Genomic DNA, 115,343 nt, shown 5'->3' on the forward strand with positions numbered 1-115,343 from the left:
GAGTGCCGCGGAGATGTCCTCGGCGACGGCGTCGATGGCGGTCGCGGAGTCGGCCTGCACGTACACGTCGGTGAGCTGCCCGTCGAGGTCGGCGAGCGACTGTGCGAGTGCGAGCGTCACGTATGCGTCGGATCCGGTCGCGACCCCGTCGCCGGTCGTCGACCCCACGGTCCCGATCACCTCGAGGTCCTCGTCGCCCACCGTGACGGTGTCGCCGACGGCCAGGTCCGCCGAGGCGGCGTACGTCGCGTCCAGCACGGTGACGGTGGCGGGAGTCCCGTCGTCGCCCGCGGCGGAGTCGTCGGTGCCGAGCGCGCGCCCGTCGACGAGGGAGACGGTGGTCAGGGGCCCGACCGCGTCGGAGCCGGGGTCGACGCCGGTCACGGAGAACGTGTCGAGGGAGAAGGCCGAGCCCCCGGCGCCGTCAGGGCCGCCGGCGGCTCCCTGGCCCTGACCTGGGCCGCGTTCCCCGGCGTCCGCGCCCTCGGGGAGCGCGGCCGTGTCGGGGACCTCCCCGGAGAACGTCGTGCTGGAGAGGGTCAACGTCCCGGTCGTGGCGGCGACGTCGTCGATCTGCGCGACGGTGGTCAGCGCGTCGTCGTCGAAGGACGCCGTGCCGCGCTCGACGGCGACGTTGTTCTGGGCGAAGGCGCGCGAGCCGTCCTCGCCGACCTCGCCGTCCTCGGCACCGACCTCGAAACGGCCCGGCGCGCGGTCGCCCGGAGCGCCGGTCTGGGTGACGGTGATGTCGGTCCCGATCCCGTACACGGAGTCGAGGACGTCGTCCTGGGCGTCGCTCACGCCGGTGGACACGGAGTTGACGACCATGACGAGCGCGACAGCCACGGCCATCCCGATCGCGACGACGGCCGTCTGACGACGGCGGTGGCGCAGCTCGCGCCGGAGGTAGGTGAAGAACATGTGCAGAACGTAGGGAGAGGTCCTGGACCCATGCTGTCGCGATGCTGTGCGGACGCTGTGGATCTGACCGCGGTGTGGCGGGGCGCGGGCGGGGCCGGCGTCGCTACCGTGGGCGGATGACGACGACCGGGATGCCCGACCTGCTGGCCGCGATGGATCGCCTCTACTCGCCGGGCGGTTGCCCCTGGGACGCCGAGCAGACGCACGAGAGCCTCGTGCGGTACCTGCTCGAGGAGTCGTACGAGCTCGCCGAGGCGATCGAGACTGGGGACAGGCCGGGGATGCGGGAGGAGCTGGGCGACGTCCTGCTCCAGGTCGTCTTCCACGCGCGGATCGCCGCGGACGACGCGGACGACCCGTTCACGTTCGACGACGTGGCACGCGATCTCACGGACAAGCTCGTCCGGCGCCACCCGCACGTCTTCGGCGACGCGCCGGTCGAGGACCTCCACGCGCAGTGGGACGCGATCAAGCGCACGGAGAAGCAGCGGGCGAGCGTCCTCGACGGCATCCCTGCCGCGCAGGGTGCGCTGGCGCGCGCGCAGAAGGTGGTGGGGCGGGCCCGCCGGGCCGGGCTCCCCGTGGGCACGACGGCGGTCGACGAGCACGAGCGCACGTCGTCGGGCGGGCGGACGGATGCCGCCGCGTACGCCGACGAGCTGATGGAGCTCGTCCGACGGGCGGAGGCCGACGGGGTCGACCTCGAGGGCGCGCTGCGTGCCAGGATCCGCGAGACCGAGGCTCATGTGCGCGAGCGTGAGAGGACAGATGCGGGCCGTGCCGCGGGTCCCCTGTGAACCTCTCGTGACCAGGCGTGAACGCTCGGGGGTCACTGGCCGGACGATGCCGCACCCACCAGGCATCGGGACTACGCTGGAGTGGTTAGCCCATCACCCTGTCTTGAAGGAGCACCTGTGGCCATCATCGAAGCCCTCGGAGCACGTGAAATCCTCGACTCGCGCGGAAACCCCACGGTCGAGGTCGAGATCGTCCTGGACGACGGCACGTTCGCCCGTGCAGGCGTGCCCTCCGGTGCGTCGACCGGTGCGTTCGAGGCTGTCGAGCGCCGTGACGGCGACAAGAGCCGCTACCTCGGCAAGGGCGTCGTCGGTGCCGTCACCTCGGTGATCGAGGACATCGCCCCGGAGCTCATCGGCTACGACGCCGCGGACCAGCGCGAGATCGACGCGAAGCTCATCGAGCTCGACGGGACCGCGAACAAGGGCAACTTCGGCGCGAACGCCATCCTCGGCGTCTCGCTCGCCGTTGCGAAGGCCTCCGCCATCTCGGCCGGCCTCGAGCTCTACCGCTACGTCGGCGGTGCCGGCGCGCACGTCCTGCCCGTGCCGATGATGAACATCCTCAACGGTGGCTCCCACGCCGACTCGAACGTCGACATCCAGGAGTTCATGATCGCCCCGATCGGCGCGAAGACCTTCAAGGAGGCCCTGCGCACGGGCGCCGAGGTCTACCACGCGCTGAAGTCGGTGCTGAAGGAGAAGGGCCTGGCCACGGGCCTCGGGGACGAGGGCGGCTTCGCCCCGAACCTCGAGTCGAACCGCGCCGCGCTCGACCTGATCCTCGTTGCGATCGAGAAGGCCGGCTACACGCCGGGCGTCGACGTGGCGCTCGCCCTCGACGTCGCCGCGACCGAGTTCTTCAAGGACGGCGTCTACGAGTGGGAGGGTGGCACCAAGACCTCGGACGAGATGGTCGCCTACTACGCCCAGCTCGTCGAGGACTACCCGCTCGTCTCCATCGAGGACCCGCTGTCCGAGGACGAGTGGGCCGCCTGGAGCAAGCTCGTCGCCGAGATCGGTGACAAGGTGCAGATCGTCGGCGACGACCTGTTCGTCACCAACCCCGAGCGCCTCGCCCGCGGGATCGACGAGAAGTCCGCCAACTCGCTGCTGGTCAAGCTCAACCAGATCGGCACGCTCACCGAGACGCTCGACGCCGTCGACCTGGCGCACCGTGCCGGGTTCACCACGATGACGTCGCACCGTTCCGGCGAGACCGAGGACACGACGATCGCCGACCTCGCCGTCGCGACGAACTCCGGTCAGATCAAGACCGGTGCGCCCGCCCGTGGCGAGCGCATCAACAAGTACAACCAGCTGCTGCGCATCGAGGAGGACCTCGGCGACTCGGCCGTGTACGCGGGTGCGTCGGCGTTCCCGCGCGCGAAGAAGGCCTGATCGTCGCGGGGTAGACCCGCACCGACGACCGAGGGTCCGGCACCGTCCTGGTGCCGGACCCTCGGTCGTCCGTCGTCCTGAGACGTTCCTCACCCCTGGCGACACGCGTCGGGCGGCGGCTCGCCGTGGACGCCTGTCGTGCTCGGCCGTCCGCCGGGGGCACAATCGACCTGTGCCAACGAACCGTCGACCCTCGTCACCGGGCAGGACCCCCCGGTCGAACGGGCGTGCGTCGGGCGCGGCGCGACGTCCCGCGACGCCGCGGACCGCAAAGCCCGCCGCGAAGAAGCCGGCTGCCAGGTCGACGGAGTCGAAGCCGGCCTCGGCCAAGCCCGCCTCGACGAAGCCCGCGGCCAAGAAGTCGGGCGGACGGTCCTCGACGGCTCGTACGACGGCGGCCATGCGCAGCGCTCCCGCCCGGACGGGCAGCGCGCCGGCGACCGGCGGACGCACGATCCTGCCCGAGGCGTTCACCCTGCGCGGGATCGTGCTCGCGGGCGTCGTCCTCGTGGCCCTCGTGGTCCTGATCCCGACCGGGCGCGCGTACGTCGAGCAGACGACGGAGCTGCGCGAGCTGCGCAACGAGCTCTCTGCGGCGACGCAGACGCGTGACGACCTGCAGGTCGAGCTGGACCGGTGGAGCGACGACGCGTACGTCGTCGCGCAGGCCCGGGAGCGGCTGAGCTTCGTGCTGCCGGGCGAACGTTCCTACCGGGTGCTCGACCCGGACACGGTGGCCGACACCCGCAACCCCGCGACGGGGCAGGCGGTGGGTACGGGCGCCGTCGAGTCGGGATTCTCCGAGGACGTGGCCTGGTACGAGTCCCTCGCGGGCTCGGTGACGATCGCGGGTGAGGCAGGTGCTCGCGCGAGCGAGGACAATGGGTGACGACCTGCTCGCCCGACGGATGGACCTCACGTGAACGACCCCCGGCCCGACACCCCCGACACCCCTGACGCTGCCGACGAGACCGTCACCGACGGCGACCTCGCCGTCCTCGCCACGCAGCTGGGACGGACCCCGCGCGGCGTCGTGGGGATCGCCGCACGGTGCCCGGCCGGTCACCCGCTCGTGGTGCGGACCCTGCCGCGTCTCGACGACGGGACGCCGTTCCCGACCGTGTTCTACCTCACCGGGCCGAGCGTCGTCGCCGCCTCCTCGACGCTCGAGGCCAACGGCGTGATGCGCGAGATGACGGAACGGCTGACCGTCGACGAGGAGCTCGCCGCCGCGTACCGCCGCGCTCACGAGCACTATCTGGCGGAGCGCGAGGCACTGGGCCACGTCGTCGAGATCGACGGCATCTCGGCCGGCGGGATGCCGACGCGGGTCAAGTGCCTGCACGTCCTGGTCGCGCACGCGCTGGCCGCGGGGCCGGGGGTCCAGCCGCTGGGGGACGAGGCGATCGTCCGGATGGCCGCCGACGGACTGTGGGACCGCACACGCTGCACCTGCTGATCTCGACTCGCACCGTGTCGGCGGTGACTGGCACGCTGTGCCCATGACTTCACGCGTGGCCGCGATCGACTGCGGCACCAACTCCATCCGCCTGCTCGTCGCCGACGTCGACGGTGGGGTGCTGACCGAGATCGACCGCCGGATGGAGGTCGTCAGGCTCGGCCAGGGTGTCGACCGTACGGGCCGTCTGGCCGACGAGGCGCTCGCGCGGACGTTCGACGCCGCGCGCCGGTACGCGGCGATCATCGGTGAGCTCGGCGCGACCCGCGTCCGGTTCGTCGCGACGTCGGCCACGCGCGACGCGGAGAACAGGCAGGAGTTCGTCGACGGGATCCGCGAGATCCTGGGTGTCGAGCCCGAGGTGGTCTCCGGCGACGCGGAGGCGGCGCTGTCGTTCCGCGGAGCCACCGTCGTCGCGGCGGCGCACGCGGCCCCGTACCTCGTCGTCGACCTCGGCGGCGGGTCGACGGAGCTGGTTCTCGGGGAGAACCAGCCCCGAGCCGCGCGGTCGATGGACGTCGGCTGCGTGCGGATGACCGAGCGGCACCTCGTGACGGATCCGCCGACGGTCGCCGAGATCGACGCGGCCCGGGCCGACGTGCGTGCGGCCCTCGACGTCGCCGCGGAGACGGTCGACCTGGGCGCGACCCGCACCCTCGTGGGGCTCGCGGGGTCGGTCACCACCGTCACGGCGCACGCTCTCGGGCTCGAGCGCTACGATCGCGAGCGGATCAACGGTGCCGAGCTGGGGGTCGACGAGGTGCTCGCCACGTGCGAGGACCTGCTCGCGCGGACACGGGCGGAGCGGGAGGCCCTCGGCTTCATGCACCCGGGCCGGGTCGACGTGATCGGCGCGGGGGCCCTGGTGTGGTCCGAGATCGTCCGGCGTGTCCGCGACGACGTCGCCGCGGCCGGAGGTCGCCTCACGTCCGTCGTGACGAGCGAGCACGACATCCTGGACGGCATCGCGCTGTCGCTCGGCTAGCCGGGAGCGTCGGCCCACGGGTCGTTGGCGGCGAGCTCCTCGGCGATCTCCGGCCACCAGGTGCCCGCCGGCGGGCCGCCGCCGCACGGACCGTCCGACTCGCCCGGCACCTTGACCCACAGCAGTGCGTCGAGTCGCGTCCCGTCGTCGACGAGGCGAGGCGGGTCGCCGAGCGCGCGCCCGCGGGCGTTGCACCACTGCCCGTTCGGTCCGTTCCCGTTGCGCGACGTGTCGACGACGTAGTGGAGCCCGTCCGTCAGGCGTGACACCTCGTCGGCCCACGCGACGCTCTCCTCGGTCGTGCGGTAGTTCGAGACGTTCACCGCGAACCCGCGGGCGCCGGTCGGGCCCAGGGACAGCAGTCGTGAGGCCGCCTCCTCGGGGCCGAGCCACGCGGAGTTCCCCACGTCGACGTAGACGCGTGCGCCCGCGTCGCTCAGCGTCCGCGCGGCGCCTGCGAGCAGGCGGCTGCGGGTCGCGGGGTCGCCGCAGTCGTCGAGCTGCGCGAGGGCGTCGGGCTCGAGGACGAGGAGGGGCGTGCCGACGACGGCGTCCGCCAGGCCCTCCACCCACGGCCCGTAGCTCTCGACGGTCAGGCCCCCGGCGGAGTGGAGGCCGCAGTCCCGTGCGGGGACGGCGTAGACGACGAGCTGGGCGACCTGACCGTTCTCGGCCGCCCGGCTCGTCGTCTCGCGCACGGTCCGGGCCGCGGACGCCTCGCCCGTGAGCCAGACGGCGTGAGGCGTCCCGGTCAGCCGCGAGTCGTCCTCGGCGGACGTCGTCCGGGCGAGCGCGGGATCGCCGAGGCGCGGGACCGGGTCGGCGGTCTCGGACGGCTCCGTGGTCGGCGCGTGGCCCGAGGGGCCGGAGCATCCCGCGGCAAGGACGAGTGCCGCGCACGCCGCGACCAGAGCTCGGCGCACTGGGCTCCTTCGGTCGGTCGAGGTGGTCTTCCACGGGTGGTTCGTTCCGCCTGCCGGGTGAATCTGGCGCGATCGACGCGGCGTGCTCGTCCGTGTCCGGCATGCGGGATGCGCGTGAGCCTGTTCACACGACGCCCTGCGCGGTACCGAGTTCGCGTGCAGCCAACTATTCTGACGGCATGTCTTCGAATGTATCGACCACGGCCGGGACCGTTTCGAGCCCGCGCAAGACGCCGCGCATCGTGGTGCTCGGCGGCGGTTCCGTCGGGCTCTACTCGGCGCGCCGGATCCGCAAGCGGCTCGGCAAGAAGGACGCCGCGATCGTCGTCGTCGACCCGCGTCCGTACATGACGTACGCCCCGTTCCTTCCCGAGGTTGCCGCCGGCTCGATCGACGGTCGCAACGTCGTCGCCCCGCTGCGCTCCGCCCTCAAGGGCGTCGACGTGCTGCAGGGCAAGGTCACCGCGATCAAGCACGGCGAGCACAAGGTCGAGATCACGCCCGAGATCGGCGACGCGTACGAGATCAGCTACGACGAGCTCGTCGTGAGCCTCGGCTCGGTCTCGCGCACGCTGCCCATCCCGGGACTCGCGGAGCAGGCGATCGGCTTCAAGAACGTCGAGGAGGCCGTGTCCGTCCGCAACCACGTGGTGCACCAGCTCGACCTCGCGTCCAGCTGCTGGGACGCGGACGAGCGGCGCCGGATGCTCACGTTCACCTTCATCGGTGGCGGCTTCGCCGGCATCGAGGCGCTCGCCGAGGTCGAGGACATGGCCCGCGCCGCGCTGAGCCAGTACGAGTCTATCGACCAGGCCGACCTGCGCTTCGTCATGATCGAGGGCGCCGGGCGGATCCTGCCCGAGCTCAGCGAGCCGATGGCGGAGTACGCCCTCGAGCAGCTGAAGGAGCGGGGCATCGAGTTCCACCTCTCGACCTTCCTCAGCTCCTGCGTCGACGGCCACGTGGTGACGTCCACGGGTGTCGAGTTCGACTCCAACACCATCGTCTGGACGGCCGGTGTCAAGGCCAACCCGGTGATCGGGGAGTCTGACCTGCCGACGGACAAGATGGGCCGCCTGACCGTCAACGCCAACCTGCAGGTCGTCGACGAGGACGGCGTCGTCGTCCCCGCCGCCTGGGGCGCCGGCGACTGCGCCGCGGTTCCCGACCTGCTGAACCCGGGCGCGTTCTGCCCGCCCAACGCGCAGCACGCGATCCGTCAGGCCACCCAGCTCGGTGACAACCTGGTCGCGTCGGTCGAGGACCGCCCGCTGGTCCAGTACAAGCACAAGAGCGTCGGCGTCGTCGCGTCGCTCGGCCTGTACAAGGGCGTCGCCGAGCTCTTCGGCGTCTTCAAGTTCAAGGGCTTCCCGGCCTGGGCCGTGCACCGCACGTACCACGGCTACGCGATGCCGACCTGGAACCGCAAGATCCGCATCTTCATGGGCTGGTTCGACCAGTTCGTCATGCGCCGCAAGACCGTCTCGCTCGGGTCGATCCACGACCCCCGTGCGGCGTTCCGCAACGCGTCGCTCCCGCCGAAGCCGAAGGACGACGCGGCTCCGAAGTCCGACAAGGACGCGGTCGGCGCGGGCAAGTAGTCCTCGGTGGGCGTGACGCCCACGCACGCACGCACGACGGCGGGGGCGGACCTGGACGGGTCCGTCCCCGCCGTCGTGCGTTAGTCTCACGACGAGCATGGCCCCCGTAGCCCAACTGGCAGAGGCAGCCGACTTAAAATCGGCCCAGTCCGGGTTCGAACCCCGGTGGGGGCACCACCAGGCCCTGCCGGAGAGCGCGGCCGCGCTCGACGCCGCCGGCGTCCGCGCGGAGGCAACGGTCCGGGAGGACGAGGGGACCACGCTCGTCCTGCGGCGCGACGGGCCGAGGGCGCTGATGCTCCTCGAACGACTGGCCGCGGGCGACGCGTAGGCGGCGTCCCACGATGCGACCGGTGCGTCCGCCACGGGCGCCCCTTGCTACGGTCGAGACACACCACGCGGGGAATCTCTGTCCGACACCGTCGGCCGGGACTGAGATGGGCGGGAGAACCGTCCGGACCCGTTGAACCTGATCTCGCCAGAACGAGCGGAGGAACGTGGCATGACTGCCGTGACCCTTGAGAACGACCAGACGACGCCGGTAGCGGCGTCGGAGTCCGGATTCACCGCAGAGCTGGGGCGCCGGTACGCGCACCTGTTCGAGGACTTCTACCAGCATCCCTTCCTGTCGGGCCTGCGTGACGGCACGCTCGCCCCCGAGAAGGTGCAGCACTACGTGGGCCAGGACCACCAGTACCTGAGCGCGTACGTCCGCTGCTACGGCCTGGGACTGACCCTCGCCCCCGACCGCGAGTGGATGCGCTACTTCCACGAGCGCACCGGATTCCTGCTGGACGACGAGTCCGAGGCACACCTCGCGCTCTGCGCGCGTCTCGGGGTGACCTACGAGGACGCGCAGGTGGAGCGTCTCGCGCCGAGCGCCAAGGCCTACGTCGACCACATGATGGAGGCGGGCCGCGACACGCTCGGCACGCTCCTCGCCGCGCTGCTGCCCTGCCCGTGGACGTACATCTGGGCCGCGGACCGCTATGCGCACGCGGAGCCGATCCAGGACGACCACCCGTTCGCCGGGTGGTGGCGGTTCTACGCCGACGACTCGTGCCTGCAGATGCTCGAGGAGATGCGGGCCAAGCTCGACGCGGTGGCGGCTCAGGCCGGGCCCGAGGAGCGCGCACGCATGGAGCTCGCCTTCGAGCTGAGCGTGCGCCACGAGATCCGGTTCTGGCAGATGGCCTGGTCCCTCGAGACCTGGTGACCCGGTGCCTCGGCGGGGACCCGCGAACGGTCCCCGCCGAGGCAGACTAGGGGGATGAGCCCCGTCGAGACGCTGCGCAGGACCTCCGGACGCGCCCTCTTCGCCCGGGTCGGCGGCCCGGACGGCCACGAGGAGCGCGAGCGCATCCACGCCACGGCCGGACCGCGGCAGTTCGCGCAGGACTCGGAGATCGCGCGCGTCCACGGCGACGCCTCGATGTTCGTCGGCGGTGTCCGCGCCCTGCTCCTGCAGTCGCTGCACCCGCTGGCGATGGCCGCGGTCGCCGCGCACTCCGGATACCGTGGCGACCCGTGGGGGCGCCTGGCCCGGACGAGCACGTTCCTGGCGGCGACGACGTTCGGCACGGTCGAGTACGCCCGCCAGAGCATCGACGTCGTCCGCACGGTCCACGCGCGGGTACGCGGCACGGCGCCGGACGGACGCGCCTACGCCGCCGACGACCCGTGGCTCCTGCGCTGGGTGCACCTGGCCGAGGTCGACAGCTTTCTCACGGCGCACCAACGTTTCGGGCTCCGCCCGTTGGACGCCGCCGGGTGCGACGCGTACCTCGCCCAGGCCGCGGACGTCGCACTCCGCCTGGGGGCCGTCGACCCGCCCCGGTCCCGCGCGGAGGTCCGTATCGCCTGGCAGGAGTTTGGTCCAGAGCTGGGTGCGACCCAGGAGTCCGACGACGTCGCCCGGTTCCTGCTCGCAGAGCCCCCGCTGCCTCGCGCGGCGCGCGGGCCCTACGCGCTCCTGGGTGCTGCCGCGTACGGTTCGTTGCCCCGATGGGCCCAGCGGGAGATCACGGCGCCCTGGCCCGTACGGGGCGACCCCACCGTGGTGCGGGTGGGCGGGCACGTCGCGACCCGGGCGATCCGGTGGGCGCTCGCGGGGGACCCGCCGCCGGCTCGACCCGTCGACTGACCTCAGCCCGTGGCGGCGATCTGCTCCTTGGCTGCCAGGACCCGAGCAGCCGACTCGTCCACGCGCTCGGCGAAGTCCGGGTCTTCGGCGGCGCGCTCGGCGATCGCGGACACCATGATCGACGCGTCCTCGGGGACGGCGGAGGCGAGGACCACGTCGCACCCGGCCTCGATCGCCCGGATCGCGCGTTCCGCGGGCTCGACGGACTGGACCTGCGCGGCTGCGGAGAGGTCGTCGGTGATCACCATGCCGTCGTAGCCGAGGTCGGCCCGGAGCAGGTCCGTGACGACGGCGGAGGAGAACGCGGCCGGGTTGTCCGGGTCGAGCCGTTCGTAGACCGCTGTCGCGACCATCACGGACGCCGGGTCCTCCTCGATCAGCGCCCGGAACGCAGCGACCGACGCGGAGTCGGCGTCGGTCTCGGTGTCGGTGACACCCGCCGTCGTGTCGGTGTTCTGGGTGACGAGGCCGAGGCCCGGGAAGTGCTTGAGGCTCACGCCGACGCCGGCGGCCTCCATGCCCGTGGCGAACGCACCGGCACCCCGGGCGGCGTCCTCGGCCGTCGCGCCGTACTGGCGGTCGAACGCGCCGATCGGCGCGTTCGAGGCGGCGGTCGCCTCCGGCACGACGTCGACCACGGGGGCGAGGTTGAAGTTCACGCCCGCCGCGGCCAGCTCCTGGCCCCAGGTGGTGGCGCGGTCGACGAGCGTTTCGGTGCCCCACGTCGCCTGGTCGACGGCCGAGGGGATGTCGGAGAACCCGTCGCCCCGCAGCACCTGCACGGATCCGCCCTCCTGGTCGCTCGCGACCAGGAGTGGTACGCCGGCGGTCGTCTCGTCGTCGACGAGTGCGGTGAACCGGTCGACGACGTCGGCCGTCGCCTCCACGCCCTCCGTCGAGCGTCCGGCGAGGAAGATGTTGCCCACGTGGTCGTCCCGGACCGCGGCGAGACTGGCCTCGGCCGGGTCGTCGGCCTCCAGCCCGACCATGACGAGCTGGCCTGCACGTTGTTCCGCCGTCATCCCCTCGAGGGGGTCCTCCGTCGTCTGCTCCGGCGTCCCGGCGGGATCGGGCGTCGCGGACGTCGCGGTACCGGGCGGCGTCGAGGGATCCGTCGACGACGGCTCCTGCTCGGACGCGCCGCCCGAGCAGGCGGTCAGCGCGAGCACGGCGGTCGACACGGCCGCCGCACGGATCCAGGCTCGGACACTCACGTGCTCGACGTTACTCGCTGCGCGGGAGGTCTTCCGCCGAGGCCACGGTCGCATTGGCCTGCGCGGCCCGGAGCATCGAGATCGCGAACGGGATCGACCTCTCGAGGTCCTCGGTGCTGAGCTGGTGCAGCGTCTCCGGCCCGGGGGCGGTGTCGTCGGCGACGATCCGGCGGACGGCAGTGACTCCCTGGTCGGTCACGGCGATCCGTCGGACCCGACCGTCCTTCTCGTCGGTGCGGCGTCGGACGAGGCCCCCCGCCTCCAGGCGGTCGAGGATTCCGGAGACGGTCGCGGGGGATACCCCGAGCGCCTTGGCGAGCTGATGTGCACTGAGGCCCTCGTCGAGCATGAGGACGGCGATCGCTCGTAGCTGCTGCACGGTGAGCCGCGTGCTGACGAGCGAGGTGAGACGCTGCGTCACGAGGGTGTCGCGCACGGCTTCTTGGACATCGAGGTACTCCCGCACGAGCGATTCACGGCGTTCGGCATCGTCGACGGACGGTGCGGCCGGGTCTGGAGTAATCACGCTATAACCATAGTCGAGTCCGCTATGCCCTGTCTGTCACATCTGTTGGCGGTGTGGAAAACAGATGTCGGCGATTTTGGTGCGACAGAAGTTTCAGACTAGTGTGAAAGTTGTGAAAGAAGCAGAGATCGCTCCCGGCGTCAGTCGCTTCGTCGAGGACACCGGTCTGCTTCTCGAGGAGGCAGGATTCACGCGCACGGGTGGACGCCTCGTCGGCTGGTTGCTCGCGTGCGACCCGCCGGAGCAGAGCGCCCAGGACCTGAGCGAGGCGCTCGAGGCCAGCGCAGGAGGCATCAGCACCACGCTGCGCGCCCTGCAGCGCGGGGGCTTCGTCGAGCGCACCGCGCGATCGGGGGACCGGCGCGCCTACTACCGGGTGTCGCCGACCGCGTGGGAGGCGATGGAAGGTGACCAGCTCCGCTTCGTGACGTCCTTCCGCGCGCTGCTGGACGACTGCCTCACTGCCGACGACGCACCCGTCGACCTCGCGCGGCTCCACCGCGCCCGGCAGTTCTTCGCCTTCCTCGAACGCGAGATCCCACAACTCTGGGAGCGCTTCATCCAGGAAGAGGGTGCCTCGAGCCCCTGATCCCGTCCCCGGTCGGAGCGCGCCCGTCCGGGCCGCATCACCCTGCACGGACCTGCTCTGACCTGCACCGACCTGCACCGACCTGACCCCGCCTGACGATCGCCGGAGGCATCGTGGACCGCCTAGCTAGATTCTCCCTCGCGAACAGAGCCCTGATCGCCCTGTTCACCATCGCCGTCGCGCTCTTCGGCTACCTGAGCCTGACGTCGCTCAAGCAAGAGCTCATCCCGTCGATCTCCTTCCCCGCGGCCGCGGTCGTGGGCGTCTACCCCGGAGCCTCGCCGGAGGTCGTCGAGGACCAGGTCACCGAGGTCGTCGAGGAGGCCGCCAAGGCCGTCGACGGGGTCGAGTCGATCTCCTCGACCGCCTCGACAGGGATGTCGGTGACGACCGTCGAGTTCGCCTACGGCACCAACATGGACCTCGCGGCGCAGCAGATGCAGACCGCGGTCACGCGCGTCCAGACGCAGCTGCCCGAGGACGTCGACCCGCAGGTCGTCACCGGCTCGATCGACGATCTCCCCGTCATCCAGCTCTCGGCAGCCGGCGGTGAGAGCCAGGAAGACCTGGCCAACACGATCGACACGGTGCTCGTCCCCGCCCTGGAGAAGATCGACGACGTGCGCTCGGTCGCCATCAGCGGCGTCGCCGACACCGAGATCACGATCGACCTCGACCTCGCAGCGACCGCAGCAGCCGGACTCAGCGCCGCCGACGTCCAGTCGGTGCTCGACGACAACGGCGTACGCCTCCCGGCAGGGACCATCACGGAGGGCGAGACCACCCTCTCCGTGCAGGTCGGGTCGCCGATCAGCTCCGTCGACGAGATCGAGGCCCTCCCGATCGCGACACCGGACGGCCAGACCGTCCCCCTCTCCGAGATCGCGACCGTCACCGCCGGGCCCGCGCCCGCGACGTCGTACTCCCGGCTCGACGGCGAGGACTCCCTGGCGCTCGCGATCACCAAGACCCCGGCGGGCAACACCGTCGACGTCTCGCACGCCGTGCAGGAGGTGCTCGACGAGCAGACCGACGCCCTGGAGGCTGCCGGTGTCCGCGTCGAGGTCGTGTTCGACCAGGCGCCCTTCATCGAGGAGTCGATCGAGGGTCTGGCGACCGAGGGCGGGCTCGGCCTGATCTTCGCCGTCCTGATCATCCTCGTGTTCCTCATGTCCGTAAGGTCCACGTTGGTCTCGGCGGTCTCGATCCCGCTCTCGCTCTTCGTGACGTTCCTCGTCATGGACCTGTCCGGCTACACCCTGAACATCCTGACGCTCGGCGCGATGACCATCGCCATCGGGCGCGTCGTCGACGACTCGATCGTGGTCATCGAGAACATCAAGCGGCACCTCTCCTACGGTGAGGACAAGAAGCAGGCGATCCTCGGCGGGGTGCGCGAGGTGGGTGGCGCGATCACGTCCTCGACGATCGCGACCGTCGCCGTCTTCCTCCCGATCGCGTTCGTCGGCGGGTCTGTCGGGGAGCTCTTCCAGCCCTTCGCGATGACGATCACCATCGCCCTGCTGGCCTCCCTCTTCGTCGCCCTGACGATCGTGCCGGTGCTCGCGTACTGGTTCATCCGCTCGCCGCACGTCGCCGAGGATCCCGAGGAGGCCGACGCTCAGCGGGCGGCCGCCGAGGAGAAGGAACGCCGGGGCCTCTGGCAGCGTGCGTACATGCCGACGCTGATGGCCGCCCTGCGGCATCCGGTGATCAGCGTCTCGATCGCCGTCGCCGTGCTCGCCGGAACCCTGGCGCTCGTCCCGCGCCTGGAGACCAACTTCATCGGCGACTCCGGCCAGGACACCATCACCGTCACCCAGGAGTTCGAGAACGGGACCTCCTTGGCGGCGCAGGACTCCGGCGCCCGCGAGATCGAGGAGACCCTCATGGGCCTCGACGACGTCGCCACGGTCCAGACCACCGTGGGCCAGGCCGGTGGTCCCGAGGCCGCGCTCTTCGGCGGGGGTGGTGCGCCGAGCGCGACGTTCGCGCTCACCCTCGACGAGGACGCCGACGGCGTCGCCGCGACCGAGGAGATCGAGGACGCCGTCGAGGACCTCGGCGGGGACCGCACCACGGACGTCAGCGTCTCCGCGGGAGACTCCGGGTTCGGCAGCTCGACGGTCGACCTGCTCGTCAGCGCGCCCGACGGCGAGACGCTCGAGGCCGCGGCCCTGCAGGTGGAGGAGGCCGCCCAGGGAGCGGCCGACGCCGAGGAGGTCACCAACAACCTCGCCGCCGCGCAGAGCGTGCTCGAGGTGGACGTCGACCGTGACGCCGCCGCTGCCGCAGGACTGACCGAGACACAGGTCGCCGGGATCGTCTCCAGCACGATGTCTCCTCGGCCGATCGGGGACGTCGACCTCGGTGACGGACCCGTTTCCGTGACCGTCAGCGCCGGCGAGGTGCCCGCGTCGGTCGAGGCCCTCGAGCAGACCGTGCTCCCGTCCGCCGCCGGGCCGGTGCCGCTCTCCGAGGTCGCCACGATCTCGGAGGTCGAGGCGCCGACGTCGGTGACCCGTGTCGACGGGGTGCGTTCCGCGACGGTCTCGGTGATCCCTGCCGGTCAGGACCTCAGCGGGCTGACCACCGAGCTGACCACGGCCATGGACGAGCTGGACCTGCCGCCGGGTGCGGACGTCGAGATCGGGGGCGTCGCGGCCGACCAGGCCGACGCGTTCGGCGACCTCGGTCTGGCGCTGCTCGCCGCGATCGCGATCGTCTACCTCGTCATGGTGGCGACGTTCCGCAGCCTGCTGCAGCCGTTCATCCTGCTCGTCTCGATCCCGTTCGCCGCGACGGGGGCCCTGCTCCTGCTGCTCGCCACGTCCACGCCTCTGGGTGTGCCGTCCCTGATCGGCATGCTGATGCTCGTCGGCATCGTCGTCTCGAACGCGATCGTCCTGATCGACCTGATCAACCAGTACCGCGAACGCGGGCGCTCGTTGGAGGACGCGGTCGTCGAGGGCTCGCGCAAGCGACTTCGCCCGATCGTGATGACGGCGCTCGCGACGATCTTCGCCCTGACGCCGATGGCCTTCGGCATCACCGGCGGTGGGTCGTTCATCTCGCAGCCGTTGGCGCTCGTGGTGATCGGCGGGCTCGTCACCTCGACCGCCCTGACGCTGATCGTCGTCCCGGTGCTCTACACCCTGGCGGAGCAGCGCAAGGAGAAGCGTGCCGCCAAGCGCGAGGCCAAGCGTGCGAACGGCCGTGAGGTCGGGCACGAGGCGAAGCACGCGGCCGAGGAGCCGGCCGCTGACTGATCGCCGCAGCACCGGCTCGACCTGCGACTCCGCCCCGTCATCCTCATGATGGGGCGGAGTCGCCGTCTGTCGTCACCGAGGAGGCTGCCCGTGCCCGTGTTTCCCGTCGCCCTGCACCAGATCGCTGTCGTGTCTCTGACCGTCGCGGGCCTCTGCGCGCTCGTCATGGTCGTCGACCAGGTCCGACGACCACAGCCGATGTGGATCATGAATCTCGTGTGGCCGCTCACGGCACTCTTCGGGAGCGTGCTCTGGCTCGCCGGCTACCTGCGCTGGGGGCGGGGGCCACGTCGCGGCTCGGACGACGGTCCGGGCGACGCAGGGATGCCGGTCGCGGTCGCCAAGGGCACGTCGCACTGCGGCGCAGGCTGCGCGCTCGGAGATCTCGTCGCGGAGTGGCTGGCGTTCGGGTTCCCCGTGATCGCCGTGTGGCTGGGGTACGGGACGCTCTTCGCCGAGGAGATGTTCGCCGTCTGGATCCTCGACCTCGTCCTCGCCTTCGGTTTCGGCGTGGTCTTCCAGTACTTCACGATCGCGCCGATGCGCGGGCTCGGGGTACGTGACGGGCTTCGCGAGGCGGTCAAGGCGGACGCCGCGTCGATCCTCGCCTGGCAGGTGGGGATGTACGCGGTCATGGCACTCATTCAGCTCGCCTGGTTCCGCCCGGCCTACGGCGGGACGGCACCGGTCGACAGTCCGGAGTTCTGGTTCGCGATGCAGCTCGCGATGATCGCCGGCTTCTGCACCAGCTACCCGGTCAACTGGTGGCTGATCCGCCGGGGTGTGAAGGAGGAGATGTAGGTCTCGACGGGCTCGACCGGCGGGGGGGTCTCGACGGGCTCGACCGACGGGCTCGGGCCACGATGGTCGAGCCTGTCGAGACCACGGCCTCTAGGTCCCCGGGGTCGCGACGCCCGTCTCGTACGCGAGGACGACGGCCTGGACGCGGTCGCGGAGTCCGAGCTTGCCGAGCACGCGGCCCACGTGGGTCTTGACCGTGGCCTCGGACAGGACGAACCGCCGGGCGATCTCCGCGTTGGTGAGTCCTTCCCCGAGCGCGGCGAAGATCTCGTGCTCGCGTGCCGTCAGAGGGGACAGGCGCGGATCCGTGGCTCCTGTGGCCACGGCTGCGCCGTCCTCGGCCGGGAGCCGGGCGGCGAACATCTCGAGCATCCGGCGGGTGACCCGGGGCGCGACCACGGCGTCGCCGTCGGCGACCGCTCGGATCGCGCTGACCAGCTCGGCGGGCGGTGCGTCCTTGAGCAGGAACCCGCTGGCCCCGGCCTTGAGCGCCGCGAACGCGTACTCGTCGAGGTCGAACGTCGTCACGACGAGGACACGCAGGCCGGGGTGCGCCGCGAGGAGGTGCGTCGTCGCCTCGATGCCGTCCATCCCGGGCATGCGGACGTCCATGACGACGACGTCGGGCGAGAGCGCCGCGGCCTGGGCGAGGGCGGCCGCGCCGTCGGACGCCTCGCCGACGACCTCGAGGTCGTCCTCGGCCGTCAGGACCATTCGGAAGCCCATCCGCAGAAGTGCCTGGTCGTCGACCAGGAGCACGCGTGTCGACCGGTCGCTCACATCTCCTCCTTCAGCGGGAGCAGAGCTCGCACGCGCCATCCCGAGCCGTACGGTCCGGCCTCGATCGTCCCGCCGAGCGCGGTGGCGCGTTCCCGCATCCCGATGATGCCCTGCTGCGCTCCGCTGGTGCTCTTCGACTGCCCGGGACCGTGGGTGTTGAGCACGACGATCTCGACGCTGCGGCCGGGCCCGTCAGGGTTCCACACACCGCCCAGGGACACGCGGACGTCGGGACTGAGCGGTGCGTGGCGCAGGACGTTGGTCAGCGCCTCGGTCACGATGCGCTCGACGGCGCGACGAGTGGGGACCGGGAGGTTCGCGGCACCGCCCTCGCGGACCAGACGGACGGGCAGCCCGGCCGTCCGGAACGTCGCGACGACGTCGTCGAGGTCCGGGGCGCCGGTGGCGAGCTCGTTCTCGGTGCCCGACTCCGGTGCGCGGAGGACGCCCAGGACGCTGCGCATGTCGGTCAACGCCGTGCGTCCGGTCTCGGTGAGCTCGTCGAGCGCCTGGCGGGCCAGTTCCGGGTCCTTGGGGCCGAGAGCCTTCGCGCCGTCGGCGAGCGCGACCATCACCGTCAGGCTGTGCGCGACGACGTCGTGCATCTCCCGGGCGATCCGTCCGCGTTCCGCCGCCGCGGCGATCTGCGCGGACTGTTCCGCCTCGCGCGCGAACCCGTTGGCACGGTCGAGCAGGTCGGCGATGTGGAGCCGTCGGCTGTGCACGGTGGACCCGATCGAGAGCGCGATCAGGATCACGACGACGACGAACACGGCGGTGACGACCCTGTCCGCAGTGATCGTCCCGAGCGGGACGTCGGCCGGGATCCGCAGTCCGTCGTCGTACGTCGCACTGGGGGAGGCGATCAGCGCCGCGCCGGCGACCATGACGATGGCGACGCCCGCCGTCGACCAGGCGTCGTGGGCGGGCCGGTTCGACGCGACGGTGTAGACACCGAACGCGGCCGCGAGGTCGAAGGCCGCGGTGTCGCCGAGGGTGAGGATGCCGATCGCGCCGATGACGCTGACGGCCACGGTCACCCCGACCGGGTGCGCACGGCGCCGGAGCAGGAGGGCGGCGACGACGAAGCTGGCCGCGGCGACCCACCACCGGGCCGCCGGGACGTCCGTGACCGCGAGCGCGAGGGCGGTCGCCGCGAGGTAGAGGCCCACCACGACGCGGTCGGTCCCGACCGGGTGGACGGCGAACCATCGACGAACGGGGCCGAGGTTGCGCGCGTCGAGCTCCGTCAACGGGGACGCCGGAGCCGGCACCCCGGGGGGCACCGGCTCCGGCGTCGTCGAGGTCATCGGGCTAGACGTCGCGAGACTTCAGCAGCACCGTGCCGACCGCGATCGGCACGACGGCCCACGCCACCATGACGGCGAAGCCGACCCACGGGTCGAGAAGCTCCATCCCCGCTGCCCCGGCGTCCGTCGTCGTCGTGAAGGCCGTCGACGCGTTCATCGGGAGGAACTTGTTGATGTTCTGGATGAGGTCGGTCTGGAAGGCCTGCAGCACGAGCGGGATGACGAATGCGATCGCCACGACCGTGAAGATCGCGCCGGCCGTGTGGCGCAGGATCAGACCGAACCCGAACGACATCAGGGCGATCAGGGTGAGGAATACCGCAACCCCGCCGAGGATCTGCCACGTGTCGGCGGAGTCCATCGGGATCGTGACGTCCAGCGTGTCGAAGAACGGCATGCTCACCAGGGCCGAGGCGCCGATGGCGACGGCGGAGGTCACGAGCGAGATGAGCGTCAGGACGACGACCTTCGCCAGGACGACCGGGGTGCGGCGGGGCACCGCGGCGAACGTCGAGCGGACCATGCCGGAGGCGTACTCGTTGGTCACGACGAGCACACCGAGCACGCCGAGGACGAGCTGCCCGAAGAGCGAGCCGGAGGTGGCGAACTCGGCGCCGTTCGGCATCACGCCCATCGCCTGGGCGGCACCCTCGGGGTCGGCGTCGATGAACGTGGACAGCGACCAGGTGCCGAGCAGGGCGATGCCCGCCATGATGACGACCGTCAGCCCGGCGATCCACCAGGTCGAGCGGAGCGTGCGGAGCTTGAGCCACTCGGAACGGACCGCGCCGAGGAACGACACGTGGGCGGACTTCGGGATGCTCGGCGAGGCCGGGGCCGAGGTGGCAGGAGCGGTGGCGGTGCTCATCGGGCATCTCCCTGGGTCGAGCCGGAAAGGACGTCGTCGGCGGCAGGTGCCGCCGGTGCGGCTGCCGCGCCGTGGGCGCTGGGAGCCTCGGTGCGGTACTCGACCGAGTCGGACGTCAGCTCCATGTAGACGTCCTCCAGCGTCGAGGCCTGCGGGGTGAGCTCGTGCAGGACGATCCGGTGCTCGGCCGCGAGCTCGCCGATGCGCTGCGCGTCGAGCCCGCTGATCTGCAGCAGTCCCGGCTCGTCGGCGGTGACGGTCACGCCGTCGGCCGACGTGACCTCGACGAGCCGCGCCGCGTCGGGAGTCCGGACGCGAACGCTGCCGCCGCCGTCGTCGACGAACTCGGAGACCGGCACGTCGGCGAGGATCTTCCCCCGGCCGATGACGATGACGTGGTCCGCCGTGAGCGCGACCTCGCTCATCAGGTGGCTGGAGAGGAACACGGTGCGTCCCTCGGACGCGAGGTACTTGGCGAGGTTGCGGACCCAGAGAACGCCCTCGGGGTCCAGGCCGTTGACCGGCTCGTCGAGGATCAGGGTCTTCGGGTCGCCGAGCAGGGCGGTCGCGATCCCCAGTCGCTGACCCATGCCGAGCGAGAAGCCGCCGGCCCGCTTGCGCGCGACAGCGGTCAGGCCCGTCATGTCGATCACCTCGTCGACGCGACGGTCGCCGATCCCGTGGGTGGTCGCGAGCGCGCGCAGGTGGTCGCGGGCGCTGCGGCCCGGGTGGATGGCCTTCGCCTCGAGCAGCGCGCCGGCCTCGGTGAGGGGGGAGCGGTGCGAGGCGTAGGGCTTGCCGTTGAGGGTCACGGATCCGTCCGACGGACGGTCCAACCCCATGATCATGCGCATCGTCGTGGACTTCCCGGCGCCGTTCGGGCCGAGGAATCCGGTGACGACACCGGGGCGGACGGTGAAGGACACTCCGTCCACCGCCGTCTTGCTCCCGTACTTCTTGACTAGGCCGCGTGCCTCGATCATTTTGTGCCTCTCGTCGGTTCGCCTTCAACACTAGGCGTGGCGCACCGGCGCCGTGCCGTGCACCAGGATGATCTTTCGCTCGTCGCGTACGCCGCGAGACGTACACGGAATCCACCCGGCGGCACGTACCGTTCGTGCCCCTCCATGCATAGGATGGATCCTGTCTCGCGATTGTGCAGCCGGGTGCCCGACGCGCACCGGCACGTCGCCCGACCAGGAGGACTGATGACCAACCCTGTGTTCAGCAACAACGAGGCCTTCCGCGACCCCGTGCAGCGGCGCGGGGGCACGAAGACCTCACCAGCTCCGACGTCGTCGCCGTACGGCCAGATGGGAACCGCCGGCGCCGTGGGTGCGGACGCCGCGTCGCTCGACGCGATGTATGCGGCACCGAGTGCGACGACGGCCGACACCAAGCGACTCACCTACGACGACGTGATCATCAAGACCGGCGGACTGCTGGCTCTGCTGGTCGTGGTCGCCGCCGCGACGTGGACCCTCGCCCCGCAGCTGTACATCATCGGTGCGATCGCCGGCCTCGTGCTCGGTCTCGTCAACGCGTTCAAGCGTGAGCCCAGCCCGCTGCTCATCACGCTCTACACCGTCGCCCAGGGAATGTTCCTCGGCGGGCTGAGCGCCTCGTACGCGCAGTTCTACGAGGGCGCCGTCCCGTCGGCGATCGTCGCGACGATCGCGACGTTCGCCGGTGCGCTGCTGCTCTTCAAGTCGGGCAAGGTGCGCGTCACCCCGAAGTTCACCAAGTTCCTGCTGATCGGGATGGTCGGCTACCTGCTGTTCTCGCTGACCAACGTCGTCCTGCTCATGTTCGGTGCGCTCGACGGATGGGGCCTGCGCGGGGGCACGATGGGCATCGTCATCAGCCTCGTCGCCGTCGGCCTGGCTGCGATGTCGCTGATCATGGACTTCGACTCGATCAAGCGCGGTGTCGAGGCGGGTGCCCCGGCGAAGTTCGCCTGGGCCGCAGCCTTCGGCCTGCTCGTCACGCTGATCTGGCTCTACCTCGAGTTCCTGCGCCTCTTCGCGATCCTGGGCAGCAGCGACTGACCTGACGGACCGCACCGACGAGAGCCTGCCCCGACCACGTGGTCGGGGCAGGCTCTCGTCGTGAGGGAGGTAACGCCGTCGTGCGCCCCTCGCCCGTGCGAGCAGCTGCCGGCTCCGTGAGACTGTCACCTTCGGCACGCAGCACGTTCACGCCCGCGAGGCATGCCGCGACAGGTGGCGCCGTAGGCTGGGACGTGACGATCATTCAACGTTCGAGAGGCGACTCATGACCACTCTGCCCCAGGCAAGCGGCACCTTCGGCGACAAGCCGACCATCACGTTCCCCGAGGGCGGGGCCCCCGCGGGCCTGCACGTCAAGGTCCTGGAAGAGGGCGACGGCCGCGTCGTCCAGAAGGGCGACACGATCGTCGTCAACTACTTCGGCCAGGTCTGGGACGGGAGCATGTTCGACAACTCCTACGACCGCGGAGCCACGATCGACTTCCCGATCGGGGTCGGCGCCGTGATCGGTGGATGGGACAAGGGTCTCGTCGGCCAGAACACCGGATCGCGCATCCTGATGACGATCCCGCCCGAGCACGGGTACGGCATGCGCGGCGTTCCTCAGGCGGGGATCGGCGGCGGCGACACGCTCGTCTTCGTCGTGGACGTCGTCGGGGTCAAGTAGCCCGCCCACGCGCCGCGTTCACGGTGACGGTCAGCGTCGACGGCTGACCGTCACCGTGAACTTCTTGTCCCGGGCCGCCTGACGCGTCGAGCCCACGACCCGCTCGAGGGTCCCCTTGTACTCCAGGTGCGAGTTCCACACGCACCACAGCGTCCCGCCGGGACGCAGGATCCGCGCCGCCTGCTCGATCAGCCGCTTGGCGATCCCGGTGTCGACCGACGCGCCCGCGTGGAACGGCGGGTTGAGCAGGACGAGGTCGGCGCTCCCGTCAGGCAGGGACGCCGCCGCGTCGTCTCGCAGGAGGCGGACCCGCGCCCGGACACCGTTGGCCCGGGCCGTCGCCCCGGCCGACCGCACGGCCGCGTCGGAGTCGTCCGTGGCGACCACCTGCGCCTCGGGGGCGGCGAGCGCGACCGTCGTCCCGACGATCCCTGAGCCGCAGCCGAGATCCACGACGTCGACCGCGTCACCCAGGATCACGGTGGACAGCAGGAGGCGGGTGCCGTGGTCCAGGTCGGTGCCGTTGAAGACCGCACCGTGGGCCGCCACCTCGAGCTGACGCGACGTTCCGGGGCCGGGTACCTCGACGTGGGCGCGGACCGGGTAGGTCGACGTCGTCCGCTCGCCGTGCGGGCCGCGTGCGACGAGGGCGCGTGACTTCTGACGACCCAGGGTGGCGTGGACGTCGTCGAACGACTCGGCCAGCACCTCGTTCATCGTGCGCGTCATGTGCTTGACCCGCCCGCCGGCGAGGACCGTGACGTCAGGATGGGCCGACGACGCGACCGCCTCGGCGACCTCTCTGGTCGCGGCGACGGAGCGGGGCAGCTGCCACAGGACCAGCTTGACGCCGGCGAAGGCGTCCGGGGTGAGCTGGTGCGAGGTGTACGACGTCGCCGCGTCCAGCTCGACCGCGTTGAACGCCAGCGTCGCCTCGGCCGAGGCGAGGTCCTGGATCACGCGCACGCCCGCGACGTCGTACCCCAGGGCGAGCGACAGCGTCAGCGCCCCGGACCTGTCGTCGACCACCGCGACCTCGCCCTCGCCGAGTCCCGCCAGGAGAGGCGCGGCTTCGTCCAGCAGGAGACGGTCGGTGGCGTCGACGGCCACCCGGTCGGTCGGGTCGGAGGGGTGCGTGCGGATCGCGGCAAGGACGTCGTCGGGGGTCACCCGTCCATTGTCCGGCACGTGGGAGGCTGGGCGGTGTGAACGAGACGGACGACACGAACACCGCACAGCCAGGGCCGCGCATCGAGATCCGCTACTGCACGCAGTGTCGCTGGCTGCTCCGCGCGACCTGGGTCGCCCAGGAGTTGCTCACGACCTTCGGGACACGGGTCGGCGAGATCGCACTGGTCCCGGGCACCGGAGGCGTCTTCGTCGTCACGGTCGGTGACGACGTGGTCTGGGACCGTGCCGAGCAGCACGGATTCCCCGAGATCCCCGCGCTCAAGGCCGCCGTGCGTGACCGGGTCGCGCCGGGCATGCCCCTGGGGCACACCGACCGGGCGGCGGCACGCGCCGCCGAGTAGCGGACGGATCTACTTGGAGCGGCCCTGCTCGAGACGCGCGGCCTTCTTGGCCGCCTTCAGGTCCCGCTCCGCGACGCGCTCGTCCTCCGCGCGGACCTGGGCCTGGATCTGGCGCTCGCGCTCCAGCCACGCCGGCGGCTCGTCACGCAGTGCGTTGATCTCCTCCGTGGTCAGCGGGTCCGTGACCCCACCGCGGGCCAGGCCGGCGATCGAGATGTTGAGACGGCCGGCGACGACGGGGCGCGGGTGCGGTCCGTTGCGGCGCAGCTCGCTCAGCCACTGAGGCGGGTTGGTCTCCAGCTCTTCGAGCTGGGCACGCGTCACCGTCGAGTTCTGGAACTCCTCGGGAGTGGCGGGCAGGTAGACGCCGAGTCGCTTGGCCGCGGTGTTCGGCTTCATGGTCTGCGAGGCATTCGAGGAACTCATGGTCCCAGAGTAGTCGCCCCGCGCGCCGACTAGCCTGGGCACGTGACCACGACACCTGCGGAACCGGATACCTCTGCCGTCGAGCCCTCGTTCCGGCTGGGCTACGTGCCGGGCGCGACGCCCGCCAAGTGGGCGCGGGTGTGGCGGGAACGGCTGCCGGCCGAGCGTCTGGAGCTCGTGCAGGTCGAGGCCGACGACGTCGCCCGGGCACTCGCCGACGGGGCGGTGGACGCCGCGCTGGGTCGCCTCCCGGTCGACAAGGACGTGCTCCACGCCATCGCCCTGTACGAGGAGGTGCCGGTGGTCGTGGCCTCCCGCGACCACGCGATCGCCGCGCTCGAGGAGCACGAGACGGTGGCGCTGGCCGATCTCGCGGACGAGGTGGTCCAGCACCCGCTCGACGACGTGCTGTGGGACGAGGCGTCGCGTCCGGGGCATGCTCCGTTCGAGCGGGCCGTCAGCACCAGGGACGCGGTCGCGGTCGTCGCCGCGGGCGTCGGCGTGCTCGTCGTCCCCAAGTCCCTGGCCCGGCTCCACAGCCGCAAGGACGTCGTGCACCGCGAGCTGGCGGACGGTCCGACGGCGCCCGTGGGGCTCGTCTGGTCCCGGGAGAGCGACCATCCCCTGGTGGAGGAGATGGTGGGGATCGTGCGCGGCCGGACGGCCAACAGCTCGCGGGGTCGTCGCGAGGCAGACCCCGTCGAGGAGCGGTCGTCCGCGAAGAAGAAGTCCCCGGGCGGTTCGTCCGACGCCGCGGCGTCGGGACGTGGGGGCGGGGCCGCGAGCAGGGCGTCGGGGAAGCGGGGCAGCGGCGCCGGAGCTCGATCGGGTGCGCGGAGCGCTGCGGCGAAGCGTGCGGCACAGGGAAAGCGGGCCCGGCGCCAGGGTCGATAGCTCCTCCCTGCGCCCGGGCTTCGAGGAACGGGTGCGGACCCGTGGTGCATCTCACGATCTGGGCGTTGAGCGCGGCGGCACGACTGCCCTATCGTTCATGACGACACGACGTCTCGAAAACCCTGGAGCAACCATGACTGGCACCACGATCGCCCCGTCCGGCCTGAGCTCGACCCTCGCCACGGTGCGGCGGATCTCGCTGCGCCTCGTCAACGTCTCGGCGTGGCTGGTCTTCGCCATGGCCTGGGGGCAGATCGCGACCGCCGGCTACGGGCTGTTCGCCATCGAGTCGATGCCGATGACCGAGGCGAGCAGCCTTGACGCGCACCGGACGCTCGGCTACGCCACCGAGTTCGTCGGCGTCGGGATGATGGTCTTCCTGCTCGTCGCCTGGCCGCGCTGGTCCGTCACCTGGCCCGCGGTGACCCTGTTCGCCGTCATGCTCGTCCAGCCGGTGCTGCAGCGGCTCGGCGACACCGCACCGATCCTCGGTGCGATGCACGCGGCCAACGCACTCGTCACGATCGCGCTGGCCTTCCTCGTCGCTCGCCGTGCGCAGCGGGCGCTCTCGTGCCGCGACTGACCAGTGGGCGGACGCTCGAGGAGCACCGCGAGCACATGCAGGAGCAGATCCTCGACGCGTTCGAGGAGGTCCTGGCCGAGAAGGGCTGGGACGCCGTCACCATGCGGGAGGTCGCCTCGCGTGCCGGCGCCACCCGGACGGTGGTGTACAACTACCACGCCGACCGCACGGCGCTCCTGGTCGCGTGGTCGGACCGGGAGATGGACCGGTTTCTGGATCTCTGCGAGCGCGAGCTCGCCGAGCGGTCGGACCCCGTCGAGCGTCTGGATCTGCTCACCACGCTGGTGCTCACCGAGTACTCGGTCCAGCGCGGCCCGACGGCGGACATCCACGGGGTGCTCTCCCCGAAGGACCAGGCGGCGCTCGACGGGCACGCCAAGCCGCTGCACGAGGCGGTCGCCTTCGTCCTGCGCTCCGGAAACCTGTCCGGGCAGATGGACTGCGACGACGCAGAGACCGCGGGCAGGGTGATCCTGGCGGCGCTGGAGACCGAACGTCCGACTCTCCACGGCGGTGGTCGTCTCGACGAGTCGGTGGCCAGGATCCAGCCGGTCGTCCGGCGCATCGCCGGAGTCGGTCCCGGCGTCTGACCTACCGGGGCACCGTGACGAACACGTCGAAGAGCTCGGGGTGATGGGCGTTGACCAGCACCATGAAGACCACGGCGTCGAAGAGCAGGTGGACCGTGACCACGTACGCGAGGGACTGCGAACGCGCGAAGATCCACCCCTGGACGAGGGCGAAAGGCACCGTCAGGAGCGGGCCCCACTCCCGGTACCCGAGCTCCCAGAGGAACGAGACGAAGACGGTCGCCTGCAGGACGTTGGCGAGCCAGAGCGGGAAGTGACGGCGCAGGAGGGCGAAGACCGTGCAGACGAAGAAGAGCTCGTCCCACAGCCCGACGGCGTTGACGCCGACGAAGAGCCGGGCGATCTCGTCGCCACCGGTGATCTCGGGCCAGTTGCGGTAGGCGCCCGACCCGACGAGGTAGAACGGCAGCACCAGGTACCCGATGACGACGACGCCGACCAGGTAGGCCCACTGCGTCCGGGTCCACCTGCGGCCGGTCCGCCACGGGAAGGTGATCGTCCGGTCGCCGAGGACGAACCTGCTGAGGACGAACGGTACGACGACGGCGGCCGTCAGCACGACCGTGAACCGCACCATCCCGCCGTCGGAGAGGTCGGCTGCGAGCGAGATCGTGCTGAGGATCGCCATGCCGACGCCGACGAGCCCGAGGTCTCGTCCCAGCCGGCGATCGACGAGCAGGGCGAGCGCGACGCCCGCGACGAGCGGGACGTATCCCAGGGGGCGCAGGTGCACCGCGAAGATCAGCACCGCGGACCCGCAGACGAGCAGGGCGGCGAGAACTCTTGTCGCCCGAACGGCCACGGACTCGGTGGTGGGGGCGGGCGTCGTCGTCATCCGTCACACTCTGTCAGGTCGGCGCCTGCTCGCAGAGGACCGGCGCCGACCCCGGGGGAGGGGATCGGCGCCGGTCGTCGAGGGTCCGGCGGCTACGCCGGGATGGAGCAGGCCACGCCCGTGGAGTGCACGGGGCAGTAGCCGGCCGGGTTCTTGTGCAGGTACTGCTGGTGCTCGTTCTCGGCGTAGTAGAACGGGCCGGCCTCCTCGGCCGGCTTCAGCTCGGTGCTGATCCGGCCGAAGCCGCGCTCCACCAGGCTCTTCTCGAACGTCTCGTGGGTCGCGCGGACCACCTGCTCCTGCTCAGGCGTCGTCCAGTACACGGCGGAGCGGTACTGGGTGCCGACGTCGTTGCCCTGGCGGTAGCCCTGCGTCGGGTCGTGCGACTCCCAGAACGCCTTGAGGATCTCGGCGTCGCTGATCTTCGCCGGGTCGTAGGCCACCATCACGGTCTCGGTGTGGCCCGTGCGCGACGTGCAGACCTCCTCGTACGACGGGTTCTCGGTGAACCCGCCCTGGTAACCGGCAGCGGTCGTGACGACGCCCGGCAGCTGCCAGAACTCCTTCTCCGCACCCCAGAAACAGCCCAGCGCCAGGTAGATCACGCGTGTGCCCTCGGGCCACGGGCCTGCGAGCGGGGTGCCGAGGACGGTGTGGGTGCCGGGGGTGGTGACCGGCGTCGAACGTCCAGCGAGTGCCTTGTCCGCGGTGACCATCGTGGACCGCAGGGACGAGCCGAACAATGCGTCGAACATCTGAACCTCCGTCTGCGACCCCCGGGTCGGGGTCACGTCAGGAGAACACGCGCAGGGGCCGCGGATGTTCCCGGACCCGCCCGCCCGCGTGTCGCACGGCCGCTCCGGGTGCGTGGACGCCGTCTCGCCGTAGCCTGGGGCGATGAGATGTGAGTGCCGAGGATCCATGTTCGTGCAGGTCAGCGAGGGTCGTCCGTGACGACGAAGCACCCTGACGTCGACCCTGCCGACGGGGCGGACGAACCCGTCGCGGGTGACGAGCCGGTCGAGGCGGTCGAGCTCGTCGACGCGGATCCGGGCGCGGACCGGGTGCCGGTGCCGTCGTCCATCCAGACCGCGGCCTCGTGGTCGTGGCGGCTCCTGGTGATCGCGCTCGCCACGGCAGCCCTCCTCTTCCTGATCGTCGAGCTCGACGTCATCGTCGTGCCCGTCGCGATCGCACTGCTCTTCACGGTGCTCCTGCTGCCGGTCAGGATCTTCCTCGAGCGCTACCTCCGCTTCAACCGCGGCGCGGCCGCCGGGACCGCGCTGGTCGGGACGATCATCGTCGTCGCCGCCCTGATCGCGGTCGCCGGCCGGTCGATCGTCACCGGCTTCCAGGACCTGGCCGACCAGGCCGTCGCAGGCTTCCGCGAGATGCTCGACTGGGTCGGCGGGCCGCCGCTCAACATCGACGTCGAGACGCTGCGCTCGTGGATGGACGAGGCGTTCTCGGCCTTCTCGAGCATGCAGAGCGAGGTGCTCTCCGGCGCGGTCGGCGCGGCGACCACCGTCGGCCACGTCTTCGCCGGGATCGCCATCGCGCTGTTCTGCACCTTCTTCTTCCTCTACGACGGCCGCACGATCTGGTCGTGGTGCGTCGGGCTGCTGCCGGTGCGCTCGCGCGACGTCGTGCACCAGGCGGCGCGTCGAGGGTTCGTCACCCTGTCCGCCTATGCGCGCACACAGATCCTCGTGGCGTTCGTGGACGGTGTCGGGATCGGCACGGGTGCGGCGATCCTCGGGGTCCCGCTGGCCCTCCCGCTCGGCTTCCTGGTGTTCGTCGGAGCCTTCATCCCGATCGTCGGTGCGGTGCTCTCGGGTGCGGTGGCCGTCCTGATCGCGCTGGTGGCGAAGGGCTGGATCACCGCGCTGATCATGCTCGGGGTCGTCCTGCTCGTCCAGCAGATCGAGGGCCACGTGCTGCAGCCGTTCCTCATGGGTCACGCGCTCTCGTTGCACCCGGTCGCCGTCCTCCTCGCCGTGGCCGCCGGTGCCTTCACCGCCGGGATCGTCGGCGCGCTCTTCGCCGTGCCGATCGTGGCGACGCTCAACACCGTGGTGCTCTACCTTCACGGCCATGACAAGTTCCCCGAGCTCGGGACGGCAGACCACGCCGTCGTGCGGGGGAGCCCTGCGCTGCCGGTCGTCGTTCGCCACGCCGAGTACGGCGTGGCGCCCGAGACGCAGACGGCTCAGGAGCACGTCGACCGCGTACGGCGTTTCGTCTGGCGCGGGGAGCGCACCGGAGCCTCGCGCCGCGGTGGCAGACGTTCGTCGCACGACGAAAGCCGGCCGTCCCCGGACGCGGACGACTAGGACCCCTCAGATGCGCGAACACCGCCGCCCCGGCATCGGGACGGCGGTGTTCGCGCAGGAGGGCCGTGCGCTCAGGAGCTGTACGGCTTCGCGTCGAGGATCTCGACGGTGATCTGTGCACCGCTCGGGGCTGCGTACGACGCCGAGTCCCCGGCCTTCTTGCCGTCGATCGCCGCGCCGAGGGGAGACGTGGGGGAGTAGACGTCGAGGTCCGTCGACTCGGCCATCTCACGAGAGCCGAAGAGGAAGACCATCTCGTCGCCCGCGACGGTCGCGGTCACGACCATGCCCGGCTCGACCTTGCCGTCGTCCGGCGGGGTCCCGACCTGGACACGTCGCAGCTTCTCGGTGAGCTCACGCACGCGGGCCTCGTTCTTGGCCTGTTCCTCACGAGCCGCGTGGTAGCCGCCGTTCTCCTTGAGGTCACCCTCGTCGCGGGCCGCAGCGATGCGCTCCGCGATCTCGGTGCGGCCGGGGCCGGAGATGTGGTCCAGCTCCGCCTGAAGCTTGTCGTGAGCCTCCTGGGTCAGCCAGGTGACGTTGTTGTCGGTCACAGGTGTCGCTCCTTCCGCTTGCGTGAGGCGCACGTCGAAGCCCTGCTCCGCGCCAGTGAAGCGACGGGGCCCGGGGGCGTCACGTGGTCTCGATCGGTACGTGCCCACCGCCATGCGCCTGCGAGTGCCGGTGCTTCTGGTGCGGCTGAATCGCTCAGGATACCAAATTCGCCCGTGGGCGGGGAGTCTGGGCCCCGAGCTCTGCCCCTACGACGCGTCACACACCTGGACGAGGCCGGTCGTGGCCTCCTCGCTCGTGGCGATCGTCGCCGTGTATCGCGTCGTCCTTGCGTCGTTCGGCCCGACGTTCACGGTCCGGGTGCCGACCTGGGCGTACCCGGTGTTGAGCGCGTCGAGCGTGCAGGTGGCGGTCATACCCGGTTCCATCGTGACGTCGAACGTCACGTCGACCTGCTCGGAGCTGACGACGTCGAACCCCACGTCCTTCCACTCGACGGAACCGCGGGCGTTCTCGACCGTGGTCCACGCCAGGAAGAACGTGCCGACGACGACGAACACGATGACGAAGATCAGGGGCTTGCGCGAGGGCTTCGGCGCGCGTCCGTAGCGGTCGGCGAGCAGCGCGGCGGTGTCCACCGAGGTGGGGCCGGCGTCGGCGGCGGACTCGGGCTGCGGTGCTGCGCTCTGGGACATGACCAACCTGACGGTGCGAAAGACGTTCGGGGTGCGCGATCATTGTCCCTGACCGGACGCGCGGAAACCACCACGCGTCGCCACCGCACCACCCGAGGAGGACCCGTGGCCGACCAGGCCTCACCAGTCTCGAACGCAGCGCCGCGGGCGCGGGACGGCGAGCCGCTGCGGCTCATGGCCGTGCACGCGCACCCGGACGACGAGTCGAGCAAGGGCGCGGCGACGATGGCCCGGTACGCGGCCGAGGGCGTCGAGGTGCTCGTCGTCACGTGCACCGGCGGCGAGCGCGGCGACATCCTGAACCCGAGCTTCGGCGAGGCGCCCGAGTCGCCCGAGGCGATGGCGGCGCTGCGCCGCGCCGAGATGGCCGCTGCGGCCGCCTCGCTCGGGGTCGAGCAGGAGTGGCTCGGGTTCGTCGACTCCGGACTGCCCCAGGGGGACCCGCTGCCCCCGTTGCCCCCGGAGTGCTTCGCGCTCGTCCCGCTCGAGGAGGCCTCGGCCCCGCTCGTCGAGCTGATGCGCACGTTCCGTCCGCACGTCGTGACGACGTACGACCCGTCCGGCGGCTACCCGCACCCGGACCACATCAAGTGCCACCAGATCTCGGCCGAGGCCTTCGCCGCGGCCGGTGACCCGGAGCGGTACCGCCGCGACGGCGGCGCCGACGCCTGGACGCCGCTGAAGATGTACTACAACCACGACTTCTCGATGCAGCGGATCCGGACCGTCCACGAGGCGTGTCTCGCGGCCGAGATCGAGTCGCCCTTCGGTGCGTGGGTCGAGCGACGCGAGGCGCAGGAGATCCCGGAGCGCGAGGTCACGACGCGCATCGACGTCGTCGGGCACTTCGCGGCCCGGGACGGGGCGCTCCGTGCGCATGCGACCCAGATCGACCCCGACGGCTTCTTCTTCGCGGTCCCGCGCGACCTCGAGGCCGAGATCTGGCCGTGGGAGGAGTACGAGCTCGCGGAGTCGCGTGTCGGCGACGTCGTGCCCGTCGACGGGTACGAGCGCGATCTCTTCGCAGGGATCCGGGGGGACGAGCGATGAGCGGCCTCGTGACGCTGCTCGTCGCCGCGGAGGACCCGGACCTTCGCCCCGAGCTGGACCCGTACGACGTCTCCCCAGGACTCGTCGGGTTCCTCGTGATGTTCGTCATCGCGCTCGCGTGCATCCTGCTGTTCCTGTCGTTGACCAAGCACCTGCGGCGCTCGAAGCACAACGAGTCGCTCCGGGACCGCGAGGCGCACCGCGGGGACGCGGAGGACGGCCCTGGGCAGGACGACGACGGGACCGACGCGACGAACGGGGCGGCGAGTGCGCGCGACGGTGCGGAGCCGGACGGTTCCTCCGACGCGGACACCTCGTCGGGGTCGGACGACGACTGAGATGGCTCGCGTCACGATCGGGCAGCTCGAGGTCTCCGGCGACCACGCGGCCGGCCGCGAGGTCGCCCGGCGTGCGATCCGCTCGGCGCACGAGGTGCGCGCCGACCTGCTCGTGCTGCCGGAGTACGCGTCGGGCTTCGACCCGGCAGGCGTCGGCGTCGAGCACGCCGAGCCTCTGGACGGGCCGTTCGTGACGATGCTGCGTCGCGAGGCGCGGCGCACCGGTGTCGCCGTCATCGCGGGGACGACCCTGCCCGGGGACGATCCGGGCAGGGCCGTCAACGCCGTCGTCGCGGTCGACGGGTCGGGCGAGCTTCAGGGGGTGTACCGGAAGGTGCACCTCTATGACGCGTTCGGCCACCGGGAGTCGGACCGGCTCGAGGCCGGGCACGCCGACGCGGAGCCGCTGGTGCTCGACGTCGCGGGCCTGCGGTTCGGCGTGATGACCTGCTACGACCTGAGGTTCCCGGAGTCGGCCCGGCGGCTCGTCGACGCGGGCGCGGACGTGCTCGTCGTGCCCGCGGCGTGGGCGGCGGGTCCGATGAAGGCCGACCACTGGCGGACCCTCGCACGGGCCCGGGCCATCGAGAACACCGCGGTCGTGCTGGCCGTGGGCCAGGCGGGACGCGGGGTGACAGGACGGTCCGTGCTCGTCGGTCCTGACGGCGTCGTGGGACTCGAGTGCGGGGAGACGCCGGAGGTGCGGACGATCGACCTCGACCAGCAGTCCCTCGCGCACGTCCGGGAGACGAATCCGTCGCTGGCGAACCGGCGCTACGACGTCGTCCCGCGGTCCGGGACCGCCGGCACGCGCTGAGGTCAGCGCACCGCGAGGACGGCGAGCATGATCGCCGCGTAGTGGCAGCCGTACCCGACCACGGTCAGGACGTGGAAGATCTCGTGGAACCCGAACCAGCGCGGGCTCGGGTTGGGCCTCTTCAGGCCGTAGACGACGGCGCCCGCGGTGTACGCGACCCCGCCGGCGATGACGAGCCAGAGGATCGCGGGCCCGCCGTTCTCGAGGAACGCGGGCATGAACCAGACGGCGACCCATCCGAGCGCGATGTAGATCGGCACGTAGACCCAGCGCGGCGCGTTGAGCCAGATGATCCGGGCCGCGAGGCCGAGCAGCGCGCCCGACCAGACGGTCACGAGCAGGATGGTCGCGGTCTGCTCCGGCAGGAGGAGTACCGCGAGCGGTGTGTAGGTGCCCGCGATGATCAGGAAGATGTTGGAGTGGTCCGCGCGTCGCAGGATCCCGGCGACCCGGTCGGACCAGCGTCCGCGGTGGTAGACCGCGCTCGTCCCGAAGAGCAGGCAGGCCGTGATCCCGAAGACGACGCAGGAGGTACCTGCCGCGCCGTCCGGGGCCAGCGCCACGAGCACGATGCTGGCCGCGAGGACGAGGGGGAAGGTCCCCGCGTGGATCCACCCCCGCAGCTTGGGCTTGACCGCCCGCGCCGCGTTGAGCGCACTGTCCTTGATGTTGTCCACGGCGGCTCCTGAGGCCTTGTTCACGCTCGCGACGGTCTCGGCGACGCGGGTCGTCGTGTCGGCGGGTTGTGCGTGTCGGCCTGTGTCAGCCACGGGTGCTCCTCGCTGTGATGGATCTACCTACGCAATCGTAGGTTACGGAGGCGTAGGTTTCGACGGCGCCGACGTGAAGGTTCTGTGTCCAGGGTGGCGGAACTTGCGGGGGATGTCCTGCGGGCCGAGGGGGTGCGTGACCGCTCGGGTACGGTATGCGCTGTACGGGTGCGTGAAATGTCGCGTGCCGACCCGTCGCCCGAGTCGAGGAGTGCCGTGCGCCTGCCCCACCCGCTCTACAACCTCTACGAGCGGCGGCTCGCCAACTCCCTGGACCGCCGATCCGTCCCGCGCCACGTCGGCGTCATCCTCGACGGCAACCGTCGGTGGGCCAAGACCTTCGGCGAACCCGCCGCGCACGGTCACCGACGCGGCGCGCACAAGATCACCGACTTCCTCGGCTGGAGCGAGGACCTCGGTATCGAGGTCGTCACGCTCTGGATGCTCTCGACCCACAACCTGGCACGCTCCCCCGAGGAGCTCGTGGAGCTGCTCGACATCATCGACGACGCCGTGCAGTCCCTGGCCGACTCGGGGCGCTGGCGGCTACGCGTCGTCGGCCGGCTCGACCTCCTCCCCGAGCACATCGTGGCGAGCCTGCGCGGCGCCGAGGAGCGGACGTCCTCCATCGAGGGGCTGCAGGTCAACGTCGCCATCGGCTACGGCGGTCGGCACGAGATCGCCGACGCCGTCCGCGAGACGCTGCGCGAGGCCGACCGGCGAGGCGTCACCCTCGCCGAGCTCGCCGAGCGGCTCGACGTCGAGGACATCGAGGCGCACCTCTACACCAAGGGTCAGCCCGACCCGGAGCTGCTGATCCGCACCTCCGGCGAGCAGCGGCTCAGCGGCTTCCTGCTCTGGCAGTCCGCGCAGTCGGAGTACTACTTCTGCGAGGCGTACTGGCCCGACTTCCGGCGCGTCGACTACCTGCGCGCGCTGCGTGCGTACTTGGACCGGGAGCGTCGGCTCGGGCGCTGACAGCGCTCGCACGACGAGGGCCCCACCCAACGGTGGGGCCCTCGTCGTACCGTCTCAGAGCGCCTGGATGATCTTCTCGACCTGGTCCTTGGCGTCTCCGAAGAGCATGGACGTGTTGTCCTTGAAGAACAGCGGGTTCTGGACGCCGGCGTATCCGGTGGCCATCGACCGCTTGAAGACGACGACCTTCTTCGCGTCCCAGACGGTGAGCACAGGCATCCCGGCGATGGGGGAGCTCGGGTCGTCGAGGGCGGCCGGGTTGACCGTGTCGTTCGCCCCGATGACGAGCACGACGTCCGTGTCCGCGAGGTCAGGGTTGACCTCGTCCATCTCCAGCACGATGTCGTACGGCACGCGAGCCTCCGCGAGCAGCACGTTCATGTGCCCGGGGAGGCGTCCGGCCACGGGGTGGACCCCGAAGCGCACGTCGACCCCCTGCGCCCGCAGACGCCCGACCAGGTCGGCCACGGGGTACTGGGCCTTGGCGACGGCCATGCCGTACCCGGGGGTGATGACGACGCGCTCTGCGTCCTGCAGGAGCGCGGCGACGTCGGCGGCGTCGGTCTCGTGGTGCTCGCCGTCCACCGCGGCCGCCGGTGCTGCGCCGGAGGCGGCTCCGTAGCCGCCGAGGATGACGGAGATGAACGAGCGGTTCATCGCGCGGCACATGATGTAGCTGAGGATCGCGCCCGAGGAGCCGACCAGTGCACCGGTGATGATCAGCAGGTCGTTGCTCAGCATGAAGCCGGCGGCCGCGGCGGCCCAGCCGGAGTAGCTGTTGAGCATGGAGACGACGACGGGCATGTCACCGCCGCCGATCGCGGCCACGAGGTGCCAGCCGAGCAGCAGCGCGATCACGGTCATCAGCAGCAGCGGCACCACGGAGCCGGTGGCGAGGAACCACCACAGGAGTCCGGCAGACGCGACCAGCGCCGCGACGTTCAGGATGTTGCGGCCGGGCAGAGTCAGCGGTGCGCTCGAGATCTTCGCGGAGAGCTTGAGATAGGCGACGATCGACCCGGTGAACGTCACGGCTCCGATGAGCACGCCGAGGTAGACCTCGACGAGGTGCGCGGGGTCGCCGGGCTCGGTCATGTACGAGTTGAACCCGACGAGCACGGCGGCGAGGCCGACGAAGCTGTGCAGGACGGCGATGAGCTCGGGCATCTGCGTCATCTCGACGCTGCGCGCCCGCCAGAGCCCGACGCTCGCGCCGACGGCGAACACGACGGCGATCAGCGTGAGCGTCACGGCGACGGGTCGCTCGCTCTGGTCGGCTGCGAGCAGGACGGTCGCGACGAGCGCGAGAGCCATTCCGGCCATCCCGAGCATGGTGCCGCGCTTGGCGGACTCCTGCCGGTTGAGCCCGGCGAGGCTGAGCACGAAGAGGACGGCGGCGACGACGTACGTGGCCTGGGCGAGGGAGGTCAGGGTCATCTCAGGCGTCCTTCCGGAACATGGCGAGCATCCGGTAGGCGACGGCGAAGCCACCAAAGATGTTGATCGACGCCACGGTGGCGGCGACGCACGCGAGGATGGTGACGAGCAGGTTGTCGCTCCCGATCTGCAGGAGCGCACCGACGATGATGATCCCGGAGATCGCGTTGGTCTGCGCCATCAGGGGCGTGTGCAGGGAGTGGGAGACCTGCGAGATCACGTAGTACCCGACGATCGTGGCGAGGACGAGGACCGTCGCGTGCCCGACGACGTCGGGCGGGGAGTAGGAGAGCGCCAGGATCAGCAGGACGGCGGCGAGCGCCCCGCCGACGAGGTTGCGTCGGGACCGGCGCTCCTTGGCCTCCTGGGCGGCGTGCGCCTGCGCGGCCGGGTCGACCGGGGGTGGCGTCTCCTCGGCGGGCTCGGTCACCGGGGCCGCAGACACCTGCACGGGCGGCGGCGGCCACAGGGTCTCGCCGGCGTGGGTGACCGTCATGCCGCGCTGGACGACGTCCTCGAGGTCGAGGGTGAGCTCGCCGTCCTTCTCGGGCGTGAGCAGAGCCATCAGGTGGACGATGTTCGTCCCGAGCAGCTGGGCGGTGTGCTGCGGCATGCGCGACGTGAGGTCGGTGGCACCGATGATCACGACGCCGTTCTCCGTGACCACGCGCTCGCCGGGGACGGTCAGCTCGCAGTTGCCCCCGCCGGACGCGGCGAGGTCCACGATCACGCTGCCGGGACGCATGCCGGCGACCATCTCGGCGGTGATGGTCGTCGGTGCGGAGCCTCGCACCAGGGCCGTGGTGATCACGACGTCGGCGCGCGCGGACTCCTCGGCGTACATCGTGCGGGTGAGCGCCTCCTGCTCCTCGGTTAGCGCGCTGGCGTACCCGTCGGAGCTCACCTCCTGCTGGGCCTGCGCCGCCTGGACGAAGGTCGCACCCATCGACTCGATCTGCTCGCCCACCTCGGGACGCACGTCGAACGCCCGGACCTGTGCGCCGAGGCTCGCGGCGGTGCCGAGAGCGGCAAGGCCCGCCACGCCGGCCCCGATGACGAACACGTCGGCCGGCGGGGTCTTGCCGGCGGCGGTGACCTGGCCCCCGAACATCGCCCCGTACTCCGTCGCGGCCTCGACGACCGCGCGGTACCCGGCGACGTTCGAGAGCGTGCTGAGCACGTCGAGCGACTGCGCCCGCGAGATCCGGGGCACGGCGTCCAGCGCCATCGCCGTGACCTCCTGGGCGCGGAGCTGTTCGACGAGAGCGGGGCGGCTCGCGGGGCTGAGCATCGAGATGAGAGTCGCGCCCGGTCGGAGGCGCGCGACGTCGTCCGGCTCCGGCGGGTTCACGGCCGTCACGACGTCCGCGCTCCAGGCGCCCGCGGTGTCGGTGACGGACGCGCCCGCCTCGACGTACGCGTCGTCGGCCAGGTGGGCGAGGTCGCCCGCCCCGGACTCGACGACGACGTCGTACCCGAGGTCGACAAGCTGTGCGACGGTCCGCGGCGTGGCGGCGACGAGCCGCTCACCGGGCCGATGTTCGCGGGGGACACCGATTCTCATGAGATCCACGCTCCCGTTCTGCGCCGTTGCCGCCGGCGCTGGTGCGGACGGAGGTTCGACGTGCTCGACTGCCAGGCGAATAGTAAAGGACTTCCCATGTCGGCCGGGTGTCCATTGCAGGATGCGAGACAAGCACGGGGGAGATTACGATTCTTCAGGTCGAGAGTAGAGGGGCCAGGAAGATGGACTTTGCGTTTTCGCGACGTTCGGCCACCTCCCGCACGCTTCGTGTCCTCGTCGCACCGGACGCCTTCAAGGGCACCCTCGCCGCCGACGAGGCCGCGCGTGCGATGGCGGAGGGCGTCCTCGCGGCCGCACCAGACGCGGAGGTGCTGACCCTCCCCATGGCGGACGGGGGTGAGGGCACGCTCCGGGCGTTCGTCGTCGCGTCGACCGCAGATCCCTCTGCGGACGCCGTCGAGCTCGTTCCTGTCGAGACGGTCGACGCGCTCGGGCGCCCGTGCACGGCTCGATGGGGCCGGGCGGGACGGGTCGCGGTCGTCGAGCTCGCGGAGGCGAGCGGGCTCCCCGGTGTCACGGACCGCCCGTTCGATCCCGTCCACGCGTCGACCGAGGGCACGGGTGTGCTGGTCCGTGCCGCGCTGGACGCCGGGTCGCGGGAGATCCTGCTGGGGCTGGGCGGCTCCGCCTCCGTCGACGGCGGTGCCGGGGTCCTCCGTGCGCTCGGCGTGCGGATCATCGACCGCCGCGGCGCGGAGGTCCCTCCCGGCGGTGCTGGCCTGCTCCGGGCCTCCGAGCTCGACCTCGACGCGCTGGACGCCCGGGCGTCGGCAGCACGCTGGCGGCTCGCCGTTGACGTGACGAACCCCCTCGCCGGTCCGCAGGGTGCTGCGCGGGTCTTCGGGCCGCAGAAGGGCGCGACGCCGCAGGACGTGGTGCTGCTCGACGAGGCCCTCGGTCGGTGGGCCGACGTGCTGGAGGGGGCGACGGGTGTCCGCGTCCACGACCTGGCAGGGGCGGGGGCAGCCGGTGGTGTGCCTGCGGGACTGGTCGCGGTGCTCGGGGCGGAGATCGAGCCGGGCGCGGAGCTCGTCGCCGACGCGCTCGGCATCCCCGGTGCGATGGAGCTGGCCGACCTCGTCCTGACCGGCGAGGGGCGGATCGACGAGTCCTCGTTGCAGGGCAAGGTGGTCGGGACGCTCGCGGCCCTGGCCTCGCGGACGGCCGACCCGCCGCCGGTGGTCGTCCTGACTGGTCGCGTCGGACTGCCGTTGACCGACGCGGTGGCGGGAGGCGTGACGCACGTCGTGGAGCTCGAGCCGTCGCACGGGTCCACCGTCGACGAGCTTCGCGCACGGACCCCCGGTCTGCTGCGGGAGCAGTCCGAGGTCCTCGTGCGCGAGATCCTGCGTCGTCCCTGACCTGGCAGGTGTACCGCTACCCCTCCGTCGCGGGGACGACGTCGTAGGTCAGATAGGCGAACTGGGCCCGCCGGGTCACGTCGGCGAGCCGCAGCCGGCTCGCCTCGACCCGTCGCGGGAGCAGCGGGGCGCCCCCGCCGAGCGTCACCGGTGCGACGGCGACGACGATCTGGTCCAGCGCACCGGCGTCCAGGAACTGTCCCGCCAGGTCCCCACCGCCCACGACCCACACGTCCTTGTCGCCTGCCGCCGACCAGATCGAGGGCAGCGTGTCGACGACGTCGCCGCGCACCACCCGGACGTCGGCTCCGTCGGGCGTGGGGAGGTCGCGCGACGAGAAGACGAAGGTCGGCACCGCGCCGTACAGCGTCTGCCACCGCTCGGGCTCCGTGAGCAACTTCTCCTGGTCGACGACCCAGGAGTAGGTCGTCGACCCCTCGACGAGGGCGCCGACCTGCGCGTAGAACTCGCCGAAGAACGCGTCGGCCTCGTCCCCGCCGTCGTCGACGGCGAACAGCCAGTCCAGCGCACCGCCCTCGTCGGCGATGAACCCGTCGAGGCTGGAGGCGGTGTAGAAGACGGTGCGAGGCATCTGCCCAGGCTAGACGACGGCGACCCGGTCAGTCGGTGACGGCGAACGCGTCGATCTCGACGAGCATCTCCTCGCGCGGCAGACCTGTCATGACCGTGGTGCGGCTCGGCAGCACCCCGCCGGGGCTGTGCTTCTCGACGAACTCCCCGTAGGCCTCGTTCATCGCCGCGAAGTCCTCGCGCTTGGTCAGGTACACGCGCAGCATGACGACGTCGTCGAACGTGGCACCGGACGCCTCGACGATCGCACGGACGTTCTCCAGGGTGCGGGTGGTCTGGGCGGCCACGTCGCCGGGGAAGAGGTACTCGCTCGTCGCGGGGTCCACGGGCCCCTGGCCCGAGACCTGGACGAACGGCCCCTTGCGGACACCCTGGTGGAACGTGTGCGCCGGCGCGGGGGCGTCGGGCGTGGACAGAGCGGTCTTGGTCATCGGATCTCCTCGGTGTGTGGGGGTCAGAAGTCGAACGTGACGAGCTCGAGCACCTCGTCGGGGGCGCCGTCGCAGGCGCTGTCGCCGCCGGAGTCGTCGCCGCGGATCACCGCGCCGGTGCGCCACCGGTCGAGAAGCGTGCACGGGTGGGAGATCCCGAGCCCGACGACGTCGCCGGGGCGCACGTGCGCGGTGGTGGGGGTGCGGTCGGCGGGGGAGTCGTCGAGTCGCAGGTACAGGTGCTGGTCGTTGATCCCCGTGACGGTCGCGCCGCGCAGCTCCTGCGGCGCGGACCACGTGTCGTCGGCCAGGGTTCGCAGCCACAGCGGTGTGGGGAGGTCGATGTCGTCGGCGACGTCGCGGCGCCCGACGTTGCAGATCGCCAGCCCGGGTTCGGGGACGGAGACGACCTGGGTCCACACGGTGGCCGCCGCATGCATGGGACTCCGTGCGGGCAGACGGTCCCAGGGGTCCATCCGTGCGCAGTACCCGTGGTCGTGGATGACGTAGGCGCCCGAGCGCACGACGACGCGGGTGGGGTGCTCGCGCCCGTCCGGCGTGGTCACGGGGCCAGGGAGCTCCGCGAGGACGACGTCGAGGTACGACGACCCTCCCGCGCTGACGACGACGGGGGTGTCGTCCGGGACGAGGCGGTCGCGCACCATCGCCGTGGCGACCTCGCGCAGGCGACCGCACCACGCGGCGACGGCGTCGAGGTCTTCCGGCCCGGTGCCGTGGACCACGCTGCCCTCGTAGCCGGCAGCGCCCAGCAGCCGCAGGCCCGAGGCGGCCACGGCTCGCGCCAGGTCGCCCGCCTCCGCGGCGGAACGGACGCCCGTCCGCCCCTCGGGAACGCCCACCTCGACGAGGACGCCCAGGCGCGCCAGCACGTCGTCGTGCGCCCCGCTGAACGCGCGGGACAGGAGACCGACGCCCTCGGTCGAGTCGACGTAGAGCCAGACCTCGAACGGGGTCCCGCCCGGCCGCAACGACTCCTCGAGCTCCCGGCGCAGCCACCGTAGCTCGCGGGGGTCCGTCAGCTCGTTGGCGAGGAAGAGGTTCTCCCGGCCCCAGGAGCGGGCCGTCCGCAGCTGGCCGGGGGTAGCGACGGTCAGGCCACGGGCGCCGGCCGCGAGCTGGCGGGCAGAGATCTGCCGGGACATCGTCGTCTTGACGTGCGGCGCGTGCTCGACGCCGAACGCCGCGCACGTCTGGGCCATCAACGCGATGTTGTGGTTCAGCGCCGTGTCGTCGAGGGTCAGCAGCGGCCACGCGAACGGGTCATCGACGATCCGGGGCTGGTCCGCCAGCAGGGCGGCAGCCGCGTGATCGCGGTCCAGGCGGAGCCCCTTGGTGCGGGGGCCGACGACGATCGTCACGGGGAAGTTCCTTCTCTCTCGGGTGCACGACGACCCTCCGGACGAAGCGCACGGCCGGGAAGTTCGCCCGTCAGGTGCCCGTCCCGGAGGACTCGGACCCCGCCCACGAGCACGTCCTCGACACCCACGGCCGGGCGGCGCGGGGCGTCGTAGGTCGCGACGTCCTGCACCTCGTCGGGGTTGACGAGCGCCAGGTCGGCGACGGATCCAGGAACCAGCCTCCCACGTCCCGCGAGTCCGAACCTCGCGGCCGGGCGCGTCGAGAGGTGATGGCGGGCCTCGGACCATGTCCAGTCGCCGCGGACACGGACGTGCTCGGCGAGGAAGCGCGCGAACGTGCCCCACCCCCGCGGGTGCGGCATCCCGCCACCGTAGATCGCGTCCGACCCGCCGACGTGCGCCGGGTGGCGCAGCAGCGCCCGCACCGACTCGGCCGAGTTCGTCGCCGGCTGCGCGAACACGCAGCCGGCGCGCAGCCCGGACGAGACCAGCAGCTCGACCGCGGCCTGCGCGGGAGAGAGGCCCAGCTCGGCGGCGACCGCCGGGAGCGAGAGTCCCTCCGACCAGCGCAGGGGTCCGGGGACGTTCGCCATCGTCACCCGCTCCCACAGGTCGGCGAGACCCGGGAAGTGCTCCCGGTGCAGACGGTCCAGCACGGCCGGGTCCCCGAGCATCCGCACCGCCCGCTCGCGGTCGGCGACCGGCAGCCACGTCGGGAGGGCCACCATCGACAGGATCGAGCAGCCGCGCAGGTACGGGTACGAGTCGAAGGTGACGTCGAGACCTCGCGCCAGCGCGTCGTCGACGTACGACGCGAGCTCGGCCGCCGGGCCGTGGTAGTGCGAGACGTGGGTGCCCACCCCCGAGGCCGACGCGATCCGCATCAGCTCGGCGAACGCCGTACCAGCCCGGTCCTCGTAGCCGCGCATGTGGCTCACGTGCGGGAGACCGCGGGCCGCGGCGACGCGGGCGACCGCCACGAGCTCCGCCTCGTCCGCATAGGCCGCCGGGACGTACTCCAGCCCGGTGGACACGCCGCACGCGCCGTCGTCGAACGCCTGCTCGGTCAGAGCGACGATCCGGGCGAGCTCGTCGGCGCTCGCGGGCCGGTCGGCGTTGCCCGTGACGGCGTAGCGGACCGTTCCGTGGGGGACCAGCGTCGCGACGTTGATCGGCGTGGTGCCGTCATAGGTGGCGAGAAGCTCCGCGATCCCGCCGCCGGAAAACGTCGGGTGGTCGCCGTTGATCGCCGCGAAGTAGCCGGAGGCCCAGCGGCCCGCGTCGGGGCGTCCGTCGCCGTCGGGGTGGGACGGGTCCGCCGTGGGGGCGAAGGACACGCCGTCCTGGCCGACCACGATGCTGGTGACGCCCTGACGGAGCATGACGTGCTGGACGTCCTCGTCCAGCACCGCAGCCTCGCCGTGGACGTGGGCGTCGACGAAGCCCGGCATCGCCACGCGGCCGGCCGCGTCCAGGACCCGGACGCCCGCGGGCACGCGCATCGCCCCCGACGGGGCCACCTGCGTGACGGTCCCGTCGACGATCGAGAGGTCCGCCGGCGCCGACAGGCCGGTGGGGGACGTCTCGTGCGGGAGGACGGCACCGCGGACCAGCAGCGTCGAGCTTGGTGCACTCATCCGCGCTCTCCGGTCTCGTTGCCCTCGTCGTCCTCGCGCCAACCGCCCGCGCCGGACCACCCGGCCGCCGCCATCTCGGCGGCGAGGTCGCGGGGGAATCCCTGCACACCGGGTCGTGTCTGCCAGGGGTGCGGGCCGTCGAGCGGCCGGTACTCGACGCCCGCGGCGTCGAGCCGGGGCAGGTGGTGGGTGCGCAGGCGTGCCATGAACTCCGCTGACACGGCGCTCCCGGGGCTGCGGTCGGTCGGAGGCGACCAGACCGCCTCGGCGAACGCGGCGAGGCGCGGCCAGGCCGTGTAGTCGACCCGGCGCGGGGAGTCGAGGTACTCGGCCCAGACCTCCGCCTGGCCCCCGAGGAGCAGGCCGACCCCCGGTCCGCCAGGCTCGGCGGAGGGGTCGAGCATGGGGTGCTCGGCCAGGAGCTCGGGGGGAAGCGGGTCGAACGCGAGCACGTCCTCGACCGTCCGGACGAACCCGGCGGGGATCGGCTCGTCCTCCCGGTCGGAGGCCCGGTGGTCGAGGTAGACCACCTGTTCCGGCGCCATCACGACGTCGTGGCCCGCCTCGAGCGCCCGGGCTCCCGCGGCGAGTCCGCGCCAGGAGGTGACGACGGCGTCGTCGGGCAGGAGGGGGCCGAACCCCTCGTCCCACACGATCGCACGGCGACCGCGTGCTGAGACGTGCCGGGCGAGCCCGGCGAGGAACCACCCGTGGAGCGCGGCGACGTCGGGCAGGCCCAGGCGCTCGGCCCGCGCGACGATCTCGGTGTTCTGCCGCCACAGGCTCGTCGGCACCTCGTCGCCGCCGATCGCGATCCACGGTGAGTCGAAGATCTCCAAGACCTCGTCGAGCACGTGGCCGAAGAACTCGAGGGTCGCCTCGGACGGGTCGAGGACCTCCGTGCTGACCCCCCAGGTGGTGCGGACGCTGTGCGGCTGCTTGCGCGTCCCCAGCTCGGGGTAGGCCGCGACGGCCGCCTCGACGTGGCCGGGCACGTCGATCTCGGGCACGACCGTGACGCCGCGGGCCCTCGCGTAGGCGACGATCTCCCGCAGGTCGTCCTGGGTGTAGAAGCCGCCGTGGGGCCGGCCGTCGAACACGCCCGCACGCCAGGTGCCCACGTTCGACTCGGTGCGCCACCCTCCGACCTCGGTAAGGCGCGGGTAGCGCTCGATCTGGACGCGCCAGCCCTGGTCGTCGGTCAGGTGCAGCTGCAGGACGTTGAGGTGGTGCGCCGCCGCGAGGTCGACGAACCGCAGCACCTCGCGGGTGGGCAGGAAGTGCCGCGCGACGTCGAGCAGCACCCCACGCCACGCGAAGCGCGGGTGGTCCTCGACCTCGCACGCGGGGATCTCGAGCCGGGTGCCGGGCAGTGCCGTGGCCCGGAACGCGCGGGGCCCGGCGAGCTGGCGCAGGGTCTGCACCGCGGCGAGGGCTCCGGCCGCGTCCGGCGCCGTGACGTGCACGGCGTCGGTGGTCACCGCGAGGTGGTACCCGCCCGCGGCGACGGTGGACCCCTCCGCGACGTCGAAACGGACGTGCGGTGCCCGCAGCGAACCGGTGGGGTCGACGCTCTCCGGTGCCGAGGGGCCGTCGCTCCGGACCGACACGTCGACGTCGAAGGCCGTCGCGACGTCGTGCGCCCAGCGTCGCGCCGCGAGGGCGAGCGTCGGCGCGGCGGCCACGTCGACCCGGCCCGTCGGGGCCCAGACGCCGACGGCGCGGCGGAAGTTCGCAGGGGCGGGGACAAGGCCGGGGTCGTCGTCGAGAGGCACGGCCACGAGCGTAGACGACTGACGGGCATTCGGTAGGCCTCCACGCAAAACCTTTCACCCCTCGATCCGTGCGCAAGTCACGCAAGCGGCTTGCGTCCTCCTGTAGTGTCGTGAGCATGTCGAGACGTCTGGCCGAGGTGGCCGCCAAGGTGGGTGTCAGCGAGGCGACCGTGAGTCGCGTCCTGAACGGGAAGCCGGGGGTCTCGCAGGCGACACGCGACTCCGTCCTGACCGCGCTGGACGTGCTCGGGTACGAGCGGCCGACCAAGCTGCGCGGTGAGCGCGGCAGGCTCGTGGGGCTCGTGCTGCCCGAGCTCGCGAACCCGATCTTCCCGGCGCTCGCCGAGGTCATCGGCGGTGCACTCGCCCAGCAGGGCTACACCCCGGTGCTGTGCACCCGCAGCGCGGGCGGGATCAGCGAGTCAGAGTACATCGACCTGCTGCTGACCCAGCAGGTCTCCGGGGTGATCTTCGCCGGCGGCCTGTACTCGGAGCGTGCGGCCGACCACGCGCACTACGAACGTCTGAGCGCGCTCAACCTTCCGGTCGTCCTGATCAACGCCTCGATCGAGGAGCTCGACTTCCCGCAGGTCTCGTGCGACGACCTCATCGCGATGCACCAGGCTCTGGGGCACGTGATCTCGCTGGGGCACCGCCGGATCGGCTTTCTTCTGGGGCCCGCGGACCACGTGCCCTCGGAGCGGAAGCTGGCCGCGGCGCACGAGTTCGCCGAGCGTCGGGGCGTCGTTCTCGACCCGGACCTGATCGTCCACAGCCAGTACTCGTTGGAGAGCGGGCAGGCTGCCGCGACCCGGCTCGTCGAGCGCGGGGCGACCGCGGTGGTCGCGGCCAGCGACCCGCTCGCGCTCGGAGCGGTGCGGGCGGCGCGTCGCGTCGGGCTGCAGGTGCCCCACGACGTCTCGGTGGTCGGCTACGACGACTCGGCGCTGATGAACCTGACCGACCCGGCGCTCACGACCGTGCGGCAGCCGATCGACGCGATGGGTCGCGCGGCCGTGGACCTGCTGGCGGCGATGGTCGGTGGCGGCGACGTCTCGAGGGACGAGCTGCTCTTCGAGCCGGAGCTGGTGGTCCGCGGGTCGACGGCGGCCGCCCCGGCCTCCACGGGTCCCTGACGGCCGCACCGCCTCCGCAGAGCCGTCCTGTCCCTCCGGGCAGGGCGGCTTCGTCGTCTCCGTAGCAAAGTTGAGTATCAAAGGTCGCAGTTGTGTAACGCTGCTGTTGAGTTCTTGCGTTGAATCTGTCAGCTGATTACTGTGACCAACATGACGACGACGTCCCGCGACGCCACCTGGTGGCGCAACGCAGTGATCTACCAGGTGTATCCGCGCAGCTTCGCCGACGGGAACGGGGACGGCACCGGAGACCTCCGCGGACTCCGCGAGCGGCTGCCCTACCTGCGCGACCTCGGGGTCGACGCGATGTGGCTCACGCCCTGGTACCTCTCGCCGCTCGCCGACGGCGGGTACGACGTCCAGGACTACCGGGCGATCGACCCCGCCTTCGGGACGCTCGCCGAGGCCGAGGCGCTGATCGGCGAGGCTCGCGAGCACGGGATCCGCACGATCATCGACGTCGTGCCCAACCACGTCTCCTCTGAGCACCCGTGGTTCCGGGCCGCGCTCGACTCCGCGCCGGGGTCGCGGGAACGTGAGCGCTTCTGGTTCAGGGACGGCACGGGTGCCGACGGCGACGAGATGCCGACGCAGTGGGTCTCCAGCTTCCAGGGGTCGACGTGGACGCGGACCACGAATCCCGACGGGACGCCGGGGCAGTGGTACCTGCACCTGTTCACCCCCGAGCAGCCCGACCTGAACTGGACCGACGACGAGGTCCGGCGCGAGCACGAGGACGTGCTGCGCTTCTGGTTCGACCGTGGCGTGGCCGGGATCCGGATCGACTCCGCCGCGCTCCCCGCCAAGGACCCGACGTTCCCCGAGCTGCCCGAGACCTTCACCGACGGGTCGCACCCGCACCTGGACCGCGACGAGCTGCACGACATCTACCGGTCCTGGCGCGCGGTCGCCGACGAGTACGAGGAACCCGGCGTGCTCGTCGGCGAGATCTGGCTCCCGGACCCCGCGCGGTTCGCCCAGTACCTGCGTCCGGACGAGATGCACACGGCGTTCAACTTCGACTTCATGACCCGGCCGTGGAACGGCAAGCAGCTGCACGAGGCGATCCGGACGACGCTCGAGGCGCACGCCCCCGTCGGTGCGCCGGCGACCTGGGTGCTCTCGAACCACGACATCACGCGTCCCGTGACACGCTACGGCCGCGAGGACACGTCGTTCGACTTCCTCAAGAAGCGGTTCGGCACACCGACGGACCTCGCCCTCGGCGAGCGCCGTGCGCGGGCCGCCGCGCTCCTGACCGCGGCGCTGCCCGGGTCGCTCTACATCTATCAGGGGGACGAGCTCGGGCTGCCCGAGGTCGAGGTTCCTCGCTCGGCCATCCAGGACCCGATGCACTTTCGTTCGGAGGGTGTCGACCCCGGGCGTGACGGGTGCCGGGTCCCGCTCCCGTGGACCCGGTCGGGCGTCAACGCAGGCTTCTCCCCGGACGGCGCGACGGCGGAGCCCTGGCTCCCGCTCCCCGACGGGTGGGAGGAGCGGTCCGTCGAGGCCCAGCAGGACGACCCCGGCTCGATGCTCTCGCTGTACCGCTCGGCGCTCGCGGTGCGACGCCGCGACCCCGGTCTCGCGTCCGAGGCGTTCGCCTGGGTGGAGACGCCGTCCGACGACGTCATCGCCTTCGCGCGTGGCGACCACCTGGTCTGCGTCGCCAACCTCGGGGCAGACCCGGTCCCGCTGCCCGACGGCGCCGAGGTCGTCCTGGCGAGCGCCGAGCTCGTCGACGGCCAGGTTCCTCCGGACACCGTCGCCTGGTACCGCCCCTGACCACGTTCTCTCGACCGCACGACCACCCTGTCCGCAGCACGACCGCACCGACCGTCGGTACGGAACCGATCAAGGAGTGACGATGACGTCATCACGCCGCACACTGGCTCTCACCCTCGTGGGCGCCCTGACCCTGTCCGCCCTCGCAGCCTGCAGCTCGTCCGACGACGAGGCCGCCGAGGGCGACACCGCCGCCACCGACGAGGCCGTGACCATCCAGGTGGCCATGGACGAGGGGCTCGAGCAGGGAGCGATCGACGCGTTCAACGAGCGCATCGAGCAGTTCGAGTCCGAGCACGAGAACATCACGGTCGAGGCCCAGGAGTACAACTGGGTGGGCACGACCTTCACGGCCGACCTCGCCGGCGGCACGCTGCCCGACGTCTTCACGGTGCCGTTCACGGACGGGCGCGGACTCATCGAGCGTCAGCAGATCGCCGACGTGTCCGAGCAGATCGCGGAGCTCCTGTACGCCGGGGACTTCAGCGAGACCGTCGCCTCGGCCGGGCAGGACGCGGACGGAAAGCAGTGGCTCGTCCCCATCGCCGCCTACGGTCAGGGCCTGCACTACAACCGTGCGCTGTTCGAGGAGGCGGGGCTCGACCCCGACGCTCCTCCGACGACGTGGGACGGCATCCAGGAGGCGGCCCGGACGATCTCGGAGAAGACGGGTCAGGCCGGCTACGCCGAGATGACCACCTCCAACACCGGCGGCTGGATCCTCACCACGCTGGTCTACTCGCTGGGGGGCCGTGCCGAGAGCGTCGACGGGGAGACCACGACGGCGACGATCAACACGCCGGAGTACACCGAGGCGCTCGAGATGCTGCGGTCGATGCGCTGGGAGGACGACTCGATGGGGTCGAACTTCAACCATGACTGGGGCACGAGCCACGCCGACTTCGCCGCGGGCAAGATCGGGATGTTCATCTCGGGCGGGGGCGACTACGGCAACCTCGTGACCCAGAACGCGATGCCCGAGGCCGACTACGGCGTCACCGTCCTGCCGCTCGAGGGCAGCGACCCCGCAGTGCTCGGTGGCGGCACCCTGGCCGCGGTGAACGCCAAGGCCACGCCCGCCGAGCAGGCGGCAGCCGTCGAGTGGATCGACTTCTACTACATGGAGAAGCTCACCGACGAGGACGCCGCCGTCGCGGACGCCCAGGTCACCGCCGACCAGGGCCAGCCGGTCGGCGCGCCCGTCCTGCCGGTCTTCGACAAGGCGACGTACGACGAGTCGCAGGAGTGGATCGCGGACTACATCAACGTCCCGCTCGAGCAGTTCGCCCCGTACTCCGACAACATCTACGACCAGCCGCTCGCCGCCGAGCCGCCGGTCGCCACGCAGGACCTGTACGCGGCGCTCGACCCCGTGGTCCAGGCGGTCCTGACCGACGAGGACGCCGACATCGACCAGCTGCTCTCCGACGCGGAGACGAACATCCAGGGAATCATCGACGCCTCCTGACCGGTCCGGCCGCCCCAGATCCCCGGGGCGGCCGGTGCTGTCCCCTCCGCCGCGCTGCCGACCACGACCCGAAAGGCCTCGACCGTGACCACGACCGTCGTGTCCCAACCCCCCGACGCGCCGCCCGCGCACGCGCCGGTCTCGTCGATCATGTCCGCCCGACGGCGCCGTCGGCGCACGCCCGTGACCTGGGTGCGCGGCGGCGGGCTCAGCACCCTGATCCTCGGCCTCCCGCTGCTGGTGATCTTCGGGCTCTTCTCCTGGTTCCCGATCGTGCGAGCGGCCGTGATGAGCGTCCAGACGACCAACCTCGTCACAGCGCCGGTGTACGTCGGCCTCGACAACTTCACCGCGGTGCTCGCCGACCCGCTTCTCGGCACCGCCGTGACGAACACGCTGTACTTCGCACTCCTCGCGCTGGTCTTCGGCTATCCGGCGCCGCTGGTCGTCGCCGTCCTGATGAGCGAGGTACGCCGCGGCAAGGGAGTGTTCTCGGCGCTCGCGTACCTGCCCGTCGTCGTGCCGCCGGTGGTCGCGGTGCTGCTCTGGAAGGTGTTCTACGACGCCTCTCCCGACGGCGTCTTCAACACGATCGTCGGCTGGGTCGGGCTCGGCCCCTTCCCGTGGCTGCAGGACCCGTCGTGGGCCATGCCGTCGTTGGTGCTCGAGGCGACCTGGGCCGCGGCCGGCGGCACCATCATCATCTATCTTGCGGCGCTGACCGGAGTCGCGCCCGAGCTCTACGACGCCGCCGAGGTCGACGGTGCAGGGGTCTGGCGCAAGGTGTGGCACGTGACCCTGCCTCAGCTGCGAGGGATCCTCTTCATCACCCTGATCCTGCAGGTGATCGGTACCGCCCAGGTCTTCCTCGAGCCGTACCTGTTCACCAACGGGGGGCCGGCGAACTCGACCACGACGATCATGCTGATGATCTACAACTACGCGTTCCAGTTCGGCGACTACGGCAAGGCGACGGCGCTGAGCCTCATGCTCGCGGCCGTCCTCGCCGTGCTCTCGACCGTGTACTTCAAGGCGACCTCATCCTGGAGCAAGTGATGACCGACCACGTCTCTTCGCCCGTCGCCCCCACGGGTGCGAGGCCTCGCAAGGCACGGAAGGCCGGCTCGGCGGCCGCCGACCGCGGCATCCTCTCGCCGTCGGACTGGCGCCGGCGGGGCGTCGGCAGCTGGCTCCGACTGTCCCACGTCCTGCTCTTCGCCGGACTGGTGGTCGGCGGCCTCGGGCCCATCCTGTGGCTCGCCAAGTCGGCGGTCACCCCGACCCAGGACACCCTGCGCACCCCGATGGCGATCTTCCCGAACGGCGTCGACTGGGCGAACCTCGCGACCGCGTGGACCCGGTTCGAGATCGACCTGTACTTCTACAACACGATCGTCCTGGCGCTCGGGTCGTGGCTGATCCAGGTCCTCGTCGCGGCCACCGGCGGGTACGTGCTCTCGGTCCTGCGTCCCGCATGGGGGAGGGTCGCGACGGCGCTCGTCCTCTCGACCCTGTTCATCCCTGCCGTCGTGCTCCTGGTCCCGCTCTACCTCACCGTGCTCGACGTGCCGTTCGTGCACGTCTCGCTCATCAACAGCTGGTGGGGCGTGTGGTTGCCCGCCGGGGCGAGCGCGTTCAACGTGATCCTCGTCAAGCGGTTCTTCGACAACCTGCCACGGGAGATCTTCGAGGCGGCGCGTGTCGACGGCGCCGGGCCGTTCCGCGTCGCCTGGTCGATCGTGATGCCGATGTCCCGGCCGATCCTCGGTGTCGTGTCCGTCTTCGCGGTCATCGCCGCCTGGAAGGACTTCCTCTGGCCGCTGCTCGTGCTCCGCGACCCGGCGAAGCAGCCGCTGTCGGTGCGACTCCCGGCGTTGGCCAACTACGTCGAGCTCGACGTGTTCCTGGCGGCGCTCGCGATCTCCACCGCGCTGCCGATCGTCATCTTCCTTGTCTTCCAGCGGATGTTCCTCTCCGGCGCAGGGCTCGGGGGCGCGGTCAAGGGCTGACGCGGGTGCTGGCAGGCCCGCCCTGCGAATCTGACGCGCTGTCGCATCGACGTCACATCGCCGAGGTCGGGGATCGGGCGCACAGCACGTCGGACCCGGTGCATGATGGATGCATGGCCAATGCTCTGCCCTATGACGCCCTGCTCCTGTACTCCTTCGGCGGCCCGAACGAGCCCGCCGACGTCGTGCCCTTCCTGCGCAACGTCACCGCCGGCAAGGGGATCCCTGACTCGCGGCTCGAGGAGGTCGGCGAGCACTACTACGGGTTCGGGGGCAAGAGCCCGATCAACGAGCAGAACCTCGCGCTCAAGGCGGCGCTTGAGGCGGAGCTCGCGTCTAGGGGGATCGACCTGCCGGTCGTCTGGGGCAATCGCAACTGGGCCCCGTACACGGACGACGCGATCACCGAGCTCGAGTCGATCGGGGCCCGGCGGGCGGTCGCCCTCGTCACGTCGGCCTACTCGTCGTACTCGGGCTGTCGCCAGTACCGCGAGGACCTCGCGGTCGTCCTCGACAAGCGCGGTCAGCTCGACGAGACCGGCTCGACGGGCGTCCAGTTCGACAAGATCCGCTCGTACTTCAACCACCCCGGGTTCGTGCAGGCGAACGTCGACGCGATCGTCGAGGCGTTCGGCGACCTCGCGGCCAAGGGCGGGGACGCCTCCGCCGCCCGGCTGATGTTCGTCACGCACTCCATCCCCGACACCATGGAGGCCGCGAGCCGCATCTCCGGCGCCACATACTCCGCGCAGCACCTCGACGTCGGCGCCGAGATCGCGGTCCGGGTGGGCCGTGAGCTGGGCCGCGAGGTCGATTGGGAGCTGTCGTACTGCTCCCGGTCCGGCCCGCCGAGCCAGCCGTGGCTCGAGCCGGACGTCAACGACCTGCTCACCGAGCGGGCGGGCGAGGGGCTGCGCGACGTCGTCCTCTCTCCGATCGGGTTCGTCTCCGACCACATGGAGGTCGCCTACGACCTCGACACGGAGGCGATGGAGACGGCCACGGAGCTCGGCATGAACGCCGTGCGCGCCGGGACGGTCGGCACGCGCGCACCCTTCGTCGAGGGGCTCGTCGACCTGCTTCTCGAGCGGGCGGCGATCGCGCGCGGAGAGGACGTCGACGAGCGCGCCGTCGGGTCGCTCCCGGCGTTCCGCAGCGTCTGCGCCCCCGGGTGCTGCCTGCGGCGCGACGCCGAGCCGACAGGGGTTCCCGCCCTGTGCTCGGGCGACCTCTACTCCTGATCCTGACCATCCGGCCCCGGCCGGCCATCTGAACCGAGAGGCAACACCCCATGACCGAGCAGCCCGCAGCGCCCGACGGCCACGTCAACGTCGACACCGGTCAGGTGGTCGACCACGACGCGATCAACGCATCGATCCGGTACACGATGTGGTCGGTCTTCTCGCTGACGGAGACGCTGCCCGAGAACGACGTGGAGCGGGCCGCGGTCGTCGCGGCGGCCGAGCGGGCCGTCGGGGCGACCGACGTGGACGCGGCCTCGACCGACGCCGAGCTCGTCGTGCGGGGCTGGTACGACGTCGGCGGGCTGAGCGCGAACGCCGACCTGATGCTCTGGGTGCACGGGCCGTCGATCGAGTCCGTGCAGGGCGCGTACCAGCGCCTGCGCGCCTCGGTGCTGGGGCGGGCCCTGAACCCGGTGTGGTCGGTGGCGGCGCTGCACCGCCAGGCCGAGTTCAACCGCGGTCACGTCCCGGCGTTCCTGGCCGGTGAGCAGCCGCGGGACTACATCTGCGTGTACCCGTTCGTGCGCTCCTACGAGTGGTACCTGCTCCCGGACGCAGAGCGCCGGACGATGCTGCGCGACCATGGGTTGGCGGCCAAGGACTACAAGGACGTGCGGGCCAACACGGTCTCGGCGTTCGCGCTCGGCGACTACGAGTGGATCCTCGCGTTCGAGGCGGACGAGCTCCACCGGATCGTCGACCTGATGCGTGACCTGCGCGCCACCGAGGCACGTCGGCACGTGCGCGAGGAGGTGCCGTTCTACACGGGGCCCCGCACGACGCTCGCCGACTGGGCGGCGCGCCAGCCCCTCGCCTGACCGTTCAAGATGCTCAGCATGCTGAGGTTTGCCATGATCGGAGCATGAGCACAGACGATACTTCGCAGATCTCGGACTCCGCGACGACGACGGGCGGTGGTCCGACGCGGGCGGACCGTGTCCGGCAGGTCACCGTCCTGATCGGTGCCGTCGTCGCGATCGCGGGTGCTGCCGTCGGCTCCGGGGCGGCCGGGGGACAGGCCATCCAGGACGCGGCCGGGGGTGCCCTCGCCGCCGACGCCACGGTCCTCGCCCCCGACTCCCCGGCGTTCTCGATCTGGTCCGTCATCTACGCGGGCCTCGCCGTCTTCGCCGTCTACCAGGCACTGCCCGCGCAGGCCACCAACGACCGACTCCGGTCCGTCTCGTGGTGGGTGCTCGCGTCGATGCTGCTCAACGCCGCATGGATCGGGGTGATCCAGGGCGGGTGGCTCTGGCTCAGCGTCGTCGTGATCGCGCTGCTCGTCGCGGTGCTCGCGGTGATCCTCGTCCGGCTGGTGCGGATCCCCGCCAGCGGGTGGTTCGAGTCGCTGGTCACCGACGGAACAGTCGGGCTGTACCTCGGGTGGGCGTCGGTCGCGACGCTCGCTGACGTCGCCGCGACGCTGACCGCTGAGGACATCGGCACGTCGGCCGACGCCAGCATCTGGGGCGTCGTCGTGCTCGGCGCCGGGACGGCGCTCGCGATCGCCTACGCGATCTTCGCGGCGCCGCGTCCGACGGTCGCGATCGCGATCGGTCTCGCGATGGCCTGGGGCATCGGGTGGATCAGTGCCGGTCGCTTCAACGGGCCCCTGATCGACGAGACGGTCGCCGTCGCCGCGGCCGTCGCGGCCGCGGTCGCCCTCGTCGCCCCGCTCGTGACGGTCGGGATGCGTCGGCGCGGCTGACGGACAAACACGCGCGTGCCCGCCATCCTGAGAAATATGCGGACACGTGCGCACCACGCGACCCCCGGCGACGACGTCCGGCGTGCCGCCGTCATCGTCAGCGTCGTCCTCGCGGTGTGCGCGGGCCTGTGGAACCGCGAGCCTCTCGACCCCTCGGCGACGCTCCTGGCGCCCGCCGAGGAGGCGGACCTCGGCCGCTACGTCCTCCTCGCCGGTCTCGCGGTGCTCGCGACCTACCAGACCCTCCCGTTGCAGGCCGCACGCGCGCGGATGCGTGCCACCGGCTGGTGGGTGGCGGGGGCGGCGCTCGCCCTCGCCGTGGCGCAGACGATGCCGGACGGCGCGGTGACGGGCGGCGCCATGGTCCTCGCGGCCGCCGCGTTCCTCGGAGCCGCCGCGGGCCTCGTCCGCGACGGTGCCGAGCGGCGGACGGAGGCGCTCACCGTCGACCTGGTCGTCGGCCTGGGAGTCGGGTGGTCCCTCACGACGGCGGCGAGCACCGTCGCCGCGGTACTCGCCGACGCCGGACATCCCGTCGGTCGCACGACGGCGCTCGCGGTCGTCGGTGCCCTGGGCCTGGCCGTGGTCGTCGTCGCGCACTGGGCTGCCGCCCGCACGTGGCTCGCGGCGGGGACGGGGCTCGGCGCCGCCTGGATGCTCGGCTGGATCGCGGTCGCACGGTTCGCCGACGTCCCCGGTGACGAGACTGTCGCCGTCGCGGCCGCAGGGATCGCCTCGATCGCGTTCGTCAGCCCGTGGGTCTCAGTGCTGCGGGAGCGTCCCGTCGGCTGATCCGGCCGGGACCTCGACGTAGTGCTCGACGACGGGTTTCGGCTCGTAGAAGTGGTGCAGCAGCTCGCGCCAGCGCGGGAACTGCGCCGACCTGCGGAACCCTTCCTCGTGCGCCTCGACGGACTCCCACTCGACCAGCAGCAGGTAGGTCGAGCTCGACTCGACGCCGCGTGAGAGTGTCAGGCCGAGGAAGCCGGGCTGCTGGGCGATCAGCGGGCGGGCCTCGACGAAGGCCGCCTCGAAGGCGGCCTCCTGACCGGGGCGGACGGGCAGGAGTGCGTGCTCTCGGATCATGCCCGGATACTACGCACCGTGCGGTGCCGGGCGGGGTGCGGTCCGTCGCCCGCCCGGCACCGGCAGGTCACGGGTAGAGGCCGCGGATCTTGTGCGCCTCGGAGACACGTTGGACACCGATGGCCAGCGCGGCGTCGCGCAGGCGGATGTCCTCGCGGCGGGCGAGCGCCGCGACGTCCGCATACGCGGAGTGCATCCGGTGCTCGAGCTTCTCGGCGATCTCGTGCTCGGCCCACCAGTACGCCTGGTTGGCCTGGACCCACTCGAAGTAGGAGACAACGACGCCGCCCGCGTTGGCGAGGATGTCCGGGACGACGACGATCCCGTTCTTCGCGAGGATCCGGTCGCCCTCGCCGGTGGTCGGTCCGTTGGCGCCCTCCACGACGAACCGCGCCCGGACGGTCGGCGCCGTGCGCTCGTCGATCACGCCCTCGACGGCGGCGGGGACGAGCACGTCCACCTCGAGCGCGAGGAGCGCGTCGTTGTCGATCGGGTCGGACTCGGCGAAGCCGACCACGGAGCCGGTGGCGACGAAGTGCTCCATGAGGGCCGGCATGTCCAGTCCCTCACGGTTGATCACCCCGCCGTACTGGTCGCTGACCGCCACGACGGTGGCCCCCTCGGCGGCGAAGATCTCGGCGGCGTGCCCGCCGACCTTGCCGAAGCCCTGGATGGCGATCCGCGCCTCGGCCAGGTCGACCCCTGCCTCGGTGAGCACCGCGCGCGTCGTGTGCACGACACCGGCGGACGTCGCGGTCGCGCGTCCCAGGGACCCGCCGACGGCGATCGGCTTGCCGGTGACCACGGCCGGGATCGTGTATCCCTGGCTGACGGAGTAGGTGTCCATCACCCAGGCCATCGTCTGCTCGCTCGTGCCCATGTCCGGCGCCATGATGTCGACGTCGGGGCCGATGACCGGCTTGATCTCACTGGTGTATCGGCGGGTCACCCGTTCCAGCTCGGACTCGGAGTGCTCGCGCGGGTCGATGGTCACGCCGCCCTTGGCGCCGCCGTACGGCAGGTCGACGATGGCGCACTTCCACGTCATCCACATCGCCAGGGCACGGACCTCGTCGATGTCGACGCTCGGGTGGAACCGCAGACCGCCCTTGCCGGGGCCCCGGGAGACGTTGTGCTGCACCCGGTACCCGCGGAACAGGACCGTCGACCCGTCGTCGCGTCTGAGCGGCACGCTCACGTGCACCTCACGGCGCGGGACGGCGAGCATCTCGTGCATCCCCGCGTCGAGGTCGAGCATGGAGACGGCGCCCGAGAGCTGGGCGAGCGCGGTACCGAGCGGGCCGCCGCTCGCGGCGATCGAGTCGGGTGCGCTGGTGGTCACTGTGGACACGGGTCCTCCGGGTACGAGGTCGACCGATGCCGCCGGGTCAGCGGCATCGCTGATGCGCCCAACGTACAACGCCGGCCGGTGGTCAGGCCCGTCGAGCGGCGACGCACAGGAATCCCTCAGGAACCCCATGCCGTCCTCCTGGTTCCGGTGTCTAGACAGGAGGCGTGACGAAACGACGGACTCGCAGAGCGCTCGTCGCCTCCGGGGTGGCGGTGACCCTCGCACTGGGTGGCAGCGCGGCCTGGGCGCTCGACCGGTTCGTGGTCGAGCACGTCGAGATCGCCGACGTCTCGAGCTACGAGGCGGAGCAGTCGGCCGACGCGACGGAGGCGGACTCGGCCAGCGCCGACGACCCCACGATCGAGATCGAGACGATCGTGGAGGGCACGGGGGACGAGACCGTGACGTACTACGTGGCGTACGTCGTCCTCGACGACATGACACAGCTGCGCTCCGCCTTCGCCGAGGACCAGTTCGGGCAGAACATCATCGCCGACACCTCCGAGATCGCCGAAGACCACGACGCGATCTTCGCGATCAACGGCGACTACTACGGGTTCCGCGACACGGGGATCGTGATCCGCAACGGCGTCGTGTACCGCGACGAGGGGGCGCGCGACGGGCTGGCCTTCTATCGCGACGGCCACGTCGAGACCTACGACGAGACGACGACGGACGCCGAGACGCTCGTCGAGGACGGTGTCTGGAACACCCTCTCGTTCGGCCCGGTGATCCTCGAGGACGGGGAGATCCCCGACGGGATCGAGGACGTCGAGGTGGACACGAACTTCGGGAACCACTCCATCCAGGGCGAGCAGCCGCGCACGGCGATCGGCGTGATCGACGAGAACCACCTGGTGTTCGTCGTCGTCGACGGGCGCAGCCCCGGCTACAGCGCTGGCGTCACCATGACCGGTCTCGCCGAGATCATGCAGGGCCTCGGGGCGACGACCGCGTACAACATCGACGGCGGCGGGTCGTCGACGATGTACTACGACGGCGAGGTCGTCAACGACCCGCTCGGCAAGGGTGAAGAGCGCGGGACCTCCGACATCCTCTACATCGCCGAGTGACGGGCACCCCGATGCCGACACAGACCTCCGCCGTCGTCCTGATCCCCGCGCTGGAGCCCGATCACCGGCTGCTCGCGCTGGTGGCCGACCTGCGGCGCACGGCGCCCGACCTGTCCGTCCTCGTGGTGGACGACGGCTCCGGGGCCGGGTATGCGACCGTGTTCGACGACGTCGCCGCGCTGGGCGCCGACGTCGTCGCCGACCCGGTGCCGGGAAACCACGGCAAGGGCCACGCCCTCAAGCTCGGGATCCGCGAGGTCGAGACCCGGTACCCGGGGGCCGACGTCGTGTGCGCCGACGCCGACGGGCAGCACACGGTGCAGGACATCCTCCGCGTGGCGGGCCACGTCCGGCCGGGCACGGCTGTCGTCGGCGGTCGGCGCTTCGTCGGCGACGTCCCGCTGCGCAGCCGCGTGGGAAACGCGGTCTCGCGCAGCCTCTTCCGGCTCGTGACGGGCCTTCGGGTCCACGACACCCAGACCGGCCTGCGCGCGTACCCGGCGTCGTTGCTGCCGTGGCTCCGGAGCATCCCGGGGGAGCGGTTCGAGTACGAGCTCGCGGTCCTCCTGCAGGCGCCCCGGGACGGGGTCGACGTCGACGAGGTCGAGATCGAGACGGTCTACCTCGACGAGAACGAGTCGTCGCACTTCCGGCCCGTCGTCGACTCGCTCCGGATCCTCGCGCCCCTGATCCGGTTCGTCGGGACCGGCGTCGCGTCCTTCGGCGTCGACGTCCTGATGCTCCTCCTGCTGCAGGCGCTCACCGGATCCCTCCTGCTCTCCGTCGTCGGCGCGCGGATCGTCAGCGGCTCGGTGAACTTCTTGCTCAACAAGTTCGTCGTGTTCCGGTCGACGGACCACCGGGCGACGCGCGCGGAGGCAGCACGCTACGTCGCCCTCGCCGTGTCCCTCGTGGTTGCGGGGTACCTGATGCTGCTCGGTCTCCAGACCCTGGGCGTCGCGCTGCTGCCCGCCAAGCTGCTCACCGACGGGATCCTGTTCTTCGTCGGGTGGGCCGTGCAGCGTCGGCACGTCTTCCGCACGGGCGGCTCCGGTCTCGACGAGCTCGACCGGCGCGACGGGTGGGTGACGGCGGTCGAGCCCGTCGAGACCAGCGCGACGGTCTCGACGGGCGGGTGACGGCGGTCGAGCCCGTCGAGACCGTTCAGCGCCGCGAGTGCCGTCGGAACGACGCCGGTGTCTCCCCGGTCAGGCGGGCGAACGTCCGGGTGAACGACGGCTGGTCGTAGAAACCGGAGTCGCTGGCGACGTCGACGATCGGCAGGTCGGTGCTGGTGAGCAGCTCCGTCGCCCGGTCGACGCGGGCACGCAGGACGAGCTGGCGGGGCGTGAGGGAGAAGACGCGGCGCACACGGCGCGTGAGGGAGTCGGGGCTGCACCCGGCGAGCCGGGCGAGCTCGGCGGTCGTCAGCGGGGAGCCGAGGTGCGCGTCGATCCCGGCGGCGAGGCGCGTCATGGAGTCCATGGTGGCGTCGTCCGCGTCGGACTCGTGCAGGTCCTGGGAGACGGAGACGAGACCGACGAGCTCGCCGCGCACGTCCCGGACGGGCAGCTTGGACGTGAGGAACCAGCCGGGGGTGCCGCCGAGCCGCCGGATCAGCTCGAGCTCGTTGCGCAGCGGGTCTCCGGTGCGGATCACCTCGGCGTCCTGGTGGGCGTAGCGCTCCGCGAGCTCGGGGACGAACAGGTCGGCGGCGGTCCGGCCGACGACGTCGCGGCGGGACTTGGCGTTGGTGCGCCCGACGAAGACCCGATTGACGGCGACGTACCGGCCGGACGGCGTCTTGGCGCAGAACATCGTCTGGGCGAGCTGGTCCATCAGGGCGATCATCACGGGGCTCAGGGCGCCCAGGAGCCGCTCCGCGCCGTCAGCGCTTGCATCGGTGACGAGCCCCGCCGCGGGCAGGGGCGGGGGAGTCGGCTCGGCGTTGTCGTACACAGGGACTATTTGAGCCCGGAACGTACAAGACGGCACGTCAGGACAGCATGCACAGTGGAGTATGAGCAGCCACACTTTCTCCAGCCCGGCGGTGACGGATCTCGACTTGGTGGAGTCGGCGGTCGACCTCGCCAGGTCCTGGGTCGCCGCGGCGGACGCCGACCAGAACCGCTCCGAGCAGGCCACCGCAGGCCGGCTCGGCGCGCTCGTCTCCGACCCGAAGGGTCTGGAGCTCGCCGTCCGGTTCGTCGACGACGTCGCCCGCCCCCACGACTCGGCGGTCGCCGCCAAGCAGCTCAACCGGCTCGGCGACCTCGCCGGGCACGCGCAGGGCTTCCTCGGGCCCGTCGACCGGCTGATGCTCCGGGCCGGCGGGGCGCTCGCGCCCGGTCTGCCCGGCGTCGTCGTCCCGGCCGCCCGGATCAGGCTGCGCCAGCTCGTCGGGCACCTCGTCGCGGACGCGGGGCCCGGCCTCGGCAAGCACCTGGCGCGCACCCGCGAGCAGGGGTACGCGCTCAACGTCAACCTTCTCGGCGAGGCCGTGCTCGGCGAGGCCGAGGCGCAGGCCCGCCTCGACCGGACGATCGCGCTCGTCGAGCGCCCCGACGTCGACTACGTCTCGGTCAAGGTCTCCTCGGTCGCCTCCCAGCTCGTCACGTGGGACCTGGAGGGGTCGCGCGACCGTGTCGTCGAGCGGCTGCTCCCGCTCTACCGGGCCGCCCAGGAGCACGGGGTGTTCCTCAACCTCGACATGGAGGAGTACCGCGACCTGGCGCTGACGACCGCCGTGTTCCGGACGGTGCTCAGCCGTGAGGAGTTCCACGGCCTGGAGGCCGGCATCGTCCTGCAGGCCTACCTCCCGGACGCGCTCGGGGCGCTCGACGAGCTCACCGAGTTCGCCACTGCCCGCGTGGCCGACGGCGGCGCACGGATCAAGGTCCGGCTCGTCAAGGGCGCCAACCTCCCGATGGAGCACGTCGAGGCCGAGAGCCACGGCTGGCCGCTCGCCCCCTACGGGTCCAAGCCCGAGGTCGACGCCAACTACGTCCGGCTCCTCGACCACGCACTGCGTGCCCCCCGCACCGACGCGGTGCGGATCGGTGCCGCGTCCCACAACCTCTTCCACGTGGCGCTCGCCGTGCTGCTCGGGCGCGAGCGCGGGGTCTCCGAGGCCCTCGACGTCGAGATGCTGCAGGGCATGTCCCCGGCCGAGTCCCGTGCCGTGCGCGACGAGGTCGCGAAGGACGGGGGCCGTGTCGTCCTCTACACACCGGTCGTGCGGGACGAGGACTTCGACGTCGCGGTCTCCTACCTGGTCCGACGCCTCGAGGAGAACTCCGCGGTCCAGAACTTCGTGCACTCGATGTTCGCCCCGGAGCCCGAGGGTGACGTCCCGACGCCCATGGACGGTCAGGAGGCGGCGTTCCGGGCGTCCGTCGAGGGCGGCTTCGGCGAGCCGGGGGACGCGGTCGTGCCCCGCCGGCAGGAACGTCAGGAGCAGAACCCCGCCGAGCTCCCGGTCGACGGGTTCGAGAACGTCGCCGACACCGACCCTGCTGTCGCCGCCCACCGCGCGTGGGCCCGGCGGGTGGTCGCGGGCGAGGGCTACCGTCCGGTGCAGGCCGCGGAGATCGACTCGCTCCCCGAGATCGACGCCGCCGTCGCGCGCGCCGATCGCGCCGCGCAGGTCTGGTCCGAGGTCTCCACCGCCTGTCGTGCACGGGCGCTGCGCGCGATCGCCCGGCGTCTGGAGGAGGCGCGCACCGACCTCGTGACGGCGCTCGTGCACGAGCCCGGCAAGACCGTGGCCGAGGCCGACCCGGAGATCAGCGAGGCGATCGACTTCGCCAACTACTACGCGCGTGCCGCCGAGGAGCTCGACGAGGTTCCCGGTGCGACCTTCACGCCGGACGGCGTCACGCTCGTGACCCCGCCGTGGAACTTCGCGGTGGCGATCCCCGTCGGCGGAGTCGTGGCCGCGCTCGCGGCCGGGTCCTCGGTGCTCGCCAAGCCCGCGCCGCCCACCCCGCGGTGCTTCGAGATCGCGATCGACGCGATCCACGCGGGCCTGCTCGACGTCGCCCGTGAGTGTGCCGAGGGGACGGCGGATACGGCGTTCGACGAGCAGGTCGCCCGCGACGTCGTACAGTTCCTCCGCGTCCCCGACGGTGACGCGGGCCAGCACCTCGTCACCCACGAGGGCGTCGCCCGCGTCGTCCTGACCGGAGCTCTCGAGACCGCCCAGCTCTTCGCGGGGTGGCGTCCCGAGCGGCCGCTGTTCGCCGAGACCTCGGGCAAGAACTCCCTCGTCGTCACGCCCGCGGCGGACATCGACCTCGCGGTCGCCGACCTCGTGCGGTCCGCCTTCGGGCACGCCGGTCAGAAGTGCTCGGCCGCGTCGCTCGGCATCCTCGTCGGTTCGGTCGGAGACCCGCGGACCGAGACGGGCCGTCGGTTCCGCCGCCAGCTCGTGGACGCGGTCCGGTCGCTCGTCGTCGGCCCGGGCACCGACCTCGCGACGGTGATGAACCCGCTCACGGAGCCCGCGAGCGGAAAGCTCGAGCGTGCGCTGACGACGCTCGAGCCGGGCGAGTCCTGGCTCGTCCGGCCGCGGCAGCTCGACGACGACGGCAAGATGTGGACTCCCGGGCTCAAGGAGGGCGTCGCCCCCGGCTCGTTCTTCCACGAGACGGAGGTCTTCGGCCCCGTCCTCGGGCTGATGACGGTCGACACCCTCGACGAGGCGCTCGCGCTGCAGAACCACGTCGACTACGGCCTCACCGGCGGGATCCACAGCCTCGACACGGACGAGGTCGACCACTGGCTCGACCGCGTCGAGGTGGGCAACGCCTATGTCAACCGGCACATCACCGGGGCGATCGTCCAGCGGCAGTCGTTCGGCGGGTGGAAGGCCTCGGCCGTGGGCCCCGGCGCCAAGGCGGGCGGGCCCAACTACGTCGCGCAGTTCGGCACCTGGCACGACGACGCCGCCCTGCCCGACCGCGACACCGACCCCGACGCATGGTTGGCCTGGGCGGAGGCGGACGACGAGCACCAGTGGGTGCGCGAGTTCGGCGTCGAGCACGACCCGAGCGGGCTCGTGGCCGAGTCGAACGTCTTCCGCTACCGGCCGGTGGACCGCCTGACGGTCCGCGTCGGCGACGGCGCCAGGCCCGTCGAGGTGGCACGCGTGCTGTCGGCCGCCCGACGTGCCGGCGTCTCCGCACGGGTGGTGCGCAGCGGCGCCCACGGCACCAGCGACGCCGAGTTCGCCGAGCAGGTGCGCCGTGGTCGGGTGACCGGACGCGTCCGCGTGGTCGGCGACGTCGAGGGGCTGCGCGAGGCTGCCGCCGAGCAAGTCGGATTCGTGACGGTCCTCGACCAGCCGGTCGTCGCCAGCGGTCGTCGCGAGCTGCTGGCGGTGCTGCACGAGCAGGCTGTCAGCCGCACGCTGCACCGCTACGGCCACGTCATGCAGCGCGACTGACCCGTCCCCTACGATCAACGGTATGACCACGGCATTCGTCCTCGGCGGCGGCGGCGTCCGCGGAGCCGTCCACATCGGGATGATCCGCGCGCTGCTCGAGCGAGGGATCACGCCCGACCTCGTCGTCGGGACGTCGATCGGTGCCATCAACGGCGCGGCGCTCGCGGAGACACCGCGTCTCGAGGTAGTCGACCGTCTGCTCACGGCGTGGTCGTCCGACACCGCGAGCCGGGTGTACGGCGAGTCGTGGTTCCGCCAGGTCCAACGACTCGCCCGCACGCGGACGCACCTCAACGACCCCGACACGCTCCGGGCGCTCCTTGTCGGAGTTCTCGGCGACGGGCTCACGTTCGCCGACCTCGAGGTTCCGCTCGTCGTCTGCGCGGCGAGCATCGAGAAGGCCGAGGAGCACTGGTTCACCGAGGGCCCGCTGCTCGACGCCGTGATGGCGTCGGCGTCGGTCCCCGGTGCGCTGCCGCCCACCGAGATCGACGGCGAGCACTTCGTCGACGGGGGGATCGTCAGCTCGATCCCGCTGGGTGAGGCGGTGCGTCGGGGCGCAGACCGCGTCTACGTCCTGCAGGTCGGCCGCATCGACGAGCCGCTCTACGCGCCGAAGACCGCCGTCGACGTCGCCAAGGTGACCTTCGAGATCTCCCGCCGCCACCGCTTCGCCCGGGACCTGAAGAACGTCCCCGAGGGCGTCGAGGTCCACGTCCTGCCCGCCGGCGGTCCCCAGCCCGGCGACGAGAAGGTGGGTGCGTTCCGCCGGCTCGACGCGACCCGGGCGCGGATCGACGCCTCCTACGAGTCCTCGGTCGAGTACCTGGACGCCAGGTGAACGTCGCCCCGCCCCCGTGGTGGGTCCGCCGGTTCGTCCTCGCGCCCGTGATGGTCGCGATCGCGGTACTGCTCGCGCCGACGAGCATCCTGCTGGTCCTGCTCGCCCTCGCGGTCGTCAGCTGGGCGCTGCCCGGCCGCCTCCGGGCACCGCGGATGGCCTGGATGACCGTGTTCTACATCTTGTGGGAGGCCACGGCCCTGCTGGGGTTCTTCGGTATCTGGGTGGCGTCCGGGTTCGGGTACGCGATGGACCGCAAGGTGTTCCGCTCCGTGAACCTCCGGTTCGCCGCGTGGATGGTCAAGGTCCTCTTCTGGCAGATCCGCTGGACCCTGCGGCTGCGCATCAGCATCGACGCGGACGAGATCCGCGGGCTCGACGGCGTGCCCGCGGTCGTGGTCAGTCGCCACGCGGGCCCGGGGGACTCGTTCGTCCTCGTCGACGCGCTGCTCAACGTCGCCCGGCGTGAGCCCCGGATCGTCCTGAAGGACACCCTGCGGTGGGACCCGGCGATCGACACCCTGCTCAGCCGGATCCCCGCAGAGTTCGTCGTGCCGCACTTGCGACGCGCCGCGGACGACCCGGGCGGAAGCGAGGCCGTCGGAGACCTGGCACGGACGATGTCGGACGACTCGGCGCTCCTGCTGTTCCCGGAGGGCGGGAACGTCACGCCGCGGCGCCGGTCCGCACGGATCGCCGCGCTGCAGGACGCCGGGCAGTCCGACCTCGCGGCGATGGCCGCGGCGATGCCGCACGTCATGGCGCCGCACGTTGGCGGATTTCTCGCGGCGCTCGACGCCTGCCCGCGCGCCGGCGTGGTCGTCGTGGCACACACGGGGCTCGAGAAGCTCGTGACCTTCGGAGACATCTGGCGCGAGCTGCCGATGGACAAGCACATCGTGATGAAGGGCTGGTCGACCGCTCCCGGGGTCCTGCCCGCCGGTGCCGACGACCGCGGCACGTGGCTCTTCAGCGAGTGGGCGCGCGTCGACGGCTGGATCGACGCGACGACCGCCGAGCTCGAGCGGGAGAAGACCGACCCCCGCCGGCGGACGTCACGCGGTGTGCGGGCGGCGCAGCGCGGCTAGCGACCGGTCAGGACGACTCGCGCACGACGAGCTCGACGGGGAACGACGTCTGCGCCGGCGGCGTGTCGTCCGCCACGAGCGCGAGGACCGTGTGCGTCGCCAGGTTCGCCAGCTCGATCACGGGGTTGCGGATCGTCGTCAGCGGGGTCGCGGCGTTGGCGGCGATGCCGAGGTCGTCGTACCCGACGACGGCGACGTCGCCGGGAACGTCCCGCCCGGCCTCGCGGAGCGCGCGGAGCGCACCCGAGGCCATCAGGTCGGAGGCGACGAAGACCGCGTCGAGGTCCGGTGCGACGTCGAGAAGCCTGCGCATCGCCGCGGCACCACCCTCGCGGGTGAAGTCGGCGTGCTCGACACGGCCCGCGTCGAGCCCGGCCCCTTCGAGAGCCGAGCGCCACCCGGTGAAGCGGTCCACACCGGCCGTCATGTCGAGCGGACCGGTGACGGTGGCGATGCGGGTCCGGCCCCGGTCGATCAGGTGCTGGGCCGCGGTGCGCCCGCCCTCCACGTTGTCCATGTCGACGTACCGGAGCGTGTCGGAGTCGTCGAAGGGCCGGCCGACGAACACGGACGGGATCCGCGTGTCGAGCAGTGCCGACTCGAGTCCGTCCTCGCGGTGGTGCGAGGTGACGATCGCGCCGTCGACGTGGCCAGACTGGAGGTAGCGGGCGATCCGGCCCGAGCTGTCGCCCGGGCGCGCCATCACGAGGACGAGCTGGAGGTCGCTCGCCCCGAGCGCGGCGTTGACGCCGCGCAGCGTTCCCGAGAGGAACGGGTCGTTGAGGATCCGCTCGTCGGGCTCGGGCACGACGAGCGCGATCGAGTCCGTCCGGCGCGTGACGAGGGACCGCGCCGCCCGGTTCGGGGAGTACCCGAGCCGGGCGACGGCGTCGTCCACCGCCTGCTGGGCCTCGGGCGACACGCGACTGCCGCCGTTGATGGCCCGCGAGGCCGTCGACCGCGAGACTCCCGCGGTGCGCGCGACCTCGTCCAGGGTGGGGGTGCTCGACATCATGGCTCTATCGTGCCTGAACCTTGCCGGTAGGCAGGATTCGTGATCACGGGCGTGCGGGGACCAGGCCGTCGCGGGCGACGTCGGCGTACCACCGGCCGCTCGCCTTGACGGTCCGCTCCTGCGTCTCGTAGTCGACGCGCACGATCCCGAACCGCTTGCCGTAGCCCCATGCCCACTCGTAGTTGTCGAGCAGGGACCACGCGAAGTACCCGTTGACGTCGGCGCCGAGGTCGATCGCCTCCTTGATGGCCCGCAGGTGGCCGTCGTAGAAGTCGAGGCGGTTCTGGTCGTCGACGTAGCCGGACTCGTCCGGGACGTCGTCGTACGCGCACCCGTTCTCGGTGACGCAGAGCTTGATCCCCGCGGGGCCCGTGTAGTCCTTCTGCAGGCGCAGGAGCAGGCGGGTCAGCCCCTCGGGCTGGATCTCCCACTCCATGTCGGTCACCGGCAGGTCGCGCGGGTGGACGTACACGCCCTCGTCGTTCGGGAACGGCGAGCTCGTGGCCCGGTCCGTCGGCGCCTCGCCACCACGCTCGGCCCTGGCGGGCTCGGAGCCCACGAGGTTCCCGTGGTAGTAGTTCACGCCGAGCGAGTCGATCGGCGTCGAGATGATCTCGAGGTCACCGTCGTGGACGTGGTCCTCGAGCCCCAGTCCCGCGACGTCCTCGAGGACGTCCGGGGCGTACGCGCCCTTGATGATCGGGTCGGCGAACATCCGGTTGAACTGGCCGTCGAGCCGACGGGCCGCGTCGACGTCCGCCGGGTTCTCCGGGTCGACCGGGTCCTCCACCTCGAAGTTCAGCGTGATGCCGAGGTTCGCCTCGGGCGCCCGCTCGCGCAGGGCCTGCACCGCCAGGCCGTGGCCCAGCATCAGGTGGTGCGCCGCGGCGAGTCCGTCCGACCTCGACTGTCGGCCCGGGGCGTGCTGGCCACCGGTGTAGCCCAGGAACGCCGAGCACCAGGGCTCGTTGAGCGTCGTCCACACCCCGACGCGGTCGCCGAGCGCCTCGTGCATCGTGACGGCGTAGTCGGCGAACCGGTACGCGGTGTCTCGGTTGGCCCAGCCGCCCTGCTCCTCGAGGGCCTGCGGCAGGTCCCAGTGGTACAGGGTGAGCCACGGCAGGATGTCGTTGGCGAGGAGCTCGTCGACGAGGCGGTCGTAGTACGCCAGTCCTGCGGGGTTCACCGGACCGCCGGCCGGGTGGACCCGGGACCACGACGTCGAGAAGCGGTACGTGTCGAGGTTCAGCCGGCGCATGAGCGCGACGTCCTCGCGGTAGCGGTGGTACTGGTCGCAGGCGACGGCGCCGTCGTCCCCGTGCAGGACGGCACCGGGAACACGGGCGAACTCGTCCCAGATGGAGTCCTGCCGGCCGTCGGTCCACGCCGCGCCCTCGACCTGGTAGGCGGCGGTCGCGGCGCCCCAGAGGAAGCCCTCGGGGAAGCGCACGACGCCGGAGGCGTTCGCCGGGCTGATGACGTGCGGAGACGTCGGTCGGAAGCTGGTCATGTGGTTCATCATCCCTTGACCGCCCCCTGCATGATGCCTGCGACGAGCTGTCGACCCACGAAGATGAACAGCACGAGCAGGGGCAGGGTGGCGAGTGTGGCGCCCGCGAGGACGAGCGAGTAGTCGACGAAGAAGGCGGCCTGCAGCTGCTGCAGCGCGACCGGGAGGGTCGGGTTCTCGGGGCCGAGCACGATGAACGGCCAGAAGAAGTTCGTCCAGGTCTGGATGAACGTGAACAGCGCGAGCATCGCCGCTGCGGGCCGGGCCGCAGTCAGTCCGATGTGCCAGAAGGTCCGGATCATCGACGCGCCGTCGACGCGCGCGGCCTCGATCAGCTCGTCGGGGATGGCGGATCCCATGTACTGGGTCATCCAGAACACACCGAACGCCGTCACCAGCGCAGGGACGATCACGGCCGTGAGCGACCCGGTCCAGCCGAGCTTCGACATCACGAGGTAGAGCGGGACCACGCCGAGCTGCGTCGGCACGGCCATGGTGGCGATGACGAAGACGAGCAGAGGGCCCTTGCCCTTGAACCGCAGCTTGGCGAACGCGTAACCGGCGAGGGTCGCGAAGATGACGGTCGTCATCGCGGTCGTGGCCGAGACGATGAACGAGTTCATCGTCGCCTTCCAGAACGGGATGGTGTCGATCACCGTCGCCGCGTTGGTGAAGAAGTTCCCACCTGGCCACCAGGGCATGGGGTCACGCGTGAGCACCTGCGCGTCCCAGGACCCGATCAGGTACGACCAGTAGATGGGGAAGACGGAGCCGGCGAGGAACGCGCCGAGGATTCCGTAGGTCACCCAGCCGGGTCGGCGTACGGCCGACCCGCGACGCTTGGTGGGCTTGCCGTTCCCGGGGCGGGGCGCCACGTGGGCGGGGGCGCTCGGCATGGCGGTCATCGCTTGTCTCCGCTCGTTGAGATACGTCGCGTAATCGCAAAGTTGATGATCCCGATCAGCACGATCAGCATGAACAGCAGCCACGCGACGGCGGATGCCCGCCCGAAGTCGCCCTGCGTCCAGCCGAGCTCGTAGAGATAGATCGTCAGCGTCTGCCACTGACCGTCGGCGCCACCGCGACCGAACTGGTCGAACATGCGGGGCTCGTCGAAGATCTGGAGTCCGCCGATGGTCGAGGTGATCACGACGAAGATGATGGTCGGGCGCAGCTGCGGGACCGTGATCGAGAAGAACTGACGGAACCGGCCGGCCCCGTCGATGACGGCGGCCTCGTACAGGTCGCGCGGGACGGCCTGCATGGCCGCGAGGAAGATCAGGATGTTGTACCCGGTCCAGCGGAAGTTCACCATCGTGGCGATGGCGAAGTGGCTGGGGAGAACCTCTTTGTGCCAGCCGACGGGGTCGATCCCGAGGGTGCCCAGCATGTCATTGACGAGGCCGAACTTGTCCGCGAAGAGGTTCGAGAAGATGAGGGCGACCGCGACCGGGGTCACGACGTACGGGATCAGCACACCCATGCGCCAGAAGGTCTTCGCACGGATGTTCTGGTCGAGCACCGCGGCGAGGGTGATCGCGATGATCACCTGGGGAACCGACGAGAGTAGGAAGATGCTGAAGGTGTTCCGCAGCGCCTTCCAGAAGTCGGGGCTGCTCAGGATGAACTGGAAGTTCTCCATCCCGACGTACGTGCCCTGGCCCATGATCGTGTCCCAGTCGTGGACCGAGACGAACGCCGTGTAGAAGAGGGGGAAGAGCCCCGTGATGAAGAAGAGGATGAAGAACGGGGAGATGTACAGGTACGGCGAGAACTTCAGGTCCCAGCGGTTGAACCGCTCCCCGAAGCCGATCCGGCGGGGTTTCCTGGGAGTGTTGCCCCGTGCGGGCGCCGGGGTGCGCGTAGTGGTGGCCATGATTCCTCGGTTCGCGTGCTCGTCGGCCGGGGGAGGGGCTCGCGGTCTCGACCGCGAGCCCCTCCGGGACGTCGGCTTCGTCAGAAGCCGGGGGTGGGCCTAGCCCAGTGCGTCGACGTCGGCGACGAACTTCTCCCAGGAGGAGTCGGCGTCGTCGGTCTGGTCGACGTCCACGCGGGTGATCGCGTCCGCCATGGCGGTGTTGATCGGGAAGTAGTTCGGTCCCTTGAACGGCGTCACCGAGACGGCCTCGGCACGGTTGGCGAGGATCTCACCGGTCGGGGCGTCGTTGAAGAACGGGTTGGTGGCCGCGGCGAGCTCCTCGGAGTCGAGCGCCTCGACCTGGCTCGGGAACGTGCCCTTGGCGGCGAACGCCTTCATCTGCTGCTCGGGGGCGGTCAGCCAGTCGGCGAGCTCCTTGGCCGCCTCGACGTTCTCGCCCTGGCTCGGGACGGTGAGGTACGAGCCGCCCCAGTTGCCACCGCCACCGGGGAAGGTGTCGGCGATGTCCCAGCCCTCGACGCCGGCTGCGTTGCCCTCGATGACACCGAGCATCCAGCCCGGGCAGAGCATCGTGGCGAAGCCGTCGTTCTGGAACGAGTCGGTCCAGTCCTGCGACCACTGGCCGAGGTGGGCGGACAGGTTCTCGTCGACCGCGGCGGTGAGGACGGCGTCGTACGTCTCGCGGACCTCGGGGTTCTCGGTCGCGATGATCGTGCCGTCGTTCTCCTCGTAGGCGTTCTGAACCTGGTTGATCATGCCCTGCCAGGTGGCGCCCGCGGAGTCGAACCACGGGACGTCGGAGCTCGCCATGAACTCCTTGCCCGCGTCGAAGTAGTCGTCCCACGACTCGCCGATGAACTCGGCGGCACCCTCGCGGTCGCTCGGGATCCCGGCAGCCTCGAAGAGGTCGGCGCGGTAGCAGACGGCCTCCGGGCCGATGTCGGTGCCGTAGCCGATCAGAGCGCCGTCCTCGAGCGTGGCGGCCTCGGTCTTCCAGTCGAGCCAACGGCCCTCGACGCTGTCGCTCGTCAGGTCTGCGAACTTGTCCGGGTACTGCTTGAACTCGGCGAGCCAGTCGACCTCGATGGCCTCGATGTCCGACGCACCCGAGTTGGCGCCGAGCGAGTTGCGCAGCGCGTCGCGCGCCTCGTCCGCGGTGGCGGCCTTCTTCTGCTTGACCGTGATGTTCGGGTTCAGGTCCTCGTACTCGGTGAGGAGGTCCTCGTAGCCGAACTCGTTGAACGTCGCGACGGTGAGGGTGATCTCCTCGTCGCCGTTCGAGGATCCGCTGTCGGCGGTGTCGTCGCTGTCGGACGAGCCGCAAGCGGTGAGCGTGAGCGCGAGTGCTGCTGCGCCGGCCGTCGCGGTGACGGTCAGGCGACGGGTGCGTGTGCTGCGGTGCACGGTGACTCCCTTGTCTTGTGGGGCGGTGACGGCAACGCCGTGGTAGCGCTTCCATCGGTGGGTTCATGGAAGCGCTACCACGGTTGCGTGTCAACCGACAGCGACCTTGCCGGTGGGAGATGCGGAATGCTGAAGAAGCGTCGTCGCAGGTCAGCGACCTGTGGGGGGGGGCGGCTCGTTTCCGGATCGTTACCGGGGTGTTATGGCGCCGTGAGCCATTCGCGGCCCGCGACCTCCTCGGCGGAGAGCGCGTCACGTACCGCCTGGGCCGCGGCCTTCTCGATCGTCGACGCGAAGAGGGGCACCGCGGCACGCAGGACCCCGTCGTAGGTCTGCGCCGTCCCGCCGTCGGGAAGATCTTCCAGTCGGACCGTCCCGGTGAGCCGGATGGGCGCACCGGTGATCTCCAGCGTCACCGTCCCCCGTGGCGACGCCGTCCCGGGCTCCCAGACCTCCACCTGGCGGATCTCCACGTGGTCACCGACGAAGCTGCGGACCTGGGACGGGATGTCCGTGGTCGGCACGGTCCGACGGACGGTCGAGGTGAACCCGCCGTCGAGGCTGCCGCTGACGTCCGCCTGGTCCACCGTGCCGCCCGGGCTCGTCCGTCCCGCACGCCACCGGACGAAGGGCTCGGCCGCCAGCATGGCGGCGACCTCCGCGACGGGAGCCGGGTACGTGCTGGTCACCGTGAGGTGCATGCGGATGCCTTTCGCCGGGGTATCCCTGGACTCTATCGGGCGCCGCACCCCTCACGCCTGCGTACGCTGGTGCCGTGTCCGCCATGAGTGACCTCTTCTCCCAGCACGCCGATCTGTCCGACGCGGACAACGACTGGCTGCATCAGCTCGTCGGCGACTGGCAGGTCATCTCCGACCTTGCCTTCGCCGATCTCGTCCTGTGGCTGCCGACGGCCGAGCACGGCTTCGTGGCCGTCGCCCAGTGCCGGCCGAGCACGGGCGCGACCGTCCACTACGACGACATCGTCGGCTCCAAGGCGCCGGACGGGCAGCTCGCGCAACTGCGCCGTGCGCTGTCCGAGATCGCGCCGCAACGCTCGCGCGAGCCGCGGTGGTTCGGTGCGTACGCGGTCCGCGAGGAGGCGGTGCCGGTGGTGCACGACGGCCGTGCGATCGCCGTCGTCGCCCGCCAGACGAACCTCGGCAGCGGCCGTACCCCCAGTCGTCTCGAGCTCAACTACGTCGAGGCCGCGGACGACCTGATCGGGATGATCTCGCGCGGCGAGTTCCCCATGGCGCACGCCGCGACCGGACCGCGTCGTGGAGCCCCGCGCGTCGGGGACGGCCTGCTGCGCCTCAACTCCGAGGGCGAGGTGCTCTACGCGAGCCCGAACGCCCTGAGCTGCTTCCACCGTCTCGGCGTGCTCGGGCCGCTGGTCGGGCGCTCGCTCGCCGAGGTCACCACCGACCTCGTCGAGCAGCAGGCCCCGGTCGACGAGTCGCTGCCTCTCGTGGTCACGGGCCGCGCACCCTGGCGGACCGACCTCGAGTCGCGCGGGGTCTCGCTCTCCCTGCGCGCCCTGCCGCTCACGGAGCACGGCCAGCGCATCGGCGCGGTCCTGCTGTGCCGCGACGCGACGGAGCTGCGTCGGCGCGAGCGGGAGCTGATCACCAAGGACGCGACCATCCGGGAGATCCACCACCGGGTCAAGAACAACCTGCAGACGGTGGCCGCGCTCCTGAGGCTCCAGGCCCGACGCATGGAGATCCCCGAGGCGAAGGCTGCCCTCGAGGAGGCAATGCGGCGTGTCGCCACCATCGCCCTCGTGCACCAGAGCCTGTCGCAGACCCTGGACGAGGAGGTCGAGTTCGACGAGATGGCGAGCCGGGCGCTCCGCCTCGCCGCCGACGTCGCCTCGGCGGACACCCGGGTCACGACGGCGCTCGAGGGGACCTTCGGGCGGGTGCCGGCCGAGGTCGCCACCCCGCTCGCCCTGGTGCTCACCGAGCTGGTGACCAACGCGGTGGAGCACGGGCTCGAGGGGCGGACCGAGGGGCGGGTCACGATCGAGGCCCAGCGCGACGGGAAGGCGATCCACGTCGTCGTCGCCGACGACGGCGTCGGTCTCGGGGACTCGCCGACCCCGGGGACGACGGGTCAGCGCGGGCTCGGCACGCAGATCGTCTCGACGCTGGTGCTCAACGAGATGCACGGGACCATCGACTGGTCGGCGCGCGAGGGCGGCGGCACCGAGGTCGTGATCGACATCGAGCTGCGGTCGCGCAACCGCGACTGACCGCCCCGGACGCACGAAGGGCCGACACCCGCGTGGGGTGTCGGCCCTTCGAGGCGGAGTGTCAGCCGGCGCGGCGGGCCCGGGCGGTGCGACGCTTGAGCGCCCGGCGCTCGTCCTCGGACAGCCCGCCCCAGACGCCTGCGTCCTGACCGGACTCGATGGCCCACTTGAGGCACGTGTCGACGACGGGGCAGCGACGGCAGACCGCCTTTGCCTCCTCGATCTGCAAGATCGCGGGACCCGTGTTGCCAATGGGGAAGAACAGCTCGGGGTCTTCGTCCAGGCAAGATGCGCGGTGGCGCCAGTCCATTCTCAGTCTCCTTGGCAGGGGAACTCCGTGGCCCGGGCGCATGTAGGCGCACCACGGTCAGGAGATTCGTTCGGGGGGATGTGCTGGATCAAGCCTCACACCTCGAGAATCCCTGCACAAGAGGTAACACGGAGGTTTCTTGTAGATGACTTGTGAGGTATTTGTCACACGGCTGCGTCGCCGCAGGTCAGCCCGCTGAGGCTCGGTTCCGGCCGCCGGGTAGGCTGGGTGACCGTGTCTGACATCGATCCCGCGGCGACGCCGCAGAGTCCGTCCGCACCGCGGAGCCGCGCGCTGACGGTCGTCCTCGTCGGGCTCGGGCTCGAGGTGGTCGCGGCGGTCGCCGGCGCCGTGCTCCTGCTCGTCGGCCTGGCGGACGTGCCGGGTGAGCTGGTCGCCATGACGCTCTTCCTCGTGGTGTGCGCGCTCGGCCTCGCCGCCGCGCTCTACTTCTCCGGGCGCGCGCTCGTCCGTGGGAGCCGGCGTGGTCGTGCACCGACGATCACCTGGCAGATCTTCCAGGTGATCGTGGGGGTCGGCGCCGTGCAGTCAGGAAACCCGGTCGTCGGAGTTCCGCTGGTGGTCGTCGCCGTGGCCGTCGTGGTCGGTGTCCTGCGCGTCGCCGCGGACACGGAGCGGTCTGCCGCCGGATAGGATCGGGACTCTCCCCGTGGCGTGCCGGCGGGGTGTCGGCCCGCGAGGCCGCCGGGCTGCGACGAAACTTGTCGTGGACATAACCGTCCACAGGATGGCCCAGGGGGATCTCTTGGGACCTTCGATGCCCTAACATGGATGAATGACCCACGTACTGCTGGCGGAGGATGACCCCGCAATTGCCGAGCCGTTGGCCCGCGCGCTCACGCGTGAGGGTTATGACGTCGTCGTGCAGGGCACCGGGCAAGGTGCCGTCGATGCGGCCGGCGGGGCCGACATCGTCGTCCTTGACCTTGGCCTGCCGGACATGGACGGCCTCGACGTCGCCCGCGAGATCCGCAACCAGGGCCTGACCACCCCGGTGCTCGTGCTGACCGCGCGCGCCGACGAGGTCGACCTGGTCGTCGGGCTCGACGCCGGTGCCGACGACTATGTGACCAAGCCCTTCCGCCTCGCCGAGCTTCTTGCGCGCGTGCGGGCGCTCCTACGTCGCACCCACGCGGACACCGTCGAGGAGGAGGAGCTCCACGCCCAGGACGTGCGCGTCGACGTCGCCGCGCACCGCGCGTTCCAGGGAGACCGTGAGCTGCACCTGACCACCAAGGAGTTCGAGCTGCTGCGCGTCCTCGTGCAGAACGCGGGCTCCGTCGTCGTGCGCGACGCACTGATGCGCGACGTCTGGGGATCCGAGCCCGTGGGCTCGACCAAGACGCTCGACATGCACGTCTCCTGGTTGCGGCGCAAGCTCGGCGACGACGCCGGGTCGCCGCGCTACGTCTCGACGGTCCGGGGCCTCGGCTTCCGCTTCGAGCTGGGCGTCGAGTCCTGATCCTCCGGCTGGAAGGTGCGCTCGCATGAGGCGCAGGCTTCTGACGGCCACCGTCTCCGCGGTGCTCGTCGCGGTGCTGCTCCTCGGGCTGCCCCTGGCCTTCATCGGTGCACGCTTCGTCGAGGACATCGAGCTGCGTGAGCTCACGGCACGGTCCGAGGCCCTCGGCCGTCAGATCGACAGCCGCACGGAGGCGGGCGAGGAGGTGCCGCAGAGCACCGTCGACAACGCTGCCACGGGCACGGGTCGGCTGGACGCCTACATCACCGTGCTCACGAGCGACGGCCAGGTGCTCTACGCCGGTGAGGAGCTGTCGGGCGACACCGTCACCCGGACGTTGACCACCGACGACGGCTCGCTGGTCACCCTCAGTGTCCCGTCGTACCAGATCACGCTCCGCGAGGCGCAGATCGTCTTCCTCGTCGCGGTGGCCACCGTCGTCGCGTTCGGGGCCGGGATCGCCGTCTCCGTCTGGCAGTCCAACCGCCTCTCGGCACCGCTCGTCTACCTCGCGGCCTCGGCAGAACAGCTGGGCTCCGGGCAGGTCCGTCCTCGGCTCGAGGACTCCGGTGTCGAGGAGATCGACCTCGTCGCGGACGAGCTCGCGCGGTCCGCCGACCGGATGGCGACACGACTGGCCGCCGAGCGGCAGTTCGCCTCGGACGCCTCGCACCAGCTCCGGACGCCGCTGACGGCGCTGAGCATGCGCCTCGAGGAGATCTCGATGGCCTCGGACGACGAGGCGGTGCAGGAGGAGGCGCGGATCTCCCTCGAGCAGATCGAGCGACTCGTCGGCGTCGTCGACGACCTGCTGCTGCGGTCGCGCAGCGCGGTCGGCGGGACGACCGAGCCCGTGCTGCTGATCGAGATCGGGCGCCAGCTCGAGGAGGAGTACGGCCCGACGTTCGAGCGCGGCGAGCGCCGGCTCGTCATCGACATCCCCGACTCCGCCCAGGCTCTCGCGACCCCGGGTGGGCTCGCGCAGGTGCTGGCGACGCTCGTCGAGAACTCCCTCAAGCACGGCGGTGGCACGACGACGGTCCGCACGCGGTCGGGCGGTGAACGCGGCACCGTGGTCATCGAGGTCGCTGACGAGGGGGACGGTGTCCCCGAAGACCTCGCCCCGCACATCTTCGAGAGGTCCGTCACCTCCGGGGCGGGCACAGGGCTCGGTCTGGCCCTCGCCCGCGACCTCGTCGCCGCGGACGGTGGACGCATCAAGCTCTCCCAGCGCGTCCCCGCCGTCTTCTCGATCTTCCTGGCCGGTGTGCCGCGCACTCTCGATCCCAACGCGGTGCTCCCGACCGGACGCACCCTCGCCCACGGCCGCAAGGGCTGGTTCGGCCGCCCCTGAACACGTCGGCGAGCAGCCGCCGAGTACCGATAGGCTCGGGGATCGTGGCAGCTCCAGTGATTGCAGTAGTTGGTGGCGGGCAGTTGGCCCGCATGTTGGCACCCGCGGCGGGTGAGCTCGGTGTGCACCTGAGGGTCCTCGTCGAGTCGGCGGGCACGGCGGCGGCGCAGGTCGTGGTCGACGCACCCGTCGGCGCGGCCGGCGACGAGGCCGATCTCCGGGCGCTCGTCGTCCCCGAGGCCGGCCCCCGGGCCGACGTACTCACGTTCGAGCACGAGCACGTGCCGAACGCCCTCCTCGACGCCCTCGTCGCCGAGGGGACGCCCGTGCACCCTTCCGCGCACGCGCTGCGGCACGCCCAGGACAAGATCGTGATGCGCGAGCGGCTGACCGCTCTCGGTGCCCCGTGCCCCCGGTGGCGCCCGCTCGCGACCGATCCCGAGACCGGTGCGCAGGAGCTCGAGGCCTTCCTCGCCGAGGTCGGCGGCAGCGCCGTCGTGAAGACGTCGCGCGGCGGGTACGACGGCAAGGGAGTGCGGGTCGTCGACTCGGCCGACGCCGCCGCGGACTGGCTCGCCGCGTCGTCGACGGGCGGACCGCCTCTTCTCGTCGAGGAGAAGGTTCCCTTCACCCGCGAGCTCGCGGTCCTCGTCGCGCGTCGCCCGTCGGGGGAGATCAGGACCTGGCCGGTCGTCGAGTCGATCCAGCGTGACGGGGTCTGCTCCGAGGTCCTCGCCCCCGCCCCGCGGCTGGGGGACGACCTCGCCGCACGGGCGCGGGCGATCGCCGTCGACGTCGCCGAAGGGCTCGACGTCACGGGGGTGCTCGCCGTCGAGATGTTCGAGGTCGCCGGCACGGACGAGAATGCCCCTGAGATCTTCGTCAACGAGCTCGCGATGCGACCGCACAACTCCGGGCACTGGACGATCGACGGTGCGGTGACGAGCCAGTTCGAGCAGCACCTGCGTGCCGTGCTCGACCTTCCGCTCGGCGACACCTCCGCGACGGCTCGCTGGACCGTCATGGCGAACGTGCTCGGCTCGTCGCTCGGTGACCTGACCGACGCCCTGCCGGACGTCCTGGCCGCCTATCCCGACGCGAGGGTCAACCTCTACGGCAAGGACGTGCGACCCGGCCGCAAGCTCGGCCACGTGAACGTGAGCGGCGACGACCTGGACGAGGTCCGTCGTCGTGCGACTGCCGCCGCTGCGATCCTGCGCGGCGAGAACCCCACCCAGGAGGCGTGATGTCCGCTCAGAACCCGCTCGTCGGGATCGTCATGGGATCCGACTCGGACTGGCCCGTGATGGAGGCCGCGGCCGAGGCGCTCGAGGAGTTCGGCGTCCCCGTCGAGGTGGACGTCGTCTCGGCGCACCGGATGCCCACCGAGATGATCGACTACGGGCGCGAGGCCGCCGGACGCGGGATCCGTGTGATCGTCGCGGGCGCCGGTGGTGCCGCGCACCTGCCCGGCATGCTCGCGGCCGTGACGCCGCTGCCGGTGATCGGGGTTCCCGTCCCGCTGCGCCACCTCGACGGCATGGACTCGTTGCTCTCGATCGTGCAGATGCCCGCGGGCGTCCCGGTCGCAACTGTCTCTGTCGGGGGTGCCCGGAACGCGGGTCTCCTCGCGGCACGCATCCTCGGTGCAGGAGAGGGCGAGGACGCGGCGCGCCTGCGCGAGAAGATGGTCGCGTTCCAGGGTGAGCTCGGTGACCAGGCTCGTGCCAAGGGTGCCCGGCTGCGTGCCTCGCGTTCCTCGCAGGGGTCGACGGGCTTCACCGCCTGACGGGAACGGCCCGGCGGATCGCCGGGCCGTTCCGCGCCGCGGCTACGCCTCGTCGTCGCCGACCGTCGTCCCCGGCTCGAAGTTGCCGTCGCGCACGTCCGTCCAGAACTGGGGGGCGAGCTCCTCGTCGAGCAGGACGGTCGAGCCGATCCCGCCCGGCCGGTAGTCGAGGCTCGCGATCGGGGGAGTCCCCGTCACGCCTTCCTCGCCCGTGGCGTTCACGAACGCCAGCCCGAGCGAGGCGAGATTCACCATGCCGGTGTCCTCGTCGACCAGCAGTGCGTCCGTTCCTGCGGTGATGAGCTCGACCTGGCGTCCGGGATGCCACAGCAGCGACGGGGTGATCGCCTCGTCCGCGATGGCTCCGATGACCTGACGCTGGCGCTCCGCGCGGCCGATGTCGCCCTTCGGGTCCGAGTAGCGCATGCGCGAGAAGGCCAGGGCGGTCTCGCCGTCCGCGACGTGGCAGCCGGCCTCCCAGACGAGGCCGCTCTTCTCGTCGTCGACGTCGTAGTCCAGGCAGAGCTCCACACCGCCGATGGCGTCGACGACGTCCTCGACCCCGGTGAAGCCGATCTCGGCGTAGTGGTCGACCGTGAGACCGGTGAGACCCTCGACGGTCTGGACCAGCAGCGCGGGACCGCCGTAGGAGTACGACGAGTTCAGCTTTCCGGCACCGTAGCCGGGGATCTCGACGTACGTGTCGCGCGGGAGGCTGATCAGGGAGACGGGACCGGAGGTCGGCTTCTGCAGAAGAAGGATCGAGTCGGTGCGTGCTCCCTCGGTCCCGTCCTCGGCGACGCCTCCGTCACGGGCGTCCGAGCCGGCGAGCAGGTACGTCGTCCCCGCGGTGTCGCTCGCGCCCGAGAGCGCGTCGACGTGCTGGATCTTGCCGTTCGCCCAGATGACCAGCCCGATCGGCCACGCGAGCAGCAGGATCAGGACGAACACGAGGATGACGGCGGTGACGCGGCCCTTGCGGATGCGGATGCCCGACGATCCCGTGCCCTGCGTCCTCGGGGCCGGGGCTGATCGGGTCGCCGCCGGGGCCGCGGCTCGGGACTGCCCCTGCTGGCTGCGGGGCGCGTACGAGGCCGGCTGCTGCTGCGCCGAGCGGGCCTGTGGCTGCGACGCTCGCGTCCGCCCCGACCGCGGCGTGTCCGCGCGGGCCGACCTGCGGGTGGGCGTCACCGGCTGCTCGCCCGTGCCCCGGGTGGACTGCCGCTTGATCCGCGGCTCGCCCGACGTGCCGGAGGCGGGGATCCCGTTCGGTGTCGGTGGGTGCGTCGGTCCCTGGCGCGAACGGCGACGGTCCGAGCCCACCGGGATCGCCTTGTCGGCGTCCGAGGGGCGAGAGCGGCCGCCGGGTGGCGTGAAGCTGGGCGGGAGAGATCCGTCGTCGCTCATGTCACTCGCAGGTCGAGGTGGTGTCGTTCAGGTCGAACGCCTCCTGACCCGCCTCCTTCTCTTCTCCGACGTCGGTGGTGTCCGTCTCGTCCGCGGTCTCGGCTGCCGCCTCGGTCGTCCCGGCCCCGTCCTCCGTGGAGGTGTCGTCCGTCGTGCCGCCGGTGCCCGGGTCCGCCTCGTCCGAGACGGGCGTGGCGTCCTCGATCAGGGGCGTGTCGGTCGCGAGCTTGTCCCAGACCTCGTCGGCCTCGTACGTCCAGACGAGTCGGTTCGGGTCCGCGGGGTCGGGTGACGTCGGGATGGTCATGAGGGAGATGTTGCCCGACCGGATGCTCCGAAGGCTGTAGGCGAGGCCGGTGAGGTCGGTGACTGAGCTGAGTCCGGGGCTGACGGTCAGCGAGCTCGTCGCCGCGTCGAGGAAGGAGTAGAGCCCGGTGGCGTCGGTCAGGAGGTTCTGGCTGAGCACCTGGCTGAGCGTCGCGGCGATCAGCTGCTGCTGGCGACCGATCCGGCTCAGGTCGCCGCCGTCGCCGAGGGAGTAGCGGGCCCGGGCGTACCCGAGGGCGTCCGCACCGTCGAGGGTCTGGAAGCCGGCGTCGAGGACCAGGTCCGCCTTGGGGTCGTCGACGGCCTCGGGGATGCACATCGGCACGCCGCCGATCGCGTCGACCATCGACTCGAACCCTGCGAAGTCGACGATCACGAAGTCGTCGATGTAGACGCCGGTCGTCTCCTGCACGGTCTTGACCGCGCAGCCGGCGGCGGACTCGAGGTCTCCGCCGTAGTCGGCGCCCGTGGCGAACGCGGAGTTGAACATCGAGCGACCGCCCGCGACGGTGCTGCCGTCCGTCATCTCGCACGTGGGACGTTCCACCATCGAGTCGCGCGGGATCGAGACGAGCTCGACCCGCTCGCGGTCCGCGGAGATGTGGGCGACGATCGCCGTGTCCGAGCGCATGCCCTCGACACCGGCGACGGCGAAGTCCGCGTTCTCGTCGCCGCGGAAGTCGGAGCCGAGGATGAGGATGTTCTGCGCCTCTCCGGCGCTCGCGTCGGCAGGCGGGGGCTTCTCGAGGTCTCCCGTGAGCCCGGAGATGTCGCTGGTCTGGATGTTGCCGGTGAGCTGGCTCGCGCCGAGGGCGCCGGCGGTCGCGCCGAAGGCGAGGACACCCGTCAGCCCGAGGGCGACCCCGCGCATCACGGAGGTGCGGCCCAGCTGCGCTGCATGGGCGGGTCCGCGCGTCGTCTCGGCGGCCACCTGGCGCGCGGAACGGTCGTTGCGGTGAGAAGGCACGGCCACGAGCATAGAGGCCATCGCACGAAACATGGCACCTTCGCGGGGGACAGATCGTGGAGGAACCGTGCAGGTGGGCCGTTCCTGGTCCGTCGCTGCCGTGATCGGCGCCCTGCCCGGTACCCTGCGTGGGTGCCTGATTCCTCGCCGACCTCGTCCGCCCACGAACCCCGCGTCGTCGCGGTCGTCGTGGCGTTCAACCGCGCTGACCTGCTGCGGGAGGCGCTCGACGCGCTCGCGGGGCAGGACCGCCCGGTCGACGCCGTCCTCGTGGTGGACAACGCGTCGACGGACCACACGGCGCGCGTCGCGGTCGAGCACCCGAGCGGGCCCGTCCTGCTGACTCTTCCCCGCAACACCGGTGGTGCGGGCGGGTTCGCGGTCGGGATGGCGCACGCCGTCCGTCGGCTGGACGCCGATCTGGTGTGGGTGATGGACGACGACACGATTCCCGGCCCGCACGCGCTCGCCGGGCTCCTCGAGGCGCGGGAGGCGTCGCCGGTGCCCGTGACGATCCTCGGCAGCCGGGTCGAGTGGGTCGACGGTCGCGAGCACCCGATGAACACCCCGCGCCGGCGTCCCTACGAGCGCGACGGTGACACGGTCGCCGGGGAGGCGACGTCCTCGGTCCCGGTGCGTTCGTCCTCGTTCGTCTCGATGATGATCGACGGCGGGGCGATCCGGCGGTTCGGTCTGCCCGTCGCCGACTACTTCATCTGGAACGACGACTTCGAGTACTCGGCGCGCCTGCTGCGCGACGGCACCGGACTGCACGTGCCCACGTCCGTCGTCGAGCACCGGACGAAGGTCTTCGGTGCCACGGACGTCGACCCGGGCGAGCGTTTCTACTACGAGGTGCGCAACAAGGTCTGGATGATCACGCGGTCGTCGGCACTGACCCCGGGGGAGCGGGTGCTGTACACCGGCGCCGCGATGCGGCGCTGGGCGCGCACGGTTTCCGCGTCCAAGGCGCGCGGCGTCCTCGTCCGTGCCGGTTCGCGCGGGTTGCGTGACGGGGCCCTGCGGCGTCCGAAGAGCTCGACGACCGTCCTCGCCGGGATGGGGGACGTCAGCGACGACGTCGCAGCGGTCGAGCGTGGAGCAGGGCGTGCCTGACTTCTCCGTCCTCCTGCCCGTCTACGACGGCGACGACGCGGAGTTCGTCGAGCGCGCCTTCGCGTCGGTGTCGGTGGAGCAGACGCTGCGGCCGACGGAGATCGTGGTCGTCCGGGACGGGCCCGTCCGTCCCGCCCTCCAGCGGGCCCTCGAGGCGCTGCGCGACGGCTCCGAGATCCCGGTCGTGCTCGTCGAGCTGCCCGAGAACGGTGGCCTCGCGCTCGCGCTCGAGGAGGGGCTGGCCCGGTGCTCCCACGAGATCGTGGCGCGCCAGGACGCCGACGACATCTCGGTCCCGCACCGGTTCCAGGTCCAGGTGCCGATGGTCGCCGACGGCGCCGACGTCGTCGGCTCTGCGATCCGGGAGTTCGCCGTCGAGGGCGACCTGGGCCTGCTGCGCGTGGTCCCGGTCGACCAGGCGGCCATCGAGCGCTACGCCCGGTTCCGGTCGCCCTTCAACCACCCGTCGGTCGTCTACCGCAAGAGTGCGGTCGCGCGCGCCGGCGGCTACGAGGACCTCCGGCTCATGGAGGACTACTGGTTGTTCGCGCGGATGATCGCCGGCGGGGCGCGGGCCCGGAACGTCGCCGAGCCGCTCGTGCAGTACCGCGTCGGCGCCGGGGCGTATGCACGGCGTGGCGGCACGCGGCTGTTCAGGTCGGAGCTCGAGCTGCAGCGCAAGATGCACGCGGCCGGGATGACGTCGCGGTGGGGGTACCTGCGCAACGTCGTCGTGCGCGGCGCGTACCGGTACGTCCCTGAGGGGATCCGCCGCGCGGCCTACCGTGCCGTCGTCCGACATGACGCCGCTGCCCCGGCCGCGGCCCGAGAGGAGTAGCAGTGGACGCCGATGTGGTGGTCGTAGGTTCTGGGTTCTTCGGACTGACCGTGGCGGAGCGGTTGGCGGTCGAGCACGGGCGCAAGGTGCTGGTGATCGACCGGCGTTCGCACATCGGTGGGAACGCGTACTCGGAGGCGGAGGCGCAGACGGGGATCGAGGTGCACCGGTACGGTGCGCACCTGTTCCACACGTCGAACGAGCGTGTGTGGGAGTACGTGAACCGGTTCACGTCGTTCACGGACTACGAGCACCGGGTGTACACCACGCACCGGGGCGAGGTCTTCCCGATGCCGATCAACCTGGGCACGATCAACCAGTTCTTCCGGTCGGCGCACGGTCCGACGGCGGCGCGTGCGTTGATCAAGGAGCTGTCGGCCGAGCTGGGGGGCAGGACGCCGCAGAACCTCGACGAGCAGGGGGTGTCGTTGATCGGGCGCCCGTTGTACGAGGCGTTCATCCGTGAGTACACGGCCAAGCAGTGGCAGACCGACCCGCGTGAGCTGCCGGCGTCGATCATCTCGCGCCTGCCGGTGCGGTACACGTACGACAACCGGTACTTCAACGACACCCACGAGGGGTTGCCGACGGACGGGTACACGGCGTGGATCGAGCGGATGGCGGACCATCCGAACATCGAGGTGCGTCTGGACACGGACTTCTTCGACTCGAGCCAGCCCGTGCACAAGGCGAACGTGGTCGGCAACGTGCCGGTGGTCTACACCGGGCCTGTGGACCGGTACTTCGACGGTGTGGAGGGTGAGCTGTCCTGGCGGACGCTGGACTTCGAGGAGGAGGTCCTGCCGGTCGGGGATTTCCAGGGGACGCCGGTGATGAACTACGCGGACGCGGACGTGCCGTTCACGCGGATCCACGAGTTCCGCCACTTCCACCCCGAGCGGGAGTATCCGACGGACAGGACGGTGATCATGCGGGAGTTCTCGCGGTTCGCCGAGGGCGGGGACGAGCCGTACTACCCGATCAACACCGCCGTCGACCGCGAGCGTCTGAAGGCCTACCGCGAGCTCGCCAAGGGTGAGAAGGACGTGCTCTTCGGTGGCCGCCTGGGTACGTACCAGTACCTCGACATGCACATGGCGATCGGCTCGGCGCTCTCGATGGTCGACAACAAGCTCACGCCGTACCTGACCGCGGGCGTACCTCTGCACTGATCCGCGCGGCGACCGCGCGGCGAGCGTCCGGCTCTCGCACGGGCGGTCGCGGGCGGGCGCGGCCGTCAGCCGAGAAGGTCCGCGTCGACCCGTTCGGTCGCGACCAGGCGTGCGCGGCGGTCGGGGTCGGCGCGCAGCTCGGCGGCGACGGAGGTCGACGCGAGCACGAGCGACCCGTCCCGGACGAGCACGCCGACCACGCACAGGAGCCAGGGCACGAGTCCGGTGTCCGGTGCCTCCAGCAGTGCACGCGCACCGGCCGGGACGCCCGTCGCGGCGTCGTCGGCCGCGGCGACGATCTCGCCGTGCGTGATGCGCCTCGGGGCGGTGACCGCCGGAGCGTCGGGGTCGACCGGCGGTGCCCATCCGAGCTGGTCGCCGTAGGTCATGACCGCGCTCGCGGCGTCGACGGCAGAGGCGGGCAGCTCGCCGTCGAAGGACCGGGCCAGGGCCGGCAGCGCGACCGCCACGACGTCGCGCCCGGAGACGGTCGCGGGGGAGGTCGTCACGACGACGTCGCCGGTGTCACCCTCGACGACCTCGGCGCCGGTGCGCCACGCGGCGAGAGACCAGACGAGCGAGCGCCAATGCGGAATCACATCAATTGCAATCACGCAACTTGAACTCGCGTCGAATTCTTCGACGAGAAGATTCGTTGTTTTCGTGACCCAGTTTTCGACCACGGCTGCGGAGAGCTCGACGCGCTCGCCGCCGTCGCCGTACCACGTCACGCAGGGACGCCCTGCACGGGTGCGGAGACGGACGAGCAGGTCAGTGATGTGCGGAGGCAGTGGAGTCGTCACCCGGAGAGCCTATCGCCGTCGGTCCGGGTGAAGATTCTGTCGAGGATGTCCGGAACGCACGGCGATATCACACGTTCGGCTTGACGACTCCGCATGACACACGTGTAATTCACCTATTGGGGTTTCCACAACCATGAAGGGGCACAGCATGTGGAACGTTCTTGACGGGGCGGACGGATTTCCGTCCGACACCATGACACCGGCCGAGCCGGTCGCGCCGGTCCTCTCGATCTTCGGCGACGACGCCGTCGACGAGACGCTGCTCGGCTGGCAGGAGCGCGCCCTCTGCGCGCAGACCGACCCGGAGGCGTTCTTCCCCGAGAAGGGCGGATCGACCCGGGAGGCCAAGAAGGTCTGCATGGGCTGCGAGGTCCGTGTCGAATGCCTGGAGTACGCGCTCGAGAACGACGAACGCTTCGGGATCTGGGGCGGACTCTCCGAGCGCGAGCGCCGCAAGCTGAAGCGCCGCGCCGTCTGATCCGGGGGCTTCGGCCCGTGCGACGCGCGGACCTGAAATCCCTTGCACCACGAAGTTCGGGGCGCATGATGAACGCAGCATGACTACCTCGGACATGCTCGGCCACTCCCGAGCGGAAGACTCGACCGACGCCCCGTACGACGCTGTCGCAGCGCTGACGGGAGCGGTACCGCGCGTGGCCACGGTGACCGCGGTCGTCGTCACCGACGGCCCCAGCCCCTTCTTGTCGCGCACGCTCGCGGCACTCGCGGCCCAGGAGACCTCTCCGCACGAGATCGTCGTCGTGGACGTCGGAGCCGCCGACTCCACCGGGGACTACGACGACCTCTCGCTCGGGCAGACGCGGTTCGTCGCCGCCCCCGGAGCCCGTACCTTCGGCGCCGCCGTGAGCTCCGCGCTCGCCGAGGGCTCGTCGCACCGCTGGCTGTGGGTGCTCCACAACGACGCCGCTCCCGCCCCGGACGCCCTGGCGCGGCTCCTCGACGCGGTCGAGCACAGCTCGACGGTCGCCGTCGCCGGCGCCAAGCAGGTCCTGTGGGACGACGGCGAGACCCCGCGCCTGCTGCACGTCGGGATCACGACGTCGCCGCTCGGGCGCCGTATGACCGGGATCCAGCCCGGGGAGATCGACCAGGGCCAGCACGACGGACGCTCCGACGTCCTGGCCGTGAGCCTCGTCGGTGCCCTCGTCAGGCGCGACGTCTGGGAAGACCTCGACGGGACCGACCCCCAGCTCGGACCGTTCGGGGACGGGCTCGACCTGTGCCGTCGGGTGCGGCTGGCCGGCCACCGCGTCGTCGTGGTCCCCGGGGCCGTCGTCCACCACGCCCAGGTGACCCTCCGCGACCGACAGGTCCTGACGTCCGGTCGCCATCGACACCGCGACGACGACCCGTCCTTCCGCAGTCGGCGGCGGGCCGAGCTCTACCAGCGCCTGACGTGGGTCCGTGGCTACCTGATGCCCGTCGCGCTCCTGGCGATGCTGCTGTGGGGTCCGGTGGCCGCCATGTACCGGTTGGCGATCAAGCAGCCGCGTCGCGCGGCCGACGAGATCGTCGCCCCGTGGCTGGCTGCCACCTCCACGGTCGCGGCGCTCCGCGCACGGTCGCGGCGGCGTCGTACCTCGGTGATCCGCCGCGGGGCACTCCGCCCGCTCGAGGCGACGTGGGGTGACGTGCTGCGCGCTCGCAGGGACGCCCGGCTGGCCTGGAACGAACGCCGCCGTACCCGGCGTGCTCCCACGGAGATCGAGCGGGCCGAGCTCCGTCAGCTCGCCGTGCGGCGCCGGACCGCGCTCTCGGTGGTCGCCGTCGCGCTCGTCGGGCTCACGGCGTGGATCTTCGGGCCCGTCCTGGGGCTGCTGGCCGCGGGTGGACGCCTGGTCGGTGGTTCGGTACTCACCGCTCAGAGCGATCTCGGCGACCTGTGGAACGCGGCGACCGGGGGGTGGGTCTCGACGGGCCTGGGTGCGGCCGGACCCGCCGACCCGCTCCTCCTGTCGCTCGTCCCGCTCTCCGCCGTCCTCGGACTCCAGGCGTCCGTCAACCTGCTGCTCACGGCCTCCCTGCTCCTCGCCGGCCTGGGTGCGTGGGCGGCTGCCGGCGCGGCGACGCGCTCGGTCTGGCTCCGTGCGCTCGCGGCTCTGGTCTGGACGGCCGCGCCGCCGTTGCTCATCGGTCTCGGCGAGGGCAGGCTCGGCGCGGTCCTCGCCCACGTGATGCTCCCGTGGGTGATCCTCGGCGTGGTCCGGACGGTCGGCGCGCAGGCCGTCGACCGGGTCGCCGCGGTGACCCCCCACGAGGACGAGCCCGCCGTGGAGACCCGGACCGGGTCGATCGGTGCCGCTGCCGCGGCGGCCCTCGCCTTCGCGGTGGCCGTCGCCGCCGAGCCGATGCTCCTGCCCGTCGGCCTGCTCGCGCTCGTGCCCGTCGCGCTCACCGCCTCCGTGGGTCGTCGACTGCTCCTGCTCGTCCCGCTCCCGGCGGTGCTCGTCTCGGTCCCGCTGCTCGTCGAGGTCGTCGTGACGTGGACCGAAGGAGGGTGGCGGCTTCTCGCAGCCAGTCCGGGCGTACCGGTGGCGTCCGCACAGGTCGAACCCTGGCAGGTTCTGCTCGGCCTGCCGGCGCGACCGACCCCGTGGTTCGGGCTCGAGGACGGTGCGGTCGGGACCGCCGCCGAGATCGCGCCCTACCTTCTCGGCGCATCGCTGGTCGTCGGTGCCGTCGTGGCGCTCGTCCGGCGTGGTCGCACCGCCGGAGCCCGCGTGCTGTGGCTGCTCGTCGTCCTCGGGGCCGTCGCTGCGCTCGGGGCCCAGCTCGTGACCGTGGCGGCAGACGTCGACGGTCCCGTGCGCGGCTGGCCGGGGGCGGGGCGTCCCTCGTGGTCGCCGGACTCCTCGGCGCGACGTTGCTCGCCCTGCGCGGACGCCGCGACGGCCAGGCCCCGGAGCCCGTCGAGCGCACCCGCCGCGCGCGGCGGGTGCACGGCCTGGTGGCCGCGGTCGTGGGCACCGTGGGTGTGGTCGTCCCGGCCGCGACCGTCTGGGCCTGGCAGAGCGACGTCGTCGACCCGTCGACCGGGTCCGTGGGTGAGCTCGTCGCGACCGACTCCACCGTCGTGCCGCCGGTCGGCCGCCAGATGCAGCAGGCGCCCCGGCAGGCCCGTGTGCTCACTCTGCAGATCGCCGACGACGGAGCCGTCACCTATGCGCTCCTGCGGGCGGACGGCAGCCAGCTCGTCGACTCGTCGGCCGCGGTGCACCTGCGCGACGTCCGCGAGGCGGGTGCCGACGACGGGCTGGCCGACGTCGTCGCCGACCTCGCCACGGCCGGTTCCTCGCAGGCTCCCGAGCTCCTGACGAACCTGGGCGTCGGCGGGGTCGTGGTTCCCGAGGTGGAGCAGTCCACCCGTGCGCGCTCCGAGATGATCGCGCGCATCGACACGGTCTCAGGTCTCGAGCGTGTGACCGAGGGCCGCTCGTCCGTGCTCTGGCGCGTCGTCGCTCCCGAGGCGACACGTGCCTCGGACGACCTGGTGGGCCCGGCGTGGGCGCGGATCGAGGCGGGGGACGGCACCGTCGAGAGCTATCTCGACGCCCGGTCCTCGACGGTGGAGGGTTTCGTCGCCCCGGGGGCCGAGGACCGTCGCGTGATCATCGCCGAGCACGCGGACGCCGGATGGACCGCACACCTGGACGGCCGGGCCCTGACCGCGGTCGACGCGGACGGGGTGCAGGCCTTCGAGCTGGGTGCCGACGGCGGGCAGCTCGACATCGCGTACGACTGGCCGTGGCGTCTGCCGTGGCTGGTCGGGACAGGACTGGTGCTCGTGGTGATCGGACTTCTCGCGCTCCCGGTCGCGCGACGGCGGGGGGTGGCCCGATGAGGCGGCCCACGCGCACGACCGTGGTCTCCGCCGTCACCGGTGTCCTCGTGCTCGCCGGCGCCGGCGCCGTGGCGGCGTTCGGCGACGACGTCCCGCTGGACCCGCCCGGTCTGGCCGTCGAGCAGACGTCGATCACCGTCCCGCCCCTCGCTCGCACGCTCGTGTGCCCTGCGCAGGTACGGATGACCGACGACGAGTCGGTCGGGGACAGTGCCTTCACCACCGAGCTGGACACGACGAGCGCGGCCGTCGCCGGCGTCGTCGGGGATGCTCCGGCCACCGCCGGAGCGCTCGGGGAGGACGGCGCCGACGTACCGCGCGGGGGCGGCGCGGCCGTCGTCGAGACGTCGCCCGCGACGTCGGCGTCGTGGATCACGATCGAGCCCGACGGCGGCGGTGACCTCGCCGCCGGAGCTGCACGGTCGACGACCACCACGGGTGACCTTCGCGGGCTCGCGGCAGGGGAGTGCCGGACCGCCGGCATCAGCCAGTGGCTCGTCGGGGGCAGCACCGAGGTCGGCAGCTCCTCGCAGCTCGTCCTCCAGAACCCGGGGACCACCCCGGCGGCGATCGCCGTGTCGGTGTGGGGGCCTGCCGGACGTGTGGCGGTGACGGGCTCGGACCGCTTCGTCGTGCCGCCCGGCGAGCAGATCGTCACGCTGCTCGAGGGCGGTGCGCCGGAGCAGCCGCGCACCGTCGTCCACGTCGAGGCGGAGGGCGGCCTCGTCACGTCCTACCTGCAGCACTCCACGGTCGACGGGATCGTCGCCGCCGGCGTCGACCTCGTCACCCAGGGGGCGGAGCCCGCGACCGACCTGGTGGTGCCCGGGGTCGTGAGCCTCGGGGAGGATGTCGGGGCCGAGACCGAGCCCACCCTCCGTCTGCTGGCGCCGGAGGTCGACGCGACGGCCACGCTGACGCTCTACGGGCCCGACGGCGAACGCGCGGTCCCCGGCATCGACACGATCGACCTGCCGGCGGGCCGGGTGGTCGACGTGGGGCTCGGAGGGCTCGAACCCGGCCCGTACACCGTCCGGGTCTCGGCCGACGAGCCTGTCGTCGCCGGCGTCGAGCTTCTGCGCGACGGAGACCCGGACCCCGACTCGACCCGCGGCGGCGTCCAGGTCGACCGCGCGTGGATCTCGGCGCAGGCCGCCGGGACGACCGGCGGGACCGCGGCTATCCCCGACGGGACCCGCGCGCGCGTCGTCGTCGCCGGCGAGCACGCCACCACGGCCACCCTCACGGGGTACGACGACGCGGGGGAGGTCGCCGGGACGAGCGACCTCTCGCTGGTCGCCGAGTCGTCCGTCGAGGTGCCGGTCTCCGGCCTCGGCGACGACGTTGCGCTCGTGACCGTGGAGGGAGCGACCTGGAACGTGCTCCTCGACGCCGGGGATCCTGCCCCGGACGCGGAGGACGGCGCCCCGGGCTCCCTCCTCTCGGCGCTCACGCCCGTGCCCGCCGGCGCCGGGCCGCAGGACGTCGTCGTCCGCGTCGACGAGACCGTCGGACAGGGCTGAGCCCGTTCGCCTACGGGTCCTCGCGCCCGAACATCGGGTCGATCTCCTCCGGCCTCCGGCCCAGGAGCTCGGCCACCTGCTGCACGACGACGTCGCTGACCATGTCGGCGAGGTCCGCCCGACCGGTGGCGCGGCTCTCGATCGGACGACGGAAGACGACGATCCGGGCCGGCTGGCCCGACTCCGCCGGGTGGCACCGTCCGAGGCGGACACCGATCGGCTCCCACGGGTGCGGGTCCGAGGGCGGGACCGTCTCCACGGCGAACTCCGTACCGCGCAGCTCGTCGCCCCAGACGGCCTCCACCCGCTCGACCGCCGCCAGCACGTAGCCGTCGAACCGGTCGCTCCGGCTCAGGTGTGCCGGCACCGACGGGGGGATCAACGGTCCGCGGACGCCTCGCCCACGACGGTCCCGCCGCCGGCGGGGGCCCGCGACCTCCGCCGGGACGACGTAGGCGAGGTCCGGCGACGGCTCGGCCCGCGCCGCCCACACGGGCGCCGACGGCCTGGAAGGCTCGGACGACTGCTGCTGGCGTCGACGGAAGGAGGGCACGGACCGAGCCTAGGCCAGGTCCGTCCGGCGTGTGCGGGCAACGGCCACTCCGCGAGGGGCGTATGGTCGGCCCGTGAAGTCGGTCCGTCAGTGTTCTCGCACCGCGTGCACCCGCGCCGCGGTCGCCACGCTCACCTATGTCTACGCGGACTCGACCGCCGTGCTCGGTCCCCTCGCGCACCTCGCCGAGCCGCACTCCTACGACCTGTGTGCCGACCACGCCGAACGCCTGACCGCGCCCCGCGGATGGGAGGTCGTCCGCCTCTCTCCGGAGTTCGTCGAGTCAGGGCCCAGCCAGGACGACCTCTCGGCGCTCGCCGACGCGGTGCGCGAGGCCGGGATGCGGACCGACTCCCCGGAGCCGGAGAACATGGCCGAGGTCGGTCGTCGAGGACACCTGCGGGTGCTGCGCGCCGACGGCTCCTGACCCACGCACGGATAGGGTGGGTGCGTGAGCGACCTGACGCAGATCATCAAGGCCTACGACGTGCGCGGCGTCGTCCCCGACCAGTGGGACGCCGAGGTCGCCCGCGCCATCGGTGCCGCGTTCGCGCGTGTGGTGGTGATCCCGGAGTGGGCGCACGTTCCCGCGGACGGTGAACCCGCCGAGCCCGCCGACCGCCCCGGCATCGTGGTCGGGCAGGACATGCGCGAGTCCGGGGACACCCTCGTCGAGGCGTTCGCCGACGGAGTAGTGTCCGCGGGAGTCGACGTCGTGCGTATCGGTCTCTGCTCCACCGACGGGCTCTACCACGCCGCCGGGGTCCTGGAGCGTCCGGGGGCCATGTTCACGGCGAGCCACAACCCGGCGCAGTACAACGGGATCAAGATGTGTCGCGCCGGTGCCCGACCGGTCGGACTCGCGTCCGGGCTCGCCGAGGTGCGGCGGCTCGCGCAGGAGTACCTCGACTCCGGGTTCCCCGCGCCGTCACCGACGCCCGGCACCGTCGGCCACCGCGAGATGCTCGCCGAGTATGCGGCGTATCTGCGTGCGCTCGTCGACATCCGCGGGATCCGCCCGCTCAAGGTCGTCGTCGACGCCGGCAACGGGATGGCCGGCCTGACCGCGCCCGCCGTCCTGGGCGACGCGGCCGGCCTCGACCCTCTGCCGCTCGACGTCGTCCCGCTGTACTGGGAGCTCGACGGCTCCTTCCCGAACCACGAGGCGAACCCGCTCGAGCCGAAGAACCTCGAGGACCTTCGCGCCGCCGTCGTCGAGCACGACGCCGACCTCGGTCTGGCGTTCGACGGGGACGCGGACCGGTGCTTCGTCGTCGACGAGCACGGCGACCCGGTCTCGCCGTCCGCCGTGACGGCCCTCGTCGGCCTCCGCGAGGTCGAGCGCGAGAAGGCCGAGGGGCGCACCCCCACGGTGATCCACAACCTGATCACCTCGCGAGCGGTCCCCGACTTCCTCGGTGCCGCGGGTGCTCGCGTCGTCCGCACGCGCGTCGGGCACTCGTTCATCAAGGCCGAGATGGCGGACAACGACGCCGTGTTCGGAGGAGAGCACAGCGCTCACTACTACTTCCGCGACTTCTTCTTCGCCGACACGGGCATGCTCGCCGCCCTGCACGTCCTCGCGGCGCTCGGCGAGCAGCCCCACGCGCTCTCCGACCTCGCCGAGATGTACGAGCCGTACGTGTCCTCGGGGGAGATCAACTCGACGGTCGACGACGTCGTCGCGGCACGAGAGCGTGTCGTCGACGCCTACGTGACGAACCCCGGGGGCGGGGAGGTCGAGGTGGACGAGCTCGACGGGCTGACCGTCTCCCACTGGGACTCCCACCCGCAGTGGTGGTTCAACCTCCGTGCCTCCAACACCGAACCCTTGCTGCGGCTCAACGTCGAGGCGGCCGACGAGGACATCATGATCAAGGTGCGCGACGACGTCCTGTCGCTCGTGCGAGCCACCACCGACGAGAACTGAGGACCACGATGACCGAGAACGTCGACCCCTGGGTCATGGACATCCTGCGCTGCCCTGTCACGGGTGCCACGCTCGTCCCCACCACCGGGCCCGACGGCTCACCGGAGCTGCACTCGACCGACCCCGACCGCCCGCTGGCGTACCCCGTCCGCGACGGGATCCCCGTGCTCCTCGAGACGGACGCGCGGGGGCTCTGAGTGCCGCACACCGATCTCCAGCGGCTCCAGCTGCCGCGTGACGGCGAGGACCGGTCCACGGATCTCTACTGGCACGGAGAGTCGGTGACGCGCGACGGTGATGCTCTCCTCGTACCGGCCGGTGGCACGCTCGACCTCGGGACCTGGTTCAACGCCGCCCCCGTCGGCTGGTGGCGGTCCCTCCTCGGGTCCGGGCACCTGCGCCTGCGGGTGCGCGGCCGCGGGTCGCTGACCGTCTTCGCCGGGACGGCAGGGCGGACGCCGACGACCGGGACGCGAGACGTCGTCGGGCGCTACGACCTCGACGGCACCCGCGAGCTTCATCTCCCGCGGACCGAGGGCACCGACTGGTACTGGATCGCGCTCGAGGGGGACACCGACGGCGGACGGCTCGAGGCCGTCGAGTGGGCGTCGGGCGGGGGACTCGGCCGCAACCGGGGCCGGGCGACCCGGGTCACCGTCGTCTCACCGACCTATCGCCGCGAGACCGACTGTCTCGAGCAGGTCGTCCGGCTGCTGGACCCCGCGCTCGCCGAGACCGTCGGTCGTGTCGTCGTCGTCGACCAGGGCGACTCGCTCCGGGCGGCCGACACGCACGGCGTGCTCGACGACGCGAGAGTCGTCCTGATCGAGCAGCCCAACCTCGGTGGTTCAGGAGGGTACGGACGAGGCATGCGCGAGTCGCTCCGCTGGCCCGACGACCCCGTGCTTCTCCTCGACGACGACGCCGAGATCGCCGGCGAGTCCCTCCGGCGGCTGCACGCACTCTCGATGCAGACGCGGGAACCCACGATCCTCGGGACCGGACTCGTCTCGGCCGAGGACGGCACCACGCTCGAGGCACTGGCCGAGAAGGTCGACCGGCGCACCTTCCACTGGGGCGCGGCCGACGGCGTCGCGTCCGAGCCCGTCGACACCGGCTCACCGGACCGGTGGTCCTTCACCCACGCGTCCGACCGCGCCGAATACACCGGCTGGTGGGGGACCTTCCTCCCGGCCGGCACCGTGGCACGGCTCGGACTGCCCGCCCCCTACTTCCTCAAGTGGGACGACGCCGAGTACGGGCTGCGTGCCCGGCGTGCAGGGGTCTTGGTCGCCGCCGTGCCGGGCATCAACGTCTGGCACCCGACCTGGGCCGCCAAGGGGTCGCTCTCGTCGTGGTCCTCCTGGCCCATGCACCGCAACCGGCTCGCGACCGCCGCGGCCTACGGGTCCGGCAGCGGGGTCGTGCGCGACTCCCTGCTGCACCAGGTCAAGCACGTCCTCTCGCTGCAGTACACGACCGTCGAGCTCTGGAACGCGGCGCTCGCGGAGGTTCTCGACGGACCGGGCTGGATGTCCGGCGACCTGACCGCCGTCCGGCCGCGGGCGCAGGCACTCCTCGACGAGCTGCCGCCCGCGGGCAGCGTGCCCGACGGAGGTCGGGTCGTGCGCCTCCCGTCCCCGGCGGAGTTCGGCTGGCGCGACGGACTGCGAGCGTCGGCGGTGGTCTTCGAGGACGGCTCGACGTCGCTCGTCCGTGACCGCGCACGGGCACGGAGGTTGCTGTCGACGACGGTGAGGCTCCATGGACGAGCACTGCGGCGTTGGCGCTCGCTACGGTCCGCGTACGCCGCCGCGCTGCCGCAGGAGGCGGCTGCCGAGGCGTGGGAGGCGCGGTTCGACGGCTGACCTCGGCGGGCGAGTCTGACTAACCGATGGAACTGACCCACGCCGCCGGGAGGCTGCCGTGGGTCGTCGCCCGTCCGAGTCGAACGCGAAGCGAGTCGGACTTACCCGAGATCGTCGACGTCGCACCGGTGCTCGACCGGGCGGTCAGAGCCATCATCGTGCCTCCGGACGACTTCTTCGAGACCGAGATCGACGCGACGTCGGAGAGCCCGAAAAGTGACCGGGCCGAGGACTGAGTGATGGTCCGGGTCCAGGAGGCCATCGAGTTGCCGGGCGCGCTCAGGCTCCATGGGTCGGCCACGCTGCGTTCGTACGGAACGACGGAGCTCCACACGTCTTCGCTGTTGACGGTCCGACCGCCGGACGAGGAGAAGTAGTGGGTGACCACAGGCTTGCCGCCGTACGTGAGGAGAAGTGCGTTGGTCGACGACTTGACCGTGTCGTTCACCGCCGCCTTCCAGATCTTCCCGTAGTACGCGTTCGTCCCCTCGTTCTCCTTGACCCAACCGCTGAACTGTTGGTCGCGGACGTCATCGACCACCTGGCATGCGCACGCTGTCTTCATCGTCTGGGCCATCGCGTAACTTCGCGCCGCAATGGCCTGAGCCGCTAGTGCCGAGCGGTCAGACGTGCCCCAGGACGACGGCATTTCGGCGATCCCATAGAGATACTCGGTGTTGAGAAGAAGGTTGTTGACGACGTTGATTCGCCCATTGATTTCGCTCACTGTCAACTGACCGTGACGGTAGATGCCGTGCGTGCCTGGTATGGAAATGGTTGCCTTGGTGCCACTCGAGCTGAGGTAACGGGTCCCGGACCACTGAAGGGCAACGCCCGACCGGTCGTAGTAGGCCTTGCCGTTGACCCAAGCCTTTGTCCTGCCGTCCGACATGGCTCGCCATGCAATGGTCGTCCGCCCAGAGCCCGATGTCAGGGTCGTTCCGCTCGACGACCTGAGACGCCAGGTTCCGCCGGACACCGTCGTCGTCGTCGTTGACTTCTCGTCCGAGTACTGCCCCTTGGAGTACCCGTAGGGCTCGGGGCCGAAGACTTGGACTGCCACGTTGCGTTCCGTGGATCGCCACGACGCGTCCGAACCGCTGTAGTAGTGCTCGAGGATGGTCGTTGCCTGCCGCCCCGCCAGGGCTTGGGCATACGCACCGTACTGCGACATTCCGACACCGTGTCCGAAACCGGAACCGCGGATCGTGAACGACGAGGGGACGCCGGTGACCTTGACGTTGAAGGTGCTGGATATTGCCGAGCCGTTGTAGTTTCGAATCCGGTACTTCGTCGTTCCCTTGGGGTAGATCGTTCGTTTGCCCCAACCGTCCTTGATGGTGATGGGGGCGGCGTCGACCCATTTGCCGCCGGAGTACTTCTGGAGCATGACGGTCGCGGCGGCGACGTTCGAGCCGTTCTTCGTGTATCGAGACTTCACGACGGTGGTGCCGCCGGGGGCGATCGTCGTCGGACCGGTGATCTCGCCCGTCACGGCAGCAGACCGCACGGTGACGTTGAAGGTGCTGGAGATCGCCGAGCCGTTGTAGTTTCGAATCCGGTACTTCGTCGTTCCCTTGGGGTAGATCGTTCGTTTGCCCCAACCGTCCTTGATGGTGATGGGGGCGGCGTCGACCCATTTGCCGCCGGAGTACTTCTGGAGCATGACGGTCGCGGCGGCGACGTTCGAGCCGTTCTTCGTGTATCGAGACTTCACGACGGTGGTGCCGCCGGGGGCGATCGTCGTCGGACCGGTGATCTCGCCCGTCACGGCAGCAGACCGCACGGTGACGTTGAAGGTGCTGGAGATCGCCGAGCCGTTGTAGTTTCGAATCCGGTACTTCGTCGTTCCCTTGGGGTAGATCGTTCGTTTGCCCCAACCGTCCTTGATGGTGATGGGGGCGGCGTCGATCCACGAGCCGCCGGAGTACTTCTGGAGCATGACGGTCGCGGCGGGGACGTTCGAGCCGTTCTTCGTGTATCGAGACTTCACGACGGTGGTGCCGCCGGGGGCGATCGTCGTCGGACCGGTGATCTCGCCCGTCACCGCGGGCGTTCGAGACGCTGCCTCCGCACCTGTCGCTCCCGGCAGGAACGCAAGGCAGAGCGCGAGGATCAGCGCGGCCGCACCTGCCCGGTGCGTGTTGGCGAAGAACATCTAGCAAGTGTGCACACGGTCCCGGCAGGCTGCACCCGGGAGAGGACTCCCGCCCTACAATGAGCGCATCGTCAACGGAGGTAACTGAAGATGCCAGTCGACGCTCGGAAGTCAAGCGTTGCACGCAAGGTCCGCTCTCTCGGTGGGCAACTCATCCGGAGGTGGGGACTGGTTCCGGCTGGCACCCCGGACGGCGTCGGTGAGGACGAGAACCTCGTCGGCAGGCCGTGGCCCTTCGAGGTCATGGTCTACTTCGCGGACACCACCGAGGCGATCTACCAGATCGAGCAGTGGTACCGCGTCTTCGAGTCGCTCGACGCAGAGCATCGAGTCGTCGTCGTCACTCGCGACTCCCGCACGGCGCGGTCGATTCGCGACGGGTCGATGCTCGAGGTCCGGACGATCGCTCGGGCGGAGACGCTCGACGACATCCTCGGGCGATCGAAGACCAAGCTGATCCTCTACGTGAATCACAACCCGGAGAACTTCGGCGCACTGCGGTTCGGAAACCTGCTGCACGTCTCGTTGATGCACGGCGACAGCGACAAGATCGTCACGGTGTCCAACCAGACGAAGGCGTACGACTTCTCGTTCGTGGCAGGGCGCGCAGCCGTCGAGCGCATGGCGCGCTATGCGACGCTCTTCGATGCCGACGAGCGGTGCATCCCCGTGGGTCGACCGCAGCTGGACGAACAGGCCCGAGAGCGGGAGGCGGTGACGCTGTCGAGGCCCACCGATGACCGACCCACGGTCTTGTACGCGCCGACATGGGAAGGCGGGCAGCCGTCCGCGGCCTACGGGTCGGTCGCGACCCACGGCGCAGCGATCGTCCGGGCGATCCTCGACGACGGCCGCTTCAGGCTCATCTACAGACCCCACCCTCTGACCGGAGTCCGCGATGCCGCATACGGCGACGGAGACTCGACGATCCGAGACCTGATTCGACGTGCGCAGGACGAGCTGCCGGAGGTCGGGCACACGGTGGACGGGGACGGAGACCTGGCCGTCGCCTTCGGGCACGCCGACGTGCTGATCTGTGACGTCTCAGGTGTCGCGATGGACTGGCTCGCGACCGGTCAGCCCCTGATCGTGACCCTCCCGACTGCCGACGTCGTCGTCGCTCGAAGTGCCCTGACCGATCTCGTCCCGCGATTGCCGGCCGGGGACATGGACGGACTCCCGAATCTCGTCGCACGGGAGCTGGATGAAGACCCGACGGGTGCCGAGAGGCGTGCGCTGCAGGAGTTCTACTTGGGCGACACCACGCCGGGTGCCTCGACCCGCCGATTCATCGAGGCATGCGAGAGACTGTTCCGGATACGGGACACAGAGGTAGCGCGTGTGGCCATCGGTGAACTTCCCGGAGAGAAGTCCGTGGAGCCCCGCGAGACGAACGACTGAAGGAGATGCAAATGAGTGTGCAGGTTGTGATTCTGGCGGCCGGGATGGGGACGCGACTGGGGCGCCCGTTCCCGAAGCCGCTGACGCCATTGAAGGACGGGCGCACGATCATGGCCCAGCAACTCGGCAACGTGCGGAGTGTCTTCGACAGTGACGCCGAAGTCATGGTCGTCGTCGGCTTCAAGCTCGAGCAGGTGATGGAGGCGGCGCCGGAGGTCGCTTTCGCCTACAACGAGTTGTACGACCAGACGAACACTTCGAAGTCCCTGCTCAAGGCCTTGCGCGCTACCGGCGAGCGAGGTGTCCTCTGGATGAACGGCGACGTCGTCTTTCACCCTGAGGTGCTCCGGCGGGTCAAGCCGCTCATCGAGGCGGGCAAGTCGTTCGTCTGTGTCAATACCTCGTCTGTTGCCGAAGAAGAGGTGAAGTACACGGTCGATGGAGACGGCTATATCGCCGACCTATCGAAGCAGGTCCCCACCGGGGAGGCACTGGGTGAGGCCGTCGGGATCAACTTCGTCGCAGGACGAGACAAGAAGCTCCTGATCAAGAAGTTAGCCGCAGTCGAAGACCAGGACTACTTCGAGCGGGGGATCGAGATCGCGATCGCGGAAGACAGTCTCAAGGTCACTCCGGTCGACATCTCCGATCTCTACGCAGTTGAGGTCGACTTCGACGAAGACCTCGAACGCGCCAACGCAGCCTTCTAGGGTCGACCGCTCTCGAGTGCCGGGAACCGCCGAGTTCGGACGGTTCCTGGCACTCGCTCAATGAACCCGTGATCGACGTCGTGGTGAGCGCGCGCATCGTGTCGCCGCTCGTTGTCTTCGAGATCCGGATCGACCGGACGTCAGGAAGTCCGAAGAGTTGCCGCGCGGAACCCTGCGTCAGAGTGCGTGTCCATGACTTCATCGAGTTGCCCGGCGCGTCGAGGCTCCACGGGTCGGCGACGCTACGCTCGTACGGAACGACCGAACTCCAGACGTCCTCGCTGTTGACGGTACGACCACCCGACGACGAGTAGTAGTGGGTGCCGATCGGCTTCCCCGCATAGGTCAGCAGGAGCGCACTCGTGGAGCAACGCACCGTGTCGTCAACCGCTGCCGTCCAGATCTTCCCGTAGTAGCGGTTCGTCCCCTCGCTCTCCTTCTTCCACCCCGTGTAGTTCTGGTCGCGGACGTCGTCGACGACCTGGCACGTACACGCGCTCTTCCAGGTCTTGTTCATCGCGTAGCTCCGCGCGGCGATCGCCTGAGCCGAGAGTGCCGAGCGATCCTTCGCGCCCCACGACGACTGTATCTCGGCGGCGCCGTACAGGTACTCGGTGTTGAGGAGGACGTCGTGCACGACGTTCAACTTCCCGCCGATGCTCCGAACGGTAAGACGTCCGTGCCGGTACGACCCCTGCGCGCCACTGACGGTCACAACTCCAGCCGCCCCCGTTGGCGAGTGGTAGCGGGTCCCGGACCAATGAAGTCGGACGACGTCGTCCGAGTACGAGCGGCCCCCGACCGTGGCCTGGACGTCGCTGTTCCACAGTGTCCTCCACTGGATCGTGGTGCGTCCGGACCCGGACTTCAACGTGGTTCCGTCCGATGCGCGGATTCGTCAGGTGCCGCCCGAGACTGTCGTCAACGTCGAGGACTTCTCGTCCGAGTAGCTTCCCTTGGCATAGCCGTATGGTTCAGGACCGAAGACCTGAACCGCGACGTTCGACTCCGTGGTGCGCCAGCTGACATCGGCGCCCTGGTAGTAGTGCTTAAGAATGGTCGACGCGGGACGGCCTGCCAGAGCCTGTGCGTACGCGCCGTACTGCGGCATCCCCACGCCGTGGCCACAGCCCGACCCCTTGATCGTGAACGAGCTGGGTACGCCCATCGAGACTCCTTGTGTGACGGTGAAGGTGGGGGAGACGTCGCGGTAGTAGGGGGCGCGGATGCGGTAGGTGGTGGTGCCTTTGGGGTAGATGCGGGCGGTGCTGACGCCGTTGGTGGGTCCAGTGATGGTGCCGCCGACGACGTGGACGTGTGCATTGGTCGCTGCGGCGCTTGTGATGCCCACCGTGGTGATCGTGACGATCGCGGCGACCACCGCGGTAGCAGGGCGTCCGAGAGTCATTTGCGCCGGATACATGACCCCAGCGAAGATCACATACGCTGGCGGTTCTCTCGTGCGCGGACGAGTTCGTCTCGCCGACGGACCTGCGCGCCGATCACCTCAAGGAACCGCGTCGTGCTTTCGCCTGGCTCGATCCCGAAGTATCGGTCTCGCAGTGTAGAGCGCTCGGGCGCGAACGGATCGTGTGCGAGATGGTGTGCGACGAGCTCCGCGGTGTCGGAGACGGTCGCCGCGTCGAGCACTCCTGTGCCGGTAGCCAACGGGCTTGAGGTGACCAGCGCCGCGCGGTTCGAGCGTCGATCGGTGAGGAGTATCGGCACCTCGGGCCGCAGATAGAGGAAGTCGAGGCCGACCGAACTCACGTCCGTGATCAGGAGATCGGTGACCCCGAACAGTGAAAGGACGTCCGCTCGGGGTACGAACCGGTGCTGTGCGTCGGGATCTGTCCGTTGCGCCGCGTCGAGCTGGTCGAGGATCTCCCGGTGTGCAGTGTGCACGGCCGGGCGGTCCCCGTCGACAACACGAGGGTGAGGCTTGTAGACCACGCGCCAGCGGGAGTCGTGCAGGAGTTGCCGGATAATCTGTGGGCCGTAGACGTCGACGGAAGTGCAGTTGTTCGAATCTTCCTCACCAGACCAGGTCGGTGCGTACAAGACGGTACGACGGGACGGGTGAGGATCTAGTGACGGGGAGCGCGGGACGTCCAGCTGGGGGCGGCCGCACCGGATGAGGCTGGCGCCCGAGAAGTCGAGAAGCGCATTGCAGTAGCGGTCCTCCGCCACTGCACCCGCCACGATGACTGCGTCGTAGGCCTTGGCTTGATTCGACGCCATCGAGGACTTGTCGGACTCCCCGTGGTTTACATGCACGTGGAGCGCTTCCCGGTAGATTAGGGACTGGAAGTTCAGTGAGCCGTTGTTCGGGTACAGGATTACTTTCGTGTCCACCGCCGCGTAGACAGCGAGAAGGTCCTCCAGCGTCGTGGCACAGGCAACGGGGAGGCGTGTCCCCGTGCGTAGGGCACCTGCCAGCTCGGGGGTCCGGACGACAACGAGGACTTTGTGCTCGTGATCGAGGGTCTCAAGGACGGGAATCCACTGGTCGACCTGGTACCGGAGGGAGGGCCCTCCAGCGAGATAGGCCACCACCGGAAAAGTCCCCGCGGGCGCCGGCTCGCGGGTGTCCGGAGGCTCAGCGATGGAGGCCAAGACTCTGGCGCACCAGCGGCCGGCCCGGAGGAGGACGCGCGCACCGGAACCGGCAAGTCGTCGGCTGGTGGTCGTGATCGGTCCGCGTGTCATCGAGTCCCTTCGGGAATGCACCACGCGATATTCGTCGCGTGCGTCGTCGGTCGGAGAGGGTTCAACGTATTATCACGGTCGCACCACACTTGAGAGGAATACCATGCCCATGACTTCCGCGCTCCGCCGTCGGGCCGGGACACTCGTTCGCCACCTGCAGGGGCGCGCCGTGACATCCGTGGAGGCGGAAGTGCGAGGGCTCGTCGGTGAGTTCTGCGACGACGGGTCGTTGCGCATCGCGGGCATCCTTCCCGGACGGGCCGTCGTCGGCGTTCTCCTCCGACGACGTGGCCAGGATGGCGAAACCTTCAGGCATGAGGTTGCCCAACCGCCCTCGGAGTCGTTCGACGTTACGCTCAGTCGCGACGTCCTCGAAGGACTGGTCGAGGACTGGGTGCGGCCGGTCGACGCGTATCTCCTCGTCCACGAGTCTGAGGGCTCCGTGGCCCTCCGCCTCGCTTCGGACGGTTCTTCGCGCGTCGATATCGCGCTCCATCCAGTCGACGACACACGGTACGTGTGGGCGTATCTCTCCACGCGAGGAAACCTGTCCCTCAGGGCCGCTGCTGCCCCGCGGGAGAGCCTCGCGGTACGCACCCGCGAGCTCGAGATTGACGGTTCGACGCTCCGGCTCCGGGCGGACGTGGAGTCGACGATCGCGGGCCTTCCCCAGGTCGAGCTCCAGGCACTTCTTCAGCCCACGGGCGAACTCTGCGCCGTTTCGCTCGACGTCACGCCTGGCCCGTGGGCCGGATACCGCAGACTCCATGGGCACTCGGTCAGCGGTGAGATCGACCTCGCGGACGTCGTTGCCCGGTGGGGGCCGGAGCAACCGCGACCTGAATCGTTGGTGATCAGTGTCGAGATCGACTTCGACGACGGGGAGGGTCCGCGGACGCGGATCGTGAAGCTGCCAGCCACGACAAGGATCCGCAAGCTCCCTGAGCTCCAACTCGAGGCTCCCGGTGGTTCTGTCCACTTCGTCCTGCCCTATCTCACCTTCAAGGCCCGACGGCTCGGATTTCGCATCGAGACGCACACCCGCGAGGTGGCGAGGAGCATTCGCCGACTGAGCCGGTGGGGATGGGTGTACACCGCGGTACGCCCGTTCTCGGGGGTCTGGCTCGTCGGGGAACTGCCCTACAAGGCGCAGGACAACGGTGCACACTTCTTCCGCTGGCTCCGGCTGAACAGGCCACGGCGGCGCGCCCACTACGTGATCGACCCGGCCTCACCGGAGCGACGGAACGTGGCTGGCGAGGGGAACATCGTCGACGCTGGCTCCCGCCGACACCTTCGGCTCGCGCTGTTGGCCAGTCGACTGGTGTCGACCCATCATGCCGAGTACGTCTTGCCGACGCGCTCCCGCGCGTACGCGCGGTGGGCGCGCGGCAACAGGGTTTTCCTTCAGCACGGAGTGATGGGCACCAAGAACATGGTGGCGAACTACGGCCGCCGTGCACCGGAGTTCGCGACCGACCGGTTCCTCGTGAGCTCCGAGTTCGAGCGCGAGATGATCGCGAATGACTTCCAGTACCGCCGCCGCCAGGTCGTGGTCACCGGCCTTCCTCGGTTCGACCGGTTGCTCGATAACCCCGTGGAGATCCCCCACGGGCTCCTCGTTGTCCCGACCTGGCGCGACTGGCTCTTGACCCCACAGGCGTTCGAGGAGAGCGACTATCTCACGAACTGGCGCGCCGTTCTCGAGCACCAGACCATCAAGGATCTCGTCGCAGCCGGGGAGAGAGTTACCTTCATCCTCCACCCGAACATGCGCCAGTATGCGGAGCACTTCGACGCCCCCGGCGTGACGATCCATCGCCAGGGCGATGTCGACCTGCAGGACCTCATCCGCTCCCATGCGGCGATGGTCACGGACTATACGAGTGCTGCCCTGGACTTCAGTTTCCAGCACCGGCCCGTCTTCTACTTCCAGTTCGACCGGTCCCGGTTCATCGGAAGCCGGCCGTCGCACCTCGATCTCGAGCACGACCTCCCGGGGCCGATCGCCACAACTTCGTCCCAACTGATGGCACTGGTCGAACGCTCGGCGGACGAGGGATTTGTCATGGAGGACCGATTCGTGGCTCGGGCAGACCGATTCATCGAGCACCGTGACACCCAGAACTGCGAGCGGGTCGAGCACGCTGTGCGGACCGCATGGGGGCCGACGATGACGTTGGGGCGCATCCGTGATGGCGCGCTGGGGCGCCGGGCCTACTCGGAGTTTCGGAGCAGCCGCGCGTATTACCCGTTCATGCGGGTCCTTTTCAAAATCGGTCGCTTACTCCCGCGGCGAGACACGGTCGTCTTCGAGTCGTGGAACGGCAAGGCCTACGGCGACAGCCCAAAGGCGATCTACGAGGAACTCGTGCGACGGAATCCGGGACTGAGGACCGTCTGGGTTTCTGCCGGAACGTTCCGCACGGCAGACCCTGAGACCGTCAAGATCCGTCGACTGACGCCTCGGTACTTCTGGGAACTCTCCCGGGCGCGCTGGTGGGTCAACAACCAGAACTTTCCCCACTACCTGAAGCCTGCGGCACGGACGACGTATCTGCAGACATGGCATGGCACCCCACTTAAGAGAATGCAGTTCGACGCAGTCAGCACCGCGGGCCGCGACGAGGGTTACCTCGACCGGGTGCACAAGATGACCGGGTACTGGTCGATGCTCATCTCGCCGAGCCCATACGCCTCGACGAAATTTCGCTCGGCATTTCGATACGACGGCTCGATGCTCGAGCTCGGATATCCGCGAAACGACCTGTTCGCCGGGCCCGAGGCCGACGACCTGCGCGTTGTGGTCCGGCAGCGGCTCGGGGTAGACGACACCCAACGTCTCGTGCTCTATGCACCGACGTTTAGGGATCAGAATCGGGCAGGTACCGGGTTTTCAGCAGACCTCCCGTTCGATCTCGTCGATCTCGTCAACCGGATCGCCGACGAGGACGTCCTGGTCCTGCGGATGCATAGCGTGGTTCGCGGTCGCATCGAGATTCCCGAAGAGCTCGACGGTCGCGTGATCGACGCGTCCGCTTACCCGGACATGCAGGAACTGCTGCTCGCGACCGACGTGCTTGTGACGGACTACTCATCCTCGCTCTTCGACTTCGCCGTCCTGCGACGGCCGATGGTGTTCTTCTGCTACGACCTGGACGAGTACCGGGATGAACTCCGAGGGTTCTACCTCGACATCCCGGACGCGCTCCCCGGACCCGTTGTGCGATCGGTGGACGAACTAGTCGAGGCTGTAAAGGAGTCCAACGTGTGGAAGTCGGCGCCGCTTGACGAGTTTGTCTCGACCTACGCGCCGTGGGACGACGGGGGCGCCGCGGCACGAGTCGTCGATGAGGTTTTCACCAGGCGTTCCCATACCTCTACCAGGCTCCAGGGACCCCGTGGAGGGGGTCGATCGAGCCGTCGGCCCGGAATCCGCCACTGACGTCGTCCATAACGTCCCATCCCGTGCCGACTCTGCGGCCAGCGGCAATGAAACCGCCCCGCACGCCCATGGAAGGCTCCTGCAACAGTTGGTGTGCGCTGGGATGCCTCGCCGCCGAGCCATCCATGCCTAGTTGTGATGTCCAGGGAGGTTGGTGACTCGGCCGGCAGCTTCGCGGCTGGGGGTTTGTGCCCGACGGCAGTGTGGGGCCGGTGCTAGTTGAAATGCACATTGCAGATCTGCAGGGAGTTGGCGCGCTCGGCCTCCGAGGTCCAGGTGCGGGCGTAGAGGAACTTCTCGGCCAGGATTCGCTGGTGCGCTTGACCTTGCCGTTGTGACGGGGCGGGTGCGTTGGCGACGGGACGCCTGCGCGCTCACGGTGCGTCCTCAGTCACCGGCGCGGTAGTTCGCGCCGTTGTCCGTGATCGCGCGCACGATCCGGTTGATGCCGTGCGCGGCGAAGAACGCGATCGTGGTGGCGGCCTTCTCGTCGGGCATGTGCTCGGTGTAGGCCAGTCGGGAGAGCCCGTCCACGGCGGAGTCCAGGTAGACGTATCCGTCCTCGGCGCCGCGGGTCTTGGTACGGTGTGCGGCCTTGTCCTGGGCCGAGCCGCGTCCGTGGGCCCGCCACCCGTCGCCGTCGGGGATGCGCCCGACCTTCTTCACGGCGAGGTCGATCATGTGGCCCGGGTAGCGGGCCGCGATCCGTTCAGGCCCGCGGTTCGAGGCTCCGTCGAGGTCGAGGTCGAGGTCGAGGTCGAGGTCGAGGTCGAGGTGCCGGCGCCGGTAGATGCCTAACCTTTCGAACCAGCGCCCAATCGTGCGTGCCGAGCCCGGTGACCCTCGCTGGCGAACTCGAGCGCGATCCTGGCGGCGGACCACTTGTGCTTGCGGCGCAGCTCCTCGATCCGGGTCCCCACCTCGGGCGGGGTCTGGGTCGGGGAGGCGTGAGGATCGGAGGCTCGGTCGTGCAGGCCTGCCTCGCCGGAGCGGTCGTACCGGTTCTTCCACTTCGACAAGCACGCGCGTGAGGCGCTGGCCTCGGCGGCGACGTGAGCGATCGGTCGGGTCTGGCAGCGCTGGACCAGACTGCGACGACAGGCAGAGATCAGCGGGGCCTTAGCGTAGGACATGAAGGGGTAGATCTTTCTCGGCGAGGACGGTTGGTCGCACTTCCATCCTGCGCCGAGCACCCACCCCTTCCTCACGCCCGAACCTCCCGGCGTGTCACCAACGTCATGACACACAACACCTAGATGCCTACCGTCGGGCAGTTGCGGGCGCCTAAGATGAGCAGCGTGGGTACGCCTCCTGGGCATCGGAGTACCTGACGTCATCCGACGCGCTGACCCAGCGCAAGCAGTCTGCTGCGAGCGCTGTTCGATCCGGCCGAGGAGATACGACGCCGTCGGCGCTCCGCACCTCCGCACCTGAGCCGTTACCTGCGAGGGCACCTGGTCTTGATGCCCCAGTTGGCCTGCCACGTTGGCCTACAATCGGCCTAGACGACGCATGTGTCGACTGACTCCAGCGCACCGTCGACCACACTGGCGTATCCGAAGCACTACAACGATAGGTATAGATCGATTGTGACAGGACCGATTGCACGTAAGAATCGTGAAAGGGGGCAGGGCGATGGAATCCCGAACCAATAGCGTCCCTGAACCGCTCGACAGGCACCTAGAGCCTGACGTTCTACGGGCACTTGTCGATGAGGGTGGGCTAACTCGCATGGGCCTACGCCCCTCCCTCGGCACCTACATTCGACAACTGTGGGAGCGGAGAACGTTCATTCGCGTCCTTGCAACTTCGAAATCCTATGCGAAAAATCAGAACAACTACCTCGGCCAACTCTGGTCAGTATTAACCCCGACTCTGAATGCGATCGTATACATTCTAATCTTCGGAGTCATCCTCGGTGTGGGGAAAGCAGGGATCGACAATACCATCGGGTTTATCGTGGTTGGGACGTTCCTCTACCATTTTTTCACGGGCTCCGTTAACTCCGGCGCCCGTGCAATCCGTGGGAACCTCAATCTCGTCAGATCAGTCAGATTCCCACGCGCCGTCCTGCCGATATCAAGCGTTCTGGCAGAACTAGCTACGCTTGGCCCTGCGCTAGTTGTCATGTGTATCTTCTGCTGGCTTGCTGGATACATGCCCAATGAGGGTCCAGTGCCACTCGAGTGGCGATGGCTTCTGATCATCCCTACCGTCCTTCTATTCTGGCTATTCAACACGGGCATCGCATTTTTCATGGCCAAGTGGGTCGCGATCACGCCTGACATCCAGAATGTAATTCCATTTGTTCTGCGATTCGTAATGTACGGCTCGGGCGTCATCTTCAGTTTGCAGAGCTTCATCGGCGATAGTCCTTTCGCTCCTGTACTCGAGCATCAGCCAATCGCAGTCTATCTATACCTTGGTCGATCCAGCGTTTTGAACGAGCCAGCGTACCCACCATCCCTCGAGATGTGGATCTGGGGAATCGGATGGGCGGCCGTAACGCTGACTATCGGATTCATAACGTTTTGGCGTGGCGAGGAGAGGTACGGCCGTGACTGAGGAACTTGATTTCGAGATAGACCCAGAAGATTTGGAGGGTATTTCTGCAGGTAAGACTTCCCTAGGTGCGCCATGCCTTGTGGTAGATGATCTACACGTAACATTTCGAGTGTTTGGTGCGAAACGCATAAGGAACAGTCAGGTAAAATCCGGGTGGTTCGCCAAGTTTATGAGTCGGGGAGTTGGGGGTGCGTCCGCGGTGCGAGAGGTTCGCGCCGTCAAGGGCATATCATTCGCAGCTCGCCACGGCGAGTCAATCGGAATCGTCGGGATTAACGGTAGCGGAAAGAGCACGCTATTAAGGGCGATCGCGGGGCTAATTCCTCCAACTAAAGGCGCAGTTTATGTCTCTGGCGAGCCGGCCCTATTAGGAGTCCAGGCCGTCCTAATGGGAAGCCTCACCGGGGAGCGAAACGTTATGATCGGAGGACTCGCGCTAGGGTTGTCAGAGGCCGAAGTCAAGGAGAGGTTCGATGACATCGTTGACTTCTCAGGTATTGGCGACTCGGTCTATCTTCCAATGAAAACCTACTCATCGGGGATGGCTGCGCGTCTTCGATTCGCGATCTCATCCGCAGCGATTCCAGATATTCTAATGATTGATGAAGCGCTCGCGACTGGCGACGCGACGTTTCGTAAAAAATCGAAAAATCGTATCGATGAGGTGCGGGATAAAGCGGGAACGGTCTTTCTTGTTAGCCACTCGATTGCTACCGTTGAAAGCATCTGCACGCGCGTGCTATGGGTCCATGAAGGCGAATTAATAATGGACGGACCATCGGAAGAAGTGTGTGCGGCTTACAAACAGTTTGCACGCGCCAAGCGCCTGCAACGATAGCGACGCTCTAGACTGCTCATTCCGCAGTTCAGCAAGGACTTACTCCTTCCCGTCGAAGAGAGAGACAATTCGATGCCCCTCGTAGAGCAAGAGATTTCTGACTTCACGCACGAACTTCAGCGGAACATTGTTCGCCAACTGGGTCACCACTCCGTCAATGTGGACCGAGATGGCTGGTTGACCGCCAGAATCAAGCCTGGCCATTCCGTTCAGATGAAGTTCGCTGCCTTGGGTGATCAAGTAGGTCTCCTTGTTCGGGGATCCTCGCCCGAGGCGTCTCGAGCGGTGAGGAATGCGCTAGTCGGGAAAGCTCGTGATGCGGGCGATATCGCTTCCAATGCGCACTTGATCGACGATTTTGATACTGGCACTTTGCGCGCGCGGCGGAGTAGGTCCGAGGCAATTCGCAAGTCGATGCGTTGGTTCCTATGGATAAGTGACGCAACTACACGTACCCCCGTAGACGCTAAACGCGGACCTGCGCTCAAGGGCTCTGAGCGAGCCGTGTACTGGTGGGATGAACGTCCGAACTTCGGTGACGCCGTCGGACCGTGGCTCGTGCAGGCAATGTCCGGCCATGAGCCGGTGAATGCTCGGCGCCGAAAGGAATTGAGTCCGGTCCTTTGGGCTGTGGGATCGACAATTGGCTATCTGGACCGTAACAACGTGGACATTTGGGGCTCGGGGTTGATGGAACCGTTGCAAGGCTCCAAACTCGATGCGCTACGGAAACTCGAAAATGTCCGTGTTCATGCTGTTCGGGGGACTGAAACTCGATCGGAACTCGTTTCCAAACTTGGATGGGAAGTCCCAGAGGTCTATGGCGATCCTGCCCTGCTTCTCCCGCGATTCTATACGGCAAAGCCCGCAGCTCAGAGCGGGCGTATAGCGGTCGTTCCGCATTATGTTCATGTAAAGCACCTCCCTTCTTCTCTCGGTGACGGTTCAGTGGTTGTTGATGTCGCTTCGGATCTTGAGAGTGTCGTGGATACAATTGCCCAAGCGGATGTGTGTATTTCGACCTCACTTCACGGTATAATCATCGCCCAGGCGTACGGTGTACCGTGGATTTGGCTTAGGGTCGTGGATCATCCTTTGGGTGGCGACGCGTTTAAGTTTCGAGATTTCTTCTCGACTATCGATGATAGTCAGGCGAGCACTGTTGCCGTAAAGGCCTCCGAACTCGGAACGCTCGATATCGAGTCTTTGGCTTCTCGTGCTACACTGCCTTCTCTGACGATTGCGCTTGACTCGCTTGAATCAGCCTTCCCATTCGCGCGCGGCGAGGGATTCGAGGCTGAATCTGATCTACCGCCTCTCCCGACGCCCCTGGCGCAGCTTTCTCGGCGCGCACGGCGGAGGGCTTCGCATGTCAAGAGTAGATTAGTCCCCAAAAGGGAGGCAGATCTGCTTCAGCCAGAGTTGATCAAGGCGCTTTCAACAGTGGCGTCTGAGTTGAAGCAAAGCAATCGCAATACCCAGCGACTGCTTGCGGAGGTTGGTAAACAGAATCGGACGATGGAGGCTATTCGGCTCGAATCGACATCAGGAGTAATGACTGCTGTTCGCGAGTTTGTCAATGAACGTCAACTAACGATGATCGAGACGCTAGAGCACCTCGTGGAATCGGAGAACTCCTTTTCTCGATTCGGTGATGGGGAGTTTCGATTGATGCTTAGATCTGATTTCAACCTCCGTTTCCAGAGCAACTCGCGGCCATTGCAATCGGAGCTGCTCGCTACATTTAGGGACGCTGGCCGCGATCGTTTCGATGTAGGATTCCCCCAGATTTTCGGAGACGCGCATTGGTCGGGCGTTTGGTCGGAACTTTGGCCAGAGTTGAAATCCAATGTTCCAGAGACAGGTGCGTTCTTGAATAGCCATGTTACGCGCCCTACGGTGTTTGAACAGTATGGCGACCGCGCAGTTGATTTGTGGCGTGAGGTTTGGCGAGATCGCGATATCGTCTTTGTTACGGGGGCAGGGTCTCGGTTTGCGGCGACTCCTGCACTGTTTTCTTCAGCGCGTTCGACCCGTACGGTTAGTTCACTTCCCGTTGGTGCGTATGATGATCTAGATCGACTCGTCGAAGAGTTGTCTGAAGTCGGTGAGGGCGCGCTTGTGCTTTTGGCATTGGGGCCTGCTGGCACGGTTCTCGCTCGCCGGCTAGCACTCATCGGCATACGTGCTCTTGATATTGGGCATATTTCGGATAGTTATCACAACGTTTTCTCTGGGGGGCCACGGCCTGAAAGTCGTCCAATTCGCTCTTGACGCTCTCGTAGTTGACGAGCGCTCGGGAACGTCGTACGGGGCGTGCGAGCGCCTGGCCGGGAGTCTGGACGGTGGTTATTGTTCGTGAACGCTGAAGACTGTGAGACTTTAGTTTCATTGATGGCCGCATTGCTCTGAGCTTGCTATCAGTGCGGCACTGGAATTGTTCTGGTGCCAGGTTTCTATTATCCGATGAATCCAATGGGTGGCGTTCGACCGATTGAAGATCTCGAGTCAGCGCGGTGCAGCGTCTCAAGGAGCGTACGCGTCGGATGTTCTTGGATGCGCGGACGATGGTCGAGGGCATCGTCTACCGGTACCGGAAGGGCCTCGCGTGGCGGGATCTACCGCCGGTGTCCGGGCCGTTGGAGACGGTGTGGACCTGGCATCGGCGGATGGTGTTCGGTGGGACATGGGACCGCGTGGCCGTGACGATTACGACGACAGCCGATGCGGCAGGCCTGGCCTATATGTCACTGTCGGTGGACTCCACCATCACCCGCGCACAACAGCACGCGACGAACACTATCCGCCTGGCAGGCTGCCTGGGTTGCGTGACAGGAATCTGCGGGAAGAGCCGCCTGATCACGGCATCGGCCGCTGCAGAGGTGGCCTGTCGGCGAAGATCGATCAGCTCGTCGACGGCAACGGCCTGCCATCAGTCACCTGCCTCACAATCACATCGGGGCAGGCCGGGGACTGCCCCGATGTTCCTGCCGCTGATGGGACACCTGCGGGTCGATCGCGACCCAGGCCGGGCACGCACCCGTCCGGACGCGGTGCGTGATTACAAGGCATACTCGTCGCGCGCGATCCGCACTCACCTGGCAGACCGGAAACAAGGCCGTGATCTCCGAGCCAGACGACGACAAGGAGCGCCGAAAACGACACGCCGCGCGCGGCGCTCGCCCCGTCGGACTCGATGCCGCCGACTACCGCAACCGGAACGCCATCGAGCGCGTCCAATGCCGAATCAGGCAATGGCGAGGCCTCGCCACCCGCTACGACAAACACGCCCTGATCTACCGTGCCGCCACCGTCCTCAACACCGTCATCCCATGGCCAGAGCTTTGTCAGACACGCGCCAGCTTACTAGGCGTGAGCAGATCGTGTTCCTGCTCTACCCTGACTGTCACGACTGGGATTGAGCCTTGACTGATTCGATCCGAATTGCCGACGGTGGGCGAGAAGGCCTCTTTCGTTGGCGGTGAGACGCGCCGATGATTGAGGCCTTCTCACCTAACGCAGCAAAGACCGCGTCATGATCGAGCCGATCTATCCCCAGTATGCAGACCGAGTTTCAACTTTCCACGAACCCGAACTGCGCTTGCCGAAGTCAAGCAATACGTAGCCATAAGGCGATGCTGTCGGCCACTCGATTGTGACGAGGTCGTAGGCGTATCCCGGAGCATCGACGTACGAGATTATCGTGCCGTTGGTCCCGAACGTCGATCGCGCGTAGTCGATTGAGTTGCCCTCTTTGACTCGGTTGAATTCGGCTTTGGTCGCCTTGTCTTTGGTCTGTACGGCGGTGAGCCCCCAGTATGCGTACTTCGTGTCAAGTACCCACGTACCCGAACTGTTGCGGACGAAATCGACCGTCACCCAGCCTGAGTCGTAGTAGGTGGGAAAGTCCAGGCTGACCCAGTCATACTTCCAGCCGGACGTGTCGTATCGAGCCGTCACGGTGCCGTTGTTCCCGAATCGCGCACGCACGTGGGCAATCGAGTTCCCTTGATGGACCGAATAGAACTCCGAGGACGTGACGATTCGGGACGGTACTGCGTTGGCTGCGGGGGCCGCGACCGCGGAGACGGAGAGCGCGAGAAGGCAGGCGACTGCAGCGCTGATATACCTCTTCATTGCAGGGATCCTTCGGTGCTGAGTAGTGAAAGGAGGCGCAATGCGTGGTCAATCTGGTAGGACCTGCTGCACTGCGAACTATTCGACCAGGCCTGTCACCGACGGTTCCAGATACGGAGTCAGGGTGCGTGAGTATGTCGCCGTGAGGTGCGAAGCGTCGAAGTAGACGATGACTCCTCCAACTGTCGGCTGGCACACATCGCCACAGATGTGGTCCGTGAGGTCAAGAGTCGAAATCGACGGATCATTCAGTTCCTGAGCGGCAGTATAGAGCGGATCCGACGGCAACCACGCCGATGGTGCTCCGCTGCAGTTCTCGGGTGCTGTTTCGTTGATCGATAGGCATTCCGGGACTGAGGTCTTGAGCGTGTGCTTGGGGTAGGGGGTGTCACGGACGACAAGGATGTCAGTCGTCTCAGAGGCGATGGTCTCGAGATAGTTCGCGTATCCCTCGTGGGTGAGCGCGGTGTTCGTCTCGTCCGTCGACCCGGCGACCCGGAACGGCGTCAACTGGGCGGTGACGACGAGATCGAAATCGCCGGAGGTCAGAGCGTCTCGGACGCGTTCTCCCCAGTCGAGGCAGCCTTGCTAGGCTTCGGCGCTCTCGAACTCCCACAGAGCATCGGACGTCGGGCACTGCGATGCGACATACGTGGTCAACGACCATGCATTCTTTTCCGCCAGCTCTTGCAACGACGGAAGCAGCCCGCCGGCGTGCGAGTTGCCGATCAGGGCGACGCGGACATCTCCGTCCACGTCGCCGTAAGCGCAGGTCGTGGTCTCCTCGAACGGCGGAGACTCCCAGCAGTCGTCTTCGTAGGCGGACGGCTTGTCGGCTGCCGCGTCGGCGGGGGACAGGATGAGCGGCACATCTGCTGGACAGTCGACTCCCTCGTCGAGGGCGGCAGCGCCGATGCACGGCTGGTCGAGACTCTCTTCGGCGGCGTCGAGACGCGCGTCGGACCTGTCCTGAAGTGTCGATGCCGCGAAGAAGCATGCGACGCCGACCGCGACTGACACACCCATGGTTACGAAGAGCGTCGTTCGAGCGCGGCCTCGGTGACGTCTGAACCGGTCTTCAACGTGCGGCTTGGTGACAGCAGCGAGCACTACCGAGAGCGTGAGGATGGCGATCCGATCGAGCAGATCTGGGTTCCCGGCGACGACGAACGGAGCGAGGACGACGATCGGCCAGTGCCAGAGATACAGAGAGTAGGAGATGTCGCCGACCCACTGGACCGGGCGTAGATCTCCGACAAGGCGCGGAGAGCCGCGGCCCCGTGTCACGTCCGCCAGAATGACGAGCGCGGCGCCGACGACGGGAACTCCGGCTGCCCAGCCGGGGAATGGCGTAGAACCGCTCATCACGACGGCTGACCCGACGATCAGTGCGATCCCGGTCCACGCCGTCGGGACACGAAGAGCCGGGTGGAGGCGCCATGCGCTGGTCGCGGCCAGCGTCGCCAGTGCTGCCCCCGCCCCGAGTTCCCAGATCCGGGTTGGGGTGATGAAGTACGCGGACGCGGGGCTCGTGGCCGTTGCGACGACAGACCAGACGAAGCTAGCTCCCACCAGGGCGAGGATCGCGACGTGGGCAGTGGACGCGAGCGTGGAACGCCGCTTCGTCGCGACCCATGCCGCGACGAGAAGCGCCAGGGGCCAGAGAAGATAGAACTGTTCCTCGACTGACAGCGACCAGAAGTGCTGGACGGGTGTGGCCGCAGACTCCGCGCCGAGATAGTCGACAGACTGCGCGGCGAGCGACCAGTTCTCGACGTACAACGCCGCCGCGCCAACCTCTCGGAGCGTCGGAACGAGTGCCGTCTCGGGTGCAACGAGAACCGTCGCGAGCACGGTGGCTGCCAGCACGAGGTACGACGCGGGAAGGAGTCGTCGGACTCGGCGGGCCCAGAACGTGGCGAGGTCCGACGCAGACCTTGGTGGCCGTCTGAGGAGGTGCGAGGTGATGAGGAAGCCCGAAATTACGAAGAAGACGTCAACGCCCACGAACCCACCGGGCAGGACACCCGGCCAGACGTGATAGATGACGACCGCGCCGACCGCGAGCGCTCGGAGCGCTTAGATGTCTTTGCGCACCGTCGTGGTCGGATGCGCTTCGACGGCGGCTTGCACGTCCTGGGTCACGAGAGAGCTACTGCTTGCGATCGGGGAGCGCGATGTCGGACGCGCAGGGAGAAATGGGATTCGACGTGTGGGCGGGTGATGTCCGTCGGCGGCAGTCCCGGAGAGCTCACGCACCGACTCGGGACCAGCCCGTGTCGGTCGCCGTGCGCGGGGCTAGAGTTCCATCCGGCCGGTACATGAGACGACCGGTGGGCCGGCGCACGAGTTTGTTCGCCCGAGGGATATCAATCGATCGGAGCTCCATGTCATCGCACGGCAGCAACAAGGCCATCATCGCGGCGCTTCTTGCGAACCTCGGAATCGCCGTCACCAAGTTCGGCGCGTACCTCCTCACGGGAGCCTCGTCGATGCTCGCCGAGGCCGTGCACTCCGTCGCCGATACCGGCAACCAGGGGTTGCTCCTTCTCGGCGGCAAGAGGGCGCGGCGTGAGGCGGACGCTCAGCACCCGTTCGGCTACGGCCGTGAACGCTACATCTACGCCTTCATCGTCTCGATCGTGCTCTTCAGCGTCGGTGGGCTGTTCGCCTTGTACGAGGCGTGGCACAAGTGGCAGGACCCGCATCCGATCGAGGGCCGGTGGTGGTGGGTGCCGCTCGCGGTGCTCCTCGCGGCGATCGTCCTCGAGGGACTCTCGTTCCGCACGGCGGTCGTCGAGTCGAACCGGACGAGGGGCAAGCAGTCGTGGGTGTCCTTCATCCGGACCGCACGATCGCCGGAGCTCCCGGTCGTGCTGCTAGAGGACTTCGGCGCGCTGATCGGACTGGTGCTGGCCCTCGGCGGTGTGAGCATGACCCTCGCCACGGACGACGGCCGGTGGGA

102 protein-coding genes, 1 tRNA gene, 3 pseudogenes and 1 riboswitch (2 of these 107 running past the window's edge) are annotated in these 115,343 nt (G+C 69.9%); of the genes and pseudogenes, 63 read left to right on the forward strand and 43 right to left on the reverse strand.

What is annotated here, in order from left to right; translation table 11 throughout:
- On the reverse strand, window positions 1-921 hold the 5' portion of the coding sequence (locus BLU20_RS05355) for an ABC transporter permease (RefSeq protein WP_083371866.1). The gene continues 624 nt to the left of window position 1, outside the view; 921 of the gene's 1,545 nt are visible here — the first part of the coding sequence; the start codon lies at window positions 919-921; the stop codon falls past the left edge of the window.
- Window positions 922-1,037: 116 nt separating this feature from the next.
- On the opposite strand from BLU20_RS05355, the gene BLU20_RS05360 reads away from it, so the two are divergent.
- The 5 genes from BLU20_RS05360 to BLU20_RS05380 all read left to right on the forward strand — a co-directional run bounded on the left by BLU20_RS05360 (window position 1,038) and on the right by BLU20_RS05380 (window position 5,563).
- Entirely contained in the window at window positions 1,038-1,718 is a 681-nt protein-coding gene (locus tag BLU20_RS05360; RefSeq protein WP_083371867.1) for a MazG family protein, read from the forward strand.
- A gap of 117 nt (window positions 1,719-1,835) precedes the next feature.
- Complete coding sequence (gene eno, locus BLU20_RS05365; protein WP_029253033.1) at window positions 1,836-3,119, forward strand: phosphopyruvate hydratase; 1,284 nt, start codon at window positions 1,836-1,838, stop codon at window positions 3,117-3,119.
- A 172-nt stretch (window positions 3,120-3,291) separates the two neighbouring features.
- A complete protein-coding gene (locus BLU20_RS05370; protein WP_157270331.1) occupies window positions 3,292-4,008 on the forward strand; it encodes an FtsB family cell division protein in 717 nt (238 codons plus the stop codon).
- Between the two features lie 30 nt (window positions 4,009-4,038).
- Window positions 4,039-4,578 (forward strand): DUF501 domain-containing protein, encoded by a 540-nt coding sequence (locus tag BLU20_RS05375; RefSeq protein ID WP_083371869.1) that lies wholly within the window; start codon window positions 4,039-4,041, stop codon window positions 4,576-4,578.
- 43 nt (window positions 4,579-4,621) lie between these two features.
- Window positions 4,622-5,563, forward strand: a complete 942-nt coding sequence (locus BLU20_RS05380) for a Ppx/GppA phosphatase family protein (protein WP_083371870.1) — start codon at window positions 4,622-4,624, stop codon at window positions 5,561-5,563.
- Here BLU20_RS05380 and BLU20_RS05385 read toward each other — a convergent pair.
- Window positions 5,560-6,486, reverse strand: a complete 927-nt coding sequence (locus BLU20_RS05385; protein WP_172829024.1) for a glycoside hydrolase family 6 protein — start codon at window positions 6,484-6,486, stop codon at window positions 5,560-5,562. The two genes, BLU20_RS05380 and BLU20_RS05385, sit on opposite strands and share 4 nt — an antisense overlap.
- Window positions 6,487-6,665: 179 nt before the next feature.
- On the opposite strand from BLU20_RS05385, the gene BLU20_RS05390 reads away from it, so the two are divergent.
- The 4 genes from BLU20_RS05390 to BLU20_RS05405 all read left to right on the forward strand — a co-directional run bounded on the left by BLU20_RS05390 (window position 6,666) and on the right by BLU20_RS05405 (window position 10,230).
- A complete protein-coding gene (locus tag BLU20_RS05390) occupies window positions 6,666-8,087 on the forward strand; it encodes an NAD(P)/FAD-dependent oxidoreductase (protein WP_052367000.1) in 1,422 nt (473 codons plus the stop codon).
- Between the two features lie 100 nt (window positions 8,088-8,187).
- Window positions 8,188-8,264: transfer RNA gene (locus BLU20_RS05395), tRNA-Leu, on the forward strand.
- Window positions 8,265-8,476: 212 nt separating this feature from the next.
- A riboswitch (TPP riboswitch) is annotated at window positions 8,477-8,600 on the forward strand.
- Window positions 8,590-9,303 carry a thiaminase II gene (gene tenA / locus BLU20_RS05400; RefSeq protein ID WP_052367001.1) on the forward strand — a complete coding sequence of 238 codons (714 nt, stop codon included), beginning with the start codon at window positions 8,590-8,592 and terminating at the stop codon, window positions 9,301-9,303. (Overlaps the previous riboswitch by 11 nt.)
- A gap of 54 nt (window positions 9,304-9,357) precedes the next feature.
- Entirely contained in the window at window positions 9,358-10,230 is an 873-nt protein-coding gene (locus tag BLU20_RS05405) for an oxygenase MpaB family protein (RefSeq protein WP_083371872.1), read from the forward strand.
- Between the two features lie 2 nt (window positions 10,231-10,232).
- Here the strand turns inward: BLU20_RS05405 and BLU20_RS05410 are convergent, their stop codons facing one another.
- Entirely contained in the window at window positions 10,233-11,444 is a 1,212-nt protein-coding gene (locus BLU20_RS05410) for a glycoside hydrolase family 3 N-terminal domain-containing protein (protein ID WP_231959312.1), read from the reverse strand.
- A 10-nt stretch (window positions 11,445-11,454) separates the two neighbouring features.
- Window positions 11,455-11,970, reverse strand: coding sequence for a MarR family winged helix-turn-helix transcriptional regulator (locus BLU20_RS05415; RefSeq protein ID WP_155990680.1), 516 nt, complete (start codon window positions 11,968-11,970; stop codon window positions 11,455-11,457).
- A gap of 112 nt (window positions 11,971-12,082) precedes the next feature.
- Between BLU20_RS05415 and BLU20_RS05420 the strand changes: the two genes are divergently transcribed.
- The 3 genes from BLU20_RS05420 (at window position 12,083) to BLU20_RS05430 (ending at window position 16,629) form a co-directional block, all read left to right on the forward strand.
- Window positions 12,083-12,559, forward strand: coding sequence for a GbsR/MarR family transcriptional regulator (locus BLU20_RS05420; protein WP_052367003.1), 477 nt, complete (start codon window positions 12,083-12,085; stop codon window positions 12,557-12,559).
- 113 nt (window positions 12,560-12,672) lie between these two features.
- Window positions 12,673-15,828 carry an efflux RND transporter permease subunit gene (locus BLU20_RS05425; protein ID WP_083371875.1) on the forward strand — a complete coding sequence of 1,052 codons (3,156 nt, stop codon included), beginning with the start codon at window positions 12,673-12,675 and terminating at the stop codon, window positions 15,826-15,828.
- A gap of 90 nt (window positions 15,829-15,918) precedes the next feature.
- Complete coding sequence (locus tag BLU20_RS05430; protein ID WP_231959313.1) at window positions 15,919-16,629, forward strand: DUF4396 domain-containing protein; 711 nt, start codon at window positions 15,919-15,921, stop codon at window positions 16,627-16,629.
- A gap of 90 nt (window positions 16,630-16,719) precedes the next feature.
- Here BLU20_RS05430 and BLU20_RS05435 read toward each other — a convergent pair whose 3' ends face one another.
- Genes BLU20_RS05435 through BLU20_RS05450 form a run of 4 tightly spaced genes read right to left on the reverse strand, consistent with a single transcriptional unit; the run spans window position 16,720 to window position 20,570 of the window.
- A complete protein-coding gene (locus tag BLU20_RS05435) occupies window positions 16,720-17,448 on the reverse strand; it encodes a response regulator (protein ID WP_083371876.1) in 729 nt (242 codons plus the stop codon).
- Window positions 17,406-18,719, reverse strand: a complete 1,314-nt coding sequence (locus tag BLU20_RS05440) for a sensor histidine kinase (protein ID WP_083371877.1) — start codon at window positions 18,717-18,719, stop codon at window positions 17,406-17,408. Before BLU20_RS05440 ends, BLU20_RS05435 begins: the two co-directional genes overlap by 43 nt.
- Window positions 18,720-18,723: 4 nt before the next feature.
- The gene (locus BLU20_RS05445; protein WP_083371878.1) at window positions 18,724-19,587 is read right to left on the reverse strand and encodes an ABC transporter permease subunit; all 864 of its coding nucleotides are present in this window, start codon (window positions 19,585-19,587) and stop codon (window positions 18,724-18,726) included.
- Window positions 19,584-20,570, reverse strand: a complete 987-nt coding sequence (locus BLU20_RS05450) for an ABC transporter ATP-binding protein (RefSeq protein WP_083371879.1) — start codon at window positions 20,568-20,570, stop codon at window positions 19,584-19,586. Before BLU20_RS05450 ends, BLU20_RS05445 begins: the two co-directional genes overlap by 4 nt.
- 225 nt (window positions 20,571-20,795) lie before the next feature.
- Here BLU20_RS05450 and BLU20_RS05455 point away from each other — a divergent pair, with 225 nt between their 5' ends.
- Both BLU20_RS05455 and BLU20_RS05460 read left to right on the forward strand, forming a co-directional pair.
- The gene (locus BLU20_RS05455) at window positions 20,796-21,635 is read left to right on the forward strand and encodes a Bax inhibitor-1/YccA family protein (RefSeq protein ID WP_083371880.1); all 840 of its coding nucleotides are present in this window, start codon (window positions 20,796-20,798) and stop codon (window positions 21,633-21,635) included.
- A 226-nt stretch (window positions 21,636-21,861) separates the two neighbouring features.
- Window positions 21,862-22,263, forward strand: coding sequence for an FKBP-type peptidyl-prolyl cis-trans isomerase (locus tag BLU20_RS05460; RefSeq protein ID WP_029253052.1), 402 nt, complete (start codon window positions 21,862-21,864; stop codon window positions 22,261-22,263).
- Window positions 22,264-22,293: 30 nt separating this feature from the next.
- Here the strand turns inward: BLU20_RS05460 and BLU20_RS05465 are convergent, their stop codons facing one another.
- Window positions 22,294-23,433: a class I SAM-dependent methyltransferase gene (locus tag BLU20_RS05465; protein WP_172829025.1), complete on the reverse strand. Its 1,140-nt coding sequence runs from the start codon at window positions 23,431-23,433 to the stop codon at window positions 22,294-22,296.
- 35 nt (window positions 23,434-23,468) lie between these two features.
- Here BLU20_RS05465 and BLU20_RS05470 point away from each other — a divergent pair, with 35 nt between their 5' ends.
- Window positions 23,469-23,795: a SelT/SelW/SelH family protein gene (locus tag BLU20_RS05470; protein WP_083371882.1), complete on the forward strand. Its 327-nt coding sequence runs from the start codon at window positions 23,469-23,471 to the stop codon at window positions 23,793-23,795.
- A 9-nt stretch (window positions 23,796-23,804) separates the two neighbouring features.
- Here the strand turns inward: BLU20_RS05470 and BLU20_RS05475 are convergent, their stop codons facing one another.
- On the reverse strand, window positions 23,805-24,221 hold the full coding sequence (locus BLU20_RS05475; RefSeq protein ID WP_029253055.1) for a DUF5997 family protein: 417 nt from the start codon (window positions 24,219-24,221) through the stop codon (window positions 23,805-23,807).
- A gap of 42 nt (window positions 24,222-24,263) precedes the next feature.
- Between BLU20_RS05475 and BLU20_RS05480 the strand changes: the two genes are divergently transcribed.
- The 3 genes from BLU20_RS05480 (at window position 24,264) to BLU20_RS05490 (ending at window position 26,288) form a co-directional block, all read left to right on the forward strand.
- Window positions 24,264-25,115: a LysR substrate-binding domain-containing protein gene (locus BLU20_RS05480; RefSeq protein ID WP_083371883.1), complete on the forward strand. Its 852-nt coding sequence runs from the start codon at window positions 24,264-24,266 to the stop codon at window positions 25,113-25,115.
- A gap of 133 nt (window positions 25,116-25,248) precedes the next feature.
- The gene (locus tag BLU20_RS05485) at window positions 25,249-25,698 is read left to right on the forward strand and encodes a hypothetical protein (protein WP_029253057.1); all 450 of its coding nucleotides are present in this window, start codon (window positions 25,249-25,251) and stop codon (window positions 25,696-25,698) included.
- The gene (locus BLU20_RS05490; protein ID WP_157270333.1) at window positions 25,686-26,288 is read left to right on the forward strand and encodes a TetR/AcrR family transcriptional regulator; all 603 of its coding nucleotides are present in this window, start codon (window positions 25,686-25,688) and stop codon (window positions 26,286-26,288) included. The genes BLU20_RS05485 and BLU20_RS05490 overlap by 13 nt, the downstream gene beginning before the upstream one ends.
- A 1-nt stretch (window position 26,289) precedes the next feature.
- Here the strand turns inward: BLU20_RS05490 and BLU20_RS05495 are convergent, their stop codons facing one another.
- Both BLU20_RS05495 and msrA read right to left on the reverse strand, forming a co-directional pair.
- Window positions 26,290-27,123 carry a CPBP family intramembrane glutamic endopeptidase gene (locus tag BLU20_RS05495; protein WP_083371885.1) on the reverse strand — a complete coding sequence of 278 codons (834 nt, stop codon included), beginning with the start codon at window positions 27,121-27,123 and terminating at the stop codon, window positions 26,290-26,292.
- Window positions 27,124-27,215: 92 nt separating this feature from the next.
- Window positions 27,216-27,878, reverse strand: a complete 663-nt coding sequence (msrA, locus tag BLU20_RS05500) for a peptide-methionine (S)-S-oxide reductase MsrA (RefSeq protein ID WP_083371886.1) — start codon at window positions 27,876-27,878, stop codon at window positions 27,216-27,218.
- 195 nt (window positions 27,879-28,073) lie between these two features.
- On the opposite strand from msrA, the gene BLU20_RS05505 reads away from it, so the two are divergent.
- Window positions 28,074-29,456 carry an AI-2E family transporter gene (locus BLU20_RS05505; protein ID WP_083371887.1) on the forward strand — a complete coding sequence of 461 codons (1,383 nt, stop codon included), beginning with the start codon at window positions 28,074-28,076 and terminating at the stop codon, window positions 29,454-29,456.
- A 71-nt stretch (window positions 29,457-29,527) separates the two neighbouring features.
- On the opposite strand, the gene greA is transcribed toward BLU20_RS05505, so the two are convergent.
- Both greA and BLU20_RS05515 read right to left on the reverse strand, forming a co-directional pair.
- Window positions 29,528-30,010 (reverse strand): transcription elongation factor GreA, encoded by a 483-nt coding sequence (gene greA / locus BLU20_RS05510; protein ID WP_029253062.1) that lies wholly within the window; start codon window positions 30,008-30,010, stop codon window positions 29,528-29,530.
- A gap of 207 nt (window positions 30,011-30,217) precedes the next feature.
- Window positions 30,218-30,664 (reverse strand): DUF4307 domain-containing protein, encoded by a 447-nt coding sequence (locus BLU20_RS05515; RefSeq protein ID WP_083371888.1) that lies wholly within the window; start codon window positions 30,662-30,664, stop codon window positions 30,218-30,220.
- Window positions 30,665-30,838: 174 nt separating this feature from the next.
- Here BLU20_RS05515 and mca point away from each other — a divergent pair, with 174 nt between their 5' ends.
- The 3 genes from mca to BLU20_RS05530 are packed head-to-tail and all read left to right on the forward strand — an operon-like array spanning window position 30,839 to window position 32,869.
- Window positions 30,839-31,714 (forward strand): mycothiol conjugate amidase Mca, encoded by an 876-nt coding sequence (gene mca, locus BLU20_RS05520; protein WP_043109904.1) that lies wholly within the window; start codon window positions 30,839-30,841, stop codon window positions 31,712-31,714.
- The gene (locus BLU20_RS05525) at window positions 31,711-32,052 is read left to right on the forward strand and encodes a hypothetical protein (protein WP_083371889.1); all 342 of its coding nucleotides are present in this window, start codon (window positions 31,711-31,713) and stop codon (window positions 32,050-32,052) included. The genes mca and BLU20_RS05525 overlap by 4 nt, the downstream gene beginning before the upstream one ends.
- A 1-nt stretch (window position 32,053) precedes the next feature.
- Entirely contained in the window at window positions 32,054-32,869 is an 816-nt protein-coding gene (locus BLU20_RS05530) for a carbon-nitrogen hydrolase family protein (RefSeq protein WP_083371890.1), read from the forward strand.
- 2 nt (window positions 32,870-32,871) lie between these two features.
- Here BLU20_RS05530 and trhA read toward each other — a convergent pair whose 3' ends face one another.
- Entirely contained in the window at window positions 32,872-33,546 is a 675-nt protein-coding gene (gene trhA, locus BLU20_RS05535) for a PAQR family membrane homeostasis protein TrhA (protein ID WP_231959352.1), read from the reverse strand.
- 309 nt (window positions 33,547-33,855) lie between these two features.
- Between trhA and BLU20_RS05540 the strand changes: the two genes are divergently transcribed.
- The gene (locus BLU20_RS05540) at window positions 33,856-34,617 is read left to right on the forward strand and encodes an isoprenyl transferase (protein WP_083371891.1); all 762 of its coding nucleotides are present in this window, start codon (window positions 33,856-33,858) and stop codon (window positions 34,615-34,617) included.
- A gap of 54 nt (window positions 34,618-34,671) precedes the next feature.
- Here BLU20_RS05540 and pntB read toward each other — a convergent pair whose 3' ends face one another.
- Both pntB and BLU20_RS05550 read right to left on the reverse strand, forming a co-directional pair.
- Window positions 34,672-36,054 carry a Re/Si-specific NAD(P)(+) transhydrogenase subunit beta gene (gene pntB / locus BLU20_RS05545; RefSeq protein WP_029253068.1) on the reverse strand — a complete coding sequence of 461 codons (1,383 nt, stop codon included), beginning with the start codon at window positions 36,052-36,054 and terminating at the stop codon, window positions 34,672-34,674.
- Between the two features lies 1 nt (window position 36,055).
- Window positions 36,056-37,618, reverse strand: a complete 1,563-nt coding sequence (locus BLU20_RS05550) for a Re/Si-specific NAD(P)(+) transhydrogenase subunit alpha (protein WP_083371892.1) — start codon at window positions 37,616-37,618, stop codon at window positions 36,056-36,058.
- A 182-nt stretch (window positions 37,619-37,800) separates the two neighbouring features.
- On the opposite strand from BLU20_RS05550, the gene BLU20_RS05555 reads away from it, so the two are divergent.
- Window positions 37,801-39,000 carry a glycerate kinase gene (locus tag BLU20_RS05555; RefSeq protein ID WP_083371893.1) on the forward strand — a complete coding sequence of 400 codons (1,200 nt, stop codon included), beginning with the start codon at window positions 37,801-37,803 and terminating at the stop codon, window positions 38,998-39,000.
- A gap of 16 nt (window positions 39,001-39,016) precedes the next feature.
- Here BLU20_RS05555 and BLU20_RS05560 read toward each other — a convergent pair whose 3' ends face one another.
- From BLU20_RS05560 to BLU20_RS05580, 5 genes are read right to left on the reverse strand one after another with little or no spacing between them, the layout of a single operon-like run.
- The gene (locus BLU20_RS05560; RefSeq protein ID WP_083371894.1) at window positions 39,017-39,592 is read right to left on the reverse strand and encodes a dihydrofolate reductase family protein; all 576 of its coding nucleotides are present in this window, start codon (window positions 39,590-39,592) and stop codon (window positions 39,017-39,019) included.
- 28 nt (window positions 39,593-39,620) lie between these two features.
- The gene (locus tag BLU20_RS05565) at window positions 39,621-40,022 is read right to left on the reverse strand and encodes a RidA family protein (RefSeq protein WP_029253073.1); all 402 of its coding nucleotides are present in this window, start codon (window positions 40,020-40,022) and stop codon (window positions 39,621-39,623) included.
- A gap of 23 nt (window positions 40,023-40,045) precedes the next feature.
- Window positions 40,046-41,401 (reverse strand): type III PLP-dependent enzyme domain-containing protein, encoded by a 1,356-nt coding sequence (locus BLU20_RS05570; protein WP_231959314.1) that lies wholly within the window; start codon window positions 41,399-41,401, stop codon window positions 40,046-40,048.
- On the reverse strand, window positions 41,398-43,038 hold the full coding sequence (locus BLU20_RS05575; RefSeq protein WP_083371895.1) for an N-acyl-D-amino-acid deacylase family protein: 1,641 nt from the start codon (window positions 43,036-43,038) through the stop codon (window positions 41,398-41,400). The genes BLU20_RS05570 and BLU20_RS05575 overlap by 4 nt, the downstream gene beginning before the upstream one ends.
- Entirely contained in the window at window positions 43,035-44,813 is a 1,779-nt protein-coding gene (locus BLU20_RS05580; protein WP_083372928.1) for a beta-N-acetylhexosaminidase, read from the reverse strand. Before BLU20_RS05580 ends, BLU20_RS05575 begins: the two co-directional genes overlap by 4 nt.
- 116 nt (window positions 44,814-44,929) lie before the next feature.
- Here BLU20_RS05580 and BLU20_RS05585 point away from each other — a divergent pair, with 116 nt between their 5' ends.
- The 9 genes from BLU20_RS05585 (at window position 44,930) to BLU20_RS05625 (ending at window position 54,955) form a co-directional block, all read left to right on the forward strand.
- The gene (locus tag BLU20_RS05585; RefSeq protein ID WP_029253077.1) at window positions 44,930-45,949 is read left to right on the forward strand and encodes a LacI family DNA-binding transcriptional regulator; all 1,020 of its coding nucleotides are present in this window, start codon (window positions 44,930-44,932) and stop codon (window positions 45,947-45,949) included.
- Window positions 45,950-46,099: 150 nt separating this feature from the next.
- Entirely contained in the window at window positions 46,100-47,734 is a 1,635-nt protein-coding gene (locus BLU20_RS05590; protein ID WP_083372929.1) for a glycoside hydrolase family 13 protein, read from the forward strand.
- An 82-nt stretch (window positions 47,735-47,816) separates the two neighbouring features.
- A complete protein-coding gene (locus BLU20_RS05595) occupies window positions 47,817-49,202 on the forward strand; it encodes an ABC transporter substrate-binding protein (RefSeq protein WP_083371896.1) in 1,386 nt (461 codons plus the stop codon).
- Between the two features lie 150 nt (window positions 49,203-49,352).
- The gene (locus BLU20_RS05600) at window positions 49,353-50,258 is read left to right on the forward strand and encodes a carbohydrate ABC transporter permease (RefSeq protein ID WP_172829092.1); all 906 of its coding nucleotides are present in this window, start codon (window positions 49,353-49,355) and stop codon (window positions 50,256-50,258) included.
- Entirely contained in the window at window positions 50,258-51,211 is a 954-nt protein-coding gene (locus BLU20_RS05605) for a carbohydrate ABC transporter permease (RefSeq protein ID WP_083371897.1), read from the forward strand. Before BLU20_RS05600 ends, BLU20_RS05605 begins: the two co-directional genes overlap by 1 nt.
- A gap of 113 nt (window positions 51,212-51,324) precedes the next feature.
- Entirely contained in the window at window positions 51,325-52,452 is a 1,128-nt protein-coding gene (locus tag BLU20_RS05610) for a ferrochelatase (protein ID WP_083371898.1), read from the forward strand.
- A gap of 50 nt (window positions 52,453-52,502) precedes the next feature.
- Window positions 52,503-53,273, forward strand: coding sequence for a hydrogen peroxide-dependent heme synthase (gene hemQ, locus BLU20_RS05615; protein WP_029253083.1), 771 nt, complete (start codon window positions 52,503-52,505; stop codon window positions 53,271-53,273).
- 44 nt (window positions 53,274-53,317) lie between these two features.
- Window positions 53,318-54,163, forward strand: a complete 846-nt coding sequence (locus BLU20_RS05620) for a hypothetical protein (protein ID WP_083371899.1) — start codon at window positions 53,318-53,320, stop codon at window positions 54,161-54,163.
- A gap of 36 nt (window positions 54,164-54,199) precedes the next feature.
- Complete coding sequence (locus BLU20_RS05625) at window positions 54,200-54,955, forward strand: hypothetical protein (protein ID WP_083371900.1); 756 nt, start codon at window positions 54,200-54,202, stop codon at window positions 54,953-54,955.
- Here BLU20_RS05625 and BLU20_RS05630 read toward each other — a convergent pair.
- Entirely contained in the window at window positions 54,926-55,249 is a 324-nt protein-coding gene (locus tag BLU20_RS05630; RefSeq protein ID WP_083371901.1) for an antibiotic biosynthesis monooxygenase family protein, read from the reverse strand. The genes BLU20_RS05625 and BLU20_RS05630 overlap by 30 nt on opposite strands.
- 67 nt (window positions 55,250-55,316) lie before the next feature.
- Entirely contained in the window at window positions 55,317-56,600 is a 1,284-nt protein-coding gene (locus tag BLU20_RS05635) for a Glu/Leu/Phe/Val family dehydrogenase (RefSeq protein WP_407946472.1), read from the reverse strand.
- Between the two features lie 164 nt (window positions 56,601-56,764).
- On the opposite strand from BLU20_RS05635, the gene BLU20_RS05640 reads away from it, so the two are divergent.
- The gene (locus BLU20_RS05640) at window positions 56,765-57,673 is read left to right on the forward strand and encodes a phosphodiester glycosidase family protein (protein WP_083371902.1); all 909 of its coding nucleotides are present in this window, start codon (window positions 56,765-56,767) and stop codon (window positions 57,671-57,673) included.
- An 11-nt stretch (window positions 57,674-57,684) separates the two neighbouring features.
- Entirely contained in the window at window positions 57,685-58,812 is a 1,128-nt protein-coding gene (locus tag BLU20_RS05645) for a bifunctional glycosyltransferase family 2/GtrA family protein (protein ID WP_083372931.1), read from the forward strand.
- 25 nt (window positions 58,813-58,837) lie between these two features.
- Here BLU20_RS05645 and BLU20_RS05650 read toward each other — a convergent pair whose 3' ends face one another.
- Window positions 58,838-59,632 (reverse strand): helix-turn-helix domain-containing protein, encoded by a 795-nt coding sequence (locus tag BLU20_RS05650; RefSeq protein WP_231959315.1) that lies wholly within the window; start codon window positions 59,630-59,632, stop codon window positions 58,838-58,840.
- Window positions 59,633-59,693: 61 nt separating this feature from the next.
- On the opposite strand from BLU20_RS05650, the gene BLU20_RS05655 reads away from it, so the two are divergent.
- The 3 genes from BLU20_RS05655 to BLU20_RS05665 are packed head-to-tail and all read left to right on the forward strand — an operon-like array spanning window position 59,694 to window position 65,048.
- Window positions 59,694-63,119 (forward strand): proline dehydrogenase family protein, encoded by a 3,426-nt coding sequence (locus BLU20_RS05655; RefSeq protein WP_083371903.1) that lies wholly within the window; start codon window positions 59,694-59,696, stop codon window positions 63,117-63,119.
- Window positions 63,120-63,141: 22 nt separating this feature from the next.
- Entirely contained in the window at window positions 63,142-63,960 is an 819-nt protein-coding gene (locus BLU20_RS05660; RefSeq protein WP_083371904.1) for a patatin-like phospholipase family protein, read from the forward strand.
- A complete protein-coding gene (locus tag BLU20_RS05665) occupies window positions 63,957-65,048 on the forward strand; it encodes a 1-acyl-sn-glycerol-3-phosphate acyltransferase (RefSeq protein WP_231959316.1) in 1,092 nt (363 codons plus the stop codon). The genes BLU20_RS05660 and BLU20_RS05665 overlap by 4 nt, the downstream gene beginning before the upstream one ends.
- A gap of 7 nt (window positions 65,049-65,055) precedes the next feature.
- On the opposite strand, the gene BLU20_RS05670 is transcribed toward BLU20_RS05665, so the two are convergent.
- The 6 genes from BLU20_RS05670 to BLU20_RS05695 form a co-directional block, all read right to left on the reverse strand.
- On the reverse strand, window positions 65,056-66,063 hold the full coding sequence (locus BLU20_RS05670) for a LacI family DNA-binding transcriptional regulator (protein WP_083371905.1): 1,008 nt from the start codon (window positions 66,061-66,063) through the stop codon (window positions 65,056-65,058).
- 43 nt (window positions 66,064-66,106) lie between these two features.
- A complete protein-coding gene (locus tag BLU20_RS05675) occupies window positions 66,107-67,573 on the reverse strand; it encodes a GH1 family beta-glucosidase (protein WP_083372934.1) in 1,467 nt (488 codons plus the stop codon).
- A gap of 8 nt (window positions 67,574-67,581) precedes the next feature.
- Window positions 67,582-68,478: a carbohydrate ABC transporter permease gene (locus BLU20_RS05680; protein ID WP_083371906.1), complete on the reverse strand. Its 897-nt coding sequence runs from the start codon at window positions 68,476-68,478 to the stop codon at window positions 67,582-67,584.
- Window positions 68,475-69,449 carry a carbohydrate ABC transporter permease gene (locus tag BLU20_RS05685; RefSeq protein ID WP_083371907.1) on the reverse strand — a complete coding sequence of 325 codons (975 nt, stop codon included), beginning with the start codon at window positions 69,447-69,449 and terminating at the stop codon, window positions 68,475-68,477. The genes BLU20_RS05680 and BLU20_RS05685 overlap by 4 nt, the downstream gene beginning before the upstream one ends.
- A gap of 99 nt (window positions 69,450-69,548) precedes the next feature.
- Window positions 69,549-70,856, reverse strand: coding sequence for an ABC transporter substrate-binding protein (locus tag BLU20_RS05690; protein ID WP_081829716.1), 1,308 nt, complete (start codon window positions 70,854-70,856; stop codon window positions 69,549-69,551).
- 200 nt (window positions 70,857-71,056) lie between these two features.
- Complete coding sequence (locus BLU20_RS05695) at window positions 71,057-71,545, reverse strand: DUF2505 domain-containing protein (protein ID WP_231959317.1); 489 nt, start codon at window positions 71,543-71,545, stop codon at window positions 71,057-71,059.
- A gap of 95 nt (window positions 71,546-71,640) precedes the next feature.
- Between BLU20_RS05695 and BLU20_RS05700 the strand changes: the two genes are divergently transcribed.
- Window positions 71,641-73,113: a sensor histidine kinase gene (locus BLU20_RS05700; protein ID WP_083371908.1), complete on the forward strand. Its 1,473-nt coding sequence runs from the start codon at window positions 71,641-71,643 to the stop codon at window positions 73,111-73,113.
- Window positions 73,114-73,174: 61 nt separating this feature from the next.
- Here the strand turns inward: BLU20_RS05700 and BLU20_RS05705 are convergent, their stop codons facing one another.
- Entirely contained in the window at window positions 73,175-73,423 is a 249-nt protein-coding gene (locus tag BLU20_RS05705) for a WhiB family transcriptional regulator (RefSeq protein ID WP_029253101.1), read from the reverse strand.
- Window positions 73,424-73,657: 234 nt separating this feature from the next.
- On the opposite strand from BLU20_RS05705, the gene BLU20_RS05710 reads away from it, so the two are divergent.
- The 5 genes from BLU20_RS05710 (at window position 73,658) to purE (ending at window position 78,049) form a co-directional block, all read left to right on the forward strand.
- Window positions 73,658-74,077, forward strand: coding sequence for a hypothetical protein (locus tag BLU20_RS05710; RefSeq protein ID WP_155990682.1), 420 nt, complete (start codon window positions 73,658-73,660; stop codon window positions 74,075-74,077).
- Window positions 74,078-74,219: 142 nt separating this feature from the next.
- On the forward strand, window positions 74,220-74,906 hold the full coding sequence (locus BLU20_RS05715) for a response regulator transcription factor (RefSeq protein ID WP_029253103.1): 687 nt from the start codon (window positions 74,220-74,222) through the stop codon (window positions 74,904-74,906).
- A 25-nt stretch (window positions 74,907-74,931) separates the two neighbouring features.
- Window positions 74,932-76,260: an ATP-binding protein gene (locus BLU20_RS05720; RefSeq protein WP_029253104.1), complete on the forward strand. Its 1,329-nt coding sequence runs from the start codon at window positions 74,932-74,934 to the stop codon at window positions 76,258-76,260.
- Between the two features lie 92 nt (window positions 76,261-76,352).
- Window positions 76,353-77,507, forward strand: a complete 1,155-nt coding sequence (locus tag BLU20_RS05725) for a 5-(carboxyamino)imidazole ribonucleotide synthase (RefSeq protein WP_231959318.1) — start codon at window positions 76,353-76,355, stop codon at window positions 77,505-77,507.
- Complete coding sequence (gene purE / locus BLU20_RS05730) at window positions 77,507-78,049, forward strand: 5-(carboxyamino)imidazole ribonucleotide mutase (RefSeq protein ID WP_029253106.1); 543 nt, start codon at window positions 77,507-77,509, stop codon at window positions 78,047-78,049. Before BLU20_RS05725 ends, purE begins: the two co-directional genes overlap by 1 nt.
- A gap of 42 nt (window positions 78,050-78,091) precedes the next feature.
- Here purE and BLU20_RS05735 read toward each other — a convergent pair whose 3' ends face one another.
- Window positions 78,092-79,456, reverse strand: coding sequence for an LCP family protein (locus BLU20_RS05735; RefSeq protein ID WP_083371910.1), 1,365 nt, complete (start codon window positions 79,454-79,456; stop codon window positions 78,092-78,094).
- Between the two features lies 1 nt (window position 79,457).
- Window positions 79,458-80,750, reverse strand: coding sequence for an LCP family protein (locus BLU20_RS05740; protein ID WP_231959319.1), 1,293 nt, complete (start codon window positions 80,748-80,750; stop codon window positions 79,458-79,460).
- A 132-nt stretch (window positions 80,751-80,882) separates the two neighbouring features.
- Between BLU20_RS05740 and BLU20_RS14035 the strand changes: the two genes are divergently transcribed.
- From BLU20_RS14035 to glf, 3 genes are read left to right on the forward strand one after another with little or no spacing between them, the layout of a single operon-like run.
- On the forward strand, window positions 80,883-81,866 hold the full coding sequence (locus BLU20_RS14035) for a glycosyltransferase family 2 protein (RefSeq protein ID WP_029253109.1): 984 nt from the start codon (window positions 80,883-80,885) through the stop codon (window positions 81,864-81,866).
- A complete protein-coding gene (locus BLU20_RS14040; protein ID WP_197675422.1) occupies window positions 81,859-82,704 on the forward strand; it encodes a glycosyltransferase in 846 nt (281 codons plus the stop codon). The genes BLU20_RS14035 and BLU20_RS14040 overlap by 8 nt, the downstream gene beginning before the upstream one ends.
- Before the next feature lie 2 nt (window positions 82,705-82,706).
- A complete protein-coding gene (gene glf, locus BLU20_RS05750; RefSeq protein WP_083371911.1) occupies window positions 82,707-83,876 on the forward strand; it encodes a UDP-galactopyranose mutase in 1,170 nt (389 codons plus the stop codon).
- A gap of 65 nt (window positions 83,877-83,941) precedes the next feature.
- On the opposite strand, the gene BLU20_RS05755 is transcribed toward glf, so the two are convergent.
- On the reverse strand, window positions 83,942-84,679 hold the full coding sequence (locus BLU20_RS05755; protein WP_231959320.1) for a TIGR03089 family protein: 738 nt from the start codon (window positions 84,677-84,679) through the stop codon (window positions 83,942-83,944).
- A gap of 148 nt (window positions 84,680-84,827) precedes the next feature.
- Here BLU20_RS05755 and BLU20_RS05760 point away from each other — a divergent pair, with 148 nt between their 5' ends.
- The 3 genes from BLU20_RS05760 (at window position 84,828) to BLU20_RS05775 (ending at window position 90,064) form a co-directional block, all read left to right on the forward strand.
- On the forward strand, window positions 84,828-85,157 hold the full coding sequence (locus BLU20_RS05760) for a WhiB family transcriptional regulator (protein WP_029253113.1): 330 nt from the start codon (window positions 84,828-84,830) through the stop codon (window positions 85,155-85,157).
- A gap of 79 nt (window positions 85,158-85,236) precedes the next feature.
- The gene (locus BLU20_RS05765; RefSeq protein WP_083371913.1) at window positions 85,237-88,014 is read left to right on the forward strand and encodes a glycosyltransferase; all 2,778 of its coding nucleotides are present in this window, start codon (window positions 85,237-85,239) and stop codon (window positions 88,012-88,014) included.
- Between the two features lie 523 nt (window positions 88,015-88,537).
- Window positions 88,538-90,064, forward strand: coding sequence for a DUF5719 family protein (locus tag BLU20_RS05775; RefSeq protein WP_157270335.1), 1,527 nt, complete (start codon window positions 88,538-88,540; stop codon window positions 90,062-90,064).
- Between the two features lie 10 nt (window positions 90,065-90,074).
- Here BLU20_RS05775 and BLU20_RS05780 read toward each other — a convergent pair whose 3' ends face one another.
- Window positions 90,075-90,617 (reverse strand): metallopeptidase family protein, encoded by a 543-nt coding sequence (locus BLU20_RS05780; RefSeq protein ID WP_331713075.1) that lies wholly within the window; start codon window positions 90,615-90,617, stop codon window positions 90,075-90,077.
- A gap of 73 nt (window positions 90,618-90,690) precedes the next feature.
- On the opposite strand from BLU20_RS05780, the gene BLU20_RS05785 reads away from it, so the two are divergent.
- The 4 genes from BLU20_RS05785 to BLU20_RS05800 are packed head-to-tail and all read left to right on the forward strand — an operon-like array spanning window position 90,691 to window position 94,415.
- On the forward strand, window positions 90,691-91,044 hold the full coding sequence (locus BLU20_RS05785) for a DUF3499 domain-containing protein (protein ID WP_083371916.1): 354 nt from the start codon (window positions 90,691-90,693) through the stop codon (window positions 91,042-91,044).
- Window positions 91,045-91,068: 24 nt separating this feature from the next.
- The gene (locus BLU20_RS05790) at window positions 91,069-92,547 is read left to right on the forward strand and encodes a phosphomannomutase/phosphoglucomutase (protein ID WP_083371917.1); all 1,479 of its coding nucleotides are present in this window, start codon (window positions 91,069-91,071) and stop codon (window positions 92,545-92,547) included.
- Between the two features lie 8 nt (window positions 92,548-92,555).
- Complete coding sequence (locus BLU20_RS05795) at window positions 92,556-92,744, forward strand: Trm112 family protein (protein WP_083371918.1); 189 nt, start codon at window positions 92,556-92,558, stop codon at window positions 92,742-92,744.
- On the forward strand, window positions 92,745-94,415 hold the full coding sequence (locus tag BLU20_RS05800; protein ID WP_083371919.1) for a glycosyltransferase: 1,671 nt from the start codon (window positions 92,745-92,747) through the stop codon (window positions 94,413-94,415).
- A 19-nt stretch (window positions 94,416-94,434) separates the two neighbouring features.
- Here BLU20_RS05800 and BLU20_RS05805 read toward each other — a convergent pair whose 3' ends face one another.
- The gene (locus tag BLU20_RS05805; protein WP_172829027.1) at window positions 94,435-96,186 is read right to left on the reverse strand and encodes a SpoIID/LytB domain-containing protein; all 1,752 of its coding nucleotides are present in this window, start codon (window positions 96,184-96,186) and stop codon (window positions 94,435-94,437) included.
- A gap of 100 nt (window positions 96,187-96,286) precedes the next feature.
- Here BLU20_RS05805 and BLU20_RS13920 point away from each other — a divergent pair, with 100 nt between their 5' ends.
- The 3 genes from BLU20_RS13920 to BLU20_RS05815 all read left to right on the forward strand — a co-directional run bounded on the left by BLU20_RS13920 (window position 96,287) and on the right by BLU20_RS05815 (window position 98,684).
- Window positions 96,287-96,577 carry a hypothetical protein gene (locus BLU20_RS13920; RefSeq protein ID WP_172829028.1) on the forward strand — a complete coding sequence of 97 codons (291 nt, stop codon included), beginning with the start codon at window positions 96,287-96,289 and terminating at the stop codon, window positions 96,575-96,577.
- Window positions 96,578-96,663: 86 nt separating this feature from the next.
- Window positions 96,664-97,974 carry a CDP-glycerol glycerophosphotransferase family protein gene (locus BLU20_RS05810; protein ID WP_083371921.1) on the forward strand — a complete coding sequence of 437 codons (1,311 nt, stop codon included), beginning with the start codon at window positions 96,664-96,666 and terminating at the stop codon, window positions 97,972-97,974.
- Between the two features lie 11 nt (window positions 97,975-97,985).
- A complete protein-coding gene (locus tag BLU20_RS05815; RefSeq protein ID WP_083372937.1) occupies window positions 97,986-98,684 on the forward strand; it encodes a phosphocholine cytidylyltransferase family protein in 699 nt (232 codons plus the stop codon).
- On the opposite strand, the gene BLU20_RS05820 is transcribed toward BLU20_RS05815, so the two are convergent.
- From BLU20_RS05820 to BLU20_RS05830, 3 genes are all read right to left on the reverse strand, one after another.
- Entirely contained in the window at window positions 98,602-99,321 is a 720-nt protein-coding gene (locus tag BLU20_RS05820) for a SpoIID/LytB domain-containing protein (protein WP_172829029.1), read from the reverse strand. The two genes, BLU20_RS05815 and BLU20_RS05820, sit on opposite strands and share 83 nt — an antisense overlap.
- Before the next feature lie 261 nt (window positions 99,322-99,582).
- On the reverse strand, window positions 99,583-100,092 hold the full coding sequence (locus BLU20_RS05825) for a hypothetical protein (RefSeq protein WP_157270337.1): 510 nt from the start codon (window positions 100,090-100,092) through the stop codon (window positions 99,583-99,585).
- 29 nt (window positions 100,093-100,121) lie between these two features.
- Window positions 100,122-101,237, reverse strand: coding sequence for a CDP-glycerol glycerophosphotransferase family protein (locus BLU20_RS05830; RefSeq protein ID WP_172829030.1), 1,116 nt, complete (start codon window positions 101,235-101,237; stop codon window positions 100,122-100,124).
- 325 nt (window positions 101,238-101,562) lie between these two features.
- Between BLU20_RS05830 and BLU20_RS05835 the strand changes: the two genes are divergently transcribed.
- Window positions 101,563-104,838 carry a CDP-glycerol glycerophosphotransferase family protein gene (locus BLU20_RS05835; protein ID WP_172829031.1) on the forward strand — a complete coding sequence of 1,092 codons (3,276 nt, stop codon included), beginning with the start codon at window positions 101,563-101,565 and terminating at the stop codon, window positions 104,836-104,838.
- Window positions 104,839-105,056: 218 nt separating this feature from the next.
- On the opposite strand, the pseudogene BLU20_RS05840 reads toward BLU20_RS05835, so the two are convergent.
- Window positions 105,057-105,971 (reverse strand): annotated as a pseudogene (locus BLU20_RS05840) (helix-turn-helix domain-containing protein); the annotation flags it as partial.
- A 502-nt stretch (window positions 105,972-106,473) separates the two neighbouring features.
- Here BLU20_RS05840 and BLU20_RS05845 point away from each other — a divergent pair.
- The 4 genes and pseudogenes from BLU20_RS05845 to BLU20_RS13725 all read left to right on the forward strand — a co-directional run.
- Window positions 106,474-107,403 (forward strand): ABC transporter permease, encoded by a 930-nt coding sequence (locus BLU20_RS05845; protein WP_083371926.1) that lies wholly within the window; start codon window positions 106,474-106,476, stop codon window positions 107,401-107,403.
- The gene (locus BLU20_RS05850; protein ID WP_083371927.1) at window positions 107,396-108,241 is read left to right on the forward strand and encodes an ABC transporter ATP-binding protein; all 846 of its coding nucleotides are present in this window, start codon (window positions 107,396-107,398) and stop codon (window positions 108,239-108,241) included. The genes BLU20_RS05845 and BLU20_RS05850 overlap by 8 nt, the downstream gene beginning before the upstream one ends.
- Window positions 108,242-108,745: 504 nt before the next feature.
- A complete protein-coding gene (locus tag BLU20_RS13720; RefSeq protein ID WP_172829032.1) occupies window positions 108,746-110,515 on the forward strand; it encodes a GT-D fold domain-containing glycosyltransferase in 1,770 nt (589 codons plus the stop codon).
- Between the two features lie 260 nt (window positions 110,516-110,775).
- Window positions 110,776-111,586: pseudogene (locus BLU20_RS13725) on the forward strand (IS5 family transposase); the annotation flags it as partial.
- Window positions 111,587-111,790: 204 nt separating this feature from the next.
- Here BLU20_RS13725 and BLU20_RS13730 read toward each other — a convergent pair.
- Window positions 111,791-112,378 carry a hypothetical protein gene (locus BLU20_RS13730; protein ID WP_157270342.1) on the reverse strand — a complete coding sequence of 196 codons (588 nt, stop codon included), beginning with the start codon at window positions 112,376-112,378 and terminating at the stop codon, window positions 111,791-111,793.
- Between the two features lie 78 nt (window positions 112,379-112,456).
- Window positions 112,457-114,442 (reverse strand): annotated as a pseudogene (locus BLU20_RS05875) (acyltransferase family protein); the annotation flags it as partial.
- A 323-nt stretch (window positions 114,443-114,765) separates the two neighbouring features.
- On the opposite strand from BLU20_RS05875, the gene BLU20_RS05880 reads away from it, so the two are divergent.
- Window positions 114,766-115,343: the 5' portion of a cation diffusion facilitator family transporter gene (locus BLU20_RS05880; protein WP_083371930.1), read on the forward strand. 349 nt of this gene lie beyond the right edge of the window; only the first 578 of its 927 coding nucleotides appear in the window; its start codon is at window positions 114,766-114,768; its stop codon lies beyond the right edge, outside the window.

The sequence above is a fragment of the Paraoerskovia marina genome (assembly GCF_900105445.1).
Classification (GTDB): domain Bacteria; phylum Actinomycetota; class Actinomycetes; order Actinomycetales; family Cellulomonadaceae; genus Paraoerskovia; species Paraoerskovia marina.

Coding starts and splice junctions, on each gene's coding strand:
- BLU20_RS05360 (WP_083371867.1), top strand. CDS start 1,038: ATGACGACGACCGGGATGCCCGACCTGCTGGCCGCGATGGATCGCCTC.
- BLU20_RS05380 (WP_083371870.1), top strand. CDS start 4,622: ATGACTTCACGCGTGGCCGCGATCGACTGCGGCACCAACTCCATCCGC.
- BLU20_RS05390 (WP_052367000.1), top strand. CDS start 6,666: ATGTCTTCGAATGTATCGACCACGGCCGGGACCGTTTCGAGCCCGCGC.
- tenA (WP_052367001.1), top strand. CDS start 8,590: ATGACTGCCGTGACCCTTGAGAACGACCAGACGACGCCGGTAGCGGCG.
- BLU20_RS05405 (WP_083371872.1), top strand. CDS start 9,358: ATGAGCCCCGTCGAGACGCTGCGCAGGACCTCCGGACGCGCCCTCTTC.
- BLU20_RS05435 (WP_083371876.1), bottom strand. CDS start 17,448: ATGGCGCGTGCGAGCTCTGCTCCCGCTGAAGGAGGAGATGTGAGCGAC.
- BLU20_RS05440 (WP_083371877.1), bottom strand. CDS start 18,719: ATGACCTCGACGACGCCGGAGCCGGTGCCCCCCGGGGTGCCGGCTCCG.
- BLU20_RS05445 (WP_083371878.1), bottom strand. CDS start 19,587: ATGAGCACCGCCACCGCTCCTGCCACCTCGGCCCCGGCCTCGCCGAGC.
- BLU20_RS05450 (WP_083371879.1), bottom strand. CDS start 20,570: ATGATCGAGGCACGCGGCCTAGTCAAGAAGTACGGGAGCAAGACGGCG.
- BLU20_RS05455 (WP_083371880.1), top strand. CDS start 20,796: ATGACCAACCCTGTGTTCAGCAACAACGAGGCCTTCCGCGACCCCGTG.
- BLU20_RS05460 (WP_029253052.1), top strand. CDS start 21,862: ATGACCACTCTGCCCCAGGCAAGCGGCACCTTCGGCGACAAGCCGACC.
- BLU20_RS05475 (WP_029253055.1), bottom strand. CDS start 24,221: ATGAGTTCCTCGAATGCCTCGCAGACCATGAAGCCGAACACCGCGGCC.
- BLU20_RS05485 (WP_029253057.1), top strand. CDS start 25,249: ATGACTGGCACCACGATCGCCCCGTCCGGCCTGAGCTCGACCCTCGCC.
- BLU20_RS05495 (WP_083371885.1), bottom strand. CDS start 27,123: ATGACGACGACGCCCGCCCCCACCACCGAGTCCGTGGCCGTTCGGGCG.
- msrA (WP_083371886.1), bottom strand. CDS start 27,878: ATGTTCGACGCATTGTTCGGCTCGTCCCTGCGGTCCACGATGGTCACC.
- BLU20_RS05515 (WP_083371888.1), bottom strand. CDS start 30,664: ATGTCCCAGAGCGCAGCACCGCAGCCCGAGTCCGCCGCCGACGCCGGC.
- mca (WP_043109904.1), top strand. CDS start 30,839: ATGGCCGTGCACGCGCACCCGGACGACGAGTCGAGCAAGGGCGCGGCG.
- BLU20_RS05525 (WP_083371889.1), top strand. CDS start 31,711: ATGAGCGGCCTCGTGACGCTGCTCGTCGCCGCGGAGGACCCGGACCTT.
- BLU20_RS05530 (WP_083371890.1), top strand. CDS start 32,054: ATGGCTCGCGTCACGATCGGGCAGCTCGAGGTCTCCGGCGACCACGCG.
- pntB (WP_029253068.1), bottom strand. CDS start 36,054: ATGACCCTGACCTCCCTCGCCCAGGCCACGTACGTCGTCGCCGCCGTC.
- BLU20_RS05550 (WP_083371892.1), bottom strand. CDS start 37,618: ATGAGAATCGGTGTCCCCCGCGAACATCGGCCCGGTGAGCGGCTCGTC.
- BLU20_RS05555 (WP_083371893.1), top strand. CDS start 37,801: ATGGACTTTGCGTTTTCGCGACGTTCGGCCACCTCCCGCACGCTTCGT.
- BLU20_RS05560 (WP_083371894.1), bottom strand. CDS start 39,592: ATGCCTCGCACCGTCTTCTACACCGCCTCCAGCCTCGACGGGTTCATC.
- BLU20_RS05565 (WP_029253073.1), bottom strand. CDS start 40,022: ATGACCAAGACCGCTCTGTCCACGCCCGACGCCCCCGCGCCGGCGCAC.
- BLU20_RS05575 (WP_083371895.1), bottom strand. CDS start 43,038: ATGAGTGCACCAAGCTCGACGCTGCTGGTCCGCGGTGCCGTCCTCCCG.
- BLU20_RS05585 (WP_029253077.1), top strand. CDS start 44,930: ATGTCGAGACGTCTGGCCGAGGTGGCCGCCAAGGTGGGTGTCAGCGAG.
- BLU20_RS05590 (WP_083372929.1), top strand. CDS start 46,100: ATGACGACGACGTCCCGCGACGCCACCTGGTGGCGCAACGCAGTGATC.
- BLU20_RS05595 (WP_083371896.1), top strand. CDS start 47,817: ATGACGTCATCACGCCGCACACTGGCTCTCACCCTCGTGGGCGCCCTG.
- BLU20_RS05600 (WP_172829092.1), top strand. CDS start 49,353: ATGTCCGCCCGACGGCGCCGTCGGCGCACGCCCGTGACCTGGGTGCGC.
- BLU20_RS05605 (WP_083371897.1), top strand. CDS start 50,258: ATGACCGACCACGTCTCTTCGCCCGTCGCCCCCACGGGTGCGAGGCCT.
- BLU20_RS05610 (WP_083371898.1), top strand. CDS start 51,325: ATGGCCAATGCTCTGCCCTATGACGCCCTGCTCCTGTACTCCTTCGGC.
- hemQ (WP_029253083.1), top strand. CDS start 52,503: ATGACCGAGCAGCCCGCAGCGCCCGACGGCCACGTCAACGTCGACACC.
- BLU20_RS05620 (WP_083371899.1), top strand. CDS start 53,318: ATGAGCACAGACGATACTTCGCAGATCTCGGACTCCGCGACGACGACG.
- BLU20_RS05625 (WP_083371900.1), top strand. CDS start 54,200: ATGCGGACACGTGCGCACCACGCGACCCCCGGCGACGACGTCCGGCGT.
- BLU20_RS05630 (WP_083371901.1), bottom strand. CDS start 55,249: ATGATCCGAGAGCACGCACTCCTGCCCGTCCGCCCCGGTCAGGAGGCC.
- BLU20_RS05645 (WP_083372931.1), top strand. CDS start 57,685: ATGCCGACACAGACCTCCGCCGTCGTCCTGATCCCCGCGCTGGAGCCC.
- BLU20_RS05655 (WP_083371903.1), top strand. CDS start 59,694: ATGAGCAGCCACACTTTCTCCAGCCCGGCGGTGACGGATCTCGACTTG.
- BLU20_RS05660 (WP_083371904.1), top strand. CDS start 63,142: ATGACCACGGCATTCGTCCTCGGCGGCGGCGGCGTCCGCGGAGCCGTC.
- BLU20_RS05670 (WP_083371905.1), bottom strand. CDS start 66,063: ATGATGTCGAGCACCCCCACCCTGGACGAGGTCGCGCGCACCGCGGGA.
- BLU20_RS05675 (WP_083372934.1), bottom strand. CDS start 67,573: ATGACCAGCTTCCGACCGACGTCTCCGCACGTCATCAGCCCGGCGAAC.
- BLU20_RS05680 (WP_083371906.1), bottom strand. CDS start 68,478: ATGACCGCCATGCCGAGCGCCCCCGCCCACGTGGCGCCCCGCCCCGGG.
- BLU20_RS05685 (WP_083371907.1), bottom strand. CDS start 69,449: ATGGCCACCACTACGCGCACCCCGGCGCCCGCACGGGGCAACACTCCC.
- BLU20_RS05700 (WP_083371908.1), top strand. CDS start 71,641: ATGAGTGACCTCTTCTCCCAGCACGCCGATCTGTCCGACGCGGACAAC.
- BLU20_RS05705 (WP_029253101.1), bottom strand. CDS start 73,423: ATGGACTGGCGCCACCGCGCATCTTGCCTGGACGAAGACCCCGAGCTG.
- BLU20_RS05715 (WP_029253103.1), top strand. CDS start 74,220: ATGACCCACGTACTGCTGGCGGAGGATGACCCCGCAATTGCCGAGCCG.
- BLU20_RS05720 (WP_029253104.1), top strand. CDS start 74,932: ATGAGGCGCAGGCTTCTGACGGCCACCGTCTCCGCGGTGCTCGTCGCG.
- BLU20_RS05725 (WP_231959318.1), top strand. CDS start 76,353: ATGTTGGCACCCGCGGCGGGTGAGCTCGGTGTGCACCTGAGGGTCCTC.
- purE (WP_029253106.1), top strand. CDS start 77,507: ATGTCCGCTCAGAACCCGCTCGTCGGGATCGTCATGGGATCCGACTCG.
- BLU20_RS05735 (WP_083371910.1), bottom strand. CDS start 79,456: ATGAGCGACGACGGATCTCTCCCGCCCAGCTTCACGCCACCCGGCGGC.
- BLU20_RS05760 (WP_029253113.1), top strand. CDS start 84,828: ATGTGGAACGTTCTTGACGGGGCGGACGGATTTCCGTCCGACACCATG.
- BLU20_RS05765 (WP_083371913.1), top strand. CDS start 85,237: ATGACTACCTCGGACATGCTCGGCCACTCCCGAGCGGAAGACTCGACC.
- BLU20_RS05775 (WP_157270335.1), top strand. CDS start 88,538: ATGAGGCGGCCCACGCGCACGACCGTGGTCTCCGCCGTCACCGGTGTC.
- BLU20_RS05795 (WP_083371918.1), top strand. CDS start 92,556: ATGACCGAGAACGTCGACCCCTGGGTCATGGACATCCTGCGCTGCCCT.
- BLU20_RS05810 (WP_083371921.1), top strand. CDS start 96,664: ATGCCAGTCGACGCTCGGAAGTCAAGCGTTGCACGCAAGGTCCGCTCT.
- BLU20_RS05815 (WP_083372937.1), top strand. CDS start 97,986: ATGAGTGTGCAGGTTGTGATTCTGGCGGCCGGGATGGGGACGCGACTG.
- BLU20_RS05825 (WP_157270337.1), bottom strand. CDS start 100,092: ATGACTCTCGGACGCCCTGCTACCGCGGTGGTCGCCGCGATCGTCACG.
- BLU20_RS05845 (WP_083371926.1), top strand. CDS start 106,474: ATGGAATCCCGAACCAATAGCGTCCCTGAACCGCTCGACAGGCACCTA.
- BLU20_RS13730 (WP_157270342.1), bottom strand. CDS start 112,378: ATGAAGAGGTATATCAGCGCTGCAGTCGCCTGCCTTCTCGCGCTCTCC.